The sequence below is a fragment of the Azospirillum lipoferum 4B genome (assembly GCF_000283655.1).
Classification (GTDB): domain Bacteria; phylum Pseudomonadota; class Alphaproteobacteria; order Azospirillales; family Azospirillaceae; genus Azospirillum; species Azospirillum lipoferum_C.
The window spans coordinates 170,397-284,985 of sequence record NC_016623.1 but is presented as its reverse complement, the minus strand read 5'-3'; the positions used below and the strand labels follow the sequence as shown (position 1 = coordinate 284,985).

The window sequence follows — 114,589 nt, the reverse complement described above, 5'->3', positions numbered from 1 at the left end:
CCCGGCAGCGTTCGGAACGCTGGTTCCCGGTGCGAAGCCCGCCGACAGGCAGTCGATGTCGATGGAGATATGGACTTCGTCGGTCGGTTCCACCGCGTGGCGGATCGCCTCCTCGACGGTCCCGGCCAACCCGGCGCGGCGGATGTCCCAGGGGGTGCGGACCATGATCCCGGCCGCCTCCGCCCGCTCCATGTAAGTGTGGGAGTAGATCGGCGCATCGACCCCGAGCTGGACGCTGTGGCGATGGTCGAACACCTCGGCCACCGTATGCATCCAATGTCCGGAATGCTCCTTCCCCGGCACCGGAACGCGCGAATCGAAATGGGCGTCGAAGACGATCAGCCCAAGCTTGCGGTCCGGATGGCGTCGCAGCAGGCCACGCAGGATCGGATCGGTGATGGAATGGTCGCCGCCCAGGAAGACCGGGGTGTCGTCGGAAGGCAGGCCGGCCACGGTATCCGCGATGTGCCGGTAGGTCGCGTGGATGTCGTTGGAGACATCGACCTCCCCGAAGCGGCGAAGCCGCAACGGAGCCAGGTCGACCCGCTTGTCCGTGCAGTAGAGGCTGAAACCGTCCAGTGCCCGCAGGATCGCAGCCGGGCCGAACCGCGTGCCCGGCCGGTGGCTGACCGCATGGTCGAACGGGATCTCCAGGAACAGGAGTTCGGTGCCGGGGTCGGTCGCGGGCCGATTGCCTTCCAGGTTGTTTTCCGGATTTTCCCACGCTCCGCCAATCCAGCGGACGGTGGAATCCTCGACGACTCGCGTGTTCATGCCGGCCGCCATCGATCAGCTGTCCGCACCGACCGGAACCGCACCGGTCCGGGCGAGTTCGATGCGGCCGACTCCCACCATCTCCTTCGCACGTTCGACGATGTCGTCCGGTGCGTTGACCGCCTGCCAACGGTGATAATCCTCCAGCTTGCGATCCATCGCCGACAGGTCCCGTCCCTCCCACTGGCGTTCGCGCACCAGACAAAAGCCATCCTGGTCCGGTTGCCGCACATGGCGCGCATAGGCGGAATTCCAGATCGCCTCAAGCGAATCCGTCCGCGCATGGCCGATCAGGCGGGAAAGCCCGTTGCAGTCGTAGACCTCGCCGAAAAGATTGACGAACAGCCCGCAATTCACCTGACGGCAGCGGTATCCACCGCCCATGGGCCGGCTGGGTTCATAGACGATGCCGTATTCCTTCTCGTCGATGGTCCGCATCAGGTCGATCAGCTCGTCGGCCCTGTTGCGTTCAAGAAGGATCGACTTGTGGTCGGCCATGCCTTCGGGAATGAGGGTGACGATGTAGCTGTGGACATTGTTGTCCCGGCACCAGCGGAACAGGTCGGCGACGCCGTCCAGATCGTGGTATTTCGGCGTGACGACGACATCGATCGCCAGCCGGGTGGGAATGGTCCGGTTGAACCCGCGGGCGAGCAGGATGCGCATCGCCTCGTGCGCCTTCTCGCCATAGCCGCGGAGACCGACCATGCGGTCCTGCACGATCGTGTCGATGTTGTTGTATTTCAGGAAGATGGTCGCATCCAGATCGTACAGCCGGTCAGCCGCCGCCTCGTCCAGGTGATAGCCGCTGGTGAAGACGACGCTGGTCATGCCCAGCTCATTGATGAACTCGACGATCTCCCAGAATCCGGGATCCAGCATCGGCTCGCCGGCACCGGGGAACTCCACCGTCGTGGCTCCGAGCGCCCGTGCCTGCCGGATGATGTCCTTGCGCTCCTCGGTGGTCAGTTCCTGCCGGTTGGGGACGCCGTTGTAGCGGTCGGGCGTGCGGTCGCAGTAGAAGCATTTCAGGGCGCAGTCGCCGGTGAGGTCCAGATCCAGATGGATCATCTGCCCGCTTGCCGCCGCGGCGCCGATCAGGCTCGGGCAGTGATCTGTTCCTTTCGCCCACAGATCCTCCAGCCGCTTTCCCGCCGCCTGGATATGGGGGAGGGAGCGCCGATCCAGGTCCGGTTCGATGCGGAGATGATCGAGCGGCGAGGCCGCGGGCGCCGGGGTATCAACCATTGTTTGCCTCCAGCTGGGGGACGCCTTCGGCGGGGCTGCGGGGCGGCTTGGCCGGCGCACGGCTCGTCTGCCGTTCCGAAAGCGTCACGAGGATGACGGAAAGGGAGACGAGCGCGATGCCCGCCATGTTGGCGGCGGTCAGCGTTTCTCCCAGCAGGACATAAGCCATGAGACCGGCCGCCAGCGGGTCGAGCAGCCCGATCACGGTCGCCGGCAGCGCATCGACATGGCGCAGGCCGAACAGAAGCAGCCAATAGGGCAGGATGGTGGCGACCACCGCGATGAACCCGATATAGGCCATCATCTCCGCCGTCGGTTCCAGCCTGTGCACCCCGAGGAAGGGCAGGGCGGCGACCCAGATCAGCGAAGAAATGGCGAAATTCCAGAAGGTCAGCGCCGTGGCGCCGATGCCCCGCGATTTGCAGGCGTTGCCGATCATGTTGAAGACGGCGAAGGCGAACCCGCAGGCAAGCCCGATGGCCAGACCGGCGGAAAGCCTGACCCACTCGCCGCCGCCCCCCGTCAGGAGGAAGCAGCCGACAAGGCTAAGCGTGACGATCGCGCAGTCGCGCAGGCCGATGCGCCGGGTGCCGAGAAGCACCCCGAGCACCAGCACAAAGAAGGGCGATGTGTATTCCAGCGTGATGGCCGCCGCGACGTTCATCATGTCGATCGCCAGATAGAAGGTGGCGTTCACCACGACGAACATGACGCCCGCGGCCACCGTCATCGGTCTGGCAGCAGGTGGAACGTGGAACGGCCGGCCCGGCAGGAGGACCATGATCGGCCCCAGGACGGCGCAGGCCACGAAGCTGCGGATCGCCGTCAGGTCCAGCGGCGACACGTCGGAGACGAACAGCACCTTCGCCGCCGCTCCCGCGGCACCGAACAGGATGGCAGCCACGAAGATCGCGGCCATGCCGACCGCGCGCATCGATCCCCGCTCAGTCATGTTTCCCCCTGACGTGGCTCCATCCTCCGCGTGGCCGTTCCCGTTCCGCCGCAGGCGACGGCTGCATCGCGGCACCGGAGCGCAAGCAGTCATCGCGCGAGGCCGGTGGCCATCCACGAAGATCGGCTGACGAACGGATCGAGGCAAAGCAGAGCACAGGCGGAGGTGGTCAGCATGACCACAAACAGATCATGGGATTGTGGTTAGCTCACATCGAATCCATGCGTCAAGGTAAAATATGAACATCTGAAGTAAAACATATGATCGTATGAAGAACTATCTCAGTTAAAGCTTAGAGATCGAAGCGATGAGGCGGGGCTTGTAACATCCAGAGCCGCAAATTCTCGGCGTGCCAAAGTTAAGACAGGTCAGAGATTCGCCGGCGACGATATGCAGACCGAAGTCATTCCCGTGGAGCCACCCACCGGTGGGCGAGGCGGCAACGCAATGGGGCCATTGGACGGGATTTCAGCGCCCTCCCGGCAGCGTCGCCCCCTCACGGGCATAGATCTGGATCGGCCGGCAGTCCTCGTCGACCGTAACCACCACCGCGCCCGGCTGGCTGTTCAGGTACACCCAGGCATCCCAGCGGACGATGACGTCGCGATACTCATCGCGGTAGATGCCATAGCTGAAGCCGCGGATGTCCGAGGCCGGGATGCGGGCCCCGGTCAGCACGGATGCCACCGACGGGTTGCAGCTGTTGGCGGCGTTGCGCTCCAGTGCGGCCAGCACGGCGGGGTCCGGCGTGGCGACCGGCGGCGGAGCGATGGATCCGCAGGCGGCGAGCAGAAGGGTCAGTGCGCTGGCCGCCGCGGCGGCAGGAATCTCCGGCGATTTCATGAGGGGGCACCGTTCTTTCTTTATGCACCCGCTCGAATATGGGTTCGCATCCCGGTCCCGGCGACTGCACGTTCGGCAAGCCTCCTGCGGCATGATCGCCGGCCATTGGCAGCAGCCGATTGCGGGCCTTGCCTCCCGCTCGCCTTTGGCGCAAGAGGTGGGGGAGAAATCCCTGCAACGTCGACGCTGCGGAGCCTCAAGCCATGTCCACCGGCCAGACTTTCGTCCCCACCTGCGACCTGTTCGACCGCTTCAAGGACGCCGCCCGCTATGTCCTGCCGGGCTTCCGCGATTTCGGCGCCGTCACCCGCTTCAGCGGCGAGGTCGTCACCGTCAAGTGCCTGGAGGACAATTCCCGCGTCAAGGAACTGCTGGCGACCCCCGGTACCGGCCGGGTCCTGGTGGTGGACGGCGCCGGCAGCCTGCGCTGCGCCCTGATGGGCGACATGATCGCTGCCTCCGCGGTCAAGAACGGCTGGGCCGGCGTGGTGATCTGGGGCTGCGTCCGCGACGTGGCCGAACTGGCGACACTGCCGCTGGGCATCAAGGCGCTGGCGTCGATCCCGCGCGCCTCGACCCGGCGCGACCAGGGACTGGTCGACGTGGCCGTGGAACTGCCGGGCGCGCTCATCCAGCCGGGCGATATCCTGTTCGCCGACGAGGACGGCATCGTCGTCCTTACGCGGGAGCAGGCCGCCGCGCTGAAATAAAGCCGGGGCAACGAAGTGGTCATACCAAGCACCGGTAATACCAGTGCAAAAACGGAGGCCATTTTGTCCTGTCCGCTTCACGTAAGCGGGGCGCCCCCTTGCACTTTCACTTAAGCGGGCATATAAACCCGACCTGAGTTCAAGCGGGCCGTCTCACGGTTCCCATCCAAGGGCCGGCCTTTCATTTATGAGGAACCCTGCCGTGCTCGAAGCCTACCGCCAGCACGCGGCCGAACGCGCCGCCCTCGGAATCCCGGCCCTGCCCCTCACCGCGAAGCAGACGTCCGAGCTGATCGACCTGCTGAAGGCCCCGCCGGCGGGCGAGGAAGCGTTTCTCCTCGACCTCATCACCAACCGCATTCCGGCCGGCGTCGACGATGCCGCCCGCGTCAAGGCCGGCTTCCTGGCCGCCGTCGCCAAGGGCGTCGACAGCTCGCCGCTGATCTCGAAGGTCAAGGCCACCGAACTGCTGGGCACCATGCTCGGCGGCTTCAACGTCCAGCCGCTGATCGACCTGCTGTCGGACGCCGAATGCGGCGCCGCCGCCGCGGAAGGCCTGAAGAAGACCCTGCTGGTCTTCGACTTCTTCCACGACGTCAAGGAACTGGCCGACAAGGGCAACGCCAACGCCAAGGCGGTGCTGCAGTCCTGGGCCGATGCGGAGTGGTTCACCTCGCGTCCGGAAGTCCCGGCGTCGATGACGCTGACGGTCTTCAAGGTGTCGGGCGAGACCAACACCGACGACCTGTCGCCGGCCCCCGACGCCTGGAGCCGCCCGGACATCCCGCTGCACGCGCTCGCCATGCTGAAGAACCCGCGTCCGGGCATCGAGGCCGACGAGCCGGGCCAGCGCGGCCCGACCAAGCAGCTGGAAGAGCTGAAGAAGAAGGGCAACCTGATCGCCTATGTCGGCGACGTGGTCGGCACCGGTTCCTCGCGCAAGTCCGCCACCAATTCTGTGCTGTGGTTCACCGGCGAGGATATTCCGTTCGTCCCGAACAAGCGCTTCGGCGGCGTCTGCCTCGGCACCAAGATCGCCCCGATCTTCTACAACACCATGGAAGACGCCGGCGCCCTGCCCATCGAGTTGGACGTCAACAAGATGGAGATGGGCGACGTCATCGAACTGCGCCCCTATGAGGGCAAGGCCCTGAAGAACGGCGAGGTCATCGCCGAGTTCACCGTGAAGTCCGAGGTGATCTTCGACGAGGTGCGTGCCGGCGGCCGCATCCCGCTGATCATCGGCCGCGGCCTGACCGCCCGTGCCCGCGAGGCTCTGGGGCTGGCCCCGTCGACCCTGTTCCGCCAGTCGGCATCCCCGGCCGACACCGGCAAGGGCTTCACGCTGGCCCAGAAGATGGTCGGCCGCGCCTGCGGTCTGCCGGAAGGCAAGGGCGTCCGTCCGGGCACCTATTGCGAGCCGAAGATGACCACGGTCGGGTCGCAGGACACCACCGGCCCGATGACCCGTGACGAGCTGAAGGACCTGGCCTGCCTGGGCTTCTCGGCCGATCTCGTGATGCAGTCCTTCTGCCACACCGCCGCTTATCCGAAGCTGGTGGACGTGAAGATGCACCACGAGCTGCCGGACTTCATCTCCACCCGCGGCGGCGTCGCGCTGCGTCCGGGCGACGGCGTCATCCACTCCTGGCTGAACCGCCTGCTGCTGCCGGACACCGTCGGCACCGGCGGCGACAGCCACACCCGCTTCCCGATCGGCATCAGCTTCCCGGCCGGTTCCGGTCTGGTCGCCTTCGCCGCCGCCACCGGCGTCATGCCGCTGGACATGCCGGAATCGGTCCTGGTCCGCTTCAAGGGCGAAATGCAGCCGGGCGTCACCCTGCGTGACCTCGTCAACGCCATCCCGCTCTACGCGATCAAGGCCGGCCTGCTGACCGTCGAGAAGAAGGGCAAGAAGAACATCTTCTCCGGCCGCGTGCTGGAGATCGAAGGTCTGCCGGATCTGAAGGTCGAGCAGGCGTTCGAGCTGACCGATGCCTCGGCCGAGCGGTCGGCGGCAGGCTGCACCGTGCTCCTGAACAAGGAGCCGATCATCGAATACATGACCTCCAACATCACGCTGATGAAGTGGATGATCGCCAACGGGTACGCCGACGCGCGCACCCTGGAGCGCCGCATCAAGGCGATGGAGGCGTGGATCGCCGATCCGCAGCTGCTGAAGCCCGATGCCGACGCCGAGTATGCCGCCGTGATCGAGATCGATCTGGCCGACATCAAGGAGCCGATCCTGGCCTGCCCGAACGATCCGGACGACGTGAAGACGCTGTCCGAGGTCGCCGGCGACAAGATCGACGAGGTGTTCATCGGCTCCTGCATGACCAACATCGGCCACTTCCGCGCTGCGGGTAAGATCCTGAATGGCAAGTCGGACATCCCGACCCGCCTGTGGATCGCCCCGCCGACGAAGATGGACGCGATGATGCTGACCGAGGAAGGCTATTACGCCACCCTCGGCAAGGCCGGCGCCCGCATGGAGATGCCGGGCTGCTCGCTGTGCATGGGCAACCAGGCGCAGATCCGCAAGGGCTCGACCGCCATCTCGACCTCGACCCGCAACTTCCCGAACCGTCTGGGCATCGACACCCGCGTCTACCTGTCGTCGGCCGAACTGGCCGCCGTCGCGGCGCTGCTGGGCAAGATCCCGACCAACGAGGAGTATCTGGCCCAGGTCGGCGTGGTGAACAAGGCCGCTGCCGACGTCTACCGCTACATGAACTTCGACCAGATCCCGGCTTTCCAGGAAGTCGCGGAAAAGGTCGCCGTCCCGGCCTGATAGCCGGACATAGCGGTCGGTAACGAAAGCCCCCGCCGGAGCGATCCGGCGGGGGTTTTTATATTGCCTTTCCCAATTAGACGCTTCCCGTTTAACGTCGGCCGTTATATGGTGTTGGAATGATACGCAGCTTCCGTGACCGGCAGACCAAGGCGCTGTATGAGGGCGAGACCGTCCGGCAATTCACTACCGTCTCCAAGGTCGCTGCGCGGAAACTGGACATGCTGAACGCCGCAGCGGTGTTGGAGGATCTGCGTTCGCCCCCGGGGAATCGACTGGAAGCGCTCAAAGGAGATCGAGCCGGGCAGCACAGTATACGGATCAACGACCAATGGCGTCTCTGCTTCGTCTGGCGCGAGGATGGCGCCCACGATGTAGAGATCGTCGACTACCATTAGGAAAAGGGAGTGGGTGATGCGCATCAAGACACATCCCGGCGAAGTGCTGCGGGAGGAGTTCATGGAGCCGCTGGGGCTGACGGCCAATGCGCTGTCCATCGCCTTGCGGGTTCCCGCCACCCGGATCGGCGAGATCGTCAATGAACGTCGGGGCATCAGTGCCGATACCGCATTGCGCCTCGCCCGTTACTTCGGCACCACGCCACAGTTCTGGCTGAACCTGCAATCGGACCATGACCTGTCGGTCGCCGCCAGTGCGCATGGCGCGGAGATCGAACGCGACGTCCATCCCCGCGCAGCTTGACGCCGATCACCCTTTCACAGCGCGGATAGCTCTCAGTCACCTCCCGGCGCACAGTAAGCGCTGCGGTCCTCCGCCCGTGCCGGCTTTTCCAGATAGATGCCCTTGCGTGGAATCGCGATGCTGTCGAACTCGTCCGCCAACCGGTGCAGGGCGGCGCGCATCTCGGCCCCTCGCATCGGCTCGCCATGGCCGGTGATGACCAGTTCCGGTTCCAGCGCGGCCAGCCGGGCGACGGACTCCCGCGCCTTGTCCCATTCAACGGTGAAATACATCGGTGGGCCGTGCATTTCCGCCCGCTGCACGGCGACGGCGTAGGCCGATTCCTGCCCCGTGGTGACGAAGGCATCGCCGACCCGCCCGCTGCACGGCGACGGCGTAGGCCGATTCCTGCCCCGTGGTGACGAAGGCATCGCCGACGATCATCGAGCGGTCACGCTCCCGCCAGAAGGAGACATGGCCGACGCTGTGCCCCGGCGTGTGGATCCAGCGCCAGCCCGGCATCACCGGCAGCGACCCGTCCTCCGGCAACGCGCGCAGGCGTGATCCGACATCCACCGGCTTTCGCGGGTAGAGGCGCGCCAGCGCCGCCATCGCTCCGCCGCCGACGGATGGATCACCGGGCGGGTAGGCGGCCTGACCGTTCAGATAGGGATGTTCCAGCGGGTGGGCGTAGACCGGGGCGTCCCATTCCTCCGCCAGATCCTCCAACACGCCGACATGGTCGAAATGGCCGTGGGTCATGACGATGGCGGCGGGGCGGGAGTCGCGGCCGAACCGCTCCGCCGCCGCGCTTCGGATGAAGCCCTTGGTGCCCATCAGCCCGGCATCGATCAGCACCCATTCGCGGTCGCCGGCGCCCGGCGGACCCCAGAACACGACATTGACGATGCCGAGCCGTCGATAGGCGAGGTCGGGCGCGATCTCGTGCGTATGGTCGCTGCGCAGCGCGTCGAGCGCCGGATCGATCGCGCTGCTGTCTTCCGACAGGGGAATCTGCGAGGCCATGGTCATCCATCTCCTACCCGTGTCTTTCGACAACAGCGGGAAACGGCGCTTGTCCTGCAGCCCCCTGCCGGTAGGGTCCTTACGGCATGAACTGGCCGCCGTTCACGTCCAGGACCTGCCCGGTGATGTAGCCCGAGCAGCCATGGGAGGCGAAGAACAGGAAGGTCGGGGCGCATTCCTCAGGCTTGCCGAAGCGGCCCATCGGGATGCCGGTCGACACGCGGGCCTTGGCGGCCTCGTCCTTGTCGGCATGGAAGGCGGTGTCGAAGGTGCCGGGCGACACGGTGTTGAAGCGGATGCCCTCCTTGGTGTGGAAGGCGACCCAGTTCTTCTGGATGTTGTGCAGCCACGCCTTGGCAGCGCCATACAGCCCGGCGCCCGGCCCGCCGCCGGTGTAGCCGGCGACCGACCCGACCAGGATCACCGACGCCGTCTGCCCGCTGTCCTTGGCCGATTGGCGCAGATGGGGCAGGGCATGCTTGGTGGTCATCAGGGCGGAGCGGGCGTTCAGGTCGGTCACCGCGTCGAAGAACTCGTCGTCGATCTCCTCCAGCGGCTTGCGGCCGACCAGCCCGCCGGCATTGTTGATCAGCACGTCGATGCCGCCGAACCGCTCGACGAAGGCGTCCACCACGGCCTTGCAGGCGGCGCTGCTGCACAGATCCCCGGCGAAGAAGGCCGCCTCGCCACCCGCGGACTCCATCGCCTGGAGGGTCGCGTCGAGATCGGCCGGCGCCTTGCGGCCGTTGATGCCGATCTTGGCGCCGTGGCGGGCGAAGGCCTGCGCCGCGGCCAGACCGATCCCCTGGGTCGAACCGGTGATCAGGACACGGCGGCCCTTCAGATCGTCGAACATGGCTGTCTTTCCTTATGGTCAGGCTTGCTTTGAAAATCAGGCTTTGTTCAGGCGGCGGGCTGCACCGGCTTGCCGCGTCTCCGCCCGATGGCTGCGCCAACGCGTCACCAGCGGCAGGAACAGGGTCAGGATGGCAATGGTCAGCAGCACGACGGTGATCGGCCGGGTGTAGAGGAAGTCATAGCTTCCGCCCGACAGCGACAGGGCGCGGCGGAAGTTGGCCTCCGCCATCGGGCCCATGATCAGCGCCAGCACCACCGGCGAAGCCGGGAAGTCCCACTTCTGCATGAAGTATCCGGCGACGCCGGCGGCCAGCATGATGCCGATGTCGAACAGGCTGTTGTTGATGGCGTAGGTGCCGACGATGCACAGAAGCAGAATAACCGGCGTCAGCACCGATTTCGGCATCTGCAGGACGCGGCCCATGAAGCGCAGCGACCCCAGCCCGATCACCAGCATGGCGACGTAGCAGAACAGCATGCCCGCGAACAGGGTGAACACCAGCTCCGCATGTTCCTTGAACAGCAGCGGTCCGGGTTGCAGCCCCTGCAGCGTCAGGGCGCCCAGCATCACCGCGGTGACGGCGTCGCCGGGAATGCCCAGAGTCAGCATGGTCAGAAGCGCGCCGCCGGTGCAGCCGTTGGCGCCGGATTCGCAGGCGGCGACACCGGCCAACTCGCCCTTGCCGAAATTCTCCGGCGTCTTGCTGAAGCGCTTGGCCTCGTTGTAGGCGACATAGGCGGCGATGTCGGCGCCGGCACCGGGGATGATGCCGATCGCCACGCCAAGGCCGGTGGAGCGTGCCACCGTGCCCAGAAGGCGGCGGAAGGTCGCCCATTCGGGAATGATGCGGCCCAGCGCCGCGGCCATGCCCAGGCGGACCTTCGGGTCCTCCAGCGACTTGAAGGCTTCGGCGGCGGCGAACAGGCCGATCATCACCGGAATGAAGGGGACGTTGAACAGCTCGGTATAGCCGCCGGTGAAGCGGGGGAACCCGTCCATCGGGTCCATGCCGACCGTTGCGATCAGCAGTCCCAGGAAGCCGGCGATCAACCCCTTGATCACCGAACGGCCGGAAATGCTGGCGATGATGCTCAGCCCGAAGACGGCGAGCGCGAAGCTCTCCGACGCGCTGAACTTGAGCGCGAAGCCGGCCAGGACCGGGGCGAGGAAGATCAGGACGATGATGCTGGCCGTGCCGCCGAGGAAGGAGGACAGGGTCGCGGTGCCCAGTGCCACGCCGGCCATGCCCTTCCTGGTCAGCTCGAATCCGTCCATCGCGGTGGCGGCGGCGGCCGGGGTGCCGGGAATGCGCAGCAGGATCGCCGTCACCGACCCGCCATAGACGCCGCCGAAGAAGACGCCGGAGATCATCAGCAGGCCGGATACCGGATCCATGCCGAAGGTGAAGGGCAGCAGGATGGCGACGCCCATGGTCGCCGTCAGACCGGGCAGGGCGCCGATGAAAATGCCGAGCGCGACCCCGACCAGCGCCAGAAGCAGCGCCAGCGGGTTCGACGCCAGCGCGGCGAAACCGTTCATCAGAAGATCGAGTTCATGCATGGCGGCGGTCCTCCACGACATACGGTGCGGCCATGAAAAGGGCGGGGCTGGTCATTCGAACAGGCTCCCCACCGGCAACGGCACCTGAAGCGCATAGTGGAAGACGCCGTAGACCAGCGCCGTCACGCCGACCGCCAGCACCGGATTCCAAAGCGGGCTGCGCTGCCCCATCAGCGCCATGATCACGGCCATATAGACGGCGGTGGCGATGCCATAGCCGACATGTTCCATCGCGGCGATGCAGGCTGCGGTCGCCAGCATGCCCAGGGCGACCCCGGCATAGCCGGCGATCCCGACCGGCGCCTTTCCGGTGGCAGTCGGGGCGGTGGGCGCACGCAGAGTGTTGGCGATCAGGATCAGGCAAAGAAGGATAAGCGTGCCCGCATGGATGATCGGGAAGCGGGCGGCGCCGACATCGGCCGCCAGCATGCTCTTCGGGAAATCGCCGGTCGCTGCGATGGCCGAGGCCGCGATGGCGATCAGCACGACGGAGATCACGAGGTTGGCGATCTTCGTCGTCATCGGCATGGCGTTGCCGGAATCGTCGCTGGAGCCGGGGCGTTCGCTCCCGGCAGGCGGGTTGCTCATGGTCCGGTCTCCTCAACCGATGAAGGCGCACCCCGGCGGTGGACCGCCGGGGTGCGGAGTCGGTCCGGCGTTACTTCGCCATGCCCAGCTTGGTCATCAGGTCCTTGAAGAAGGCATTGTCCTTCTGCATGACCTGAGCGAACTCGGGACCGTCGGCATAGGCCCAGGTCAGGTTCATCTTGGCCAGCTGGTCACGGAAGGCCTGGTCTTCCGCCGCGGCCTTGCTGGCGGTGCGCAGGGTGTCGACCACGGCGGCCGGCGTCTTCTTCGGCACCACGATGCCGCGCCAGGTGGCGACGGACAGGTCGATGCCCTTTTCCTTCAGCGTCGGCACGTCCGGGAAGGTCTTGCTGCGCTGTTCGGCCATGACGGCGAGCATGCGCAGCTGGCCGGCGGCGAGCTGGCTCGACACCTCGGCCGGGCTGACCGACACCGCTTCGATATGGCCGCCCAGCAGCGAGGTCACGGCCGGGTTGGCGCCGTCGAACGGCACATGGTTGAAGGTCGTGCCGGTCTTTTCCTCCAGCGCTTCGGCCGCGAGGTGCCAGATGGCGCCGGTGCCGGAGTTGCCGATGCGGACCTTGCCGGGGTTGGCCTTGGCATGCTCAAGGAATTCTTCGACCGTCTTCCACGGCGCGTCGGCCTTGACGGTGATGGCGCTCGGCTCCGCGTTCAGGCGGGCGATCGGGGTGAAATCCTCCACCGTGAAGCGGGCGACGCCCATATGCGGCAGCAGGGTGATCTCCACCGTGCCCATGCCGATCTTGTAGCCGTCGGGACGGGCGGCCATGATCTCGGTCAGGCCGACGGCACCGCCGCCGCCGGTCTTGTTCACCACGCCCATCGACTGCGGCAGCTGCTTCTTGGCCGCATCGGCGAAGGCGCGGGCGACGAGGTCGGTGCCGCCGCCGGCGGCATAGGGCACGATCAGCTCGACCGGCTTCGCCGGATAGTCGGCGGCCAGGGCGGCGCCGGAGATGGTCGCGGCTCCGGCGAACAGCATGGCGGCGGACAGGCCGGCCGTCAGAACGGTACGGGTCAGGCGGGTAGAAACCTTCATGGCATTCCCTCTGGGTGTGCCGGCTTGTGCGCCGGTCGTTGAAAGGTGACGATCAAGAAAAGGATGGTGATCAGCGGCCGGACGATCCCTCTGCCCAGGCCTGGGCGAAGCGCTTGGCGCGGGCCGCGACCTCCGCCACCGGCAGGCCGGGGCTGTAGAGCGCCGAACCCAGCCCGAAGCCGGAGGCGCCGGCGGTGCGGAAGGGCTGCATCGTGTCGGGCGTGATGCCGCCGACCGGCAGCAGCCGCACGCTGTGCGGGATCACCGCGCGCAGGGCCTTCACCACGGGCGGGGCGATCTGTTCGGCCGGGAACAGCTTCAGAGCGTCGGCCCCGGCGGCGAGCGCCGCGAAGGCCTCCGTTGCGGTGGCGACGCCGGGGGTGCAGGCCATCGAGTGCGATTTGGCGGCACGGATGATCGCGGTGTCGGCATGCGGCATCACCACCAGATCGGCACCGATGCCGGACAGCCGGTCCACGGCGTCCAGCGTCAGCACCGTGCCGGCACCGACCAGCGCGTCGGAGGGCAGGCTGCCGCGGATGGCGGCGATGCTGTCGAAGGGATCGGGCGAGTTCAGCGGCACCTCGACCAGCCGGAAACCCGCCTCGTAGAGTGCCGCGGCCACCGGCTCCGCCTCGGCCGGGGTCAGGCCGCGCAGGATCGCGACCAGCGGCAGGGCGGAGAAGGCGGCATCGAAGCGGGCGGAAAGCGAAAGCTCGGTCATGGCGCGCTCATCGTGCTGGGGGTGGTGCCGGTGGCAAGCAGCCCGGCCGCGGCGGCGAACTGGAACAGGCCGCGCGGGGCGGTATTCCCCAGCTGTGCCGCGGGCGTGACGCCGAAGGCCGCGAGCCCGCGGCCGTAGCGGCTGCAGAGAGCCGGGGCGCCGATCAACAGCAGCGGCGTGCCCGCCTGCATTCCCGCCAGCAGCGCAAGGCCGGAGCGCAGCTCGTGCCCGATCAGCAGGCCCGACAGGTAATGGGCCAGCGCCTCGGCCGGCATGCGCCGGGTCAGGCCCAGCGTGCGGGTCGCGAACAGCTGGTGGGGCAGGTCGCCGGGACCGGCGGACTGCGCGGCGCGGATGCCGACGGCGAAGGCCGCCGCCTCATCCTCGGGCGATGCCTCGCGGTCGGCGGGCATCAGGCGGCCGAGCAGCGAATGGGTTTTCAGGACCGCGAACAGCTCGCCAGTCATGTAGGAGGAGAAGGCGGTGATGCGACCGTCGGTGACGCGGACCCATTTGGAATGGGTGCCGGGCATGGCGATGCAGGCGTTCCGCGCCCAATCGGCATTCTCGGCCAGCGCCCCGGCGATCTGGATCTCCTCCCCACGCATCACGTCGGGCGGCGCGCCGGCCGGGTCGTGCAGAACGCCGGGGGCGATCAGGATGCGGCGGCCGGACGCCGTCTCCACCCGCGCCGCCCGGTCGGCCAGGGTCGTCGCATCGGCCGGGGTGGTGACATAGGGCGCCTCGACCCATCCCTGGGCACTGCCGACCATGCCGCCGGCCACCACCGGCAAGCCGGGATGCGCGTCCAGCCAGTCCCCGCAGAGGGCGGCCAATGCGGCGTCGAATCCGGCGGGGCCGGGCTGCGGCAGGTTCTGGATGCCGTGGGCGGACGCCCGTTCGGCAAGCACGCGCGCGCCGCCGTCCATCAGGAAGCCGCGCAGGCTCGACGTCCCCCAGTCCAGCGCGATCAGCGCCGGTTCGGTGGAAGAGTTCAGGTTGCGATCCATCCCAGATCCTTGGATATCGCGTCCGCCGTGGCACGGACCAGCGGTCCCAGAGTGTCCATGCGGTCGTCGGGCATGTAGGGGACGGCGCTGGCGACGCTGATCGCCGCCACCACCAGATTCCGGCCGTCGCGTACCGGTGCGGAAACGCAACGGATGCCGAGTTCATTCTCTTCCAAATCCTTCGCCCAACCCTGGGCGACATACCCGTTCATTTGCTTTTCGAACTGCGGCCAGTCCGCGGGACGCGGCCGGTCGGGCGGCGCGTCGGGGGAGCAGAGCAGCGCATGCAGCGTCGTCCAGCGCGCGGGCGCCATGCCCAGCATCAGCGCCTTGCCCAGCCCGGTGGAGGCGATGGGCATGCGCTGTCCGGTGCGGGACCGCATCTCCAGCCCCCGGGTGCCGGGGATCTTGTCGAGATAGAAGACCTCGCCGTTGTCCTCGACGCCGAGATGGACGGTGTCGCCGGTCGCCTGTGCCAGCGCCTCGATATGCGGGCGGGCGACGGCGACCAGGGGGCGCTGTTCCAGTGCCTTCATCCCCAGCTGGATCAGCTTCGGACCCAGCAGATAGCCCTTGTAGGGGATGTGATGGAGATACCCCTCCGCCACGAGGCTGACGAGCATGCGGTGGGTGGTGCTGCGCGGGGTGCCCAGCCGCGCCGCGATCCCCTTCACGTCGCCGATGCCGGCGGCCACGCATTCCAGCAATGCCAGTCCGCGCAGCAGGGTTTGGGTTCCGGTGCCCTGTGGCTTGCCGGCCTCCGACTCCTGCTCGGTCGCTTGGATGATTCCGCCCATGATTTGTTTGGCTGCCTTTGTTTTTTGCATGCTCGCGCATGCTCCAAGGTGTGTCAAATAGTTTTATGTGATACCAAATAGTGAGACATTTTGGGGTGGCGACGAACGGTCGCGGGGGAGATGAGAGCGCTGCGACATCCATGATCGCGCTTTCAAAATCCTGTCGCTTGGGTCAGAAATGGGAATGCGCCTGGGCCGTTGGACGTGGACCGGCGCAAAATGGTCATCCCAGGAGAAATATTATGCGTCTCACCGTCCTTTCCTTCGTCAGCGCGACGGCACTGCTCGCCGGCTTCGGCACGGCGCAGGCGGACATCGTCATCGGACTCGGCACGGCGACCACCGGTCCGGTGGCGGCGCTGGGCGAGCAGTCGGTGTACGGCGCCAAACAGGCGATTGCGGACATCAACGCCAAGGGCGGCGTGCTGGGCCAGAAGCTGGTGCTGAAGGTCGGTGACGACGCCTGCGACCCGCGGCAGGCGGTGGCGGTCGCCAACCAGTTCGTCCGCGATCAGGTCGCGGCGGTGGTCGGCCATCTGTGCTCCGGCGCCAGCATCCCGGCGGCCGACGTCTACCAGGAGGAAGGCGTGGTGATGGTCACCCCGACCGCCACCAACCCGCTGCTGACCGCCAAGGGCCACCCGAACATCTTCCGCGTCTGCGGTCGCGACGACCAGCAGGGCCTGGTTGCCGGCAAGTATCTGGCCGAGACCTTCAAGGACAAGAATATCGCGGTGCTCGACGACAAGCAGGCCTACGGCAAGGGGCTGGCCGACGTCGTGGTCGAGACGCTGGAGAAGTCCGGCGGCAAGGTCGCCTACCGCGGTTCCGTCACCGCCGGGGAGCGCGATTTCTCGGCGCTGATCACCGCCCTGAAGGACAAGAAGATCGATGCCGTCTATTACGGCGGCTATCACCCCGAACTGGGGCTGATCGTCCGTCAGGCGCAGGAACAGGGGCTGAAGCCGCAGTTCATCGCCGGCGACGGCCTGAACAACCAGGAATACTGGGCGATCACCGGCCCGGCTGGCGAGGGCACGCTGTACACCGACAGCCCGTCGGCCGCCAGCGATCCCAAGGCGCAGGAACTGATCGGCTCCTTCAAGGCGGCCGGCCTGCCGGAACCGGGCAACTTCGCCTTCTACAGCTACGCCGCGGTTCAGGTGATCGCCCAGGGCCTGCAGAAGGCCGGCAGCACCGACGGGAAGAAGCTGTCGACCGCGCTGCATTCCGGCAGCTACGACACCGTCGTCGGCGCGGTGGAGTTCGACAAGAAGGGCGACATCACCAAGCCCAACTACGTGATGTATGTCTGGAACAACGGCCAGCCCAAGATGGTCGCGCAGAAGTAACCGGCGTGCCGGTTCGGGGGGGGAGGTTCAAGCGGCCTCCCCCCGCCGGTTCACGCGTCATGGGTTCAGGCGAGCGCCGGCTCCTCGATGGCGGCCTGCTCTGCCGGGACCACGTATTTGCGCATGAAGTCGTCGACGGGCATCGGCCGGTCGAAGTAGTAGCCCTGGAAGATCGCGCAGCCGTGGTCGCGCAGGAAATCCCGCTCCGCCGCGGTTTCCACCCCCTCCGCCACCGCCTTCAATCCAAGCCGGCTGGCGATCGACAGCATGGTTTCCACCAGCACGGCGTTGTGGCTGTTGCGGTCCACATCCTGGACGAAGGAACGGTCGATCTTCAGCTCTCCCACCGGCAGCTGTTTCAGGTAGGACAGCGACGAGAAGCCGGTGCCGAAATCGTCCAGCGAGAAGGATATCCCGACTGCCGCCAGCTCCGACATCTTGGCGACCGTGTCGGCGCAGTCGCCGATGGCGATCCCCTCGGTGATCTCCAGCGTCAGCAGGCGCGGGTCGATGTGGCTGGCGCGGACCGCGGCGATCACGCCGGCACAGAAATTCTGCTGGCGGAACTGGCGCGGGCTGATGTTGACGGACAGGTGGCAGTCGCTGCCGGCATCGGCCAGACGGCGCAGGACATGACAGGCCTCCATCAGGATCCAGTCGCCCAGCGGCAGGATCAAGCCCGATTCCTCGGCCACCGCGATGAAAGCACCGGGCGCCACGAAGCCGCGCTGCGGATGCTGCCAGCGGATCAGCGCCTCGGCCGCGACCAGGGTGCCGTCGGCGCTGGTCTGCGGCTGCAGGAACAACGTGAACTCCCCGGCGTCCACCGCCTTGCGCAGATCCTGCTGCAGCGCCAGGCGAGCCCGGGCGTCCACCAGCATTGCCGGATCATAGTCGCGGATGGTGTTCCGTCCGCCGTCCTTGGCGGCATACATGGCGGTGTCGGCCTGTTTCAGCAGGTCCTCCACCGTTTCCTCCGCCGACTTGGGGAAGACGGTCAGGCCGATGCTGGCGAAGATGCTGTGTTCATAGCGGTCCAGGCGGAAGGGCTGCGCGACGGCCAGCCGCAGCTTCTCCGCCACCCGCCACGCAATCTCCGAGGCTTCCTCCGTCCTCTCGCCCAGGTCCGGCAGCAGGATGACGAACTCGTCTCCGCTCAGGCGGCTGACCAGATCGTCCCGGCGCAGGGTGGCGTTCAGCCGGGCCGCCAGTTCGCGCAGCAGCGTATCTCCGGCGACATGGCCGCGGGCATCGTTCAGCCCCTTGAAGTCGTCGAGGTCGAGGAACATCAAGGCGCCGCACCGTCCGTTCTGCCGTGCCGTGCGCAGCTGGCCGTCCAGCTGTTCCAGCAGCAGGCGGCGATTCGGCAGGTTGGTCAGCGGGTCGTAATAGGCGAGGCTTTCGATCTGCCGTTCCGCCCGCTTCCTCTCGGTGACGTCCATCACCACGGTCAGATAGCCCCGCACCGCCCCACCGCTGTCACGCAGAACGCTGGTGGCGGCGGAAAGGGCGATGCGGGCGCCGTCCTTCCGCAGTCCGGTCCATTCGCCGGAATCGGGCAGGTCGCCGTCACGGGTGCGGGCGACCAGCGCCTCGAAGCCTGCAGGCGCCGCGCACCCCAACTCCGCGGCAATCCGGTCGGCATGGGCGCGAAGCTCCTCCCCATCGTAAAGACGCGGCAGGGACGCCGTGCCGACCATCTCGTCGGCCGGATAGCCGAAGATCCGCTCCGCTTCGCGGTTGAAGACGCGGATGATGCCGTCCAGCGTGGTGGCGATGATGCCGCAGGCGGCGCTTTCCAGAATGCCGGTGTTGAGCGACAGGCTGTCTTTCAGCGCCTCCCGGCTGGCATAGGTTTCGGTCACGTCCTGGAAGACCATGACCACGCCGTGCAGCGTCCCGTCGCGGTCGCGGATCGGCGAGGCCATGTCGGCGATGTGGCTGCGGCCTCCGCCGCGCGCCACCAGCACCGTATGGTTGGCGAGCCCGACCAGTTGGCCGATCTCCAACACCTGCTGGACCGGCACCGGAACCCGTTCCCCGGTTTGGGCATTCTCGATGTCGAAGACGTCGGTCACCGGACGACCGACCGCCTCGCCGCTGCTCCAACCGGTCAGCCGCTCGGCCACCGGGTTCATCAGGGTCACGCGGCCGGCGGTGTCCGTCGCGATCAGCCCGTCGCCGATCGACAGCAGGGTGACTCGCGCCCGCTCCTTCTCCCGCCACAGGTCGCGCTCGGACTGGTGCAGTGCCTCGTAGGGGTGATGGACCGCGGTGACGAACACGGCCCGGTACAGGCACCAATAGCCGATGACCTTGTAGATGTGACCGGCCAAGTTGGCGAGGTCGTAGACGCTGAAGTAGAGCGTGAAGCAGAGTTCGCTCATTGCGATGGCGATGGCGGCGATCACCATGCGGTGGATGTCCAGCGTGCGCGCCTCGCGCCGCCGCCTGTGGAAGATCAGGGCGGCGCCGGCATAGAGCAGGACCAGTCCGTATTCGACCGCGACCTTGAACGGCGTCAGCCCTTCGCCGGCGATGAAGGTGCGCGGCAGCAGTCCGGGATGCCACAGCACGACCCAGAAGACGGCAGCGGTGATCGCAAGCACCGCACCGATCAGCGGATAGCGCAGAGCCGCCGATCCGGGGCGCCAGGGCAGGACGGCGGCGAGCAGGAGTGCAGCCGCCGCCATCCCACGGGCGGCGAGCCAGAAGGCGATGGCCTTCTCCGGCCCCGACGGGGTGACGAAATCGGGCATGCCCGCATAGGACATCAGATGCCCGAAATCGAGCAGCGCCACCCCGAGAAAGCCGGTGGACAGGGCCAGCAGGGCCGGCGGCGTTTCGTCCGTGTGGGAATGCCAGCCGATCGCAAAGACCAGGGCAGCCACGGCGATGGCGAAGATCTCGAAGAAGGTGTGAAGAGGCAGATAATGGGCAAGATCGACCGGGCCGGTCAGCCACGTCGCTTCGAGGACCAGCAGGAAGGGAGCGGCCAGGGTGAGAATGGTCGCAATGGTGCCGGGCGGCTTGCAGCGGATCCTGTCCGCCGCCGTCTGCGCTACGCTTGTTCCGGTCATGCCGTTCCCCCGGGGGATGCGTGCTCGGCCGATCCGGCCGGCAGCCATTATCGCTCTTTTCTCATATTAGAGCTTCTTTACATTAACGGATCGTAAGCAATCGGGAAGACTGTCGGCGTCAGGCCGGGTTGATTGCCGGTCGGCGGTCCCAACCTCTATGCTTGTCACGGTCGGGGCCAAGGTCGTGCTTGCCGATAACGCCGGGAAGGAAAGACGCATGTTCATTGCGATGAACCGCTTCAAGGTCCGCCACGGGGCGGAGCAGGATTTCGAAGAGGTCTGGCTGAACCGCGAGGTCCATCTGCACAAGGTTCCGGGATTCGTGGAATTCCACATGCTGCGCGGACCCGACCGGGAGGAATACCGGCTCTACTCCTCCCACACCGTCTGGGATTCTGAAGCCGCGTTCCAGGACTGGACTCGGTCGGAGGCCTTCCGCGCCGCCCACGGCAAAGCCGGCACCAGCAAGCCCCTGTATGTCGGGCCGCCGGAGTTCGAGGGGTTCGAAGTCATCCAGACCGTGCCGCGCAATCCGGACGCCTGAACGCGAATCGGGCCGCCGCAACATCCGCCGGGAGGAGAACCAATGCTGGAACTGGTCATCGAGCAGCGCCGGAAGAGCCTCGGCGGATTCGAGGTGGGGCGGGTCCTGCCCTTCGTTCAGCGGCGGATGGTCGGCCCCTTCGTCTTCTTCGACCATATGGGGCCGGTCGATTTCCAGCCGGGCCTGCCGCGCGACGTCGATGTCCGCCCCCATCCGCATATCGGACTGTCCACCATCACCTACCTGTTCGAGGGCGAGATCATGCACCGCGACAGCGTGGGCTCGGAACAGGCGATCCGGCCGGGCGAAGTGAACTGGATGACCGCCGGGCGCGGCATCACACATTCCGAACGCTTCGAGCGCGCGCGGATGGAAGGCGGGCGGATGCACGGCATCCAGGCCTGGGTCGCCCTGCCCGAAGCGGATGAGGAAACCGACCCGGCCTTCACCCATTACGGCACCGGCGACCTGCCGGTCTTCGAGGAGGATGGAGTTCGCGGCCGGCTGGTGGCGGGCGAGGCGTTCGGGGCCAAGGCGGGGGTGAAGACCCACTCGCCCCTGTTCTACATCCACTGGGATCTCGCCCCCGGCGCTCGCGTGGAACTGCCGGCGGGGGGATGGGAACGGGCGGCCTATGTGGTGACTGGAACGGTGGAGGTCGAGGGGCAGGTTTTCGAGGCGGGCCGGATGGCCGTGTTCGGTCCCGGCCATCCTGCGGTGCTGACCGCGTCCACGCAATCGATCGTCATCGCCGTCGGCGGCGAACCGGTCGGTCGGCGCTTCATCGACTGGAACTTCGTCTCCTCGTCGAAGGAGCGGATCGAGCAGGCCAAGGCCGACTGGCGCGCCGGCCGGATGAAGCTGCCGGACCTCGACGACGGCGAGTTCATCCCGCTGCCGGAGATGCCAAAGCCGGTCAATCCGATGTCGTGATTGGATAGCAAAGCACTAAAATTACTGTGGGCATTCCTGAAATTAGGAAGAAAAAGTGGAGTGCCTTATGGAGGACCAGTCGCTGCCAACAGATTGGGCTGCTGGAATCGTCTGTCAAATTGAGTTTGAGAAATCCAGTGGGACGAAGGTTTCAGCCCCTGAGTGTAATATGTCGAAATTTGGTGGATTTATTATTTTGCTGTTCTCCATTTATACCCTGTTTTGTTAACTGTCCTGCGCCTTGCACAGGTAGATGAACGACAATCTAGTCTTTTTAGAGAATGCTCTTTGCAACACAACAGCAGCACAAAGGCTTGCAAACTCATGGAATGTGCCCCTGCCATCGTCCTACATTTGTATTAATATCGGAGAAAAAGAAAGATTTTTGCTTATCGCCTCATGGATTGCATAAGAACACCGTGTATAATTTTAAATGGGTGACGTGCGAATTGAAACAACCTATGGGAGATTTGGGATGACCTCTTATGCCTTAAATAGCAGCTCAACATTCGATGTAAAGCAATACCTTCACCCAATGACAAATTCAAGATTTGCGCTTGCAGTGATAGCGGTGTTGCCGATGATTTTATGGATTGCTTACATGAGTTTTAATAACAAAACATTCTTTATATTTGTAGGCATATATGCAGTACTGATATTTGTGGCAATTTGGCTTGGCATGGAGTTGACGAAAGCGTTGCTTATCGGAAATGCCGTGAAAGTTGGTCGCGATAATTTCCCGGAAATAGCAAGTATTTTGGAGTCTGTAAAAGAAAAGATTGGATATCATAAGGACGTGGAGATATATATCGTTGAGAGTGGAGCTGTGAACATGATACTCCACAGGTTTTTTTCGACAAAATTTATCGTGATACATTCATCCTTCGTTGAATCTTGCGACTCTGCCAAAGATTACCGTGACATAGAATGGGCAATCGCAAGATTCGTTGGATACATGAAAGTAAAAAAGGATCACTACTTTCCGATCGTCTTTGAAATAATGGAAGCTGTCAAGAAAATCCCGTTTCTCAATTTGTTTATTTTGCCTTATGAGCGTTGCATTGTCTATTCTGGCGACAGAATTGGCCTAGCGCTTTGTGGTGAGGTGGAAGCGGCTATTACAGGAATGAGCAAACTGCTGATTGGCAAAACTCTATATGGGAAAGTCTCCAGCGATACCTTTATTTTCCAGTCTCGTATTGTAAACGGTAGCTTTTTTGCTTCTGTCGCGCGATTCTTCTCGTCTTTCCCTCATATGACTGACCGCTATCTGAATATCATGGCTTTCGTGAAGGAGACGGTTCCTGAACATTATCTGGAATTTATCGTCAAACACCACATTGACAGAGCCAAGCTTGAGGAAGCGCTCAGAGAGCGTCACGGAAGATAGAAGAAAAATATGGCCTTATACCAGCGGCTTTGAAGTGTGACTCGTCACGGTGGATTCCCTTTTGGTCCGCCCTGTGATTCGCTGCCAGCTCTCGGAAGGAGGCGGGTATGGCGGCGATTGCGATCACGCGGCTGGAGCTGAGTTCAGCGGAGTTGCGCCAGCGGGCGGTGCGTTTTGGCGATCCGGATGTAGCGCGGCGCCTTCTCGCCCTAGCTCTGGTTTTGGAGGGGCGATCTCGCGAGGACGCCGCGCGGTCTTGCGGGATGGATCGGCAAACGTTGCGGGATTGGGTTCACCGCTACAACGCCCAAGGCGTGGCGGGGCTGCGGGATCGTAAGGCACCGGGAGCCAAGCCGAAGCTGTCGGCGGAGCAGGAAGCGGAGGTGGCGTCCTGGGTCCGCTCCGGTCCGGACCTCGCCGAGGATGGCGTGGTTCGGTGGCGGCGGTGCGATCTGGCCCGCAAGATCGAGCGCCGGTTCGGCGTGGTGCTGGCCGAGCGCAGCGTTGGCGGGCTGTTGCGCCGTCTGGGGTTCCGTCGCCTGTCGGTGCGCCCCCAGCATCCTCAGCAGGATGGCGAGGCGCTCGAGGCTCACAAAAAAACTTTGCCGCTCTGGTTGCCGGCGCCCTCCCCGACACCGCCCGCGGCAAGCCGCTGGAGCTCTGGTGGCAGGACGAAGCCCGGGTCGGCCAGCAAGGGACCCTGACCCGGGTGTGGGCCGCCAAGGGCAGCCGGCCACGCGCGCCCCGCGACCAGCGCCATAGCTGGGCCTACCTGTTCGGCGCCGTCTGCCCGAGCCGTGGCGCCGCCGCGGCCTTGGTCCTGCCCAAGGCCAACGCCGCGGCAATGACCCTGCACCTGGCCGAGATCAGCGGCCAAGTGAGCGACGGCCACCATGCGGTGCTCATCCTCGACGGCGCAGGCTGGCACCAGCCGGGCGACAAGCTGGTCGTGCCCGAAAACATCAGCCTTCTGCATCTGCCGCCCTATTGCCCGGAACTCAATCCGGTCGAAAACATCTGGCAGTTCCTGCGACAGAACCACCTCAGCCATCGCGTCTTCGATTCCTATGCCGCCATCGTCGAGGCCTGCTGCGAGGCGTGGAACGCTCTCGCCCAGGCACCCGAAATCATTCGCTCAATCGCCTCACGCTCGTGGGCAGCGGTCAATGTCTAAAGCCGCTGGTATTAGATCGCATTACGTAGAATTGGGATCGCCTCGAAGCGTGAATCTGATCGTCAAACATAAGGCCGTGGCGCTATGCGTTTCATATTAAACGCACAGCGCTATAGAGATTTAGGCGTACATCACACTGGAATCTCTAACTGAGTCGAGAGCCGGCTGCACAGGGGGCATCGGAGTAGCCCCCTGTGCAGCAACCGTTCAGACGTGGAAGCTCTCGCCGCAGCCGCAGCGGCCCTTCTCGTTCGGGTTCTTGAAGACGAAGCCGGTCTGGAACTTGTCGTCGACATAGTCCATCTCGCTGCCGATCAGGAACATGACGGCGGCCGGGTCGATCAGGATGGTGACGCCCTTGTCCTCCACCACCTCGTCGAACTTCATCTTTTCCTTGGCATACTGAACGTCATAGCTGAGGCCGGAGCAGCCGCGCGCCTTCACGCCGATGCGCAGGCCGACCATGTCGTCGGTGGCCTTGGACATCAGCGCCTTGACGCGCTCCGCGGCGGCGTCGGTGATCGTGATCGCCTTGGGCAGGGAACGGGCCATGGTGACGGTCTCCTAAATACGGCTCAAAACATATCCAGTTGCAGGCGGGCTTCCTCGGACATCATGCCCTGGTGCCAGGGGGGCTCCCACACCAGCTCGATCTTGACCTCGTTGACATCCTCGACGCCCAGCACGGCCTGACGGACCTGTTCGGGCAGTTCGCCGGCCACCGGACACATGGGACTGGTCAGCGTCATATCAATCTCGACATTCCGCTGCCCATCCATGTCCACACGGTAGATCAGGCCGAGTTCCCAGATATCGACCGGGATTTCGGGGTCGTAGCAGGTCTTGATGGCCGCCACGACGCGATCCATGATCTCCTCCCGCGGGTCGTATCCCTCGGGCGGCTTGGGCATCGGGGCGAACTCCTTGGAGTCGGCGCCAGCATCCGCGGCGGCCTGCGCGTTCAACTGTGCCTCGGCTTCGGCCGGATTGGGGGCCATCGGGCGGTGCGTCAGGGCTTCATCGGGCATTTCGATCCCCCTCCGTCAAAACTGGTCGCTGGAGGCCGCAGCCTCGCCGTGGAGCGCCGCGTTCATCGCGTGCCAGGCCAGCGTCGCGCACTTCACCCGCACCGGGAACTGGCGCACGCCGGACATCACCATCAGCTTTTCCATCGTCTCGTCATCGACACCCTTGGGGATGTCGGGTTCGTCCTGGGTGCACAGCTCGTGGAAGGCGTGGAACAGCTTTTCAGCCTCCGCCGCCGTCTTGCCGCGCACCAGCTCCGTCATCATCGAGGCGCTGGCGGTGGAGATGGCGCAGCCGCGGCCCTGGAAGGCCACGTCGTCGACCACCCCGTCCTTCAGGGTCAGATAGACCATGAAGCGGTCGCCGCACATCGGATTCTCGCCCTTCGCCTCGCGGTTGGCGTCGTCGGGATGGCGGAAGTTGCGGGGATTCTTGCCGTGATCCAGGATCACTTCCTGATACAGCTCGCGCAGATCGTCCATCATGCTCCGAAGAACTCCTTGACCGCCTGGAGGGACTGGACGAGGGCGTCGGCCTCCTCCCGGGTGTTGTACAGGCCGAAAGACGCGCGGACGGTCGGTCCGACGTCGAAGCGCTCGGCCAGCGGCTCGGCGCAATGGCGGCCGACGCGCACGGCGACGCCATACTGGTCGACGATGGTGCCGACGTCGTGCGGGTGCACGCCCTCCAGCGCGAAGGAGATGATCGGCCCCTTGCCCGGCGCGGTGCCGATGATACGCAGGCCGTCGATCTGCGACAGCTGCTGCGTCGCGTATTGCAGCAGGTCGTGCTCGTGCGCGGCGATGGCATCGCGGCCGAGAGCCTCGACATAATCGATGGCGGCACCCAGCCCGATGACCTCGGTGATCGGCGGGGTGCCGGCCTCGAAGCGCGAGGGCGGGGCCTTGAAGGTGGTGCCTTCGAAGCTGACGCTCTCGATCATGTCGCCGCCGCCTTGATAGGGGGGCATCTTCTTCAAGAGATCGTACTTGCCGTACAGCACGCCGAGACCGGTCGGGCCATAGAGCTTGTGCGCGGTGAAGACGTAGAAGTCGGCGTCGATGTCCTGCACGTCGACCGTGCCGTGCACCACCGCCTGGCTGCCGTCGAACAGCACGGGCACGCCGCGTTCATGCGCCAGCCGGGCGATGGTCTTGGCCGGGGTGACGGTGCCGAGAACGTTGGAGCAGTGGGTGATCGCAACCAGCTTGGTGCGGTCGGACAGCAGATCCCTGTAAGCATCCATGTCGAGGACGCCGAACTCGTCGCAGGGCACGACCTTGATGACGATCTTCTTCTCGGCCTGGAGCAGCTGCCACGGAACGATGTTCGCGTGATGCTCCATGATCGACAGGATGACCTCGTCGCCTTCGTTCAGGAAGGTCCGGCCATAGCTGGAGGCGACGAGGTTGATCGCCTCGGTCGAGCTGCGGGTGAAGACGATGCAGCGGTCGTTCGGCGCGTTCAGGAAGCGCGCGACCTTGGTCCGCACCGCCTCGAACTGGTCGGTCGCGGTCTGCGACAGGAAATGAACGCCGCGGTGGATGTTGGAGTAATCCTCCTCCAGGAAGCGGGTCATGGCCTGGATGACCTGACGCGGCTTCTGGGCGGACGCCCCGCTGTCCAGATAGACCAGCGGCTTGCCGGGCTTTCCCTTCCTGGCGTGGACGCTGCGGGCGAGGATGGGGAAATCCTCCCGCACCCGCTGCACGTCGTAGGCTTGGTTCAGGATGGCATCGGACATGGTTACTTCTGCTCCTCCAGCCAGCCGGCGATGATCCCCTGGAAGGCGTCGCGGATCGATTCCTCGGCGATTTCCTCCAGCGATTCGGACAGGAAGGCGCCGATCAGCAGGCCCTGGGCGGTGTCACGGTCGATGCCGCGGGCGCGCAGGTAGAACAGCGCGTCGTCGTCCAGCTCGCCCGCGGTGCAGCCGTGGCTGCACTTCACGTCGTCGGCGTGGATTTCCAGCTCCGGCTTGCTATCGATCTCGGCCCCGTCGGACAGCAGCAGGGCGCGGTTCAACTGGTAGCCGTCGGTCTTCTGCGCATCCGGGCAGACGGTGATCTTGCCCTGGAACACCGCGCGCGCCGTGTCGTCGATGACGCCCTTGTAGACCTCGCGGCTGGTGCCGTTCGGCTGGGCGTGAACGATCACCGTGGTGGTGTCGGCATGCTGGCTGCCGCGGACCAGATAGCCGCCGCTGACATGCGTCCGCGCCTCGGTCCCGTCCAGGCGGCTGACCACCTCGTTGCGCGACAGCTTGGCACCGGTCGTCAGGATGAAGTTGTCATAGCAGCCGCCGGTCGCCACCGTCGCCGCGATGTGCGACAGGTGGATGGCGCCGCCGCCTTCGCGCTGCGACTTGTAATGGTGCAGGGTGGCGCCTTCGCCGACGAAGACCTCGGTGACATGGTTCGACAGCGTGGTGCCGGCACCACGGCCGACATGGTGCTCGACCACCACCGCCTTCGACCCGGCCTCTGCGATCAGCAGGCTGCGCGGATGGCAGGAGGTCGCCTGCGCCTCGGTCCCGACGGAGACGAAGACCAGCTCGATGGGGCGTTCGACCTGAACGCCGGCCGGCACATGCAGGACCGCGCCGTCGGCGAGGTAGGCGCTGTTGAGCGCCACCAGGGGACGGTCATCCGCCGCGGCGAGGCGGCCGATATGGTCGGCCAGCAGGTCGGAATGGGTGGTCAGCGCGGCGGCGAGGCTCAGCAACTCGACGCCCGGCGGCAGCCCGTCGACGGAGGACAGGTCGGCGCGGAAACGGCCGTCGACGAAGACCAGACGCGGGCCGTCCTGCCCCTCGGCCCGCACCGTCGGCAACAGGTCGATGGTGGCCGCCGCCGGGGCGGCCGGCTGGAAGCTGACCTTGGCGAGGTCGCGCAGGTTGGTGTAGCGCCAGCTCTCGTTCCTGATCGTCGGCAGGCCGACGGCGGCGAAGCGCTCGCGGCCCGCCGCGCGCAGCTCGTTCAGCCAGGACAGGCCGCTGCCGGGAAGCCCGGCCCCCATCTGGTCGAGCGGAGCCAGCAAGGCCGGCGCCGTCGCCGGATCGGCGCCCCGCGTCGAGTAGGTCATGGGGTGAAGGGGGGAGGGATGTTGCGCCGTCATCACGCCGCCTCGCTCGCGCCGAAGTCGCGGTAGCCGTTCTTTTCCAGCTCCAGCGCCAGTTCCTTGCCGCCCGACTTCACGATGCGGCCGGCGGCCAGAACATGGACATAGTCGGGAATGATGTAGTCGAGCAGGCGCTGGTAATGGGTGATGACCAGCATCGACCGCTCCGGCGACCGCAGGGCGTTGACGCCCTCCGCCACGATCTTCAGCGCGTCGATGTCCAGCCCGCTGTCCGTCTCGTCGAGGATGGCGAATTTCGGCTCCAGCACCGCCATCTGCAGCGTCTCGTTCCGCTTCTTCTCACCGCCGGAGAAGCCGACATTGACCGCGCGCTTCAGCATCTCGTCGCTCATGCCGAGAGCCTTGGTCTTCTCGCGGATCAGCTTCAGGAACTGCATAGCGTCCAGTTCCTTCTCGCCGCGATGCTTGCGGATGGCGTTGATCGCGGTCTTCAGGAAGGTGGTGTTGCCGACGCCGGGGATTTCCACCGGATACTGGAAGGCCAGGAAGACGCCCTCGGCCGCCCGCTCTTCCGGCTCCATCGCCAGCAGGTCCTTGCCGTAATAGGTGACCGAACCCTCCGTGACCTCATAGCCGTCGCGGCCGGCCAGCACATAGGACATGGTGCTCTTGCCGGCGCCGTTCGGCCCCATGATGGCATGGACCTCGCCCGGGCGGATGGTCAGGTCGACGCCCTTGAGGATTTCCTTGCCGTCCACGGTGGCGTGCAGGTTCTTGATTTCGATCATCGTCTTGGCCTCGTTGTCTTCTTCAGGCTTCCGGCACGTCCGGTTCCGAGCGTTCTCTTCCTAAATCCACACCGTTACTTGGTTGGCCGTCATCCCCGCGAAGGCGGGGATCCAGGCGTCCCGAGGAGTGCCCCTGGCCCAAGTCTGGATCCCCGCCTTCGCGGGGATGACGAGCCGGTTGGGGGAACTCGCCTATGCATTCAATCTCTCGTAAAGATCCGCCCAGTCGGGGTTGTGTTCCTCAATCAGACGGATCTTCCAATCCCGGTTCCACTTCTTCAGCCTCTTCTCGCGGTTGATGGCTTCTTCGGCGGTGGCATAAGGCTCCACATGGACCAAGCGCTTGACACCGTAGCGATCCGTAAAGCCCGGAATGATGCCATCCCGGTGTTCCATCATCCGGCGTCCGAGGTTCGACGTGATACCGACATACAAGGTTCCGTTTCTTCGGCTTGCCAGGATGTAGACGAAGAACCGCTCCTCCATCCCGACAATCCCTTCTCTCCGCTACCCGTCATCTCCGCGAAAGCGGGGATCCAGGTTTTGTCGTGTCCCCTAAGGTGGATGCCTGGATCCCCGCCTTCGCGGGGATGACGGCACCAAAGAGTGCTGTTTGACTACCCCACGCTGCCTTCCAGGCTGATGCCCACCAGCTTCTGCGCTTCCACGGCGAACTCCATGGGGAGTTCCTTCAGGACCTCCTTGCAGAAGCCGTTGACGATCAGGGACACCGCGTCCTCCTCCGAAATGCCGCGCTGGCGGCAGTAGAACAGCTGGTCCTCGCTGATCTTGGCCGTCGTCGCCTCATGCTCGATGCGGGCGGAGCGGTTGCGGCTCTCGATGTAGGGGACCGTATGGGCGCCGCACTTGTCGCCGATCAGCAGGCTGTCGCACTGGGTGTGGTTGCGCGCCCCCTCCGCCCTGGGCAGGATCTTCACCAGCCCGCGGTAGGTCTGCTGCGCCTTGCCGGCCGAGATGCCCTTCGACACGATTGTGCTGCGGGTGTTCTTGCCGATGTGGATCATCTTGGTGCCGGTGTCGGCCTGCTGGAAGTTGTTGGTGATGGCGACCGAATAGAACTCGCCCACCGAATTGTCGCCCTGCAGGATGCAGCTCGGATACTTCCAGGTGATCGCGGAGCCGGTCTCCACCTGCGTCCAGGAGATCTTGGAGTTCCTGCCGCGGCAGGCGCCGCGCTTGGTCACGAAATTGTAGATGCCGCCGACGCCCTCGGCGTTGCCGGGATACCAGTTCTGGACGGTGGAATATTTGATGGTCGCATCGTCCATCGCCACCAGTTCCACCACCGCGGCATGCAGCTGGTTCTCGTCGCGCTGGGGCGCCGTGCAGCCTTCCAGATAGCTGACGTAGGAGCCTTCGTCGGCGATGATCAGCGTCCGCTCGAACTGGCCGGTGTTGGCCTGGTTGATGCGGAAATAGGTCGACAGCTCCATCGGGCAGCGCACGCCCTTGGGGATGTAGACGAAGCTGCCATCGGTGAAGACTGCGCAGTTCAGCGTCGCATAATAGTTGTCGGTGTAGGGCACCACCGAGCCGAGATACTTCTTCACGAGTTCCGGGTGCTTCTGCACCGCCTCGGAGATCGCGCAGAAGATGATGCCCATCTCCTCCAGCTTCGCCTTGAAGGTGGTGGCGACCGACACGCTGTCGAACACCGCGTCGACGGCGATGGCCGGGCTCTTGCCCTCCGACCCTTCGACGCCGGCCAGGATCTCCTGCTCACGCAGGGGAATGCCCAGCTTCTCGTAGGTCTTCAGCAGTTCGGGATCGACCTCGTCCAGCGACTTCGGCCCGGCCTTCTTCTTCGGCGCGGCATAGTAATGCGCGTCCTGATAGTCGATGGGCGGGAAGCTGACGGCGGCCCATTGCGGCTCCTCCATCGTCTGCCAGACGCGGAAGGCCTTCAGGCGCCATTCCAGCAGCCACTCCGGCTCCTCCTTCTTGGCGGAGATGAAGCGGACGATGTCCTCGTTGAGGCCCTTCGGCGCGACGTCGGATTCGATGTCGGTCGTGAAGCCGTACTTGTACTTCTGCTCCGTGACGGCGCGGACCTGCTCGACGGTTTCCGGTTGGGCGGCCATGGCTTTGCCTCGTCCTTCTCAAGAATGCTGTTCGATGCGCGCCGTTCAGTGCGCAGGGCGGGCCGGCTGGGCGGCTGTGGAGTTCGCTGCGGCTGCCGGGGCCGGGAAGGCGATGGGGGCCATCATGTCGGCCAGCGTCACCTCCTCCAGCGCGCCGCGAATGGCGCGGTTCACCTTTTCCCAACCGCCGCGCATGGGGCAAAGTTGCTCCACCCCGCATTGGCTGTCGGCGCCGTCGACGCAGGCGGTCAGCGCGATGGGACCGTCGAGCGCCGTGATGATTTCCGCGATGGAGATTGCATCGGCCGGGCGGCTCAGCGCATAACCGCCGGCGGCGCCGCGTTGCGAGGTGGTGAGCCCCGCCGGGGTCATCGCCTTCATCAGCTTGGCGACGGTCGGGGCAGGTACGCCGGTGCGGTCGGCAAGATGGGCGACGGTATGGACCGCACCCACCTGCCGCGCCATCTCGCTCAACACGACGATGGCATAGTCGGTCAGCTTGCTCAGCCGGATCATGACCGCACCCCGTTTCACCCCGGTTTCCAATACAGGACCAATTTAGTCCTGATTGATCCGGGGGGCAAGGGGCGTTTGTCGATTAAAATGCAGGGTTTCCGCGGCTTTGGCGCCTGTGCATGGCTGACGCGCCGGGAATACCCATCGATCCTGCTTGGTTATAGCGTTGCTCCAACCATCACGCTACCGCCAAGGTGGTGCTGAAAGGCGAAGGTGCGACCGTTTGCCGCGCCTGGAGGCGAAAACGGAAAACCCCGCGCCGGATGGGCGCGGGGTCGGTCCGATTCAGCCGGGAAGCGGGGATCAGCCCGGCTTCTTGACTTCCTCGCGGGCGGCGTCGGTGGCTTGCGAAACGACCTCGCGGACGTCCTCCTTGGCCGACTCGACCGCGGTCTGGGCCGCGGCCTGGGCGGCGCGGGTGCCGCGGTCGAATGCGTCCTTTGCGATCGTCTTGGCGCGCTCGGTCGCTTCGTCCGCATAGTCGCCGACCCACTGCTTCTCATAGCGGGTGCCCGGCAGGGCGGCGCCGATGGCCGCGCCCAGCGCGACGCCCATGACGCCGGCGACGATCGGGTGGTCCTCCACCAGATCCCAGAAGCCGGTCGTCACGTTGTGGGCACGGTGGCGCAGATGATCGGTCGACGGTGCCATGGAGGACAGGCGCGACATGCCGCGGCTGGCGTAGCCCTGGGATTGCCGCTGGCCATGGATGTCGTCCCGGCCCGACGCATGATCCCGGCCCGGCGCATGATCGTCATCCGAACCGCCCATCATCCCGCTGACGGTGCCCGAGGCGCTGCCGTAGGCCGAACCGACCGCGCCCGACGCGCTGCCATAGGCGGAACTGGCGGCGCTGCGCACGCTGTCGGTGGCGCTGTTCAGCGACTCGCGGGCATAGCCGACGGCGTCGCCCATGCGGTGGCGGGCCGAGCGGACCGTGCCGGACCGGGCGATGCGGCGGTCGTAGCCGGTGCTGGACAGGGCGAGCCAGCCCAGCCCGATGCCGACCAGGGCGAGCGGGATCGGGTTGCCGGTCATGCTGCTCAGCATCGAGCCGCCGGTGGAGGACTGCGACCGCGACCCCTTGTAATGGACGGTCTGGCCGCTCTCGTAACGGTCGGACTGGTGCTGGTGGGAGTGCTGGGACGGGGTATCCGGCGTCGCCGGCGTGTAGGTGTGCTTCATGGTGTTCTCCATCAGGGATTGGGGCGACCACCGCGCCAGACTGTCGCGCAGACGTGAGGTGCGGTCGCGCAGCGCGTTGACGGTGCCGCCGATGCGCGCGCGGCTGGCGCGGATGTCGCCCTCCAGGGCGTCGAGATCCTGCGGTGCGGCTGACTGCCCGGCCGCGAGAGTGCGTTTGTCGTCCGCCATCGGCCGGGCCCCTAGCGGGCAAGCTGGGATTTGGCCCAGCGCTTGTCCTCGTCCAGCGTGTTCATGGTGCGGCGGGGGCGGAGGTTGGCGGGGCTCAGCCGGTTCTTGCCGACATAGGCCAGGATGCCGCCCACCGCCAGAACCACCACGCCGACGATCAGCGCGGACAGCCAGGGGGCCAGGACGTTGGACAGGCCGAGAACCGCAGCGGCAAGCAGGACCAGGACGCCGGCGAAGGCGACCAGTCCGCCGACGGCGATGAAGGCCACGCCGCCGGCGGCCTCGCTGGCCTTGTCGGTCAGCTCGGCCTTCGCCAACGCGATCTCGGATCGGGCGAGGTTGGCGGATTCGCGGGCGAGATCGGCGAACAGGCCGGCGAGCGGCCGGTCCTGCCGCGGATCCCGCGGCTCGTCATAGCGGTTCTCGGCGGCGCTCATGGACGCTGTCCCTGCGGCTTGGAGGTGGAGGAGGTGGTGCCGGCGGCCCCGCCCTGGGTCCCGGCGGTTCCGGTGGTGCCGGCATTCGCGGTGCTGCCGGTGGTGCCCGATACTCCGGCGGGCGTGCCGACCGTGCTGGTGCCCAGCGCCGTATCGGCCGACGGCGACGCGCCGCGGCCGGTGACGGAGGCCGGCGCGGTGGACAGCGGCATGCCGATGCGGCCGGCGGCCGGCTTCGGCTCACCCAGGCGCTCCGCCCCGCGCTCCGACTCCATGCGGCCGGCGAGGTTGCCGGTGTTGACGGTGGAGGAGCCGGTGGTGGGCGTGTCCGCGCTGTGGGACGGGGTGCCGCGGCTGACGGACTCGGCGATGCCGCCGGCCATGCCGCGGCTGGGCTTGCGGTCGGAGTCGCGGTTCATGTCGCTGCTGCGGTCGCGGCCGACGTCATACGCGCTGCTCCGGGTGCTCCGCACGGACTGCGACGGGTGGGTGTTGCCACGCAGCGAGGTGGAGGCACGGTGCATCTGGCGCTCACCGGAGCTCTTGATGAAGCGCGCGGCCAGGAAGCCGACGGCGAAGGCGGCACCGATGAACACCTCCGGCTGGCGGCGGGCGAAGCCTTCCACCTCGCCGACGATGTCGTCGACCGTGGCATCGCGCAGCATGTCGGCGACGCGCTCCACACGGTCGGCCGCCTGCACGGCGTAATCGGCGACCACGCCGCCATTCTCCTGATTCAGCTGCTCGGCAGCCTTGTGCAGGGCGTTGGCGACGCCGCCCAGCTGATCGGCGGCGCGGCCGGTCTGCTGTTCCAGCAGGGAACGGATGCGCCCCTGTGCCTGGCCCAGCGTTTCGTGGCCGGTCTCCATGGCATCGTCGGCGGCGTGGTTGACGGACTTCTTGATGTCATCGACGCTGCCGCGCCCGCCCGGCGGGGTGTTGGCGGTGGTGGAGCTGCTGCCGGCGGTCGACTGTCCAGTGGTGGAGCCGGTCGGGGTCGTTCCGCCGGTGCCGGTCGTGTCGCGGTTCGGCATCGTGTCTTTCCTCCTCGGGAATCCGGTATTCTGCGGCTCCGCGCCTGCGGTTTCGAACCGCCCGTTGCGGAATCGGGTGTCGGAAGGTGAAACACCAGCCAAGCCTTGGGGTTCCACGCGGAGCCCGCGCGAAATGGACAGTCGCGGCGATTGTGCTAAACTTTGCCGCGAACAACTCGGTTCGGCCGGGCCCGGGGGTGACGGCATGAGCGTCTTCAGCGTGGTGGCGGACGGCCAGTCCGGTCTTTTCCGCCTGCAGCAGGCGAAGAAGCCCTGGGAGAAGGAGCTCGAGGCGAAGGATGCCCAGGGCCAGCTCGCCCAGAAGGCGGAGCGTGCGCAGGCCCTGACCCAGCCCTCGGCCAAATGGCAGAGCGACAGCTCCGCCGCCAGGGCCGCGCTTGAGGAGGCGCGTAAGGTCGGCGGATCGAAGGCTGCGGCGGCGGCCCGGCTGGAGCAGGTCGAACGCAGGATCGAAGAACTGAAGATGGCGATGCGCTTCGCCCAGGGGGACCCGCAGAAGCTGGCCTCCCTGGCGCGGGAGGCGGCATTGCTGGCGCGCGAGGCCGGACGCGCCGCCAAGGAGTACGGCGCCAGCATCAAGGCCGCGGCGGAGATGGGGCTGCCCGGCGACAGCACTGCCGCCGCCGGCGGAACGGTTCTGTCCAGCGAGACCACGATCACCCGCAGCAGCACCAGCCTGACCCTGCAGCAGACCGAACTGACGCTGACCATCGGATTTTCGACGGGGGAGGGGGTTCCGGCCCAAAGCGCCGCCCAAGCCGCGGCCGAGACCACTGCCGACGTGTTGGCCGCCGGTGCCGCGGCCGACGCCGAGTCCGGGATGGCGGTTCCGCAGGATGGCGCACTGCCCGACGACATTGCCCGGCTGGTCGAGGAGGTGCTGTCCGGGCTGGGTGCCGCCGGGTTGACCGGTAACGGCGGAGCGTCCGGTGGAGCCTCCGGCGGCCGCGGTCCGATGATCCAGCAGCTGATGGCCGACAACGCGATGAAGATGTCGCGCTATCGCGAGGCCGATGCCTTCGGCCAGCGGGTGGAGGGCGTGCTCGCCACCTCCAAGCGCATCATCGGGGAGGCCAAGGCCGCCAACATGCTGGACGAGTCGGAGAAACGGCGGCGGGAGCGCCGCGAGGGCTTCAAGGCCGACGACAAGATGGTGGAGGCCGCCCAGAAGGAGGTGAACGCCCTGCGCGCCGCCGCTTTCGGCTCCAGCGAGGCGCTCGGCGCGGCCGGGCTGCTGGGCGGTGAAGCCGACGCGGCTGAGATCCCAGGCGTGTCGTCGTCGGTCGCCTCCGCTGCCCAGCCGGCCGAGGTTCTCGATCTGCTGGCCTGACCGGCCTCGCCGGGCATCGGCCGCCTGCTACCATTTCTCCATACGCTGCGGTGCGACATTGTGTTGACCGGCTTGCGCGGAAGACGCGATAACCGGGGATCAAGACTCCCGGAGAGGAGTCTGCGAACCGAGCGCAAGAGAATGGGACACGCAACGAGATGAGCAACTGGATCCGCCGCGGCGGCCTCGAAATCGCCCGACCGCTGTACGACTTCATCAATGACGAGGCGCTGCCGGGGACCGGTGTCGACGCCGACCGTCTCTGGACGGGCCTCGACCAGCTCCTGCACGAGCTGGCGCCGCGCAACAAGGCCCTGTTGGCCAAGCGCGACAGCCTGCAGGCTCAGATCGATGCGTGGCATGCCGCACGCCGCGGCAAGATCTTCGATCAGGCCGAATACGAGTCCTTCCTGCGCGAGATCGGCTATCTGGTGCCGGAGGGTGGCGACTTCACCGTCGGCACCGGCAACGTCGATCCGGAGATCGCCTATCTCGCCGGCCCGCAGCTGGTGGTGCCGATCACCAACGCCCGCTATGCCCTGAACGCCGCCAATGCGCGCTGGGGCAGCCTGTACGATGCGCTGTACGGCACCGACGCCATCCCCGGCACCCCGGCGGCCGGCGGCTATGATGCCGCCCGCGGCGCGCAGGTGATCGCCTGGGCGCGCAAGTTCCTGGACGACAGCGTTCCGCTGGCCGAGGGCAGCCATGCCGACGCCACGGCCTACACGGTCGAGGGCGACGCGCTGGCGGTGACGCTGAAGAGCGGCGGCAAGACCGGGCTGAAGGACAAGGCCGCCTTCGTCGGCTGGCAGGGCGAGGCTTCGGCCCCGTCGGCCGTGCTGCTGGTCCAGAACGGCACCCACATCGAAATCCGCATCGACCGCAACAGCGTGATCGGCAAGGACGACCCGGCCGGTGTCGCCGACGTCGTGCTGGAAGCCGCCCTGTCGACCATCCAGGACTGCGAGGATTCGGTTGCCGCCGTGGATGCGGAGGACAAGGTCGTCGCCTACCGCAACTGGCTGGGCCTGATGAAGGGCACGCTGGAGGCCAGCTTCCCCAAGGGCGACAAGACCGTCGTCCGCAAGCTGAACCCGGATCGCACCTACACCACGCCGACCGGGAGCGTCACCCTGCATGGCCGCAGCCTGCTGCTGGTCCGCAATGTCGGCCACCTGATGACGATCGACATGGTCAAGCTGTCCGACGGCAGCGAAGCGCCGGAAGGCATCCTGGACGGCGTCTTCACCTCGCTGATCGCGCTGCACGATTTGAAGGCCAGCGGTGGGCTGCGCAACAGCCGCGCCGGCTCGGTCTACATCGTGAAGCCGAAGATGCACGGGCCGGAAGAGGTCGCCTTCACCGACGAGCTGTTCGGCCGCGTCGAGGATCTGCTGGGCATGGCCCGCAACACCCTCAAGGTCGGCATCATGGACGAGGAGCGCCGCACCACCGTCAACCTCAAGGAGTGCATCCGCGCCGCCAAGGACCGCGTTGTGTTCATCAACACCGGCTTCCTGGACCGCACCGGCGACGAGATCCACACCTCGATGGAGGCCGGCCCGGTCGTCCGCAAGGCGGCGATGAAGGCCACCAAGTGGATCTCGGCCTATGAGGACAACAACGTCGATGTCGGTCTGAAGGCGGGGCTGAAAGGCCGCGCGCAGATCGGCAAGGGTATGTGGGCGATGCCGGACCTGATGGCCGACATGCTGGTCGCCAAGATCGGCCACCCGAAGGCCGGCGCCAACACCGCCTGGGTCCCGTCGCCGACTGCCGCCACCCTGCACGCCACCCACTATCACGCCGTGAATGTGGCCGAGGTGCAGGACCAACTGGCCAAGCGCCAGGCAGCATCCCTGTCCGACATCCTGACCATCCCGCTCGCCGACCGCCCCAACTGGTCGGAGGACGAGATCCGGCAGGAGCTGGAGAACAACGCCCAGGGCATTCTCGGCTATGTGGTGCGCTGGATCGACCAGGGCGTCGGCTGCTCCAAGGTGCCGGACATCCACGACGTCGGGCTGATGGAAGACCGCGCCACGCTGCGCATCTCCAGCCAGCACATCGCCAACTGGCTGCACCACGGCATCTGCACCGAGGCCCAGGTGATGGAGGTCATGAAGCGCATGGCCGCCGTCGTCGACAAGCAGAATGCCGGCGACCCGCTCTACAAGCCGATGGCCGGCAACGTCGACGGCAGCATCGCCTTCCAGGCGGCCTGCGATCTGGTGTTCAAGGGCCGCGTCCAGCCGAACGGCTACACGGAGCCGGTCCTGCATGCGCGCCGCCGTCAGGCGAAGGCGGCGGGGTGAGGTAAAGGTGGTGGGAGGGTGCGCTTTGCCCCCTCCCTAACCCTCCCCCGCTTCGCGGGAGAGGGGACTGCCGCCGCTTCGCGAATAACTCACGCCGACAAGTGTCCTACCCCCTCTCCCGCGATCGGACCGGCCTTAGGCCGGCCGAGAGCGGGGGAGGGATGGGGAGGGGGCTACCGCCGCAGCACCTAAGCTGTGCGCCCAACCCCCGACACCCGCACCGCCACCTGCTTGGTGTAGGGACTGGCCGCGAAATACTCGTACTTGACGGCATTCTCCGCGGCGAATTCCTGGAAGGCCCGATACTCGTCGTCGCGCCAGCTGCGGTTGCCGATATACTCGTCGAACACGATGACGGTCCCCGGCCGGACGCGATCCGCCAGCGCGGTCAGCACCGTGCGGGCCGAGGCGTAGATGTCGCTGTCCACATTCACGAAGCGCACCGGCCCCGGATGGGCTGCCAGGAACGGCGGCAGGCTGTCCTCGAACCACCCCACATGCAGGCGGGCGTTGTCGCGCACCGGGGGCAACTGGCTGCCGGTGGTCAGCACGCCGCGGGGGGAATTCACCCAACCCTCCGGCAGGCCCTCGAACGAATCGAAGCCGTGGACTTCCTGCCCCGCCGCATCGGCGATGTGGTCGAGCGAGGTGCCGCGCCGCACGCCGAACTCCAGCACCAGACCGGGCGTGGTGGCGCAGGCCAGCGCATGGCGCAGCAGCCGGCCGCTGTTGCCGAACAGGCGGAAGTCGGACGAGAGCTTGGGCAGCAGCGCCCTGGCCCCGTCCGGCAACGGCCGGCGCTTCGGGTTGTCGCCGATCTCCGCGGCCTCGACCGCATCGGCCTCGGCATCGCGGCCGAGCAGCCGCAGGGTGGCGGCGAGATAGCCCCAGTATTTCCCGTTGGCCCCGCCGCAGCGCGTCGCACGCCGCAGGCGGCGCAGTGCCTCTTCGGAGCCATGACCGTGCAGCGCCTGGGCATGGCTGCCGAACCACGCGGCGGCATGTTCGGGATCGTCGGCCAGCAGCGCGTCGAAATGGGCCAGCGATTCGGCGTCGCGGCCGAGATAGGCGGCGGCCATCGCCGCCTCGTACCGGATGTCGGGAGAAGTATCGCCGGCGGCCAGTGCCTTGCGCGCCAGGACCAGCGCGTCGTCATAACGGGCATCGCGGCGCAGGGCGCCGGCCAGCGCCGCGGTCAGGGCAGGGCGGCCGGGGGAAACTCGAACCGCGCGCTCGAACCAGCGGACGGCGGGGAAGGGGGCATTGTCGGCCTGATGGGCTTGCGCCAGAGCGGCAAGGCGGTCGGCGTCGTCCGGACGGTCCGCCAGCACCCGGCGCAGGCAGGCGATGGCCGCCGGGGCGTCGCGGTGGCCGAGATGGGCCAGCCCCAGCAGATGCAGCCGCTCCAGACCGTTGGGAATGGCGTCGCTGCGCAGCAGGCGCAGGGCAGGGCGGTAACGGCGCGCGTCGATCAGGGCGCGCGCCTCGTCCAACAGGTTGGATACCAGGACAGGTTCAGCGGTCAAAATGGCTCGTCAGGGCAGCCGGCGGAAGGTCCACACCGACGCCGGCGGCAGGTTCCGGGCGATCCAGGCGTGGCGCCGCGGCTTCAGCCGCAGCCGCCGGATCAACTCCGGATTCACCGGGGCGAAGGGGCCGTAGGTGAATTGCACGAAAACCCCGTCGGGCGCCAGCACGGAAAAGGCGCCGCGCACGATCCGAGCCTGGACCGACAGCGGCATGGCGATCAGCGGCAGGCCCGACACCACCGCGTCGCAGGTCTCCCAACCATGGGCCTCGACGATCCGATGCACCCGCGTCGCGTCGCCGCGCACCACCGTCGCGTCCGGATGCAGCACCGACAGATGGTCGGCGAAGGCAGGGTCCAACTCGACCATCAGCAGATTGCCGGGAGTGACGCCATGGCCGAGCAGGGCGGAGGTGACCGGACCGGTGCCCGGCCCCAGTTCGACCACGCGGCGGCCGGGACCGCATTGGGCGGCCTTGGCCATGGCGCGGCACAGTTCGGGACCGCTTGGAGTTACCGATGCGACCTTAAGGGGTGAGCGAATCCAGCGCTCGACAAAAAGCTTGCGTTCAGCAAGTGACATCGACCGACCTCCCAACAGACGCCGGATCAATTCCTCGGCTCTGCTTCAACCCTTTCTACTGAGTTACGTTTCGTTGCGCTAGCCGAATGGATTTTGAATGATCGTTTAACAAAACGGTGACAGCGCGATGACGCTTTGCGGACATCGAGTATTTCAGCGGATTTCGCCGCTGGGGGTACTCCGAACCGGTACGGTCTGGATGAATGCCGGCCCATCCGCGAACCGCCGTCGCCATGTTCTCCTTTTCTTCCACTCCACCGTTGACATGGCCGGGATCGCCGGGGCACCGTTGCGGAACCGGAAGGACTGGGAACCAGGGGACCAGAACACGCCATGCCGACGCTCGCGCCCGATCATTCGGACCTGTTCGACGACGCGGGCAGACCGCCCCGGCTGCTGGAACTCGATGTTTCACGGATCCTTCGAAACCCGAATCTGCCGCGCCGCCATTTCGACCCGGAAGAGATGCAGGGGCTTGCCGACTCGATCGCGCATTACGGGCTGAAGCAGCCGATCCTGGTGCAGGAAGTCGTGGGCGGGCATCGGCTGGTTGCCGGCGAACGGCGACTGCGCGCGCATGAGATGCTGGGGCTGGCGACCATCTATGCGCTGGTCACCTCCGGCAATCCGGACGAATTGTCGCTGGTGGAGAATGTGCAGCGCGTCGACCTCGACGCGCTGGAACTGGCGGAGGCGCTGGCCCGGCTGATCGAGCGCTTCGGCTACACGCAGGAGCAGCTGGGCCGCATCATCGGCAAGAGCCAGAGCAACATCAGCCACACCCTGCGGCTGAACAGCCTGCCTGAGACGATCAAGCAGGAATATGCCGCCGCCCACCACGACGTTTCCCGCTCCACTCTGATCGAGATCGCCTGGATCAAGGATCTGGAAGAGCAGATGGCCCTGTGGGAGCAGGTGAAGGCCGGTGAGGGCACCGTCCAGGCCGCCCGCAGCCGCAAGGACGCCGCCAAGGAGCCGTCGCTGCGGACCATGTCGGCGGTCGGCCGTTTCCTCGACGCGCTGCGCCGCGCCACCGCCAGGTTGGGCGATCCGCGCGAGCACCGCGCCTATGTCGACGACATGCAGCGCCGCGAACTGATCAGCCTGCGCAGGCGGATCGATTTGCTGCTGGGCGATGAGCCGATGGTGGATTGAGGGGCGTGGTTGGGGCGAACGCCCCCTCCCCATTCCTCCCCCGCTTCGCGGGAGAGGGGGCAGGAACCTTGCGAGAGTGTGGCGGCAGCTCCCTCTCCCGCGTTAGAGGGTTAGGGAGGGGGCAAAGCAGTTCGGTCAGTCATTCAAAAACGGATTGTATAGCCGCTCTTCCCCGAAGCTGGACATCGGGCCGTGGCCGGGGATGAAGGCGATGTCGTCGCCGTAGGGGAACAGCTTGTCGCGGATCGAGGCGATCAGGTCGGCGTAGTTGCCCTTGGGGAAGTCGGTGCGGCCGATGGAGCCCTGGAACAGCACATCGCCGACGATGGCGAGCTTCGACGGCCGATGGACGAACACCACATGGCCGGGCGTGTGGCCGGGGCAGTGGCGGACCTCCAGCGTCTGGTTGCCGACGGTCACCGTATCGCCCTCCTCCAGCCAGCGGTTTGGCGTGAAGGAGCGGACGGGCGGGAAACCGAACATCTGGCTCTGCATCGGCATGCCGTCGATCCAGAACCGATCGTCGCGGTGCGGTCCCTCGACCGGCAGCGACAGCTTGTCGGCCAGATCGGCGACGGCGCCGGCATGGTCGATGTGCCCATGGGTGACCAGGATCTTCTCCAGCGTCACGCCCTTGGCCTTCGCGGCGGCCAGGATGCGGTCCAGGTCGCCGCCGGGATCGATGGCGGCACCCTTCATCGTCTCGGGGCACCAGAGCACCGTGCAGTTCTGCTGGAACGGGGTGACCGGAACGATGGCGTACTGCATGTCCTGTCCTTCTGCGCTTCTTGGGTAACGGTTCGACGGAGGCCGCGCGACCTTAACGCGCCCGTGGCGGCCGTCGCAAACCCTTCGCGCAAAGCCGGTCGCATTGGGTAGCGATTCTGGCTAAGGTCCGCAAGTCCGGGCGAGCGGCGCGCCTTTGGGTGGAATGCCCGGCCGGCACCAAATGTTAACCACCGAAGCTTTAGATCGGGGCGGTCCCACCGACCGCCGCCGCAATGGAACGGATTCCGCCGGAATGCTGTCGCAGAAAGCCAAATACGCGTTGCGTGCCTTGATCATGCTGGCGGAGAAGGACAATGGCGATCTGATCCTGATCGCCGACATCGCCGAACGCGAGAACATCCCGCGCAAATTCCTGGAAGCGATCCTGGTGGAGTTGCGCAAGGAAGGGCTGCTGTTCGCCAAGCGGGGCAAGAGCGGCGGCTACTGGTTGGCGCGGCCGGCGGCGCAGATCACCTTCGGTGAGGTGATACGCCTGATCGACGGCCATCTCGCTCCGATCCCCTGCGCCAGCAAGGGCTCCTTCCGGCCGTGCGAGGACTGCATCGATACGCAGACCTGCTCCGTCCGCTGGCTGATGGTCCAGGTCCGCGACGCCACCGCCGCCGTGCTCGACAACCAGACGCTGGCCGACGCGCTGCGCCATCGCCAGTCCACCGGCAACATCGCCGCCAACTTCGACATCTGACGGACCGGGCTTCCGCCCTCCCATCCTGAAATTGCATCCGGCAGCAGCGACGAGATCGCGGCGACGGTGGCCTTCCTTGCCTCGCCGGGCGCCGGCTACATCACCGGACAGAACATCCGGGTCGACGGTGGGCTGACGCGGTCGGTCTGAGCGGTCCAGGCCTCTGCAGAGACGAAAAAGGGCCGGCGAAGCGCCGGCCCTTCTTTCTTTGGTACTCCCCGCCGCCTCAGTCGGCGAACGGGTCGGTCATCAGGATGGTGTCGTCGCGTTCCGGGCTGGTCGACAGCAGGGCGACCGGGGCCTGGATCAGCTCCTCGATGTGGCGGACATACTTGACGGCCTGGGCCGGCAGTTCCGCCCAGGAGCGGGCGCCGCGGGTGGTGTCCTTCCAGCCTTCGAAGGTCTCGTAGATCGGCTCGACGCGGGCCTGGGCGCCGGCGTTGGACGGGTAATAGTCCAGCTCCTTGCCGTCCAGGCGGTAGCCGACGCAGACCTTGATCTCGTCGAAGCCGTCCAGCACGTCCAGCTTGGTCAGGGCGATGCCGTCGATGCCGCCGGTCTTGACGGCCTGGCGCACCATGACGGCGTCGAACCAGCCGCAGCGGCGCTTGCGCCCGGTGACGACGCCGAACTCCTTGCCCTTCTGGCCGATCAGCTCGCCGATCTCGTCCTTCAGCTCGGTCGGGAAGGGGCCGGAGCCGACGCGGGTGGTGTAGGCCTTGCAGATGCCCAGCACATAGCCGACGGCGCGCGGCCCCATGCCGCTGCCGGCGGCGGCGTTGCCGGCCACCGTGTTGGAGGAGGTGACGTACGGATAGGTGCCGTGGTCGATGTCCAGCATCGTGCCCTGGGCGCCTTCGAACAGGATGCGCTTGCCGGCGCGGCGCAGCTCGTCGAGCTGCTTCCAGACGACGGCGGCATAGGGCAGCACCTGCGGCGCGATCTCGCGCAGGGGATCCAGGATGTCGGCCGGGGTCATCTCCGGCGCGCCCAGCGCGCGGAACAGCGCATTGTGGTGGGCCAGCAGGGCGTCGACCTTCTCGACCAGCACGGCCTCGTCGGTCAGGTCGCACAGGCGGATGGCGCGGCGCGCCACCTTGTCCTCATAGGCCGGGCCGATGCCGCGGCCGGTGGTGCCGATCTTGCCGGCGCCCTTGGCCTCTTCACGCGCCTTGTCGAGCGCGCTGTGCACCGGAAGGATCAGCGGCACATTCTCGGCGACGATCAGGTTTTCCGGCGTGACGGAGACGCCCTTGTCCTTGATCGCGTTCACTTCGCGGATGAAGGCCCAGGGGTCGAAGACGACGCCGTTGCCGATGACCGACAGCTTGCTCTGGCGCACCACGCCGGACGGCAGCAGGCTCAGCTTGTATTCGACGCCATTGATCACCAGCGTGTGGCCGGCGTTGTGACCGCCCTGGAAGCGCACCACGACATCGGCCCGGCTGGACAGCCAGTCGACGATCTTGCCCTTGCCCTCGTCGCCCCACTGGGCGCCGACCACCGCAACGTTGGCCATCTCTCGTCTCCGCAAAACTTCAAAAAGGAACCGCTCGACCGCCCGATCCGCCGCAGGGCACCATCCGCGCGGCGTGGGGGTCCGTTCACCCTAAAACCGGATCATCCGACCGGCTTGACATCTCCGCCGGCCAGCCAATGGCCGCACTGGAGCCGTCTGGCCTCGGCAACCGCATCGGCCACCGGGGCGAGCCCGGTCACCGTAACCCAACCTTCCGCCCGCAGCCGGCGGGCCGATTCCCAGCCGGTGCCGTGCGGCACATACACGCGCCCCGGCGCCTTGGCCGCGGGAACTGCGCGCAGCAGCGTGTCCATATACAGCGTGAAGCCGGTCGCCGGCTCCCCACGGTCTTCTCCTTGGGCCCCGGCGCGATAGCGCCCGCCCTGGCCAAGCTCGCCCGCCGCGCGGGAGAACAGGGTGAAGCTGAGGCCGGTCTGGTATTCGAAGCCGCGATGCTCCACCAGATCGACCGTCACCGTCAGGTCGGGCATCGCCGCGCGCAGCAGCGCCAGCGTGTCGGTCAGCCGGCGGCGGTCCTTCTCGGCCCCCTCCGGCAGCGGCAGGGCGGCCAGCGCCTGCATGGCGCGGTCGGCCGGCCCGGAGGCGCTCATCAGCGATTCCAGCAGTGCTCCCGCCGGTCCGCCGACGGCAGCCACCGCGGCGGCATCCTTGCGGTCGAGCGCCGCACGCAGCTGCCGGATCTCATCCTCGCCAAGGCCGAGCCCGGCGCAGATGCGCGACACCATGGTGGGAACGCAGAGGTCGACCGACAGGTGCGGCACGCCGATGGCGGTCAGCGCCTGGACGGCCAGCAGGACAACCTCGGCATCCGCCTCCGCCTCCAGCGCGCCGATCAGCTCGACGCCGACCTGGGTGAACTGCCGTTCGGGGCGCAGCTGCGATCCCTTCACCCGCAGCACCTGCCCGGCATAGCACAGGCGCAGCGGCCGGGCCTCGTTCTTCAGGCGGGTGGTGGCGATGCGGGCGATCTGCGGGGTGATGTCGGCGCGGACCGCCATCATCCGCTGCGAATGCGGGTCCATCAGCCGGAAGGTCTGCTTGGACATCGCCGCGCCGGGTCCGGAGAGCAGGTTCTCCTCGAACTCCACCAGCGGCGGATCGACGCGGCGGTAGCCTTGCGCGGCGAATTCCGCCAGCAGGCGTTCGACGGCCGCCGCCTCGTGCGCCGCTTCGGACGGCAGCACGTCGTGCAGTCCGGCGGGGAGCAGGGCGGAACTCAATGCGTCGGCGGGCATGACCAGCGTCGTCTCGTTTCAGGCAGGGAACAGGGTGCCGCGGCGAATGTCGGACACACGGGGCGGGCTAATACCCGACACCCGCGCCGCATGCAAACGGAAAAGCCCCGCACTTCGGCGGTATCTCCCCTGCGCAGGCGGTGCAGATGGAGGAAAGTGCGGGATTTTTCCGGCCTTTACCGGACAAAGTGTCGCTGCGGATATCGTGGGGGCGATGGTGCGGCGGTCAGCCGGCGTCAGCCGGTCCGGCCTCGTCATCGAAGGCACCCGGCAGGTCGGTGTCCCGCCGGCCGGCGGAGGCCGTTGCCGGGGAAATCACGGCGAAGCTGCTGGCGTCGTTCTTCGGCCGCAGCATGGTCAGCGGGCTTCCGACCACCAGGAAATGGATGATCTCGGCGATGTTGGTGGCGTGGTCGCCGATGCGTTCCAGGTTCTTCGCCATGAACAGCAGATGCGTGCAGGGCGTGATGTTGCGCGGATCCTCCATCATATAGGTCAGGACCTCGCGGAACAGGCTGGTGTAGAGGTCGTCCAGCTCCTCGTCGCGCTCCCAGGCGGCGATGGCCTTGTCCACGTCGCGCTCGATATAGGCGTCCAGGACCTCCTTCAGGATGGCTTCGACCAGCCGGCCCATGCGCGGGATGCCGGCGGCCGGGCGCACCACCGGCACCTGGGCCAGGGCCAGCGACCGCTTGGCGACGTTTGCGGCATAGTCGCCGATGCGTTCCAGGTCGGCGGAGACCTTCAGGGCGGACACGATCTCGCGCAGGTCCTGGGCCATCGGCTGGCGCAGAGCCAGCAGCCGCACCGCCTCCGCGTCGATGTCGCGTTCATAGGCGTCGAGCCGGGCGTCGGCCTGCATCACCTGGGAGGCCAGCCCGACGTCGCGGCGCGATACCGCCTTCACCGCGGCCTCCACCTGTGCTTCAGCCACGCCGCCCATCTGGGTCACGAGGTTCGACAGGCGCTGGAGTTCCTGCGCGAAGGAGCGGACGATGTGTTCGGTGCCCATGATCGGTCGCGACGCCCCATTCTTGCCCGTCCCAACCGCCGCGACCGGAGCGGTCGCCTGGGCGCGGGACGCGTACAATAGCGTCGGGTGATGACGCCGGAATGGCGGGTTCATTGCGAATTTATGACAATCTCGCGGCGGTTGCAGGGCCGACGTTGCTGACGATGGGGTGTCGGCCCGGCGCATTGGATTTGAAGTAACTCGGTAACTTCGCTAAAGGGTACGCAGCCATATCGAATCCGTCCGCAACGCTTATCCGCCGTTGCATTGACCGGGAGGCCGTTTCCATGTCCGTCGCGTTCCAGATGCCCGCCCGAACGTTCATCGCCGGTGCCTTGCTTCTGCTGACTGCAACTCCTGCGGCACTCGCCGCCGATCCGGAGCCTGCCGCCGCCGCCCCGACCGCGCTGGTGGAGGATGTGTCGGACGGCGTCGACGGCGTGCAGCCGATGGATTATCTGACGGCCGGCCGGACCGTGGCGCTGAAGTCCGGCCAGACGCTGACGCTGAGCTATCTGGAATCCTGCGTGAACGAGACGATCGCCGGCGGCGCGGTGACGGTCGGCGCCCGCGAATCGGCGGTGCAGGGCGGAACCGTCGACCGCCATACGCTGCCCTGCGACGGCGGCAAGCTTCTGCTGGCGTCGAATGAGGCGGGCAAGGCGGGGGTGACCGTCTTCCGCAGCGCGCCCATCGCCCTGCCGGGCATGAAGGCGCCGTTGCCCAAGCCGGATTTCACGCTGTTCAAGACCCATCCGGTGCTGATCCTGTCCGCACCCGGTCCGGTCACCATCGACCGGCTGGACATGCAGGGAATCGCGCTGACCACGGTCAACGTCCCCGGTACCACGCTGGACACCGCCAAGCAGGGCACCGGGCTGGAACCCGGCGGCCTCTACAAGGTCTCCGCCGGGCAGAAGTCCTTCGTCGTCAAGATCGACGACAAGGCGGTTGCCGGCGGCGGCCCGGCTCTCGGCCGCCTGATCCGTTTCTGATCGGCCGGGCGTGAGGCTGCCGACGATGACGCTGCCCCGGCGCGTGAGGCTGGTCCTGCTCGGCGCCGTTGCCCCGCTGCTTGCTGGATTTCTGGCGCTGGCGGCCTCGCCGGCCCTGCAGGGACCGTCCATCGACAGCCTCTATTGGCTGCGCGAGCGTCTGCACGGCCCGCGGCCGGCGCCCGATCCGTCGCCGGTGGTCGTTGTCGGCATCGACGAGGAGACCTACCGCCGTCCGCCCTTCGCCGGCACGCCGCAGGCGCTGTGGGGGCCACGGCTGGGCACCGTCCTGGGGGCGATACTGGACGGCGGGGCGGCGGCCATCGGCCTCGATCTCGTGCACCCGACCTCCGTCGAGACGCTGATTCCCGGTTTCGAGCGCGACTATCTCCTGACCCTGCGCCGCGGCGGCAAGGAGGGCCGGCTGGTGCTGGCCAAGGTGCAGCACCAGAGCGACCCGCTGATGCCCTATCGCGGCTATATGATCGCCGCGGGGGTCAACAATGTCCGTTCGGTCAATCTGGTCGAGGATCCGGACGGCGTGCTTCGCCGCGTGCCGTTGACGCTGACCGTAAGCGGGTCGGACGGGCAGCCGAAGGCCGAGCCGGGCATGGCGGTGGAGGTCGCCTCCCGCGCGCTGAAGGCGCCGCTGGAGCGGGCGGCCGACGGTGCCGTCTCGCTGGGCGGCTACCGGCCGCCGGGCGGCGAGGGCAACCGGCTGCTGGTCAACCACGCCACGGCTCCCGGCGCCATCCCGACCTATTCGCTGGCCGACCTGTTCGCCTGTGCCGAGGCCGGGAAAGCCGACTATTTCGCCAAGCATTTCAAAGGCAAGGCGGTGATGGTCGGCACCGTGCTGGATGTTGAGGACCGCAAGCTCTCCTCCAACCGCTGGGTGACGAAGCCGGAAGGGCTGAACCTGCCCGACCGTTGCGCCCTGCCGGTGATGAGCGACCTGTATGTCGCCGGCCGCACCCGCGACAGCATCCCCGGCGTCTACATCCATGCCGCCGCAATCTCCAACCTGATGGCCCGTGATGCGCTGTCCGAGGTGGGAAAGCCGGCCGTCGCGGCGCTGGTCCTGCTGCTGGCCGGGCTCGCTGCCCTGGTGACGCTGGCCGCCCGCCCACCGCTGGCGGCGGCGTGCCTGATCCTGCTGCTGGCCGGCTGGAGCGGCGTGGCCGTGGAGGTCTTCCAGGCCGGTCTGGTCCTGCCCTATCTTCAGGCGGCGCTGGCGGCGGTGCTGGTCTTTCCGCTCGCGCTCGGTTTCCGCTTCGCCGTGCTGGACCGCGACCAGCGGCGAATCCGCAACGCCTTCAAGCTCTACCTGCCGGGCTCCCTCATCGACGACATGATTGCGTCGGGCCAGTCGCCCAGCCTGGGCGGTGAGGAGCGCGACCTGTCGATCCTGTTCTGCGACATCGCCGGCTTCACCAAGATGTCGGAGGGGATGGAGCCGGAAGCGCTGGTCACCGTGCTGAACCGCTATTTCACCGTGATGACCGACATCATCGAGGCGCATGGCGGCTTCGTCGACAAATACATCGGCGATGCGGTGCTGGCGGTGTTCGGCGCCCCCTATGCCATCGACAACCACGCCCGCGCCGCGGTGGCGGCGGCGCTGGCGATGCGTCAGGCGATGGCGGACGATCCGACCCTGCTGGCGACCTCCAGCGGGCGCGGCTCCAACCGCATCGGGATTGCCACCGGTCCCGCGCTGATCGGCAACATCGGCTCGCCCCGCCGCTTCAACTACACGGTGATGGGCGACACGGTGAACCTGGCCTCCCGTCTTGAAGGGGCCAACAAATACTACAACACCGCGCTGATGGTCAGCGGCGAGACGGTGCGCCACCATGGCGACCCGGAGGCCTTCCGCAGCCTCGACATCGTCCAGGTGGTCGGCCGCAGCGAACCGGTCGAGGTGTTCGAGCCGCTGTCCGACGCCCGCCGCGCCGATCCGGAGGACTGCGCCCAGCGCGCCGCCTATGCCGCCGCCCTCGGCCATTGGCGTGCCGGCCGCTTCGAGGCGGCCTCCTCCGGCTTCCGTGCCCTGGTTGCCGGCGACGGTGCCGCGCTGGCGATGCTGCACAAGGCGGAGAAGCGCGCCGGCCATCCCGCCGAACCGGACTGGGCCGGCGTGACCGCGCTCACCGACAAGTAGCCCTCCAGCAGCTCCCCCTTAGGACCGCGATCCCCGTCATGCCCCGTTCTGCTCCGTGTTCCGCCCTGCGCCTCGCCCGCCTCTCCGCCCTGCTGTTGGCGAGTGTAGCCGTTACGCTGCCGGTGCTGGCGCAGTCGGTCCCCCCGGTGCTGCCGCCCTCGCTCGATCCCAACCGGCTGGAGCAGCGCTTCGAGCGTCCGGCAGTGCCGCAATCCGTCCCGGAAATCGAGATGCCGGAGCCGGAGAAGGCTCCACCGCCCCGCGACGCCGAACGCATCACGTTGACGCTGAACGAGATCCGCATCGACGGCAACAGCGTCTATGACACCGGCAGCCTGTCCGCCCTGTGGCGCGACAGGCTGGGCAAGCCGGTGACGCTGGTCGACCTCTACGCCATCCGCGACGCGATCACCGCGCGCTATCGCAACGACGGCTATGTGCTGTCGCAGGCCGTGGTGCCGGCCCAGCGCATCCGCGACGGCATCGTCCGCCTGCAGGTGGTGGAGGGCTATGTCAGCGACGTGGTCGTCCAGGGCGAGGCGGCCGACCGGCTGGACCTGCTGCGGCGGATGGGGGAGAAGATCAAGGCATCCCGCCCGCTGCGCATGGCCGATATGGAACGCTACGTCCTGCTGGCCGACGATCTGCCCGGCGTGGCGGTGAAGACGGTGCTGGAAGCCTCACCCGACACCCCCGGCGCCTCCCGCCTGACACTGGCTCTGGAGCGGACGCCGTTCAACGGCCTGCTGTCGCTCGACAACCGCGGCACCCGTTCGGTCGGGCCGATGCAATTGACCGGTGTCGCCAGCGTCGAGGACCAGCTCGGCCTGTTCGAGCGCACCACCGCTCAGGGCATCGTTACCCCGCAGGTTCGCGAGTTGCGCTTCTTCGACGTCAGCCAGCTGGTGCCGGTGGATGCCGAAGGCACGACCGTCGAATATGGCGCCCGCCGCTCCTGGTCGGAGCCGGGCGACAGCGTGCGTCCGCTGGAGCTTTACAGCCTGACCAGTTCCGCCCGTATCGCGGTGGCGCATCCCTTCATCCGCAGCCGGGCGGAGACACTGCGGGCCGGCGTCAGCTTCACCATCCGCGACAGCCGCACCGATGTGTTGGGCGACAAGCTTTCACAGGACCGTCTGCGCATCGTCGCCGCCAATGTCTCCTACGACTTCGCCGACGAGTGGGGCGGCACGAACCTGCTGACGGCGGAGCTGTCCAAGGGGCTGGACATCCTGAACTCCACCTCCTCCGGCAGTGCCAACCTGACCCGCAGCGGCGGGCGTAGCGATTTCCGCAAGCTGCTGGTCTCGGCCCAGCGCAACCAGCCGCTGACCGACTCGCTGATCCTGGCTCTGTCCGGCGAAGCGCAATACAGTCCCGACCAGCTGTTGTCGTCGGAGGAGTACGGCCTGGGCGGCAAGCAGTATGGTCGCGCCTTCGATCCGTCGGAACTCACCGGAGACAACGGCTTCGCCGGCCGGGCGGAGCTGCAATACATCCTGCCGGTGCAGGAGGAGGGGTTGGATTACGCCGTCGCCTATGGTTTCGGCGACTATGGCGCGGTCTACAATTATGAAGGCGGCACGCGCCATGGCCGCCGCTCCCTCGCCTCGGCCGGTGTCGGACTGCGTTTCGGTGTGTTCCGGCGGGTCGACGGCAGCGTGGAGGCTGCGAAGCCCTTCATCACCACGCCCTTCAGCACGCAGGACCGCGCTCCGCGCGTTTTCTTTACCCTGTCGACGCGGTTCTGAATCTCCGCGATTTCGATCCAACACGGGGGTGAACCGCTCCGGTTTTCCCGAAGTCCGTCTGTGCTGAGTCACGCGGCAATGGCGGCGTCATCGGTTCGGGGATGCGCCGCTTGTCGGGCGAGCCGGCCCATTCCGCAGCGGCACGGATTTGCCTTCATTGTGCAAAGGGATAGAGAACCACAAGGCCCAGGGCGTAGAGGATGATCGCCGCAAGCGAATCGTACCCCATCCGCAGAATGGTTCGGTCCTGCCGTTCCAGCAGACCGATGATGAAGAGGCCGGTCAGCAGGCTGGCCAACAGTGCCGCCACCGCTTCGAAGGTTCCGCCTTCGGACAGGACCGGCCCGCCGGAATAGGTGAGGTCGGCCAGGAAAAGCAGCGCGATGTTGAAAAGGTTGGTGCCGAAGATGTCGCCGACCGCCATTTCATAGCGGCGGATGCGGAGCGCCGAGACGATGGAACTCAGCTCCGGCAGCGAGGTGGCGAAGGCGAGCAGCACGAAGCCGACCAGCCCCACTCCCAGCCCGCTCTGTTTGGCGATGGCGTCACCAGCCTGCGACAGCACGAATCCCGCCATCAGGATGATCGCAGCCACTGCCGTCGTCTTCAGCGCCAGCGTCCGCAGCGGCTGTTCCGCGCCGGGGAGTTTGCCGCCTTCGTCGGCCCGCCCTCCGACCGCTTCCCAGACATGGCGGCGTTCGTAGTTCGAGGACAGCCAGAGCGCTGCGACGCAGCCGCCCAGCAGGGCCGTCGTCCACACCCCCACTCCGGCAACCGCGATGTCGCCGGCGACCAGTGCCGCGGCGACCATGCAAAGCAGCATCATGCCCAGCGTTCCCTGCAACAGGGTCGAAGGCTTCGCGACGACCGAGGTCAGGGCGTCCCGGCCAAGCACAACGTCCGCCACGGCGAGCAGAAGCACGTTGCCGGCTGCGCTCCCGATCAGATTGTTGACCGCGAGCGATGGGCTGCCGGTCCAGGATGCGGTCGTCACCGTCGCGATCTCGGGCAGCGAGGTGATGCCGCCGAGCAGCAGCATGCCGATGAAGGCCTGACCCGCTCCCGTCGCCTGCGCGATGCCGTCCACATAGACCGCAAGGCGCGTTCCGGCGACCCAGACCAGAGCGGCGGCGGCGGCGAAGATTGCGAGGTTGGCGAGAAGAGGGAGACCGTCGAGGGGCACGTCGGAACCGGACCTGTGGGAGTGATGCCGCTAAGGGAGGATGCTGTCGTCATCTGCTCCCCCTCCAACAGTGCTGTGCCTGTCCTGTCGCGCCGGGCCGCGGAAGGCGGCGGCAAGCGTCGGTTCCCGACATCCGGGGCGGCAGTGGTGCTCCCCTTGCTGTTGCCAGGCTGTTGCCCGCGGGCAATCGTCGATGAAGGATCGCCCCCGTGGTGCCGCGGAGGCGATGCTTCATCGAACTCCGACGGGTCGTGGCCTTACCAGGACGAGGAGGACGAACCGGCCGTGTTGGGCAGTGAACGGCGCGTCATGCCCTCGCCCATGCCGCTTCGGTTCGGCGAGATGGTCTCGTTGTCTTCGGGTGCCGAACCGCTGGCACCGGAGCCGGCCCGGTCGGGATTGTTCAGCGATTCCCTCGTCATGCTCTGGCCCATGCCGCTGGAGTTGGGCGATATCACCTGTTCGTTCACGCCCGAACTGCCGGAGGTGCCATAGCCGCTGCTGGAGTCGGAAGCGCAACCGGCGAGGATCATGGTCAAGGAAGCGGTCGCCAGGATGAGGGCGTGTCGCATCAGGTCACTCCATTCAGTGATTTTGAGGATTTCTCCCCCCCAGCAGGACCGGAACATCACGTCCGTTCCGGATTTGACTGTAGGGCCTGATCACGACAACCCGACGGCGCAGCTTCGGTTCCCACGGATCTTTTGCGAATTCGGCAATCGGTTCCAGGAACCACGACGAAGCCGCGATCACATGGCCCGGCGACCGGACGGGCCGATCCCAATGCCGGAGCCGGCCGGCTGAAGCACCGGCCGATCAAAGGCGGCCGACCGCTTCGAGCGTGGGCGGATCGGGATCGGTCCCTCCTTCCCCTCCCGGCACGACGCTGAAGGAGCCGTCGGTCTCCAGCACGACGGCCAGCACGCCGTTCAACTGCCTGCGCCCCTGGGCACGCAGGACGGCCATCACCTCCTCCCGCGTGACGCGCTGCTGTTTCAGGGCGCCCGGCAGGAACTCGCCCCGGTAGACGAGCAATGTCGGCTGAGCCTTGATGAACGCCTGGAAGCGGGGCGAGCGGACGGACGCCCAGGTGATGGCGTATTGCAGCAGGATCAGCAGAACCAGCGCCAGCACCCCTTCGGCCAGCGCCACCGACTTGCTGAGCAGCACGGTGGCGAGCGTCGAGCCGAGCGCCACCGTCACCACCAGATCGAAGGCGTTCATCTTGGTCAGGGTCCGCTTGCCGGACACCCGCAGCAGCAGCACCAGTGCGGCATAGGCGAGCACGCCGACCACCAGCACCCGGCCCAGACCGGTCCAACTGTCGAAGAACATCCCGCTTCCTTTCATCCTTTGGCTCGCCAACCGCTGCTTGCGGCCGGGAGTTCCGGGGTACGGTTCCGCCGCAAAAGCAGGCAAGCCCACCACCGATGCGCATGAACCGCCGGCGAGAGCAGATCCGTCGGGCGGAGTTGATTCAGCGCAGGCACGCCCTGCAGGAAACGCAAACAGAAAAGGACATGCCATGCGTATCGCAATGTTCATTCCCGTCATCGGCCTCGCCCTGGCCGCCGGCACCCCGGCCCTGGCGCAGTCGTCCTCCGGTCAGCAGAGCGGCCAGAAGAGCGGATCCTCGGCCACCCAATCCCATTCGCAGATTCAGGCGATGACCCAGGACAAGCTCCGCAAGCAGCTGGAGCAGGCCGGCTTCAAGAATGTGACGGTCATCGACGCCGCCTATCTGGTCCAGGCTCAGACCCAGGACGGCAACCAGGTGTTCATGACCGTCAATCCGCCGTCGCAGATGTCGGGCAGCTCCTCGTCCGGCTCCGGCGGCGCCACATCCGGAAATTCGGCATCCGGAAATGCGGCATCCGGCGGCCAGTCCGGCGCCTCCACCACCGGCAACAGCGGATCCGGCAGCGCCGGTTCGGGCAGCGGCACCACCAAGCAGTAAGGCGCCGTTCGCCCAGCCGTGAAGCGCGGGGGGACAGGCGTCTCCCCGCCCTTTCCGCATGTCCGCAGAGAGAGGCTGCCGTGGTCTGCATTCCCCGATCGACTCCGGCCAATCGACCAGGATGCCGGCCCCCGCTGGATTGGCTTCCGGTGGCGGCCAATCCCGGCGACGTGGCAACTGTCGTCGAGCAGGCGCGCAAGGCCGGGAAGGACCGTGTTATCCTTCTGTGGCGGCGGGATGGCCAGTCGCTGCTCCTTCCGCTGCCGCTGGGGTGATTAGATTGACGGGCCGCCTGCGCTACTACTGGATGTTCCTGCGCGAAAGCCTTTGGTTCGTGCCGCTGCTGATGAGCATCGCGGCAGCGGCGCTGGCCGTGCTTCTCGTCACCGAAGGCGAGATGCTGCCCGATGGGGCGGCGGAGCTGTGGCTGATCTACAGCGGCGATCCCGAAAGCGCGCGCCAGCTGCTGGGCGCCCTGCTGTCCGGCATCATCACCATGACGTCGCTGGTGGTCTCCATCACCGTCGTGGTGCTGACCCTGGCCGCCGGACAGCTGGGTCCGCGGCTGGTGCGGAACTTCATCGGCGATCCCCAGACCCAGACGGTGCTGGGATTGTTCGTCGCGACGATCCTCTACCTGCTGGTGGTTTTCCGCAGCATCGGCGCCCCCTCCGACAACGCGATTCCCCATTTCGCGATCAGCGTCGGCACGGCCCTGTCGGCGCTGTGCCTGTTCGTCCTGCTGTTCTACGTTCACAAGCTGGCGCGGTCGATCATGTACGACAACGCCGTGCGCACCGTTTCCCACCAGCTGCGGGACTCCATCGATCTGCTGCTGCCGAAGGAGGGGACGCCGGAGACGCCGCCGCCGGCGCCGGCCGATGCGGCGCGGATCGGGCTCGGGCGCGACGGATACATCCAGGCGGTCGATTTCGACGAGATGGTGCGCATCGCCTGCGACGCCGATGCGGTCATCTGGCTCGACGTGCGGCCCGGGCATTTCGTGCTTGCGCGCGGATGCCATCTCGCGGTGCACCCGCCCGAGGCCTGCAGCGACGCGTTGCGCCGGGATTTGGAGAAGGCCTTCATCATCGGGACGGAACGGACACCGACGCAGGACCTGGAATATGGCATCCGCCAGCTGGTGGAGATGGCGCTGCGCGCCCTGTCGCCGGGGATCAACGACGTCTATACGGGCCTGACCGTGATCGACATGCTGTCCTCCGCCCTGTCGCGCATCTTCGACCGGCCGCTGGAGGCCGCGCTGCTCCGCGACGGCCGGCAGCGGTTGCGGGTCGTCCGCGACGTGATGGACCATGACGGTCTGGTGCGCGCCGCCTTCGACCAGATCCGTCAGGCGGGAGCCGGAATGCCGGCCGTGCTGATCCGGGTGGCGGATGTCCTCGCGACCCTTGCGCCCTACGCTTGCGACGAAGCACGGCTGCGGCCTTTGCTGGATCAGATCGCCCTGATCGAGGAGGAGGGAAAGCGCGGCGATTTCCTCGACCGTGACCGCGAAGCGCTGCTCGGCCGCTGCCGCAACGCCCGCGAACGTCTGACCGCCCGCCCTGGTCCCCGCCCTGGTCGATGATCGGGGCGGGCCGCCCTGGCCGGAGCGACTCATCAATCTTGAGAGGCGGCGGGTTTCAATGGCCTGGAACGACCCCATGTCTACGGCTCCCGGCCGGGGCTTCCGGCCAGGGCTCCCGGTCTTGGCCGGGCTTGGTCTTTCCCGCGTCAGCCCTTGAACCCCAACGAGGAAGGGAACGATGAGCAACCTGAGCAAAGTCCTCGGCGTCATCCTGGCCAATGGGCTTGCCGGCCGCACGGGCCGGGGGCCGGCCTTTGCCGCTGCAATGCCCCTGCTCCTCGGCAAGAAGGGCAAGAAGAAAAAGAAGCACTTCTACGGCCACGGCTATGGCGGTCCGCATGGATATTCCCACGCTCCGGCCGCCGGGTTGGGCGGGCTTGCCGGCGGATTGGCGGGCGGACATGGTTCGGGGCTGCTTCAGAAGGCGGGGCTCGCCTCGCTGGCTTATCTCGCCTACCGCGCCTATCAGGACAGCCAGAAGCCGGCTCCCTCCGGATCGCGGCCGCCTCCCCCCGCCTCCAGCGGTCCGCTGGGCGGCATCCTCGACCGGTTGGGCCTCGGCGGCGTGTTTGGCGGCGCTAGGGGAGGCGGTTCCATGGGCGGCAGCGTCATGGGCGGCGGTGCGGCGGGCGGCCTTGGCGACCGTTTGGCCGGGGTGCTGCGCGGCGGCACGCCGGAACCCGATCTGGGCGATGCGAAGGCGCTTCTGCTGATCCGCGCCATGATCGCCGCGGCGAATGCGGACGGCCGGATTTCGCCCGACGAGCAGCGCCGCATCCTCGACAGCCTGGATGCCGCCCAGGCCGATCTGGAAGACCGGCGGATCGTCGAGGCGGAGTTGCGGTCGCCGCGCCCGATGGACGACATCGTCCGCGAAGTGCGCGATCCCGACACGGCGGAGCAGGTCTATCTCGCCTCCGAACTGGCGGTGCGCGGCGGCAGCGAGGTCGACCGCCAGTATCTGGCCTACCTCGCCGCCCGCCTAGGCCTGTCGGACTCCCGGCGGCAGGAGCTGGATTCGATGGTGTGACCTCCGCGTGGTCCGTCAAAGGGGGCCGTCAGCGGCGTGCCGGCGGGTCGGTGACGATGCGCGCCGGCTCGCCCTTGGCGGCGGGAGTCTCCGACGCCTCGTCGCGATACCAGAGCGGGATCGGCGGGTTCATCTCCGGATAACAGGCGCCGACGCAGCCGCGCGGCAGCCGGAAGGGCGTGGCCGTCAGCCCGTTCACCCGCCGGTCGACGCCGTCGCCGGCATCGCCGGCAAGCCCGACCACCTGCCCCTCCCCCAAACCGGCGGCGGCCATGTCGGCCGTGTTCATCGGCAGCACGTCGCGCGTTTCGATCAGCGCGCGGATGCGGCGATGGTCGGCCACCCATTCGTCCCATTCGACCTTCGGGTTCGGCGACAGGTTCCGCAGTGCCGCCGGGCCGATGGAGCGTCATCACCCCCGAAGCCCACGCTACCCCAATGGCATACCCCCTCCGCTGAGCGGGGGCCGGGCGTAATGGAGCCGGTCCGGTCCTGTTGGCAAGGGGGACAGGCCCCCGCAATGGTCGCGGTGGCCGCCGGGGAAGAGCCCCGGGGAAGAAATCCTCAGGTCAGCGGAGAATCATCCATGCCCAACGCCAAAGACAACCTGATCGCGTGGCTGCGCGATGCACATGCCATGGAAAGCCAGGCGGTCGAGATGCTTGAGCGTCAGGTCGACCGTATCAAGAATTATCCGGAAATGCTGGCGAAGGCCCAGGAACACATCGACGTTTCCAACCGTCAGGCGGAACGGCTGAGCCAGTGCCTGCAGTCGCTCGGCAGCAGCACCTCTTCGATCAAGACCGGCGTCGGCATGCTGATCGGCAATGCGCAATCGCTGTCGGGCGTGTTCGCCGACGACGAAATCGTGAAGGCCGGAATCTTCAACTATGCCTTCGAGCATTTCGAGATCGCCAATTACCGCGCCCTGATCGCCGCCGCCAACCGGGCGGGCGAGACGGAGATCGCCCGCACACTTCAGCAGAGCCTGGACGAGGAGATCGAAATGGCCTCCTGGCTGGAACAACGGCTGCCGCAGGTCACCGAAACCTTCCTGACGCGCCAGGAAGCCGGCACCACCGCCGAAGCCAAGCGCTGATCGGCATGATGCCGGGGGCCGGGCCATGCGGCTCGTCCCCCGGCGTTCCTGGTCCCGGATCAGCCTTTCTTTTGTTCGCCAGTCCGCTTGACGTCCGGTTTGGTCAGCACGCTCCGCAACAGTTCGGAGTTCTTCCGTGCTTCCTGCATCTGCCGGTTCCAGCCCGTGGCGAGTTGGTTGCGACCGCGCTCGGTGGCGTGGTTGGCGAGCCGACGAAACAACTCCACGCGGTCCTCATGGGTGCGCAGGGCGACCCACAGGGCCTTTTCCATCGCTTCCGCCTGCGCTTCCTCCATGCTGTCGGGGCTGTAGGCGTGGCCGACCTGGCAGCGGAAGCGCAGAGCCGCGCCGTCATGGATCTCGGACAGGCCGCCGCCGCATTCGGGGCAGGACAGGGTCGTCGGCTTGGCGACTGCCTGGGTATCGTCGGACACGGTCGTGAACTCCTGCTCGGCGATCCGCGCCTCCGTTGCGATATCCTGCGGGGTGGGCGGGCTTGGCGGTGCCGGTTCCGCGGAAAGCCGGGTGAGCAGGGCCGGCATCGCATCCAGCGTCAGGACATGGTCGACCTCGCCGCGCTCGATGGCGCTCCGCGGCATGCCGGGCCATTCCGCTTCGGCCGGGTCCTGGGCGATGCCGATTCCGCCGCAGCGGCGGATCGCCCGCAGTCCGGATGCGCCGTCGTCCAGCGCGCCCGACAGCACGATGCCGATCACGCGGCTGCCGAATGCCACGCCGGCGGAGCGGAACAGCGGATCCACTGCGGGCCGGGTGCGGTTTTCCCGTGGGCCGCGGCGGATCAGCACGCGATCGCGGTGGACCAGCAGATGATGGTCGGGCGACGCCACGTGGATGTGGCCGGGGCGGATGGGCTCTTCATCGGCGGGGTGGAAGGCCGGCAGCCAGCCGACCCGGTCGAGCAGGAGCGGCAACACGCTGTGCGCGGTCGGCGAGATATGCACGACCACGAACACGGTCGGCGTAAATCCCTTCGGCATGCCGCCGAAAAGCCGTTGTAGGGCGGGCAGCCCGCCGGCCGATGCGCCGATGGCAAGGATGTCGCGTTTGTCCATGGAACTGGAACAGGGTCTGACTTGCGGTGTCCCGTCACTCACGCAATATTTCCCGGCATCCTCCCAACGATTCACGAACGGAGCCTGGGACGTCACACCGCTTGAGTGGGGTGGGGACAGACGATTATGCTCCGCCCGACGCTGTGGCAATGCAAGACTATGACAAAAAATACGGAAGACCCCGACGGCGATTTCAGCAAACTGATCCGCCACATCCAGGAAAGCCGCGGAATTGACTTTCGCGGATACAAGCGGACCAGCCTGGAACGGCGGATCCGCCGGCGGATGGAGGAGGTCGGCTGCGACGGCTTCGCGGCCTACCATGCCTTCCTGGAGGTCCATCCCCAGGAATTCGTCGATCTGCTGAACACCGTTCTGATCAACGTCACATCCTTTTTCCGCGACACCGACGCCTGGGACGTGTTGCGACGGGACGTCGTGCCGCGCATTCTGGAGCGCAAGGGCGACAGCGGCCCGATCCGCATCTGGAGCGTCGGCTGCGCAACCGGCGAAGAGCCCTATTCGCTGGCCATGCTCCTCGCCGAACTGCTGGGAACGACGGAGTTCTGCCGGCGGGTCAAGATTTACGCCACCGATCTCGACGACGCGGCCTTGGACACGGCACGCCACGCGACCTATTCCGCGCGGGAGGTGGAATCCGTACCCGAACCGCTGCTGGAACGCTATTTCGACCATGCGAACGGCCAATACGTGTTTCAGCGCGAGCTGCGCAAATGCGTGATCTTCGGCCGCCACAATGTGGTCAGCGATGCGCCGATTTCCCGGATCGACCTTCTGATCTGCCGCAACCTCCTGATCTATCTGGAGGCCGACACCCAGGGCGTCGTGCTGCCGCGCCTGCATTACGCCCTGGTCAATGACGGGTTCCTGTTTCTGGGAAAGGCGGAGACCCAGTTGGCGCGGTCGCGCATGTTCGAAGCGGTGAACCTCAAGAGCCGCATCTTCTCCAAGGTGCCGCAGGAATGGCGGCGCACCGCCGGCGGCAGCCTGACGATCGCCGGTGATGGCGGCGGGAGCCGGGCCAACCAGCAGCTCCGATTGCTGGAGAGCATCGTCGACAGCAGTTCCACCGGCTATCTGGCGGTGAATGCCGAAGGAGTGCTGGTGTTCGCCAATGCCCATGCCCGGCGTCTGTTCGATGTCGAGGAGAACGATATCGGCCGTCCGTTCCACGACCTGACCATTTCCTACCGGCCGACGGAACTGCGGAGCCGGATCGAGGAAGTGCGGAATTCCGGCCGCATGGTCCGCATCGACCACCAGCCCTTCACGCGGACGGGGGCGGAACCGATGCGGCTGACCATCGAGGTGGCGCCGCTCTGCAGCAGGGATGGCAAGCCCTTTGCCACGCTGCTCAGCTTCTTCGACACCAGCCGGATCTTTCTGCTCCAGCAGGAAGTCGAAGCAGCGCAGGAAAGCCTCGAAACGACCATCGAAGAGCTTCGATCCTCCAACGAGGAGTTGGAGACGACCAACGAGGAACTCCAGTCGACCAATGAGGAGCTGGAGACGACCAACGAGGAACTCCAGTCCACCAACGAGGAATTGGAGACGATGAACGAAGAGCTGCGCTCCACCAACGACGAGCTGGAGGTGACCAACGATGAAATGCGGCGCCAGAGCGAAGAGGTCGGGGAATATCGCCGCTATTCGGAATCGATCCTCCGCAGCATCGATGTCGGCATCATCGTGCTGGACGACAACCTGATCGTCCAAGCCTGGAATCGCTGGAGCGAGAACATCTGGGGATTGCGGAACGATGATGTGACGGGCGAACCGTTCCTGGACCTCGACATCGGCCTGCCAGTGCAAATGCTCCGCCGCCCGCTCCAGGACATCCTGGAAACCCAGGCACCCGCCGAACCGGTGGAGATGGAGGCGATGGACCGGCGCGGCCGCCGGATCAGCTGCCGCATCCGCATTTCCCCGCTGCTCTATGACAACCGGCAAGCCCGCGGCGCCATCCTGATCATCGAAGACGTGACGGAACGTGCGAGGTCCGATGCCTTTGCCAGTTATCTTGGCCGCATCATCGGGAAGTCGCGGAACGAGGTCTATTTCCTCGATCCCGTTACCTTCAGCGTCCAGTTGGTCAACAAGGGGGCGGAAGAGAAGCTCGGCCACTCGCCGGATGCTCTGCGTCAGATCGCTCTGCATGACCTGATGCCCGATATCGATGCAATCGCCTTCACCAAGCTGGTGGCACCGCTGCTGCAGGGCGAGAAGGCGGAGATCGTCTTCGAGACGACGATCGAGCGCAGTGACGGGTCGATGCGCCCGGCTGAGCTTTGCATGCAATATTTCCGCGAGGAACAGCCGCCGATCCTGGTGGCGCTCGCTCATGACGTGACGGAACGACAGCGCATCGGACTGAGTGACGACCGGTTGGAGGCTGCGCCGGGATGATGGGCCCGGATGGAGGCCCGGATGCAAGTGGACGGCTTGCGGGTTGCACGGTCGGGCAGTTCAGGCTTCATCAAAAGATCATTGGCTTCCGGGCATCGGTACTGGCATCAAAACTTTATTTCATGCGAATAATTTGGATGTTTCAATATATGTTGGCTTAATCCAACCGCCCGGTGCACCGTCGGCCGACAGCAGGTTGGAAGGAGCGTGGTGGCATGTCGGACAGTCATGGGTTGAGCGCCGGCTGCGCTGGACAAGCCAAGCCGCTGATCGTCCAGCCGATCTGGGATCGGCTCGACCATGCTGTCATCGTGACGGATTGCGATCTGACGGCACCGGGGCCTACCATCCGCTATGTGAACCGTGCCTTCACCCGCCTTACCGGCTATCGTGCGGACGAGGTGATCGGCCGGTCGCCTCGCCTTTTGCAATCCCCCCGCACCGATCGGACGGTGGTGGCGACGATCGGGCGCGACTTGCGCGAAAGTGATTTCTGCCGCGTCACGCTGACCAACCGACGCAAGGACGGGACCGAGTATCTGTGCACTCTGATCATCACCCCGCTGATCGGGCCGACGGGTGAGACCGAGCATTTCATCTGCGTTGCCGAACAGCTGAAGGAGGACTCGTCGCACGCCATTCTCCGGCGCGATTCGGCCGAACTGGAGCAGGCACAGACGCTCAGCGAGGATTTGGAAAAGCGCCTGGACGAGGCGAACGATCTGATCGGGCGGCAGCAAAGCGAATTGGCTGCGCTTGCCGAGCGCCACAGGGTCGCATACGTCCGGCTGGAGGCGGTGCAGGAGCGTCTGGCGTTGCGCGAAAGCGCGCTGGACCGCTACAGCCGGGATATAGACCGATCCGACAGCGAACTGCACGCCTCCATGGAAGAGCTGCGGGCGATGGACGAGGAACTGCGTATCACGCTGGAGCAGATGGAAGAGGCCAATCTGCATCTGGCCCGTTCCAACGAGGAACTTCGCTGTTTGCGGGCCGCCGACGCCGACAAGCTTCAGTTGCTTGCCTCCGCCAGCCATGACCTGCGCCAGCCGGTGATGTCGATGGGATTATTCCTGGACGTGCTGCGCCATCGCTTGGGCGAGGCCGAACGCCCTCTTCTCGGCGGGCTTCTGGCCGCGCACGTCTCGATCCGCACCCTGCTGGACGGTATGCTGGACAGTGCAAGGCTGGATGCCGGCGCGCTGAATCCGATGATCGAGCCGGTGCCGATGGCGGTGATGCTGGACGTCATCCATAGCGAATTCATGCTTCAGGCCGAAATGCGCGGGCTGCGGTTCCGGGTGAAGCCCTGTGCCGCAACGGTTTCCAGCGACGCCCAGCTTCTGGAGCGCATTCTGCGGAACCTCGTCGCCAACGCGCTGAAATACACCACCACCGGCGGTATCCTGCTGGGTTGCCGCCAGTGCCGCGATGCGGAAGGCGGCAGGCACCTGCGCATCGAGGTTTGGGATACCGGCCCCGGCATCGTCGAGTACAACCTGAGTGCAATCTTCGAGGAGTTCAGGCAGCTCGACAACCGCGACCGCGGCCAGAGCCGCGGGGTCGGGCTTGGCCTTGCCATCGTGGCACGGCTGGCCAGACAGCTGAAGCATCTGATCGGCGTGCGGTCGTGGCCGGGACGCGGCTCCGTGTTTTCAGTGACCGTTCCGCTTGCTCCGAAGCATAGTCCCGTCGATGAATGGTCGCTGCCTCGCCGAACCGACTGAAAGTACAGCGTCCGGTGGCGATATCGATACCTTCGGTTCGTTCGGCGCTTACCCCCATGCATCTTTGGGTATACGGAAGGGACCGTTCATCCTTTTCCGCTGTTGGTACTAGGCTTACCGAGCAGTCCGCCGGTGCCCTGTGCCTCGGCGGACCGGACGAATGAAAGGGAACAGAGGTGGATCAACACGCACAGCATGCCCATGGCTCTGCAGTGCAGGAACTGGTGTCGGACCGCCGGGCTCTGTCCGCCGATCCTGTCAAGTTCCTGATCGTCGACGACCATGCCCTTGTGCGGTACGGGCTGTCGCTGGCATTGAGGCAGCGCTATGAGGGGGCCGTGATCTTCGAGGCGGGATCGCTGGCCGAAGCCATGCGCAAGGCCCGGTCGGAAACCGATCTCACCGCCATTCTCTATGACCTGCAAATGAGCGACAGCGACGAGCGCAGCGGCCTTGCCGATATGCTGGAGGCGGCGGGCGACGTGCCGCTGATCGTGGTGTCGGGGGCGACCGACGGCGCCGTCATCGCTTCCTGCATCCGTGCCGGTGCCCGCGGCTTCGTCAACAAGGGCTGTGAAGGGGTGGTGCTCGACCAGGCTCTTCCGATCGTGATGGAAGGCGGCATCTTCGCCCCGGCGCCGCCCGCCGCGCGCGACGGCCGTCCGGTGCGCATCGCCATGGCGCTATCCACCCCGATCAGGACCGAGAGCGACGCGGTCAACGGCCTGACCGACCGCCAGCGCGAGGTGCTGCGGCTGCTGCTGGAAGGCCAGTCGAACAAGGAGATCGCCCGCGCGTTGGGCGTGCTGGAGGGGACGATCAAGGTGCATCTGCGAACGGTGATGCAGCGTCTGGGCGTGCGCAACCGCACCCAGCTGGCGCTTGCCACCATGCGGGCGGGGATCAAGCTGCAGTCCTGATCCGCACCGTGCCTGACTCCGCCGTCCTTGGTTAGCATGCCGCAGGGCCGATTCCGCGCTGTTGGGCGGCGTCCAGCAGGCTGATCAGTTCACCCGACACCCACCAGCGGCATTTGCGGCGTTCTTCCGTCGCGACGGTCACCACGCGCTCGATCAGCCGGCTTTCCCCCGCATTGAGTTCGCGCCCGTCACGCAGCGCCCGTTCGACGATGGCCAGCAGGGTCTTGTCGATGGCGGTGATCTCGATGGGATAGCCGGTATCCTCCGCCAGTTCGCACAGCTCGGCCATGGCGGACAGCGCGTCGTCGCGGCCATAGCTGCCGATCTGGCGGAACAGGCCGGCCAGATGCTCGCCGATGGCCGTCAGCCAGGGGTTGGTCGAGGCGGCGATGCCGCGGCGGCGCAGCCGGTGATTGAAGCCGTTGATGAAGCGCACCGGCTCGATCAGCGGCCGCGCGGATGTGCTGGCGTTGAGAGTCAACAGTCGGTGGCTCAGCACCGGCACCACCTCTCCCTCCACCAGCCCGGTGACGCGGCCGACGGCGGCGGACACCGCGGCCCAGTTCCGGCCGCCGCGCTCCACCCCGAAGCCCTGCAGCGCGTCATACCAGCGGAAGGCGCGTTCCTGCAGGCGGTCCACCGTCTCGCCCGCGGTCAATTGCGGCGGGGCAGGGCGGCCGAGATGGAGATCCTCCAGCTTCTGGCGCAGGCATTGCCAGGCGAACTGGACATGGCCCACCGCGGCTTCCACCAGGGGCGAGTTCGGGAACAGGCCGTAGAGCGCCAGCGCCTGATCGGCATCGCGCGATCCGTTCACCAGGGACAGGGCGTAGAACAGGGCGCCGTCCGGCGTTCCGGCATGTTGCGCCATCTCCGACACGGCGTGCAGGATGCCGATGGTGTCGCGCGGACGCACGGCCAGGCGCCATTGGGGGGCGTGCTCCAGCATCGCGTCCAGCAGGGCAAGATCGCCCATCGACAGCGGCGCCACGCTGGCCAAGCCGCGCTTGCGCAGCAGGGTGATCCGCTCGGCATTGGCCGTCGCCAGCAGCGTGCCGGCTCCGCCGCGCTGGCGCAGGATCGCAAGCGAGCGGACGCGTAGCTCCTCCGCCCACCCGGCCGCGGCGGGGGAGGCGAGGACGGCATCGAGCGGATGCTCGCTGGCCCGCGCGGCGATGTCGGTCTGCACCCGGCCGGCCAGCTCGCGCAGGTGTGGCAGCAGGGCAAACCACCAGGCGCTGGCATCGACCACATGCATGCAGCCGGGCGGCCGCGTTTCCGCCAGCATCAGCGCATCGGTGCGCAGCATCACCGGGTCGAACCAGCCGGTCCAGATGCGGCGGGCATGTTCGGTGCGTGGGCCGTTCAGCATGGCGACGATCAGGCGGCCGACCTCGACCGTCATCTGGTCGTCTTCCAGATGACCGGCCTGTACCAGTTCGAACAGTTTGGACTTCTGCGCGCGGTCGAGCGGGGCCAGGATCGCCTTGACCTTGTCGAGGCTGACGGCCGCCGGATCGGGTTCGGCAGTGTGAAGCGGGACGGTCTGAAGGGAGGCGCTGCGGTTGGGGCGGCCGGCCATGGCATTCACGGGCGCTGCTGAATCGGCGTAATTTTAGGTACTGGCAGTGATTATTGCTACTGATATGTAGTGACATATTCTGTCGAGCTGTGTCGGATCGCCGACGCACGGCATAGGTCGCGGCCGTCCGGCACCAGCGGGTCGGCATTGAAACGAGTTGTATCAAATGTTGCCTAAATTTATTTCATTTAAGGGCTAAATCGAGTCTTCCCGCCCAGTGGTTGTGAGCCCATTATCCAGACAGGCAACGCGTCCAGCATGAAGGCGGCCCCCAATGGTCCCGCAGCAAATCGCCGACACCACCCTCAGGTTGTTTCCCGTCATGAGCCACGCCGACCACAGCAAGGCCCAGCAGGTCGTTGACGATGTCGTCGCCCGTCTGGTCGGCGCCGGTCTGTCCGACGCGGAGCGTGCCGAGGCCTGCGAGGCGACGCTGAGGCAACTGATGGCATACCTGATCGAGCGCGAAGGCTGGTTGGCGGAGGAGTTCGCCGCCATTGCCCGTTCACTGGGCGCCTACTGAAGCTCGGCCGGTTGCGGACCGCAAGACCGCCCTTCGGCAATTGTATTTAGGGCTGGTCTGCCGAGAAAGCCCCTCTCCCCTTGCGGGGCGGGATCGGCCAAACGCCAACGGCGTTTTGCCGACCCGCGGGTTGGGGTGAGGGGGCGCAAATCCGGATTGCACCGGCCTATGGCCGGCAGCACCCCTCATCCCAACCCTTCTCCCACAAGGGGAGAAGGGCTTCGGAGGCGAAATGTCATCGCTCCAAATCCAAATGCGATTTCCCTGGAGACCGCCCTTCGGCCTGTTGCAAGCCCCCTCCGTCGCAGGCAAGGTCCGGTGGAGCCGTCGGTCGGGGAGTGGAAGAGCGTGGCGCAGAAGGTCATCGGCCTCATCGGAGGCATGAGCTGGGAAAGCTCCGCCGAATATTACCGGATCGTCAACGAGCGGGTTCGTGACCGCCTGGGCGGGCTCCACTCCGCACGCTGCCTGATGTGGTCCTTCGATTTCGCCGAGATCGAGGCGCTCCAGCATGCCGGCCGCTGGGACGACGCGACGGCCCTGATGATCGACGCCGCCCGGCGGCTGGAGCGGGGAGGGGCCGACTTCGTCGTCATCTGCACCAACACCATGCACCGCATGGCCGATCAGGTGCAGGCGGCCATCGGCCTGCCGTTGCTGCACATCGCGGATCCCACTGCCGAGCGCATCCGCGCCGCCGGACTGCGGCGCGTCGGCCTGCTGGGCACCGCCTTCACCATGGAACAGGACTTCTACAAGGGCCGGCTCGTCCAGAAGCATGGGCTGGAGGTTCTGGTCCCCGACGATGCCGACCGCTCCACCGTGCACCGCGTGATCTACGACGAACTGGTCCAGGGCCGTATCGAAGAGGCATCGCGGCAGGCCTACCGCGGCGTGATCGCGCGGCTCGTCGAGCGCGGGGCGGAGGCGGTGATCCTCGGCTGCACGGAGATCATGCTGCTGGTCCGTCCGGAGGACAGCCCGGTGCCGCTCTACGACACCACGGCCATCCATGCCGAGGCCGCGGTGGAACTGGCGCTTTCCACCCGGTAAAGCCAGCCTCCACCGCCATTCCCGATCATTGCCCGCCCGGACCGTTACTCGGTCTGCCCGCCCACGCCTGCAAGGTCGGGGTGGATGCCCAGGACCTCCGCAGCCATCCTGGCAACGGTGCCGTTGACGGGGGGCGGGGCGATGTTGACGCCCTTCTTCAGGGCGGCGGTGACCGTCTCCAGCACCTTGATGCGGGCGTACCATTTGGAGTTCGCCTCCACCGCATGCCAGGGCGCGTTGGGGGTGGAGGTGCGGTCGAACATCGCCTCCGCCGCCTTGACGTAATCGTCCCACTTGGCGCGGTTGCGCAGATCCTCCTCCGTCAGCTTCCAGCGCTTGTAGGGGTTCTTCATCCGCTCGCGGAAGCGCTCCAGCTGTTCTTCCGGGGTGATGTGCAGGAACAGCTTGACGATGCGCGCGCCGTCGTCGGTCAGCAGCCGTTCGAATTCGTTGATCTCGTCATAGGCGCGTTTCCACTGGTCCTTGGTGGCGAATTTCTCCACCCGTTCCACCAGGACGCGGCCGTACCAGGAGCGGTCGAAGATGGCGAAGGTCCCGGCGGCCGGCAGTTTGGTCCAGAAGCGATAGAGGTAATGCTTGCTCTGCTCCTCCGCCGTGGGGGAGGAGATCGGCCAGACATGGAAGCCGCGGGGGTCGAGCGGCTCGGTCATGCGGCGAATTGCCCCGCCCTTGCCGGCGGCATCCCAGCCTTCGAACACCACGATGGCCCGGCGCTTTTCATGCCAGTAGGTCTGCTGGATGTGCAGCAGCTCCTTCTGCAGCTTGCCGAGTCGGCGGTCGTATTCCTCAGCGCTGTCATACTGCGCCTTGTTCTGGTCCAGTTTACCGAGGCGGATCTTCGCGACCTTGCCGGGCTTTTCGGCCATGCGGGGCATCCTGTTCTGTTAGGTTCGGTTGGTGTGTCGCGGGCGGCGGGCGGAACCTTCACTGCTCCGCCGGGTTGACCGGCGGGGGCAGGTGCCGGCCGTGGCGCCGGTCCGGTTGCCTCCCCTGGGGAGAGTGAGGTCATCCCGTCGATCGATCCCACAACGGGACCGGCGGGCTGTCAACGAAGAAGCAGGGCCAAGGAAGGGGGTTCCATGAACATCGTCGGACCGCGGATCTACAACCTGTTTCCGACCCTGGCGGGTCCCGTCCGCGATTGGGCCGGGCACCTGCCGCGGATTCAGGGGATGGGATTCGACTGGATCTTCCTGAACCCGATCCACCAGCCGGGATTCTCCGGCAGCCTCTATGCCGTCAAGGACCCCTATCGCCTGCACGACGCCCTGCGCGGCGGGTCGCAGGAGAGCGACGACGAGCTGCTGCGCCGCTTCATCGGTGAAGCCGGTGCGCATGGCCAGTCGGTGATGATGGATTTCGTCATCAACCACACCTCGCGCGACGCGCTGCTGGTCGACCGCCATCCCGACTGGTACAAGCGCGGCGCGGATGGCGACCTGCACCGTCCGGGCGCGGTCGATCCCAACGACAGCAGCCTCGTCACGGTCTGGGGCGACCTCGCCTCGCTGGATTACGACCGGGCGGAGTCGCGCGCCGGGCTGATCGGCTACTGGTCGGACTATCTGCGCCATTACATCGGACTGGGCGTGAAGGGCTTCCGCTGCGACGCCGCCTATCAGGTGCCGGCAGAGGTGTGGAAGAGCCTGATCGACGCCGCCCACGCCGTGAACCCGGAGGTGAAGTTCTTCGCCGAGACGCTGGGCTGTACGGTGGAGCAGGTGCGCGAGCTGTGCGGCGCCGGCTTCGACTTCCTGTTCAACAGCGCCAAATGGTGGGACTTCAAGGCCGACTGGCTGCTGGACCAGTATGAGGAGTTCCGCTGGATCGCCCCGTCCATCGCCTTTCCGGAAAGCCACGACACCGACCGTCTGGCGGCGGAGGTCGGCAGCCAGGATGCGGTGCGGCTCGCCGCCCAGATGAAGATGCATTACCTGTTCGCCGCCAGCTTCTCCACCGGCGTCTTGATGCCGGTCGGCTATGAATACGGCTTCACCCGCAAGCTGGACGTGGTGCGCAGCAGCCCCGCCGACTGGGAACAGCCGAAGCTGGACCTGTCCGGCTTCATCGGCGCCGTCAATGCCATGAAGGCCGCAACCCCGGCCCTGAACGTCGAGGGGCCGCAGCGCCGCGTGACCTCGCCCCACAGCCCGGTGCTGGGGCTGATCCGGCAGGTGGACGGCGCCGCCCTCGACCAGCCCGACGGCTGCGCCATCCTGGTGCTGAACCCGGACGAGAACCGGCCGCACACCCTGGACGTCGGCCCCATTCTGGCGGCCACCGGCGGCACCTATGAGGCGTTCGAGGATGTGACGCCGGAGGCCGAACCGCTGCCGATGGAACCCGGCACGCCGATGATGCTGCGGCCGATGGAACTGCGCGTTTTCCGCGCCCGCGCCGCCCGCAGCCACCCGGTCGAACTCCATGACGTGGAGGAGCGGGAATGGATGGACTCCATGGCCGCCGGCCGCATGACCATCGAGAACGTCTATCCGGAACTCGACGGCGGCCGCTTCGCCATCAAGCGGGCGGTCGGCGACCTGATGGAGGTGTGGGCAGACATCTACACCGACGGCACCTTCGTGCTGGCCGCGTCGGTCATGTACAAGGCGGACGGCGACGACGAGTGGAGCGAAGCGCCGATGCGGCTGCACGAGAACGACCGCTGGGTCGGCCGCGTGCCGCTGACCCGCAATGCCCGCTACACCTACAGCATCGAAGCCTGGCGCGACGTCTGGGAAAGCTGGCGCGCCGACTTCAAGAAGAAGGTCGATGCCGGCATGGTCGTCGATCTGGAACTGGTGGAGGGCCGACGCTTCGTCGAGCAGGCGCTGGACCTGAACCATGGTGACGGCCGTGCCGCGCTGGAGGCGGTGATCGAGCGGATGCAGTCGCTGGCCGGCCGCGAGGCCATCGACTATGCCCTGTCGGACGAGCCGCGCCGTGTCATGGCGCTCTATGGCGAGCGGCAATACAAGTCGCGCTATGTGCGCGAACTGGAGGTCTATGTCGACCGCACCGCCGGCGCCTATTCGGCATGGTTCGAGATCTTTCCGCGGTCCGCCTCGCCCGATCCGTCGCGTCCCGGTACATTCGACGACGTGGTGAATCTGCTGCCCATGGTGCGCGACATGGGCTTCGACGTGCTGTATTTCCCGCCGATCCACCCCATCGGCCGTGCCTTCCGCAAGGGCAGGAACAACACGCTGAACCCCGGTCCGGACGATCCCGGCGTGCCCTATGCCATCGGCGGCGAAGAGGGCGGGCACGACGCCATCGACCCGATGATCGGCGATTTCGACAGCTTCCGCCGGCTGGTGCGCGAGGCCAAGCGCCACGGCATCGAGATCGCGCTGGATTTCGCCGTCCAGTGCTCGCCCGATCATCCCTGGGTGAAGGAGCATCCGCACTGGTTCTACTGGCGGCCCGACGGCACCATCCGCTATGCCGAGAACCCGCCGAAGAAGTACCAGGACATCGTGAATGTCAGCTTCTACCGCCAATCCTATCCGGACCTGTGGTACGCGCTGCGCGACGTGGTGCTGATGTGGTGCAAGGAGGGGGTGCGCATCTTCCGCGTCGACAACCCGCACACCAAGCCCTTCCCCTTCTGGGAATGGATGATCCGCGAGGTGCAGGACCGCTACCCCGACGCCCTGTTCCTGGCCGAGGCCTTCACCCGGCCCAAGCTGATGAAGCGGCTGGCCAAGGTCGGCTTCACCCAGTCCTACAGCTATTTTACCTGGCGCACCACCAAGGCGGAGCTGACCGAGTATCTGACCGAGCTGACGCAGGGTGAATCGCGGGAATACATGCGGCCGAACTTCTTCGCCAACACCCCCGACATCCTGCCGCCGACCCTGACCCAGGGTGGGCGGCCGGCGCACATGATGCGGGCGGTTCTGGCGGCGACGCTGGCCGGCGTCTACGGCCTTTATGGTCCCTATCTGCTGTGCGAGGCGGAAGCCTATCCCGGCAAGGATGAGTACAACCATTCAGAGAAGTACGAGCTCCGGCACTGGGACTGGAACCAGCCCGGCAACATCCGCGACTATGTGACCGCCATCAACCGCATCCGCCGCGAAAATCCGGCGTTGCAGCAGTTCATCAACCTGCGCTTCTACAACGCCTTCGACGACAACATCCTGCTCTACGGCAAGATGACGGCGGCCAAGGACAACGTGATCCTGATCGCGGTGAACCTCGACCCCCACAACGGCCATGGCGGGACCATCGAGGTGCCGCTGTGGGAACTCGGTCTGCCCGACGGCGCCCATGTCCAGGTGGAGGATCTGTTCAGCGGCCACCGCTTCACCTGGATCGGCAAGTTCCAGCATGTCTGGCTGGATCCTCACCGCAACCCCGCGGCGATCTGGCGGATCGTGCCGCCGGGGGTGTGAAAGCTCTGGCGACGGAGGCCCCCTCCCCATCCCTCCCCCGCTTTGCGGGAGAGGGGGTAGGACGCTTGCAGAAGTGATGTGGAAGACAACGGCAGTCCCCTCTCCCGCGTAAGCGGGGGAGGGTTAGGGAGGGGGCAACCGATCCCGCCACTTCACAACAAAAAAGCGGCCCCGCAGGGCCGCTCTTCCCAATTCATCCCGCCCACCGGTCAGCGGCGGCGGATCATCGTCACGCCGCCCACGGTCTTGTCGAGAAAGGCGATCATGGTGTCCGGCTTGTGGCCCACGGAAGAGGCGGCGAAGGCCATCCACCAGCGCGCCATGGGGGTCGTCCAACCATAACGGTCGGCGATGACCTGAACATCCAGGGTAGAGGTCATGGTCGTCTGGGGAGTCGTCGCGGCGCCGGCGGTACGGGCAGCACCGGACGGGGTAACCTGGGATTCGACGCTGTGCATGGTTCCTCCCAATGGGGACATTCGGTGTCCGCCTGCGCGGTACCTTATCCCTCAACCACCGGAAGGGGCAGAGTGGCTTTGGTGCTAATGGGTACTATACCTTTGGCTGCAAAGGCCGGCGGCAACAGGGCATCCTTCGGATAGGCGGAGCAGATAATATCAGCGTTTCCAATGCCCTGACCGAAAGGCGCGAGGCCGGGTGGCGGCAGGCGATTGCCGGACCGTCCCGTCGGGGGATGTCACCATGTCGCAGCCTTGTCCCGCGGCCCCTTCACTTGGCGGCCAGCAAGGCCCGCGGCGCGCGGTCCGCACCGCTCGCCAGCGGCATCTTCGGGTCGGCGATCCAGGCGACGATGTCGTTCACGACAAGCTGGCCCTTCAGGTCGCGCAGCAGCATGTGATAGCCGTCGGGATAGACCGCGACGACATGCCGGCCGCCGGCCTCGAAGTCCTTCAGCGCACGTTCCACCGGCCGCGGCGGCAGCACCTCCTCATGCGCGCCGTAGAGCACCAGCGAGGGCGTCTGCAACTGCCGGCAGGCATCGAGCGCCGCGCCCATCAGGTCGGTCAGCCCCTCCAGCGCATCGACGCGCGATCCCTTGATGACCAGCGGATCGCGGCCCAGTGCCCGCAGCATCTCGATGTTGTCGGACGGGCGGATGTTCAGGTCGCGCGGCGGGTGCACCACCATGCCGGGCACCAGATTGTAGGTGACCCACAAGGCGGCGCGCGGGAAGAAGCCCATCGCCTGCCGGCCCCAGACGGCGGGGGCGACCAGGATGGTGCCGTCGACCTTGGGCGGGTTGGGGCCGGTCATCGCGGTCAGCACCACCGCACCGCCCATGCTTTCGCCCATCAGATAGACCGGCACGCCGGGATGACGCTTGTGCACCATCTCCACCGCGGTGCCGGCGTCGCTGACCAGGGTCGGCGTGCCAGCCCACACCCCGCGGTCGCGGGTGGCGCCGAAGCCGCGCTGGTCATAGGCGTAGGTGGCGATGCCGGCCGCGGCGAACTCGCGGCCGGCGCCGTCGAAGGCGTTGGAATAGTCGTTGTAGCCATGCAGGGCCACCACGGCGGCCCGAACCTTGCCGTCGGCCGGAAGCCAGGAGCGCATCGGCAGCTCGAAGCCGTCGGCGGCGATCAGCACCTTGTCGTTCAACTGCGGCTGGACGACGGCCGTCCCCATCGGCTGGAAATTCGCGGCACAGCCGCCAAGCAGAAGTCCCAACCCGAGAACAGCCGCCAATCCGCTACGCCGCATGGATTACCCCTGTGTTGCCGTGCGCACCACCCGTCAGTTGGAGGAATATATCCTCCAGATCCGATTCCTCGGTCGTGACATCGATGATGCCGATGCCCGATGCGGCCAGCGCCGACAGGATGGCGCCCGCGCGCTGGCGGCTGGGCTGATAGCGGACCACCATCCGCCGCGGCTCCGGCAACTCCACCGTATAGCCTTCAAGCGAGGACGGGGCGGCGGACAGGTCGCGCTCCAGCGTCAGGCAGAGCGCCTTGTTGTCCACCCGGCGCAGCAGAGTCGTCTTCGGCTCGCAGGCCACCACCTGTCCGTGGTTGATGATGGCGATGGTGTCGCACAGCTCCTCCGCCTCCTGGAGGTAATGGGTGGTCAGCAGCACGGTGGTGCCGGACTTGTTGAGCGTGCGCACATAATCCCAGAGCTGGCGGCGCAGCTCCACGTCGACGCCGGCGGTCGGCTCGTCCAGGATCAGGACCGGCGGGGTGTGCACCATCGCCTTCGCCACCATCAGCCGGCGCTTCATGCCGCCCGACAGCGAGCGGGCGTGGGCATCGGCCTTGTCGGACAGCCCGACGGCGTCCAGCAACTCCTCCGTCCGGCGTTCCTTCTTCGGCACGCCGTAGAGGCCGGCCTGAAGCTCCAGCATCTCGCGCGGGGTGAAGAAGGGATCCATGTTCAGTTCCTGCGGCACCACGCCGATGGAGGCGCGGGCGCGGCGCGGCCGCTCCGACACCTCGTGGCCCCAGATGCTGGCGGTGCCGCCGGTCTTGTTCACCAGCCCGGCGAGGATGTTGATCATCGTCGACTTGCCGGCGCCGTTGGGGCCGAGAAGCCCGAACAGCGACCCGCGCGGAATGGCGAGGTCGATGCCCTTCAGCGCATGCTTCGGCCCGGCCTTTCCGGTCGGCTGGTAGATCTTGGTCAGGCCGCGCAGCTCGACCGCGTTGGCCGGGAGCGAGACGGGCGTGGGGGTATCGGTGGGCGCGGCCATTGATCCTGAACCATGATGATTGCGGTTGGCGAAAAAGCCCGGCGATCCGGTGGTTTCCCCCGTTGATCCGCGGCGCGCGATGGGTATCATCCGGCCCGCGCGCGCGGTACCTCTCGACGGGGGCCCGGACAGCGGGCGTGTCCACGATGGCGTGAACCGGCGCGCCTGTCAAAACAGAGGATGACTGCCATGCAGCCGACCGAGACGATCCTTGTTGAAACCTCGACCGTCGGGTGCGACGCCGGCGGCGGCGCGCTGGGCCATCCGCTGGTCTACCTGACGCTGGATCGCGAAGGGCAGGTGGAATGCCCCTACTGCTCGCGCATCTACAAGCTGAAGGAAGGCGCCAAGGTCGCCCACGGTCATTGATCAAGGCAAACGCATTGGGATTTTGTTCGTGAGCGAAGCCCCTCTCCCCTTGCGGGAGAGGGGTTGGGGTGAGGGGGCAAGTCTAAAGATTTCAACGACCTGCGGTCGCTGCACCCCTCATCCCAACCCTTCTCCCGCAAGGGGAGAAGGGCATCCGAAGCGCAACATCTTCGCTCGAATGCCAATGCGATTGCCCTGAGCACTGATATCGGTCGGCGTGTCCGTCCTGCTGGCGGGCAAATCAGATCCGGCCGGCCAGCAGGACCAGCACCGCAAGCGCCAGCAGCGCCGACAGCCCCTGCCAGAAGGCCAGCGGGTTGCGCTCGATCAGCGGCCGGCGCCGCGCCCCTGCCGCATGCTTGCGCGGGTGGCGCAGGTCGTACAGGAACTCCGACAATTCCTGATAGCGCTTGGCCGGGTCCGGATGGGCCGCCTTGCGCAGCACCCCGTCCAGCCAGACGGGAATGTCCCGCTCGTCGTTGAGGGCGGTGCGGTAGACCAGCTTGCGCTGGCGCGCCCGCGTGGTGGCCGTCGCCGCATCGCCGCCATAGGGCAGCCTGCCGGTCAGCATCTGATAGGCGATGACCCCCAGCGCATAGAGATCCGACGCCGGCGTCCCGCCTTCGCCCAGGAAATACTCCGGCGCGGTGTACTGCACGGTGCCCAGGATTTCGCTGCGGTCGGCGTCCGGCATGGTCTCCAGGATGCCGGGCACCAGAACCGAGCCGAAATCGACGATCTTCGCGGTGCCGGTGCGGTCGATCATCACGTTGTCGGGCCGCAGGTCCTGGTGCAGCATTTCCAGCCGGTGGAAGGCCTGAAGCCCCTTGCCGATCTGCTCGACGATGGCGCGCACCGTGGGCAGGTCGGGGCTGGGATGGTCGCGCATCCACTGGGTCAGTGTTTGCCCCTCGATATATTCCGTCACCACATAGAGGTGGCGGCGCGGACGGCTCTGCGGCGGCGGCTTCAGCACATGGGGGCTGTTCACCCGACGGGCGATCCATTCCTCCATCAGGAAGCGGCGCAGATGGGCGCGGTCGTCGCGCCGGTCGATGGCCGGAACCTTCAGCACCACCGCCGGCCCGCCGTCGCCATCCTGGGCGAGATAGACATGGCTGCGGCTGCTGGCATGCAGTTCCCGCAGAATCCGGTAGCCCTCGAACTCCGCCCGCGGCTCCAGCAGGGGCGGCAGCGGAAGGTCGGACAGGCGTTGGAACAGGTCGCCGGCATCGGGAGCGGGCACGGCGTCGATGCGCAGGATCTGGATCGTCAGATTGTCCGGACTGCCGCGGCGCAGCGCCTCCTCCACCGCGAGTCGCGCCGCCCGGTCCAGATCGTCCGAGTTTGCGGCAATCGTGCTGATTAAAAAATCGGCATCGACATGCTCATAGACGCCGTCGGTCGCCAGCAGGAAGACGTCGCCCGGCTCCACCGCCACCTCGCGGTAGTCGATCTCCAGATGCGGCGCCACGCCCATTGCCCGGCCGAGATAGCTGACCTCCGACGAGACGACCACCCGGTGATCGGTGGTCAGCTGCTCCAGCGACCGGCCGGCGACGCGGTAGATGCGGGAATCGCCGACATGGAACAGGTGCGCCGTGGCCGATTTCAGCACCAGCGCGCTCAGCGTGCAGGCATAGCCGCGGTCCTGGTCGTAGCGGTATTCGCTGCGCCGGTTCTGGGCGTGCAGCCAGGAATTGGTCGCGGCCAGCACGCGCTGCGCCGCCGTCTTCACCGACCAGCTTTCCGGCGTGCAGTAATAGTCGGTCAGGAAGCTCTTCACCGCGGATTCGCTGGCGACGTGGCTGACCCGGCTGCTGCTGATGCCGTCGGCCAGCGCCAGGGCGATGCCCTTCATCCCCAGAAGCGGCGCCACCGGGATCAGGGCGCCGTGAAAGTCCTGGTTGGCGTCCTTCCGCCCCTTGTCGGACCATTGGCCGATGGAGATCCGCAACTCTTTCACGATGCCGGTCCCGTCAAGGAAAACCCCGGCCCGAACCGGACCGGGGTCGCTTTGAGCATTGGAGGAGGGAAGGGCGCGTCACTCGGCCGGCTGCAGGCCGGTCTGCTGCAGGCGGCGCTTCGGCGCGGTGCGGACATGGGTGGCGTAGAGCGTCAGGCCGGTGAAGGCCAGCCCGCCGACCAGATTGCCCAGCACCGTCGGCAGCTCGTTCCAGATCATGTAGTCCATGACCGAGAAGTTGCCGCCCATCAGCATCGCCGACGGGAACAGGAACATGTTCACCACCGAATGCTCGAAGGTCATGCCGAAGAACAGCATGATCGGCATCCACATGGCGATCACCTTGCCGCTGACGGAGGTGGAGATCATCGCCCCCACCACGCCGGTGGAAACCATCCAGTTGCACAGCACGCCGCGCAGGAAGATGGTCAGCATACCGGCCGCGCCATACTGCGCATAGCCCAGCGTCCGGTTCTCGCCGATGTGCGAGATGACCGAGCCGACCTTGTCCGGCGGGGTGGAGAAGCCGTAGGTGAAGACGACCGACATCATCACGGCGACCGTCAGCGCGCCCAGGAAGTTGCCGAGGAAGACCAGCCCCCAGTTGCGCAGGATGCCGCCGACGGTCACGCCCGGCCGCTTGTCGATCAGCGCCAGCGGCGTCAGCACGAACACGCCCGTCAGCAGGTCGAAGCCCAGCAGATACAGCATGCAGAAGCCGACCGGGAACAGGATGGCGCCGATGATCGGGAACCCCGTCTGGACCGTGACCGTGACGGCGAAGACCGCTGCGAGCGCCAGGATCGCACCCGCCATGAAGGCCCGGATGACGGTGTCGCGGGTGGACATGAAAATCTTGGATTCGCCGGCATCCACCATTTTGGTGACGAACTCGGAGGGCACCAGATACGACATGACAAGTCCCCTTGGAACTGTGCTGAAGGAACGGCAAGCAGCGTCGGGTCCGGCCCGTGCGGCACCGGTCCGGTGCGGGGGCCAGGAAATGGCGGACGCGTTGCGTGTGATTTGGGTGCGAGCCGAGCCGTTGGTCCCGCGCTGGTCAAGCCGCCGTTGGCTTGCCGCCGACAACTTTGCACGGGGCGTGCCAGCCCGTCCGATGCCTGGAAACGGGCCGATTTCCACAACCGTGCAGCTTGCCGATGCCGGCGCTTGCGATGGCAATTGCCCAGAAACTGTGCGGCGATGAGTAAGAAACAGCCATTCGTATAGGGATGACCGTGAACCTGCAGCAGGGGGACATCCCGCTCGCCGAGCCCAGTCTTTCAGCTTTTCAATAAAGCGCTGGAAAATAATTATTCTTTATCAATGGCTTGTCTCTCCGCGCCGGAAAGGCCCGTACTCATGGGACAGGATGGGTTACCTTTTTGTTATATTTTCCCTTCATACTATGCCACAGTATCGCCGATGGCGCTTGACGGGCGTTGTCGGGCCGGCGTCTACTTTGCCGCATTGCGGAAAGGTGGAAATTCCACAATCGTTGTTTGAGTTGTGCGCTTATGTTGTTTCCAGGCGGTTCGGGATTGGCGTCGGATGAGGCGCGTATCATGAGTCATGAGACGGAAGAGCAGTATCGCAGCATCTTCGAGAATGCAGTCGAGGGGATTTACCAGACCACCGTCGATGGGCGTTACCTCCGGGTCAATCCGGCGCTTGCCGACATCTACGGGTACGCGTCGCCGGACGACCTGATCGCCAACCTCACCGATATCGCCTGCCAGCTCTACGTCGATCCCGGCAAGCGCGAGGCCTTCGCCGACCTGATGGCCCGCCAGGACCGCGTCCACAGTTTCGAGGCGCGCGTCTTCCGCCGCGACGGCTCGATCATCTGGATTTCGGAAAGCGCGCGCTGCGTGCGCGATGCCGACGGCCGCATCCGCTATTACGAAGGCACCGTCCAGGACATCACCGAACGCAAGCAGCACGAGGAGAAGATCCGGCTGCTCGCCACCGTGTTCGACAGCGTCGCCGACGGCATCCTGATCGTCGATCCCGAACTGACCGTCCAGGCGATCAACCCGGCCTACGAGATCATGACCGGCTTCCAGCGGGAGGAGCTGCTGCGCCGGCCGCTGGTGCTCTTCGCGCCGGGTTCGCACGAACGCGACTTCATCGACGCCATCTGGACCACAGCGCGCCAGTCCGGCCGCTGGCAGGGGGAGGTCACCAGCTTCCGCCATTCCGGTGACGCCTTCGCCGCCGCTTTGTCGGTGACGTCGGTCCGCGCGCCCAACGGCGTGCTGGAGCATTATGTCCTCACCATCGCCGACATCAGCCAGCGCAAGTCGCAGGAACACCAGATCCGCTATCAGGCCAGCTTCGACCGGCTGACCGACCTGCCCAACCGCTGGCTGGTCTGCGAAAGGCTGGAGGAGGCGATCGTCCGCGCCCAGCGCAGCAAGAGCAAGGTCGCCGTCGCCTTCCTCGACCTCAACCGCTTCAAGCAGGTCAACGACACGCTGGGCCACCATGCCGGCGACGAATTGCTGAAGCTGGTGGCGCGGCGCCTGCGCAACTGCACCCGCATGACCGACACCGTCGGCCGGCTGGGCGGGGACGAGTTCCTGATCGTCGCACCGGACGCCGCCGACCGCTCCGCCGGTGCCCGGCTGGTGGAAAAGGTGCTCTATTCGATGGACGAGCCCTTTGCCGTCCGCAATCAGGAGCTTTTCTGCGGTGCCTCCATCGGCATCGCCTTCTATCCCGACGACGGCGAAACGGCGGACCAGCTTCTGCGCAACGCCGATCTCGCCATGTACCACGCCAAGCGCAACCCGGAGCACAAATACGTCTTCTACGACGGCGGGATGCGCGAGCGGTCGGGCTTCACGCTGGGGCTGGAGAGCGACCTGCGCCGCGCCACCGGCGGCGGCGAGTTCGAATTGCATTTCCAGCCGAAGATCGATCTGGTCGGCAACCGCACCATCGGGGCGGAGGCGCTGATTCGCTGGCGCCATCCGATCCGCGGCATGGTCAGCCCGGCGGAGTTCATCCCGCTGGCCGAGGAGACCGGCCTGATCTGGGAAATCGGAGCCTGGACGCTGATCGAATCCTGCCGCCGGCTGGCCGACTGGATAGGGCGCGATCTGCCGATTCCGTCCGTTTCGGTCAACCTGTCGCCGCGCCAGTTCCAGGATGCCCGCCTCGTCGGTTTCGTCCGCAGCGTGGTGGAGTCGGCCGGCATCCCGCCCGGCCGGCTGGAGCTGGAGCTGACCGAGGGCGCCATGATCGGCGACATCGAAAAGGCGGTGACCATCCTGAACGGGCTGAAGGACATCGGCGTCCGCCTGTCCATCGACGATTTCGGCACCGGCTATTCCTCGCTGGCCTATCTGAAGCGCTTCCCCATCGACACGCTGAAGATCGACCGCAGCTTCGTCCGCGACATCGTCAAGTCCAGCACCGATCCGGCCATCGTCGGCACCATCGTGAACCTTGCCGAAAGCCTGGGCTTCGACACCATCGCCGAAGGGGTGGAAACGCAGGAGCAGGCCGACATGCTGCGCCAGCAGCGCTGTACCCGCATCCAGGGCTTCCTGATCAGCCGGCCGCTGCCGGTCGACCAGTTCGAGACCTTCCTCTGCAACAGTGTGGTTCCGGCCTGAGAGTCCATCCGGTCGGTTCTGACCGCCGCAACCCATCCGCGCTTCCGGTCACAGAGTTCGCGAAATTTCGATAGTGGTAGGGTTTCCTTTACATTTAGGGTGCGAACCTTAAGTAGACACATAATTTCGCCCCAGGCGATATGATGCGTCGGAAACCGCCTGTCCCACAGCGATCCCTGTCGAGGCCCCATGACATCGGACGTCGCACGCTTCCTCGGCTTCGCGTTCGCCAACGCGGATGTGCTGATCGAAGTGGATGCGCGCGGGACCATCGCCTTCGCGGCCGGTGCCTTGCAGAATCTCCTGGGCATTACGGATGCCGACCTGATCGGCCAGCCCATCGACCGGGTGGTTGCGGCCGGCGACCGCGGGCTGGTGCGGCGCCTGCTGCGCACTGCCGGCTCCAACCGCCGGCTGAACTCGCGTGCCGTGTCGCTTGCCGGCGGCGTTCAGGCCAACCTGTCCGGCTACCGGCTCGGCCGTTCCCCCAATGTGCAGCTGACGCTCACGCGGTCGGAGAGCGGCGACGGCAGCAGGGCGCAGCCGGCCCGCGATGCGGAGACCGGGCTTCTCGACCCGGACGCCTTCCAGTCGCAGTTGGGCGAGCGGTTCGGCGTCCATGTCGGCAACGCACCGCCGAAGCTGACGCTGATCAAGATCGCCGATTTCGGCGAGGTAAAGTCGCGGCTCGGACCCGAATTGACTCTGCGCCTGCTGGGAGAGGTGGGGGCGCTGTTGCGCGTCCATGCCGCCGACGACACCTTGGCGACCCGGCTGGGGGAAGACCGCTTCGGCCTTGTCCATGGCAGCGACGTGTCCGCCGGTGCGCTCGCCAGCGAGATCGCGCTGACCGGCGCCGGCCTGTCGCCCGACGGCCTGCCCCTGGCTTCGGAGAACATGACGCTCGACATGGTGGCGCCCGGCCTCAGCCGGGAGGATGCCGGCCGGGTGCTGATGTTCACGGTAAAGAGCTTCGCCGAGGATGGCACCGGCTTCGACATCGCCACCATGCATGACGCGGTGAAGCTGCTGGTCGACCAGACGGTGACGCGGGTGACCAGCCTGCGCTCCACCCTGAGCGACGACCGGCTGAAGCTGCAGTTCCAGCCCATCGTCTCGCTCGCCACCGGCGGGCTGCACCATTACGAGGCGCTGGCCCGTTTCCCGAACGGCGCGCCGGGTCCGACCATCGCCTTCGCCGAGGAGGTGGGCATGGTCCATGACGTCGACCTGCTGGTCTGCGAGAAGGCGCTGGAGGTTCTGGCCGCCGATCCCGGCCCGCAGATCGCCGTCAACATGTCGGCGGCGTCGCTGGGCAGCGATATCTTCGTCGTCGCCTTCCAGCAACTGGTCGCCCGCAATCCGGCGTTGCGGTCCCGCCTGCTGGTGGAGGTGACGGAGTCGACGGGGCTCACCGATCTGCCGCGCGCCGCCCGCATCCTGGAGGATCTGCGCCGCGCCGGGCACCGCATCTGTCTGGACGATTTCGGCGCCGGGGCCGCCTCCTTCCCCTATATCCAGGCGCTGCCGGTCGATTTCGTGAAGATCGACGGCAGCTATGTGAAGCGGCTGGGCGGCAGCCCGCGCGACGATGCCATCCTGCGCGCCATGGTGGGCCTGTGCCGGGAGGTCCGCGTGCAGGTGATCGCCGAGATGGTGGAAACCCCCGACCAGGCGGCGCAGCTCAACGCCTGGGGCTTCGAACTGGCCCAGGGCTATCACTTCGGCCGGCCGGCCGACCGCCCGGTGTATCAGGCACCCGGACTGTTCACGCCGCCGCATCCGCGTCCCGGCCTTGCCGACGGTTGGGTCTGACCGCTTCGACCAAGGTCGTAGGACGAAATCTTTTTCGAACAGGTGGAATGAAATCGGGAGCCTCCGCGTTCATCCGGTCAAAGGGGAAGCATCGCTTCCCGACACCAGGAGGACGCCGGAATGACTGGCCGCTTTGGGTTTGGATTGAAAGCCGTGGTTCTGGGCGCTCTGGTCGCCGGATCGATGCTGGGTGCCACCGTCAGCCAGGCCGAGGCGCATGACGGCTGGCGCGGGCGAGGCGATTACGGCCGCGAATGGTATGGTCCCGGCCCCGGCGGCCCGGATTGGCGGCGCTGGGATCGGCCCCGCCATCACCACAATCATTGGCGCGAACGCGGCGTCTACTACGCCCCGCCGCCGGTCATCTACGCCCCGCCCCCGCCGCCGCGGGTGATCTATGCTCCGCCGCCGCCGGTCATCTATGCGCCGGCCCCTGTTGCACCCGGCTTCGGCTTCAGCGTCAACATCCGCTGATAATGCTGCCGGACTCCACCGGCGAAAAGGACGGCTTCCGGCCGGGCGCGTGCCGCATTATGGTGCGCCCGGTTCGGACAGCCGCCCCGCCGGGGCGCAGCAGCCAGGGAGACGGCCTTTGCGGGTTCTTAGTGTGGGTGCCGCGGTGGCGGGCAGCCTTCTGATCGCCACCTCCGCCAGCGCGGCGGAGCCCCGCCTGATGGCGGCGCTCGGCAACACGATTCTGACGATGACCGATATCGGGCCGAAGCACACCCAGGTGTCGGTCGACGACAAGCCGGTGTTCGAGGACAAGGAGAGCGAGATGCTGTCCTTCGTCGGCGCCTATTCCCTGAAGGAACGCTGGATCGCCCTGTTCCAGGCCGACACCGGCGCCAAGGATTGCCCGACCCGCTTCCGCATCATCGAGGTCGGCGGGCCGCAGCCGGTGGTCTCCTATCCCTTCGGCTCCTGCAGCGATGCCGCCCAGGTCACCATCGACAACGACATGCTGACCGTTTCGATGCCGCAGCCGGCCGGCGGCGGCGAAGCCGCCTGGACCTACCGCAATGGCAAGATCGGCCGCACGAAGTAGTCGGCAAGCAGGGGCGTTGGCAGGGGCGTTGGCAGGGCTGCGGTTCCGGTGTGGCTGGGCGTCGCCCAGGGCAACGGCATTTGGGCATCCTTCGTCGGAACAGCCCCTCTCCCCCGTGGGCTACGGGATGCACACATCTCGCATTTGCGAAAGGACGTGCAGCTTGGCATTGAGGACAGCCCCTCTCCCCTCGCGGGAGAGGGGTTGGGGTGAGGGGCGGAAACTTGATTTCCATGGGCTTTCAGCCGGTCGCACCCCTCATCCCAACCCTTCTCCCGCAAGGGGAGAAGGGCATCCGAAGCACAACGTCGCCATTCCGATGCTGACTGCGCTTGCCCCGGTGCGTCGCTGCCCGTCGATTGACGGGCGGGGGCGCAGCTTTTAAGGTCCGGACCTCCGCACATTCCCGTTCCGGGACAGGAAGTCCGCCCATGACGATCAGCCGCCCAAGCCGCCGCCCCAACACTCCGCTCTTCTCCTCGGGTCCCTGCGCGAAGCGACCGGGCTGGTCGCTCGACGCGCTGGACGGCGCGCTGCTCGGCCGCTCCCACCGCTCCAAGCCGGGCAAGGCCAAGCTGAAGGAGGTCATCGACCTCACCCGCGCGGTTCTGTCCATCCCCGGCGATTACCGCATCGGCATCGTCCCGGCTTCCGACACCGGAGCGGTGGAGATGGCGCTGTGGTCGATGCTGGGCGCCCGCGGCGTCGACATGCTGGCCTGGGAGAGCTTCGGCAAGGAATGGGTGACGGATGTCGCCAAGCAGCTGAAGCTGCCGGACGTCCGCAACCTGATCGCCCCCTACGGCGAGTTGCCGGATCTGTCGTCGGTGGATTTCAGCCGCGACGTGGTTTTCACCTGGAACGGCACCACCGCCGGTGTCCGCGTGCCGGACGGCGAGTGGATCGCGGACGACCGTGAGGGGCTGACCATCTGCGACGCCACCTCCTCGGCCTTCGCCATGGCGATGCCCTGGAGCAAGATCGACGTCGCCACCTGGTCCTGGCAGAAGGTGCTGGGCGGCGAGGCGGCGCACGGCATGCTGGTGCTGAGCCCGCGCGCGGTGGAGCGTCTGGAGAGCTTCCAGCCCGACCGGGCGCTGCCGAAGATCTTCCGCCTGACCAAGAACGGCAAGCTGATCGAAGGCATCTTCGAAGGCGATACCATCAACACCCCGTCGATGCTCTGCGTCGAGGATGCCATCGACGGCCTGCGCTGGGCCTTGTCGCTGGGCGGCCTGACCCAGCTGATCCGCCGGTCGGAGCAGAATCTGCGAATCGTCGCGGAGTGGGTGGAGGCCAGCAGCTGGGCCGGCTTCCTCGCCAAGGAAACCGCGACCCGCTCCTGCACCTCCATCTGCCTGCGCTTCACCGATCCGGAGGTAACCGCTCTGCCGGAGGAAGCCCAGGCAAGCCTCGCCAAGAAGCTGACCGCGCTGCTGGAGAAGGAGGAGGCCGCCTTCGACGCCGGTTCCTACCGCGACGCGCCGCCGGGCCTGCGCCTGTGGGGAGGCGCCACGGTGGAGAACGAGGATATGGAGGCGGTGCTGCCCTGGCTCGACTGGGCCTTCGCCACCGTCAAGGCGGAGATGCTCGGCCCCAAGCAGGCCTGACGCTGCGCGCGGCAAAGCACAAAGCGTAAGCCGGGCCTTAGTCCACAGGCCCGACCGACCCGGTCGAAGGGCCCCGCCGTGGCGCGAATGCCACAGCGGGGCCTTTTGCGTTGGTCGATTTTGTGCTGTGCAGCAAAGGATCCGGCCAAGGAACCATACGTACACAGCAGCATTTCTGCACCAGTGTGTCCGGTCCGACGCGGATTTCGGCTGGCAAGCTTGACCATGGTTATCCACAGAACCGTGGACAAGGTGGTGGATAACCCTGTTGAACCACCGGTGGCGCCTATCCGGAAGCCGCCGTCGTGGAAGCCGGGCCGATTCGCCGGCCGGATCGCCGAACGGGCGGCCCCGATCTCCGGTTGAGGCGTGGTCCTATCCCGAAGATGGTCTGGCGATCCTGCGGTTGTGTCCCGACCCTTAGAGTGGGAGTTCCGGCGGCTCTGCTGCGCTGCGGCGGGACCGGTCACAACGAAGGAAGGGCTTGGACGGACCATGGCGCACTACCTCATCACCGGCGGCTGCGGTTTCATCGGCTCGCATCTGGCCGACCGGCTGCTCGCCGACGGGCATCGGGTGACGATCCTCGACAATTTGTCGAGCGGCCGGCTGGACAACAAGCCGGAGGCGGCGAATCTGGTGGTGGGCGACGTGGCCGATCCCGATGCGGTGCGCGAGGCGATGGCCGGCGACCATGGCGAAGGGGTGGACGGCGTGTTCCACCTCGCCGCCGTCGCCTCGGTGCAGAAATCGCAGGAGCTGTGGGCGGAAACCCACCGCACCAACCTGCTGGGCACCGTCACCGTGTTCGAGGCGGCGCGCGACGCCAAGCGCGGCGGACCGATTCCCGTCGTCTACGCCTCCTCCGCCGCCATCTACGGCGACAACACCAACACGCCGCTGAAGGAGGACGAGCTTCCGCGTCCGCTGTCGGCCTATGGCGTCGACAAGCTGGGCTGCGAGATGCATGCCCGCATCGCATGGTCGATCCAGGGGGTGCCGACGGTCGGCTTCCGCTTCTTTAACGTCTATGGGCCACGGCAGGACCCGATGTCGCCCTACAGCGGCGTGATCTCCATCTTCGCCCGCCGGGTGGCGCGCGGCGAGGATGTGGAAATCCACGGCGACGGCCAGCAGGTCCGCGATTTCGTCTTCGTCGGCGACGTGGTGCGCATCCTGGCGCTGGCGATGGAGCGGCGTTTCGCCGGCGCGCAGGTGTACAATCTCTGCACCGGCCGCGCGACCTCGCTGGTGATGCTGCTGGACGTCCTGCAGGAGCTGTGCGGCAGCAACGTGCGCCGCCGCCACTCGGAACCGCGGGCCGGCGATATCCGCGTGTCGATCGGCGATCCGTCGCTGATGCGCGCCACCTTCGACACGGTCTGTCAGGTCGGCCTTCTCCAGGGGCTGAGCGCCACCCTGACCGGCCGCATGCCTTGAGGTTTGTGGCGTTACCGGAGTATGAGGGGGGACAGGAGATTCAGGTGAGCGGAGTATGACGGGGGTTGCGATGGATTCCCCCTCTCCCCCCCAGGGGGGGAGAGGGAATTGTTCCTGGGTGCGCTGACGTGGCCCGCCGCCGTTCCCTGACCCTGCGGGGGCTGTTCGTCGTCCTCGCCGTGCTTGCCGCCGTCGCGCTGGCGGAGCGCGTGCATATCCTGCCGCCCGGCACGCTCGACGGTCTGCTGGGCCAGGAGACGCAGCGTCCCCGCCAGCCGCGCAGGCAGGAAACCGCCGAGCCACCGCCGCCGATCATCGCCCGTGCATCCGACCGGATCGATTATGCCGAGGTGACCCGCCAGCTCGACGCCATCCGGGTCGAGCCGGAACGGCGCCGCGGCTATGAGCGGGAGGAGTGGCCGCACTGGCTGGCGCTGGAGGGCGGCTGCCTGAACGCGCGCGAAAAGGTGCTGATCCGCGACTCGCGCCGCCCGGCGACGCTCGATGCCAAGGGCTGCAGTGTGAAGGCCGGCGACTGGCTGGACCCCTACACCGGAGAGCGCTACACCGATCCGCAGATGGTCGACATCGACCACCGGGTTCCGCTGGAGGAGGCCTATGCCAGCGGCGGCTACGATTGGAGCCGGGAACGGCGCGCCGCCTATGCCAACGACATCAGCGATCCGCGCACCCTGCTGGTCTCCAGCCGCGAAGCCAACCGCGCCAAGGGCTCCAAGGGGCCGGAGGACTGGCTGCCGCCGAAGCGCGACGGCATCTGCCTCTATGTCGCCGACTGGATCCTGGTGAAGGCGCGCTGGGGGCTGGCGATGGACGAGCGGGAGCGGGTGACCGTCGGCAACATCCTGACCGACTGCCGAGCGTCGGCCGGCCGCCAACGCTGACAGACTCTGCATTGTTTCGCATGTCACCGGTTTCGCGCTACGGTTCGGGCCTGAACCGGGAGGATGCAGTGAGCGAAGGACGAAACGCCCTGTGGCGGGAGAGCGCGGCTGGCTTGGCGGCAAGGCTGGCGCGGCGGGAACTGTCGGCGCGGGAGGCGGTTGAGGCGCATCTGGCGCGCATCGCGGCGAAGGAGCCGGAACTGTCCGCCTTCATCACCGTGGCCGCCGACGAGGCCCTGGCCCGTGCCGAGGCGCTGGACGCAGCCCCGGCGCCGGTCGGGCCGCTGCACGGGCTGCCGGTGGCGGTGAAGGACCTGACCGACACCGCCGGCATCCGCACCACCTACGGCTCGGCGCTCTATGCCGATCATGTTCCGGCGACCAACGACATTGCCGTCGCGCGGATCGAGGCGGCGGGCGGCATCGTCATCGGCAAGACCAACACGCCGGAATTCGGCTTCGGCGCCGTCTGCCGCAACCGCCTGTACGGGCCGACCTGCAACCCCGTCGATCCGGTTCTCACCTCCGGCGGGTCGAGCGGCGGATCGGCGGTGGCGGTGGCCGTCGGCATGGTGCCGCTGGCGCACGGCACCGATTTCGGCGGATCGGTGCGGGTGCCGGCGAACTTTTGCGGCGTCGCCTCGATCCGGCCGACACCGGGGCTGATCCCGGCGCCGGGCCGCGCCCTGGGCTGGGACACGCTGGCGACCCATGGCGTTCTGGCGCGCGACACCGAAGACTGCGCGCTGCTGCTGTCGGCGATGGCCGGCAGCGATCTGCGCGACCCGACCTCCCTGTTCGGCGACCGCGACGACGGGGCGGAGTCACGGCTGGGCGCCACCGCCGATTTCGGCGCGGCCACGGTGTCCCAGGCGGTGCGGGAACGCTTCGCTGCGGCGGTGGACCGGTTGGAGCGCGTCGTCGGGCCGGTGGCGCGCCGCCATCCCGACTGCGGCGACGCCATGGCCACCTTCCGCACGTTGCGCGCGGCACAGACCCGCCACGCCTTCGGGCCGATGCTGGCGAAGCATGGCGACGATCTGACCGACACCATCCGCTGGAACATCGAGGCCGGTGCCGGCATCACCGCCGATGCCTATCTGGAGGCGCAGGCCGCCCGCACCGCCCTCTACCGCCGCTTCGTGGCGCTGTTCGAGGACATCGACGTGCTGGCCGCACCGGCTTGCGGCGTGCTGCCCTGGCCGAACGCGGAGGGCGAGGTGACGGAGATCGACGGGCGGCCGGTGGAGACCATCCTCGACTATCTCGGCGTCACCGCCATCGTCACGCTGGTGGGCTTCCCGGTGCTCACCCTGCCAGTGGGTGGGCAGGTGGGCGGGGAGGGGCTGCCCTTCGGCATCCAGCTGATCGCCCGGCCGGGCGAGGAGCGGCGCCTGATCCGCCTGGGCCGCCTGCTGGAGCGGAAGGCGGGATTCGTCCATCGCTGGCTTGAAAGCTGAGGCCGCCCCTCTTTCCCATCAGCCGCATTTATGGTAAATAGGAGCTCATGGTAGAGACCCGACGCACCGGTGACCGTTCGAACGAGCCGATCCGCTCCGACTCCGGCGGCGGACGGGTTGCTGCGGCCGGGGCGCGTGCGCGGGCCGATGGCATCGTCCCGGAGGGGCGGCAGCGCATCCCCAGCCTGCGCCAACTGGCCGCGCTGGTCGTCAATGGGGTGCTGACCCTGCCGCGCAACTACCGCCGCGGCATGTTCCTCGACGTTCAGGTGTAGGCCGCCACCTCCGGCCCGAACAGGCGTTCCATCAGGACCGGCGGCAACTCGTACTGCGGCAGGCACAGGCTGGTGCTGCGGGCGTGCAGCGTGTGCAGGCACAGCCCTTCCGCATCCGGGAAGGCACCGACGCGGAAACGCTCGCGCGCGGCCTTCACGAACGGGGCGTCCTCGCAGGCGTTGACCGCGGGAAAACGCACCGCTTCCCAGACCGGGCGGCGGTAGGCGTAGGAGAAACCGTAACCGTCCAGATTCTCAGGCGAGGGCGGGGCATCCGGTGCCTCGACATAGCTGCAGCCCTGCCGCCCCCAGCGGTGATGCGAACCGCCTTGCGCGGTATCCCAATAGCCGAACCGCCGGTGCGCCATGCTGTAGAGGAACCAGCCCGACAGCTTCACCAGGTCATAGCCTTGCTCCAGCCGGTCCAGCATCCGCTCCACATAGGCGGGCGCGTAGAAATCGTCGTCGTCCATGTGGACGATCACCGACCCCTTGGCATGTTCGGCAAGGATGTTGCGCTTCTCGCCGATGGCATAGCGGCTGGGCGAGTAGAAATACTTCAGCCGCGGGTTCGCCAGCGGCTTGAGATAGGCAGACGGGCGCGGGCTGTCGTCGAAGACGAGCCATTCGATCTCGGGATGGGTCTGCGCCTGGATGCAGGCATGCAGGCGCGGCAGGAAATCCTCCCGCTGCCAGGTGGGCGTGATGATGCTGACGAGTGGGGGAAGCGGGGTCGGGAGTGTGGTCATGGTCGTTTTCTTGCCCGCGCGGGCGCCCTGCGTGTAGACAGGCGGCAGGATAGCACCGCCCGTCGGCCGGTGGTGATCGGTGAGGAAGGGAAGAACGCCCGTGGGAGTGATCGACCGCATCTGGATCGTCTTCGCTGCGCTGAACGGCGCCGTCGCGGTCGCCGCCGGCGCCTATGCCAGCCACGGACTGGCGGGCCAGCCGCAGGCGCAGGAGTGGTTCCGTACCGCCGGGCTGTATCAGATGGCGCACGCGCTGGCGCTGGTGCTGCTGGTGGCGCTGGCCGGCCGGCTGGGTGGACGGGCTGGCGGGCAACTGGCCCTGCGGGTGGCGGGGTGGCTGTTCTGCGCCGGAATTCTGCTGTTCTGCGGCACGCTCTATGCGCTGGCCACGGTCGGACCGCTGCCGGTGCCGATGACCGCGCCCGCCGGGGGATGGAGCTTCATGCTGGGATGGGTGGCGCTGGCGGCCGCGGCGCTGCTGGCGCGCGACTGAGGCTTGCGCCCCTCACTGCGGGTGTGCGGTTCGGTGGTTCAGCCGGCTGCTGCGGCGCAAAGGTCGGAACGGTCGTTACCGGATTCTTTCGCGGAATCGCCGTCGCGGCCGTCGGCCGCTTCCTCTGCCGGGATGCAATAGAGGCCGTGCAGCGTCGTCATGATCGTCTGCGCCTCGTGCCCGTTCAGCGAGTAGTAGATGTTCTGGGCGCTGCGGCGCGTGCGGACCAGATTGTCGTTGCGCAGCCGGGCCAGATGCTGCGACAGCGCCGACTGGCTTAGCCCGACCAGATCCTCCAGTTCGCCCACCGACCGTTCGCCCTGGCTCAGATGGCACAGGATGAGAAGGCGCCGCTCATTGCACATCGCCTTCAGCAGCGCGCTCGCCCGACGGGCGTTTGCCTGCAAATCCTCGATATTCATCGCTTTCCCGTTGCCCTGTCCGTTCCGATTCGTTTTACAACCGGCCCGTCATTGCGCGGTCCGGTAAAGAAAAATGCTCGTATCCTAGTATATTCGTACCGCACGGGAATTGTCCACCTGTGGGATTCCGTCATCCGGACGCTGGCACCGATTGTCACCGTGTCGACTTGGGCGTTGCCATTACCGCCGATCACCGCTTTTTTCTCGCATAACGGAATAATAGACGGAAGGATGAGACACCCGATGGTTGCGTTTGACGAGTCCGACGCTCCATGTCCATCATCGGTCGATGACACCGGTTTTCAGGTAGGATAGCATTTCGTTCATGACCGATCATCCGTTGGATACCAAGGGCTTGCAGTGCCCGCTTCCCGTTCTGCGCGCCCGCAAGGCGATCAGGGCCATCGCCATCGGCGAAACCCTGACCGTGGAGGCGACCGATCCCGGTGCCCGCAAGGACTTCCCCGCCTTCTGCGAGGCGACGGGCAACCGCCTGCTGTCGGTCGGCGAGCAGGACGGCATCCTCCGCTTCGTCATCGAGCGGACGGCGTGAGCCCGGGCCGCTCCCCGTCGGCCCATCGTTGCCGTTACGATCGTATCGTGTCACGGATTGCCCCGGCCCCCGAAAGTGGGCTGTGACGAATCGTCCTGGATTCAGCCTGTACTTTCATTAGCGATCCGGGAAGAATGGTTTTTGGAAACGCTGCAAACGCCACCCGAAAATCAACGATAACGACCGAAAAATCGATGTTCACCACCCTGTTCACCCACCCGGCGTGCCTGGAGCACGATACGGGTCTCGGTCATCCCGAATGCTCCGACCGCCTGCGTGCCGTGCTCGCCGCGCTGGAAACGGAGGAGTTCCACATGCTGGAACGGCAGGAGGCGCCGCGCGCCACGGTGGAACAGCTCCTGCGCGCGCATCCGCAGGAGCACATCGACCGCGTGCTGTCGCTGATTCCGGAGGTGGAGCATGCCGGCGTCGATGCCGACACGGTCGTCTCGCCCGGATCGGGGGAGGCTGCGCTGCGTGCGGCCGGCGCGGTCTGCGCCGCGGTCGACGCGGTGGCGACCGGCCAGTCGCGCAACGCCTTCTGCGCCGTGCGCCCGCCCGGCCACCATGCGGAGCGGGACAAGGCGATGGGCTTCTGCCTGTTCAACAACGCGGCGGTCGGCGCCTATCACGCCCGCGCCGCGCACGGGCTGCAGCGCGTGGCGGTGATGGATTTCGACGTCCACCACGGCAACGGCACGCAGGACATCCTGCAGCACGACCCGGACATGCTCTATTGCTCGACCCACCAGTCGCCGCTCTATCCCGGCACCGGCGATGCGGGCGAGAAGGGCGAGTACGGCAACTGTGTCAATGCGCCGCTGCCGGCGATGGCGGGGTCGCCGGAGTTCCGGCATGCCATGACCCACGTCATCCTGCCGGCCATCGACCATTTCAAGCCGGACCTGCTGATCATCTCCGCCGGATTCGACGCCCATTCGCGCGATCCTCTGGCCGGCCTGCACCTGATCGACGACGATTTCGTCTGGGCCACCCGCAAGCTGGGCGAACTGGCCCGCACCCATTGCGGGGCGCGCATCGTCTCGGTTCTGGAGGGGGGCTACAACCTGCGCGCCCTTGCCTCCGCCAGCGCCGCCCATGTGCGCGAATTGATGTACTGCTGACATGCGGCTTCCCGGTCGGCCGGGCGCTCCATTCTTCCGAAAGGGGGAGGGGCTGCCCGAACGCATAGGCCGCACATAGGCCGCAATGGCCGGGGCGGAGGAGCGCCTCGGGCCTTGCGCCGGACGTGGGCGGGGCATACCTTCGCGGGCTTGAGGTCCCATCGATGGTTCTGCCCGACATGCCCCCTTCCACGACGTCTTCCGCCCCTGTTTCCGGCGCCGCCATTCCGCCCGACATCGCCGCCCTCAGCTTCGAGGACGCGCTCGCCGAACTGGAGCGGATCGTCCGCCAGCTCGAGGAAGGGCGCGGCAAGCTCGACGACGCCATCTCTTCCTACGAGCGGGGCACGGCGCTGAAGCGCCATTGCGAGATGAAGCTGCGCGAGGCGCAGGCCAAGATCGACCGCATCACCGTGAGCGCCGACGGCTCCCTCGGCACAGAACCCGCCCGGATCGACTGACGTGCAGACCATTTCCCCGACCGAGTTCAAAGCCGCCCTGGCCGACATCGCCCAGGCGGTCGAGGACAGGATCAACGCCCTGCTGCCGACCACCGACTTGGCCGAGGCGCGGGTGTTCGACGCCATGCGCTATGGCTGCCTGAACGGCGGCAAGCGGCTGCGCCCCTTCCTGGTGATGCAGTCCGCGGCCCTGTTCGGCGTCAATGCCGACTGCGCCATCCGCGTCGCCGCGGCCGTCGAGATGGTCCACAGCTATTCGCTGATCCACGACGACCTGCCGGCGATGGACGACGGCGAGCTGCGGCGCGGCCGTCCGACCTGCCACCGCCAGTTCGACGAGGCCACCGCCATCCTGGCCGGCGATGGGCTGCTGACCTTCGCCTTCGAGGTGCTGGCCGATCCGGCGACGCACGAGGATCCCAACATCCGCTGCCAGCTGGTGACGGCCCTGGCCAAGGCGTCCGGCGGCCACGGCATGGTCGGCGGCCAGATGCTGGACCTGATCGCGGAGCACGAGACCTTCGACCTCGGCACCACCACCCGGCTGCAGCGCATGAAGACCGGCGAGATGATCGCCTATTCCTGCGAAGCCGGCGGCATCCTGGGCAAGGCCAACCCGCCGCAGCGCACGGCGCTCCGCGCCTACGCCCACGACCTCGGCCTCGCCTTCCAGATCGTCGACGACCTTCTGGACGTCGAGGGCACGGCGGAGGAGACCGGCAAGACGGTCGGCCGCGACGCCCAGGCCGGCAAGGCGACCTTCGTGTCGATCCTCGGCCGCGACCGTGCCCGCGCCCAGGCGGAGATGCTCGCCAATCAGGCATCGCAGCACTTGGACATTTTCGATGGGCGTGCCGATATGTTGAAGGCGGTCGCCGACTTCGTCGTCGCGCGCCGCGCCTGACCAGAGCTTGAGGACCATCACGACGTGACCGCCACCAAGACTCCGCTGCTCGACCTTTGTCCGACGCCAGCCAAGCTGCGGGCCCTGAAGCCCGAGCAGCTCCGCCAGTTCGCAGACGAGTTGCGCACCGAGACCGTGGACGCCGTATCGGTGACCGGCGGCCATCTCGGTGCCGGGCTTGGGGTGGTCGAGCTGACGGTTGCGCTCCATTACGTGTTCGACACGCCCTATGACCGGCTGATCTGGGATGTCGGGCATCAGTGCTATCCGCACAAGATCCTGACCGGGCGGCGCGACCGCATCCGCACGCTCCGCATGGGCGGGGGCTTGAGCGGCTTCACCAAACGGTCGGAAAGCGAGTACGACCCGTTCGGCGCCGGCCACAGCTCCACCTCCATCTCCGCCGGGCTCGGCATGGCCGTCGCCAGCAGGATCAAGGGGGAGCAGCGCAACGTCATCGCCGTGATCGGCGACGGCTCGATGAGCGCCGGCATGGCGTACGAGGCGATGAACAACGCGGCGTCCACCAAGTCGCGGCTGATCGTCATCCTCAACGACAACGACATGTCCATCGCCCCGCCGGTGGGCGCGATGAGCGCCTATCTGTCGCGGCTGATCTCCTCCAAGCCGTACCTGTCGCTGCGCCATCTGGCGAAGGAGATCGCCGACCAGCTGCCGCGCCCGCTGCGCAACGCCGCCCGCCGGGCGGAGGAATACGCCCGCGGCATGGTCACCGGCGGCACCCTGTTCGAGGAGCTGGGCTTCTACTACATCGGCCCGATCGACGGCCATAACCTGGACCATCTGCTGCCGGTGCTGCAGAATGTCCGCGACGCCGACGACGACAAGCCGGTGCTGATCCATGTCGTCACCAAGAAGGGCAAGGGCTATGGCCCGGCGGAGGAATCGGCCGACAAGCTGCACGCCGTCGCCAAGTTCGACGTGGTGACCGGCACCCAGTCCAAGCCGAAGTCCAATGCCCCGACCTACACCCGCGTCTTCGCGCAGAGCCTGATCGCGGAGGCCGCGGCCGATCCGTCCATCGTCGGCATCACCGCCGCCATGCCGTCCGGTACCGGGCTGGACCTGTTCGGGGAGCGCTTTCCCGACCGCTGCTTCGATGTCGGCATCGCCGAACAGCATGCGGTGACCTTCGCCGCCGGCATGGCGACGGAGGGGTTCAAGCCCTTCTGTGCCATCTATTCCACCTTCCTGCAGCGCGCCTACGATCAGGTCATCCATGACGTGGTGCTGCAGCATCTGCCGGTGCGCTTTGCGCTGGACCGCGCCGGTCTGGTGGGGGCGGACGGGGCGACCCATGCCGGGTCCTTCGACACCGCCTATCTCGGCTGCCTGCCCGACATCGTGCTGATGGCGGCGGCGGACGAGCTGGAGCTGATGCATATGGTGGCGACCCAGGCGGCCATCGACGACCGCGCCTCGGCCCTGCGCTATCCGCGCGGCGAGGGTGTCGGGCTGGAACTGCCCGACCGCGGCAGCATCCTGCCGATCGGCAAGGGCCGCATCCTGCAGGAAGGTACCAAGATCGCCATCCTCAGCTATGGCACCCGCCTGGGCGAGGGGCGTCGCGCCGCGGCGGAACTGGCGGCGCGCGGCCTGTCGACCACCCTGGCCGACGCCCGCTTCGCCAAGCCGCTGGACGAGGATCTGGTTCGCCGCCTCGCGCTGGAGCATGAGGTGCTGATCACCATCGAGGAGGGATCGGTCGGCGGCTTCGGCAGCTTCGTGCTGCAGTTCCTGGCGACGGCGGGCCTGCTGGACGGCGGGCTGAAGATCCGTCCGATGGTTCTGCCCGACCTCTATCTCGACCACGATTCACCGGCCAAGCAGTATGAAGCGGCCGGCCTGACCGCCCAGCACATCGTCCGCACCGCGCTTCAGGCGCTGGGCATCGAGAGTGCCGCAGCACGGGCCTGACCGACGATCCAGATCGCCGTACCCCCCGAAACCATCCGAATGTCGTAATGCCATTTGTCTAGGAAAGTTTCGGGTTGTTGGACTGGTGCCGAGCGCGAGCGCCGCCTTAAACTGCGTAGGCTGGATAGGCAGCTCCTCTGTAACGGTGGAGGTGCCGGCAGCACGCGGGACGGCTACGGGATCAGGGGCGATGGCGCACATCATGGCGGTCACGGCGTACCGGAACGCGGAGTTCGGGACGGATCCCGGCGCGGGGCGGGCGGCGGAAGCCAGTGGCTCATGCGTCGACGATCCGGCGCTGCTGCGCTGCCTGCTGGACCAGACGCCAACCCCGACCGCCCTGGTGGAGGGGGAGGGCGACTGCTGCAGCTTCGCCAACGGTGCCTTCCGCGCGCTGGGCGTGGTTGCTGGCTCCGGCATGACGGTGAGCTTTCCCGCCTTGTCGCCGGCGCTGCTGGCGGAAGCGCGCAACAGCGGTCGGCCGCAGCGCAGCCGGGCCGCGAGCGACCGCGCACCGGACGGCGAGCGGTTCTGGGATGTGCGCGTCACCCCGATACTGGGCCTCAACGGCATCGTCCGCGCCCTGATCGTCACGGCGGATGAATTGCCGGAGTCGGTCGCCGAGCATGACCGGCGCCTGCGCGACGTCAGCCACCGGCTGAAGAACACGCTGCAACTCGTCTCCAGCCTGCTGACCCTGCAGACGCTGTCCAGCAAGGATCCCGAGGTCCGCCGCGCCCTTCAAAGCGCTGGCGGCCGTGTCGGCATCGTCACCCAGGCCCACCAGCGCACCCACGGTGCATTGCGTGCCGGCACCGTCGACATGGCGCCGCATCTGCGCGAACTCTGCCAGGAATTGGAAGCGACGCTTCCCGGCGCCCACTGCATCCATGTCGCGGCGGAGGCGACGGAAATTCCGGTGGATTCGATCATCCCCTTCAGCCTGATCGTCAGCGAACTGGTCGGCAATGCAGCCCGCCACGCCTTCCCGGCCGGGGCGCCCGGTACCATCGATGTGCGGCTCGGCCGCGCCGGTGGCGATACCGTCCGCCTGGAGATCTCCGACCGGGGTACCGGACTGCCGCCGGGCCTCGACGTCGCCCGTGCAGCCACGCTGGGGTTGAAGGTGGTGCGCGCCTTCGTCGGCCAGCTGCGCGGCAGGATGAGCGTGGACAGCAGCCCCTATGGCACCCGCGTGACCGTCGACTTCCCCGCCGCCTGACGAATCCGGTCTCCGGGGCTTGCCCTTCCGGCCGTTCCGCGTCAGGAATGCGCCGGCAAGGGATGAGCGAAGGGCTGACGGCATGGCACGGATAAGGGCGGATGTGGCGCTGGTGGAGCGCGGGCTGGCGGAAAGCCGGGCCAAGGCGCAGGCGCTGATCCTGGCCGGGCTGGTCTATTCCGACACCAAGCGCATCGATAAGGCCGGCGACCTGATCGCGGCGGAGGCACCGCTGGCGGTCAAGGGGCAGGATCATCCCTGGGTGTCGCGGGGTGGGCTGAAGCTGGTGAAGGGGCTGGACGTCTTTGCCATCGATCCGGACGGCCTGACCGCGGTCGATGTCGGCGCCTCCACCGGCGGCTTCACCGATGTGCTGCTGACCCGCGGCGCCGCCAAGGTCTATGCCGTCGATGTCGGGCATGGACAGCTGGCCTGGAAGCTGCGCAACGACGCGCGCGTGGTGGTGCTGGAGAAGACCAACGCGCGCCATCTGACCATTGCCGAAATCCCCGACCCGGTCGACCTCGTCGTGTGCGACGCCAGCTTCATCGGGTTGGAAATCGTGTTGCCGGCGGCGTTGGATCTGGTGGTGCCCGGCGGGCGGCTGGTGGCGCTGATCAAGCCGCAGTTCGAGGTCGGCAAGGGCCGCGTCGGCAAGGGCGGCGTGGTGCGCGAACCGGAGCTGCATCGGGAAGTCTGCGACCGCATCCGCGCCTGGCTGGACGCACGGCCGGGCTGGCGGGTGCTGGACATCACCGAAAGCCCGATCACCGGGCCGGAAGGCAACAAGGAGTTCCTGATCGGGGCGGTGAAGGATCGCGTCTGATCCGGCTGGAGCCGCAGTCCCGACCTGGGTGCCCGTAAGCCTGCATGCGGCACGGCTCTGTCGCGACGGCCGGTTTTCTCGCCGGTGCTGTTCTGGCTGACCATCGAGGCGGTCAAGGACAACTTCACCTCCGATTTCGAGCGCGAACTGCTGCCGACCAAATTCCAGTTCGCCTGGGCTTGGGCCGGCACGGCAAGCCTCGTGGTGCTGACGATCTGTGTTCTCTTCAGCCAGCTCCTGGGCTGAGCGTCCGGACGGCATGGCAAGGGGTTTGTGGCACTCCGGGATGGATATTCCGGGGCGCCACACCCTGTTTTCCCTCGTTCAGGCCCCATATGCTCCAAGGTATCCCGCCGATGGCACTGTGGCGGGACAGGAGCTCTATCGACAAGAATCGAATAAGGACCGAATTCCATGGTGGAAAAGACGCAACTCTCTCGCCGGCGCCCGATTTCCATTTTCAGGGAATTCATGGATAGCGAAGCGTCGGGTGGCATTCTTCTGATGGTCGCCGCGGCGCTGGCCCTGATCGTTGCGAATTCGCCCCTGTCGGGCATCTATTTCGGCACGTTGCACAGCTATGTTCTGGGTCTCAGCATCGGTCATTGGGTCAATGACGGCCTGATGGCTGTCTTCTTCCTGCTGGTCGGGCTGGAGATCAAGCGGGAGATGCTGGACGGCCAGCTTTCCACATGGTCGCGCCGGATTCTGCCGGGCGTGGCGGCGGCCGGCGGCATGATGGTGCCAGCTCTCATCTATGTGGCCTTCAACAGCAGCGATCCGGAAACGATCCGCGGCTGGGCCATCCCGGCGGCGACCGACATCGCCTTCGCCCTGGGCGTCCTGTCGCTCCTCGGGTCGCGCGTGCCGACATCGCTCAAGATCTTCCTGACGGCCCTGGCCATCATCGACGATCTCGGTGCCGTCATCATCATCGCCCTGTTCTATACCGCCGACCTGTCGATGCCGGCGCTGGGCGCGGCGGCGCTGATCCTGGCGGCGTTGATCGCCTTGAACCGCTTCGGTGTCCAGACGCTCTGGCCCTACCTGATTCTCGGCCTGGGCCTGTGGGGCGCGGTTCTCCTGTCGGGCGTCCATGCGACGCTGGCCGGCGTCGCCCTTGCGCTGACGATTCCGCTTCGCCCCGCGCCGGGCAAGCCGGACGACATGCATTCCCCGCTGCACCGGCTTGAGCATGGCATCCACGGCTGGGTGGCCTATCTGATCGTCCCCGTCTTCGGCTTTGCGAATGCCGGCGTGTCCTTCGCCGGCATGGATGCATCGATCCTGACCGGCTCCATCCCGCTGGGGATCGCGCTCGGCCTGTTCCTGGGGAAGATGGTCGGCGTGTTCGGAACCGCTTGGCTCACCGTCCGCCTGGGCTTCGCCGACATGCCGGCCGGCGCGAACACGGCGCAGCTTTTCGGTGTCTCCCTGCTGTGCGGCATCGGCTTCACCATGAGCCTGTTCATCGGGGCCTTGGCCTTCCCCGCTTCGCCCGAACTCGGCGATGCGGTCAAGGTCGGCGTCTTCGCGGGGTCGCTTCTGTCCGCGACCGCGGGCGCCTTGCTTCTGCGCCTCGTGTCCCGGAAGGCCGATGGTCCGGCCCATCGGTATGCGAAAGCCGACAGGAACGCAGCGTAACCTCGGCAAGTGGACGGCGCCTCCGCCCACGGGGGCGCCAACCGGCGTGAACGACGTCAAGAGTTTCAGGCGGTCGGCTTCCCGTCGAGGCGGTCCAAGATCTCCTGTGCCTGGGCGAGGAGGGAATCCCGCGCGGCGGACAGCCGTTCAAGGGCTGTCTGCGACTGCCTGATCGTCCAGGTGGCGTGGTAGATTTGCCGGTCGAGACCATCGATGTCCCTTTCGATGAACATCAGCCAGTCGCGGTCGGTCTGAATATCGCGGTCGTTCATGATCGAGCCTCCCTTTTCCCTTATCGATTCCGGCTGTGGGCATGCCCTCCCGAGTTCAAGGTGGCCGGAATTTCGGAAGGCGGCCCGCCATTGGACAGCGGGCCGCCTCCGTCCAAGACCGTCGAGGTCAGTGTTCAGTCTTGCCGAGATCGAAGCGGTCGGCGTTCATGACCTTCGTCCAGGCGGCAACGAAGTCCTTTGCGAATTTCTCGTGGGAATCGCCGCATGCATAGACCTCCGCGAAGGCGCGGAGCTGTGAATGCGACCCGAAGATCAGGTCGACGCGGGTGGCAGTCCACCGGGGTTCACCGGTCTTGCGGTCCCGCCCTTCATAGATGCCGTCGGCGTTCGGCGGCTGCCATTCCGTCGCCATGTCGAGCAGGTTGACGAAGAAGTCATTGGTCAGCATGCCCGGCCGCTCGGTCAGCACTCCATGGGGGGAGCCGCCGGAATTGGCGCCCAGCACGCGCAGCCCGCCGACCAGGACGGTCATCTCCGGCCCGGTCAGCCGCAGCAGCGCCGCCCGGTCCACCAGGGCTTCCTCCGGGATCATGAATTGCCGTTTGCTGCCGTGGATATAGTTGCGGAAGCCGTCGGCCCGCGGTTCGAGCGCCGCGAAGGAGTCGACGTCGGTCTGGTCCTGCGACGCATCCATGCGCCCGGGCGAGAACGGGACCTGCAGGGTCAGGCCGGCATCCTGCGCCGCCTTCTCGATCGCCGCACCGCCGGCAAGGACGATCAGGTCGGCGAGTGAAACCCTCTTGCCGCCGGTGGCGGAGGCGTTGAAGTCGGTCTGGATGGCCTCCAGCGCCTGCAGCACGGTCTGGAGCTGCGCCGGCTCGTTCACCTCCCAATCCTTCTGCGGGGCGAGGCGGATGCGCGCACCGTTGGCGCCGCCGCGCTTGTCGGAGCCGCGGAAGGTGGAAGCCGATGCCCACGCTGTCGAAACCAGCTGCGGCACCGACAGGCCGGAGGCGAGGATCCGCGCCTTGAGCGCCGCAATATCCGCATCGTCGACCAGCGGATGATCGAGCGGCGGGATCGGATCCTGCCAGATCAGAGTCTCCTTCGGAACGAGCGGGCCGAGATAGCGCACCACCGGCCCCATGTCGCGATGGGTCAGCTTGAACCAGGCACGGGCGAAGGCATCGGCGAACTGGTCCGGATTCTCGTGGAAGCGCCGGGAGATCTTCTCATAGATCGGGTCGAAGCGCAGCGACAGGTCGGTCGTCAGCATCGTGGGCAGGCGCTTTGCCGATCCGGGGCAGGGGCCGGGGATCGACGGCTCCGCATCCTTCGCCTGCCATTGCCACGCGCCGGCCGGGCTTTTGGTCAGCTCCCATTCGAATTTGAACAGGTTGTCGAAGAAGTGATTGCTCCATTGCGTCGGCGTCTGGGTCCAGATCACCTCCGGGCCGCCGGTGATGGCGTCCGCTCCATACCCGGTGCCGTGCCTGGATTTCCAGCCGAGGCCCTGCTCCTCCAGCGCTCCGGCTTCCGGTTCCGGACCCATGAAGGACGGATCGCCCGCGCCGTGCGTCTTGCCGAAGCTGTGGCCGCCGGCGATCAGCGCGACGGTCTCCTCGTCGTTCATCGCCATGCGGTAGAAGGTTTCGCGGATGTCCTTGGCCGCCGCCACGGGGTCCGGATTGCCGTTCGGCCCCTCCGGATTGACGTAGATGAGCCCCATCTGCACCGCGCCCAGCGGATCGGCGAGCTGGCGTTCGCCGCTGTAGCGCTCGTCGCCCAGCCAGGTTCCTTCCGGACCCCAGAACAGCTCTTCCGGCTCCCACGCGTCCACACGGCCGCCGGCAAAGCCGAAGGTCTTGAAGCCCATCGATTCCAGGGCGACGTTGCCGGCCAGAACCATCAGGTCGGCCCAGGACAGCTTGCGCCCGTATTTCTGCTTGATCGGCCACAGCAGACGGCGCGCCTTGTCGAGATTGGCGTTGTCCGGCCAGGAGTTGAGCGGCGCGAAGCGCTGCTGGCCGGTGCCGGCGCCGCCGCGGCCGTCGGTGATGCGGTAGGTGCCGGCGCTGTGCCACGCCATGCGGATCATCAACCCGCCGTAATGGCCAAAATCCGCAGGCCACCAGTCCTGAGACTCGGTCATGAGGGCATGCAGGTCCCCGATCACCGCATCGAGATCGAGGGACTGGAATTCCTTGGCGTAATCGAATTCCTTCCCCATCGGGTCGGACAGCGGCGAGTTGCGGTGCAGCATCTCGATATCGAGGGCGTTCGGCCACCAATCGCGATTCCTGCGGCTGCGACCGCCACCCCCACCCCCACCCCCACCCCCAGTGAATGGGCACTTGCCTGCGCTTGCGTCGGTACTCGCGTCCATCGTTTCCTCCTGCAACGCTTTCGGGTTCACTTGGCGGCACTGGATGTTCGACTGCCGAAACTGTACGTCTCGCAAGTAATAAGGTAAAATGGTCTTTGATGATCGCTGCGATAAGGCAAGCTTATGATTCCCGGCTCCGTGACACTCCGGCAGCTCCGCTATTTCGACGCGCTGGCGCATCATGCCCATTTCGGACGCGCGGCAGCCGCCTGTGCCGTTTCACAGCCGGCCCTGTCGATGCAGATCAAGGAGTTGGAGGAGGCGTTGGGGGCGGCGCTGGTCGAACGGGGCAGCAGGAGCGTCCGGCTGACGGCTTTCGGGCAGGAGGCGTCCCTGCGCGTCCGCGACATCCTGCATTCCATCGATCGATTGGGGGAGCTTGCACAATTGTCGCAGAACCGGATCAGCGGCCGGTTGCGCATCGGCATGATCCCAACGATTGCCCCCTATCTGCTGCCGGCGGTGATCGGGGTCATCATGCGGGAGCATCCCCATGTCGAGATCGAGGTGCGCGAGGCACTGACATCGAAGCTGATCGAGGAACTGGCCGAAGGGCGGCTCGACATCGCGATTGCCGCATTGCCGGTGTTCGAGCCGTCCTTGGCCGAGTTGGCGCTGTTCACGGAAAATTTCCTGCTGGTCCGGCCGGCCGAGGACGCGGGAAAGCCGGTGCCCAGCCGCGAAATGCTGCGCGAGATGCGCCTGCTTCTGTTGGAGGAGGGGCATTGCTTCCGCAACCAGGCCCTGTCCTTCTGCAACATGCCGTCCGCCTCGCCACGCAAGGCGCTGGAGGCGAACTCATTCTCCACGCTGGTCCAGATGGTCAGGGTCGGAATGGGCGTGACGCTGGTCCCGGAGATGGCCGTCGAAATGGAGACCGGTTCCGGTTCGGTGTCCGTCGTCCGCTTCAAGGACCCGCAACCGTCCCGCACCGTCGGCATGATCTGGCGTAAGACGACGCCATTGGACGCACAGTTCCGGCAATTGGCGACACTGCTGGCACAGCCGCTCGATCGAAGACGTGCGTAAGTCTGAGGGGCACCGCGGCCGGCCGCGGTGCCCGCCAGCCGTCAGTCGAAGCTGAAACCCTGATCCTTCATGTAGATGTTCTTCACCTTGCACCAGTCGACGCTGAACTTCTCCGACTCATAGCCGACCCAGTCCACCTTGAACGGAACGACGCAGTTGCCGTCATTGCTGCCCCAATCCATTTCGGCGGATTCGCCGGGCTTCAGCTTGAAGTCGATCCAGTTCTTGCTCCACGCCCCGCCTTCGAAGGTGCGGAAGCCGTTGATGACGTACTCCGAGGACTTGTTGTGGAGATTGAACTTGTAGGTGTCCGCGGCCTGGGCGGAAACCGCCGCCCCGGCCAGGGCGGCGAAAACGGCGAGAAAAGCGAATCTGCGCACGGTCGACCTCGTCGTGGATAGGCCGCCACCACTGGCGGTAATCCGAAGGATGGCGAAGCAACAATACCGGCGGAAGAGAGTATATGACCTTCGGGCCGCAGTGCCGCCCTGTCGCCAGTTGCCCTCCGGGCCGCTCCTCTTATGATTGGCGGCAATGACCGCATGGACGGTCTTGCAAGACGAAGGGTTCGGGACATGAATGACGCAACGGCGGGCTGGATCGAACTCCAGGCCGCGGACGGCCACCGGCTTCGCGCCTATCGGGCACCGGCCAAGGGCGAGGAAATCGGGCGCCTGATCGTGGCGCCGGAGATTTTCGGCATCAACCGCCATATCCGCAGCGTGTGCGACGGCTTCGCCCAGCAGGGCTTCACCACCGTGGCGCCCGATCTGTTCGACCGTGCCGAGCGCGGGGTGGAGCTGCCCTATGACGATGCCGGGATCCAGCGGGGCATCGCGCTGAAGGGAGCGGTGCCGACCGCGGACGCGTTGCAGGACGTCGCGGCGGCGCTGGCCCATCTGGGCGGTGACGGAACGGCGGCCATCGTCGGCTATTGCTGGGGCGGCAGCATCGCCTGGGCGTCGGCGGCGGTCCTGCCGGTGCGCGCCGCCGTCGGCTATTACGGCGGCGAGATCGGCAAGACGCTGGACAGCGCCCCGCGGGTGCCGACCCTGCTGCATTTCGGCGAACAGGACCACGCCATCCCCGTGTCGGTGGCGGAGGCCGTGCGGTCACGTTACCCGTGGCTGCCGGTGCATGTCTATCCGGCCGGCCACGGCTTCAACTGCGACGAGCGGGGGAGCTTCCATCCGGGAAGCGCGGTGCTGGCGCTTCGCCGGACCGTGGGGCTGCTGCGGGCCGTGTTCTGACGGACACCCGTCCGGCCTGCGGGTCCTTCCGCCGTCCCAGCCGGATCGGCCAACGGCGGAAGGCCAGCAGCCCGATGCAGATCAACGCATAGACCAGGGGCGCCGTCTGCCAGCCCTTCACCAGCATGATGAAGTGCAGGCAGCCGGCCAGCCCGGCGACGAACACGCAGCGGTGCAGGGCGCGCCAGCGCTGGCCGCCCAGCCGCTTCACCATGCCGTCGGTGGAGGTCGCGGCCAGCGCCGTCAGGATCAGGAAGCCGCCCATGCCGACCGTGATGTAGGGCCGCTTGACAATGTCCTTCCAGATCGCAGCCCAGTCGAAGAACTGATCCAGCCCGATGTAGGTGGACAGGTGGACGGTGGCGTAGAAGAAGGCGAACAGCCCCAGCATCCGCCGGAAGCGCGCCAGCCCCGCCACCCCCGTCAGCATGCGCAGCGGCGTCAGCGCCAGGGCGATCAGCAGGAAGCGCAAGGCCCACAAGCCGCTGGCCTTGACGCTTTCCAGCACCGGCTCCGCCCCCAGCTCGCCGGTGTAGGCGAGCCACATGGTCCAGACCAGCGGGACGAGGCAGAGGGTGAAGACGGCGGGCTTGGCCCAACGCGACGCGAGCGCGGCGTTGGCGCCGGCGCGCGGATCGACGCCGGCGGCGGCTGTGGGGTTGGCCATGGTCAGTAATTCGCCTTCAGGTCCATCCCGGCATAGAGCGACGCGACCTCCTCGGCATAGCCGTTGAAGGGCAGGGTCTTGCGGCGGGAGAATTCACCGACGCGCCGCTCGGTCGCCTGGCTCCAGCGCGGATGGTCGACCTCCGGATTGACGTTGGAGTAGAAACCGTATTCGCGCGGCTGCGACTTGTTCCAGGCCGTCGGCGGCTGGTCCTTCACCAGCGTGATCCTGACGATCGACTTGATCGACTTGAAGCCGTATTTCCACGGCACCACCAGCCGGATCGGTGCGCCGTTCTGGTTGGGCAGCACCTCGCCATACATGCCGACGGCGAGCAGGGTCAGCGGGTGCATCGCCTCGTCCAGCCGCAGCCCCTCGGTATAGGGCCAGTCCAGCACCCAGGAGCGCAGGCCCGGCATCTGTTTGGGATCGTTCAGGGTCTGGAAGGCGACGTATTTGGCGTTGCCGGTCGGCTCCACCCGCTTCAGCAGTTCGGCCAGGGAGAAGCCGACCCAGGGAATCACCATCGACCAGCCTTCGACGCAGCGCAGACGGTAGATGCGCTCCTCCATCGGGAATTTCAGCATATCCTCGATGCCGATGGTCATCGGCTTGGCGACCTCGCCGCCGATGGCGATCTCCCACGGACGGGTCTTCAGCGTGCCGGCATTCTCGGCGGGATCGCCCTTGCCGGTGCCGAATTCATAGAAGTTGTTGTAGGTCGTGGCCGACTTCATCGGCGTCGTGGGGTCGAATTTCGGGTCGGCCGGCTTGATCGTGGTCGGCACCTGGAAGGAGGCGGCGAAGGCATTGCCGCTCCACACCGGCAGGCTGCCCAGTGCCATCGCGGCGGCACCGCCGGCCATCAGGCTGCGGCGGGTCAGAAACAGGTCCCGCGGCGTCACCTCGTCCTCGCGGACCTGCGAGGGGGTGGGGAATTTGAACAGCATCGACCTCTCCCGAACGGACCATTCCTGCCAGTAAGCATAGGTCTGCGGCAGGCCGCCGGCAAATCACGCTCTCTACACGATTGCGTGAGCGGTCGATGAGAGCGGTCGATGATGAGGCTTCAGCGGCGGCCGAGCGGGATCACGATGGCGGGACCGCCGAGGCCGCCGCTGCGCGCCACCCGCCGAACGGGGAAGGGCAGCACGTCCGCCGCCGGCCTGGGCGGGCCGAGCGACGGCAGTCCGGCTAAGGAATGGACCAGGATTGCGCCGCTGTTGCAGGCGCGCATCCAGGAAAGCATGCAGTACATCGATGCCTGCATGGAAATCGTCCAGAGAATCATGGTCAAGCCCTGGGCTGTGACGACAGTCGAATTGGTCTCGCCCTGCGGGAATTGGCTGCGTGCCGAATGATCCCGCTGTGGTTCGGATCCATAACGAGGTCGGTCACTGAATCGTTCCGGCTCTTATACGATGGTTGAGCAGGGCTTTTCTGGAAGGGCAGGTTCGTGGTGCATAGAAGTTTTGTCTGCGAGCAAAATGTCGCCTCCTAAAACGGCGGTTGTCCTGTCATGGGGTAAATCGCGTGGAAAACGCCGGCAATCTGAAGAATCCCCGGCCTTCATCCTAAGTCATAGGCATGGTCTCTACGCCGGAAGTCGGAGAACATACGAAAGGCCAAATTGACCTGAATCGCCTTTACTTCATCGTGCGGGGATGTAGGACTGCGCAGTCACTCTCCGGCTCAGGCTTCGGTGCGCGCTGGCCGGTTGCGGGTATTCGGTTTCTTAGCTGAGACGGGTTGTATTTACTGGATCGCACTCCGGGATGGTGCCGGGGCGGTCGATTGCTGTGGCGGAATGCGGTCCATGGTGGGCCGGCGCGTGGGCAAGGGGAACGGCATGACGGCGATGGTGGAAACGGCGGATGCGTTGGATCCGAAGGTTCTGCTGCTGGCCTTGCGGCAACTGCGCAAGGGCGATTTCTCCGTGCGGCTGCCGCTCGACCTGACCGGAATGGACGGCGAGATCGCCGCCGCCTTCAACGACGTGGTGGAGCTGAACCAGAACCTGACCACGGAGGTCAGCCGGCTCAGCGTCGCCATCGGCAAGGAAGGCCGCATCAGCCAGCGTGCCAAGCTGACCAACGCATCCGGCGGGTGGGAAACCTGCGTCGACAGCATCAACACGCTGGTCGGCGACATGATCCAGCCGACGACGGAAATCGCGCGGGTGATCGGTGCCGTCGCCAAGGGCGACCTGTCCAAGACCATGGCTCTGGAGATCGAAGGCCGTCCGCTGCAGGGCGAGTTCCTGCGCACCGCCCGCAACGTCAACACCATGGTGGACCAGCTCGTCACCGTCACCACCGAACTGACGCGCGTGGCGCGCGAGGTTGGCATCGAGGGCAAGCTGGGCGGCCAAGCCCAGGTGAAGGGCGTCGCCGGCACCTGGAAGGACTTGACGGAGAACGTCAATGTGATGGCAGCGAACCTGACCGGTCAGGTGCGTAACATCGCCGAGGTGACGACGGCGGTCGCGAAGGGCGATCTGTCGAAGAAGATCACCGTCGACGTAAAGGGCGAAATCCTGGAGCTGAAGTCCACCATCAACACAATGGTGGACCAGCTGAACAGCTTTGCCTCGGAAGTGACGCGCGTGGCGCGCGAGGTGGGCTCCGAAGGGAAGCTGGGCGGACAGGCGAAGGTCGAGGGTGTCGGCGGCACCTGGAAGGACCTGACCGACAACGTGAACATGATGGCGGCGAACCTCACGGGACAGGTCCGCAACATCGCCGAAGTGACAACGGCGGTCGCGAAGGGCGATCTGTCGAAGAAGATCACCGTCGACGTGAAGGGCGAAATCCTGGAGCTGAAATCCACCATCAACACCATGGTGGACCAGTTGAACAGCTTCGCTTCGGAAGTGACGCGCGTCGCCAGAGAAGTGGGCTCCGAAGGCAAGCTGGGCGGTCAGGCGAAGGTGGAGGGTGTCGGCGGCACCTGGAAGGATCTGACCGACAGCGTGAACATGATGGCGGCCAACCTCACGGGACAGGTCCGCAACATCGCCGACGTGACCACCGCCGTCGCGACGGGTGACTTGTCGAAGAAGATCACCGTCGACGTGAAGGGCGAGATTCTGGAGTTGAAATCCACCATCAACACCATGGTGGACCAGCTGAACAGTTTCGCTTCCGAAGTGACGCGCGTGGCCCGAGAGGTGGGCTCGGAAGGCAAGCTCGGCGGTCAGGCGCGGGTGGAGGGTGTCGGCGGGACATGGAAAGACCTGACCGACAGCGTGAACCTCATGGCGGCCAACCTGACGGGGCAGGTGCGCAACATCGCCGACGTGACGACCGCGGTCGCCAACGGCGACCTGTCGAAGAAGATCACCGTGCCGGTGAAGGGCGAAATCCTGGAGCTGAAGAACACCATCAACACCATGGTGGACCAGCTGAACAGCTTCGCCTCGGAAGTGACGCGCGTGGCGCGCGAGGTGGGGTCCGAAGGCAAGCTCGGCGGTCAGGCCCAGGTGAAGGGCGTCGGCGGCACTTGGAAGGACCTCACCGACAGCGTGAACGCGATGGCGACCAACCTGACGGGGCAGGTCCGCAACATTGCGGAGGTGACGACGGCGGTCGCCAACGGCGATCTGTCGAAGAAGATCACCGTCGACGTGAAGGGCGAGATCCTTGAGCTGAAATCCACCATCAACACCATGGTGGACCAGCTGAACAGCTTCGCCTCGGAAGTGACGCGCGTCGCGCGCGAGGTGGGCTCCGAAGGAAAGCTCGGCGGTCAGGCCCAGGTGAAGGGCGTCGGCGGCACCTGGAAGGACCTGACCGACAATGTGAACGCGATGGCGACCAACCTGACGGGTCAGGTCCGCAACATCGCCGAAGTCACCACCGCGGTCGCCAACGGCGACCTGTCGAAGAAGATCACCGTCGACGTGAAGGGAGAAATCCTGGAGCTGAAATCCACCATCAACACCATGGTGGATCAGCTGAACAGCTTCGCCTCCGAAGTCGCCCGCGTGGCGCGCGAGGTGGGCATCGAGGGCAAACTGGGAGGTCAGGCGCAGGTGAAGGGGGTTGCCGGCACCTGGAAGGACCTAACCGACAATGTGAACATGATGGCGGCGAACCTGACCGGTCAGGTCCGCAACATCGCTGAAGTCACCACCGCGGTGGCCAAGGGCGATTTGTCGAAGAAGATCACCGTCGATGTGAAGGGCGAGATCTTCGAACTGAAATCCACCATCAATACCATGGTGGACCAGCTGAACAGCTTCGCCTCGGAAGTGACGCGCGTGGCGCGCGAGGTGGGTTCCGAAGGAAAGCTTGGCGGTCAGGCGAAGGTCGAGGGCGTCGGCGGCACCTGGAAGGATCTGACCGACAATGTGAACATGATGGCGGCCAACCTGACGGGGCAGGTGCGCGGCATCGCCAGCGTCGTCACCGCGGTGGCCGACGGCGACCTGAAGCGCAAGCTGGCGGTGGACGCCAAGGGCGAGATCGCGGCACTGGCCAACACCATCAACGGCATGATCGACACGCTGGCGACCTTCGCCGATCAGGTCACCAACGTGGCGCGCGAGGTGGGCATCGAAGGCAAGCTGGGCGGTCAGGCCCGCGTGCCCGGCGCCGCCGGCCTGTGGAAGGACCTGACGGAGAATGTGAACCAGCTGGCCGCAAACCTGACCACCCAGGTGCGCGCCATCGCCGAGGTCGCCACCGCGGTGACCAAGGGCGACCTGACCCGCTCCATCACCGTCGAGGCGATGGGCGAGGTCGCGGCGCTGAAGGACAATATCAACGAGATGATCCGCAATCTTCGCGACACGACGCTGAAGAATGCGGAACAGGATTGGCTGAAGACCAACCTTGCCAAATTCACCCGCATGCTGCAGGGCGAACGCGATCTGGTCACCGTCTCCAACATGATCCTGTCGGAGATCGCCCCGCTGGTGAATGCGCAGCACGGCGTCTTCTACGTCGCCACCCGCGACCGCGACGAGCCGCTGCTGGAACTGGTCGCCTCCTACGCGCTGAAGGAGCGCAAGAACCTGTCCAACCGCTTCCACATGAAGGAAGGTCTGGTCGGGCAGTGCGCCTACGAGAAGAAGCGCATCCTGCTCACCAACGTGCCGCGCGACTATGTCGCCATCAGTTCCGGCCTGGGCGAGGCGCCGCCGCTGAACATCATCGTCCTGCCGGTGCTGTTCGAGGACGACGTGAAGGCGGTGATCGAACTGGCGAGCTTCGGCCGCTTCAGCGAGACGCACCAGAGCTTCCTGGAGCAGCTGACCGAGAGCATCGGCATCGTGCTGAACACCATCGCCGCCAACATGCGCACCGAAGGCCTGCTGAAGCAGTCGCAGCGCCTGACCACCGAACTGCAGAGCCAGCAGGAGGAGCTGAAGACCACCAACGAGCGGCTGGAACAGCAGGCCGCCTCGCTGCGCAAGTCGGAAGAGCTGCTGAAGGCCCAGCAGGAAAAGCTGACCACCACCAACGAGGCGCTGGAGGAAAAGGCCGAGCAGCTGGAGAAGCAGAACATCGAGGTGGAGCGCAAGAACCGCGAGGTCGTGCTCGCCAAGGCGGCGCTGGAGGAGAAGGCGGAACAGCTTGCCCTGACCTCCAAATACAAGTCGCAGTTCCTGGCGAACATGAGCCACGAGCTGCGCACGCCGCTGAACAGCCTGCTGATCCTGTCCAAGCTGCTGGCCGACAACCCGGACACCAACCTGTCCGACCGTCAGGTGGAATTCGCCCGCACCATCCATTCCGCCGGGTCGGACCTGCTGGGGCTGATCAACGACATCCTCGACCTGTCGAAGATCGAATCCGGCACCGTGACGCTGGAGATCGGCGAGGTCGTGCTGGGCGACCTGCGCAACCATGTGGAGCGCACCTTCTCGCAGGTGGCGCAGGAAAAGAAGCTGGCCTTCGCCATCGAGATGGACGAAGCGCTGCCGGCCAGCATCCAGACCGACGAGAAGCGGCTGGCCCAGGTGCTGAACAATTTGCTGTCCAACGCCTTCAAGTTCACCGACGCCGGCGGCATCACCTTCCGCGTCGCCCCGGCGACGAAGGGCTGGAGTGCCGCACACCCGACGCTGAACGCGGCGTCGTCGGTGCTGGCCTTCACCGTCATCGACACCGGCATCGGCATCCCCGAGGACAAGCAGCGCATCATCTTCGAGGCGTTCCAGCAGGCCGACGGCACCACCAGCCGCAAATACGGCGGCACCGGGCTCGGCCTGTCGATCAGCCGCGAGATCGCCCGCCTGCTGGGCGGCGAGATCCGGGTGACCAGCACGCCCGGCAAGGGCAGCGCCTTCACGCTCTATGTCCCGCGCAGCTACGACGCCGCGGAGGAGACCGCCAATCCGCTGGTTGCCGCGGCCAGCACCGCGCCGGTTCCCGCCGGCCTGCTGCCCAAGCGGACGGAGGCGGCGACCCGCCCGGTGGTGGCGTCCGGCCCGCAGGACGGGCTCGCCCTGCTCGACATGCCGGCCGGCGACGACCGCGACCGCCTGCGCCCCGGCGAGCCCGTGGTGCTGATCGTGGAGGACGACGCGACCTTCGCCTCCATCCTGCTCGATCTGGCGCGCGAAAAGGGCTTCCGCACCGTTCTGTCCAACGGCGGGGCGGCGGCGCTGCCGCTGGCGCGCAAATACCGGCCGGATGCCATCCTGCTCGACATCGGCTTGCCGGACATGGACGGCTGGGCGCTGCTCGACCTTCTGAAGCGCGACCCGCAGACCCGCCATATCCCTGTCCACGTCATCTCCGCCAAGGACGAACGGCGGCGCGGCCTGTCGATGGGCGCCTTCGACTATTCGGAAAAGCCGGTGGAGCGCGAGGCGATCTTCGATGCCCTGAACCGGGTGAAGAGCTTCAAGGAACGCGATCGCCGCAAGCTGCTGGTGGTGGAGAAGGACAATCCGCAGCCGGGCGCCGTCGCCGCCCTGATCGGCAACGGCGACGTGGAGACCCACACCGTCACCTCCATCGAAGCGGCGATGGCGGCGCTGTCGGCCGACCGCTTCGACTGCATGGTGCTGGACCTGTCCAACCCGGCGCTGCCCGGCCCCTCCGCCGCCGATTTCGAACTGGTGGAATGGCTGCGCACCCGCGACACGCTCGCCTGGACGCCGGTGGTGGTCTATGTCGCCCCCGACATCACGGCGGAGGACGAGGCGCGGCTGCGCCGGCTGGCCGAGACCGTGGTGCTGAAGAGTGCCCGGTCGCCCGCCGGCCTGATCGACGAGACCGCGCTGTTCCTGCACCGTGCCGTCGACACGCTGCCTGAGGACAAGCGGCGCAGCATCCTGGACCTGCGCCGGAACGACCCCTCGCTGGCCGGGAAGCGGGTGCTGGTGATCGACGACGACATCCGCAACATCTTCTCGCTCGCCAGCGTGATGGAGGCCCACAGGATCGAGGTCCTGCATGCCGAAAGCGGTCGCGAGGGGATCGAGCGGCTGCGTGCCGATCCCGGCGTCGACGTGGTGCTGGTCGACATCATGATGCCGGAGATGGACGGCTACGAAACCATGCGCAAGATCCGCAGCATCGACGAGTTCCGCGGCCTGCCGATGATCGCCGTCACCGCGAAGGCGATGAAGGGCGACCGCGACAAGTGCATCGAGGCCGGAGCGACCGACTATATCGCCAAGCCGGTGGACATCGACCATCTGCTGTCCCTGCTGCGGATCTGGACCGCCAAGGGCGGCCGGCCGCAGACGCGCGGCGGGGTTCCGGCATGACCCGGCGCAAGCTCCGCCCGGCGCGGGTCGCGCGGCGCTGGCCCTTCGTGCCGCCGCCTGCCTTCGCGGTGCCGGCGGTCCGCCAGACGCTTCTGCCGCCGGATGTGGTGATGCCCGTACGGGTGCCCGTTCCGGCCGTCACGCCCGCACCGGCGGCCGGTGCCCTCGCGGGATGGGAAAGCATGACCACCGACGCTCCTCCGCAGCCCGACAAGGCCGACGTGGCGATCCTGATCGTCGATGACGACCCGCGGAACCTGTTCGCCGTGCGCGAGACGCTGGAGGACATGGGGGCGCAGCTCGTCCTGGCACGGTCGGGGGAGGAGGCGCTGAAGCACCTGCTGCGCCAGGACTTCGCGCTGATCCTGCTCGACGTCCATATGCCGGGGATGGACGGCTACGAAACGGCGGAGCTGATCCGCCTGCGCGAGAAGTCGCGCCACATCCCCATCATCTTCCTGACCGCCATCAACAAGGACGAGACGCACATCTTCCGCGGCTATGCCAGCGGCGCCGTGGATTACATGTTCAAGCCGGTCGATCCGCACATCCTGAAATGCAAGGTGGCGGTCTTCGTCGACCTCTACCGCAAAACAGAGGCGGTGAAGCGCGAGGTTGAGGCCAAGCAGCGCCTGCTGGACGAGAACGAGCGGGTGCGGCGCGAGATGCGGCAGGCCGAACAGGCGCTGCGCCGGTCGGAGGAGCGGCAGGCGCTGATCCTCGGCCAACTGCCCATCGTGCTCTATACCGCGGATCTGACGCCGGGCATTCCCTTCCGCTACCTGTCGGACACGGTGCAGTCGGTGCTGGGCTGCCCGGCCGCCCGCTTCATCGAGGACCCCGGTTATTGGGAAGCGGGGCTTCATCCGGACGACCGCAACCGCGTGCTGCGCCAGCTGGAGTCGATCCACGACGCCGGGCTGACGACGGTCGAATACCGCTGGCGCTGCCCGGACGGCAGCGAGCGCCATCTGCTGGACCAGGCGGTGGTGGTGCGCGACGAGGGCGGCCGGCCGGCCGAGCTGTTCGGCACCATCCTGGACGTGACCGAGACGCGCCAGGCCCAGCGCCAGCTCGCCCACGCCCAGAAGATGGAACTGGTCGGCCAGCTGACCGGCGGCATCGCCCACGACTTCAACAACATGCTGATGGTGGTGATCGGCAGCCTCGAAAGGCTGGTCCCCGGCCTCGCCGACGATCCGAAGGCGGCGAAGCGGGCGGAGATGGCGCTGCAGGCGGCGCTGCGCTGTTCCGACATGACGCGGCGCCTGCTGACCTTCGCCCGGCGCCAGCAGCTTCACCCGGAGCCGGTCGATCTCGGGGCGCTGGTCGCCGGCATGGGCGAGCTGATGGAGCGCACGCTTGGCGGCGGCGTCGCCATCGCCATCGAGGCGCCTGCGGCCGGTGCGGAGCCGCTGTGGACCGCGTCGGTCGACCGGTCGCAGGCGGAATCGGCCCTGCTGAACCTCGTCATCAACGCCCGCGACGCCATGCCCGGCGGCGGCACCCTGCGTATCCGCACGGAAAACGCCCGTTTCGAGGATACGCAGGCTGCCCATGGCATGTCCGTCCCGGCCGGCGACTACATCCTGTTG

Annotated in this window: 100 protein-coding genes and 2 pseudogenes (2 of these 102 only partly in view); 51 read left to right on the top strand and 51 right to left on the bottom strand. The window is 66.6% G+C overall.

The window, feature by feature from the left end:
• From AZOLI_RS22875 to AZOLI_RS22860, 4 genes are all read right to left on the bottom strand, one after another.
• Positions 1–786: the 5' portion of an agmatinase family protein gene (locus tag AZOLI_RS22875; protein ID WP_014249563.1), read on the bottom strand. The gene continues 180 nt to the left of window position 1, outside the view; only the first 786 of its 966 coding nucleotides appear in the window; the start codon lies at positions 784–786; its stop codon lies off the left edge, out of view.
• A gap of 3 nt (positions 787–789) precedes the next feature.
• Complete coding sequence (locus AZOLI_RS22870; protein WP_014249562.1) at positions 790–2,022, bottom strand: radical SAM protein; 1,233 nt, start codon at positions 2,020–2,022, stop codon at positions 790–792.
• Complete coding sequence (locus tag AZOLI_RS22865) at positions 2,015–2,974, bottom strand: EamA family transporter (protein ID WP_162488386.1); 960 nt, start codon at positions 2,972–2,974, stop codon at positions 2,015–2,017. Before AZOLI_RS22865 ends, AZOLI_RS22870 begins: the two co-directional genes overlap by 8 nt.
• A 468-nt stretch (positions 2,975–3,442) precedes the next feature.
• Complete coding sequence (locus tag AZOLI_RS22860) at positions 3,443–3,817, bottom strand: hypothetical protein (RefSeq protein ID WP_014249560.1); 375 nt, start codon at positions 3,815–3,817, stop codon at positions 3,443–3,445.
• A gap of 203 nt (positions 3,818–4,020) precedes the next feature.
• Between AZOLI_RS22860 and rraA the strand changes: the two genes are divergently transcribed.
• The 4 genes from rraA to AZOLI_RS22840 all read left to right on the top strand — a co-directional run bounded on the left by rraA (position 4,021) and on the right by AZOLI_RS22840 (position 8,023).
• Positions 4,021–4,527, top strand: a complete 507-nt coding sequence (gene rraA / locus AZOLI_RS22855) for a ribonuclease E activity regulator RraA (RefSeq protein WP_014249559.1) — start codon at positions 4,021–4,023, stop codon at positions 4,525–4,527.
• 202 nt (positions 4,528–4,729) lie between these two features.
• Entirely contained in the window at positions 4,730–7,321 is a 2,592-nt protein-coding gene (gene acnB / locus AZOLI_RS22850; protein ID WP_014249558.1) for a bifunctional aconitate hydratase 2/2-methylisocitrate dehydratase, read from the top strand.
• 119 nt (positions 7,322–7,440) lie between these two features.
• Positions 7,441–7,719: a type II toxin-antitoxin system RelE/ParE family toxin gene (locus tag AZOLI_RS31585; protein ID WP_014249557.1), complete on the top strand. Its 279-nt coding sequence runs from the start codon at positions 7,441–7,443 to the stop codon at positions 7,717–7,719.
• A 16-nt stretch (positions 7,720–7,735) separates the two neighbouring features.
• Positions 7,736–8,023, top strand: a complete 288-nt coding sequence (locus AZOLI_RS22840; RefSeq protein ID WP_014249556.1) for a HigA family addiction module antitoxin — start codon at positions 7,736–7,738, stop codon at positions 8,021–8,023.
• Positions 8,024–8,055: 32 nt separating this feature from the next.
• Here the strand turns inward: AZOLI_RS22840 and AZOLI_RS22835 are convergent.
• From AZOLI_RS22835 to AZOLI_RS22800, 8 genes and pseudogenes are all read right to left on the bottom strand, one after another.
• Positions 8,056–9,028 (bottom strand): annotated as a pseudogene (locus tag AZOLI_RS22835) (MBL fold metallo-hydrolase).
• Between the two features lie 79 nt (positions 9,029–9,107).
• On the bottom strand, positions 9,108–9,884 hold the full coding sequence (locus AZOLI_RS22830) for an SDR family NAD(P)-dependent oxidoreductase (RefSeq protein WP_014249555.1): 777 nt from the start codon (positions 9,882–9,884) through the stop codon (positions 9,108–9,110).
• A gap of 36 nt (positions 9,885–9,920) precedes the next feature.
• Complete coding sequence (locus AZOLI_RS22825; protein WP_014249554.1) at positions 9,921–11,447, bottom strand: tripartite tricarboxylate transporter permease; 1,527 nt, start codon at positions 11,445–11,447, stop codon at positions 9,921–9,923.
• A gap of 51 nt (positions 11,448–11,498) precedes the next feature.
• Entirely contained in the window at positions 11,499–12,035 is a 537-nt protein-coding gene (locus AZOLI_RS22820; protein WP_014249553.1) for a tripartite tricarboxylate transporter TctB family protein, read from the bottom strand.
• 70 nt (positions 12,036–12,105) lie between these two features.
• Positions 12,106–13,095, bottom strand: coding sequence for a tripartite tricarboxylate transporter substrate binding protein (locus tag AZOLI_RS22815; RefSeq protein ID WP_014249552.1), 990 nt, complete (start codon positions 13,093–13,095; stop codon positions 12,106–12,108).
• A gap of 70 nt (positions 13,096–13,165) precedes the next feature.
• Positions 13,166–13,819 (bottom strand): 2-dehydro-3-deoxy-6-phosphogalactonate aldolase, encoded by a 654-nt coding sequence (locus AZOLI_RS22810; RefSeq protein ID WP_014249551.1) that lies wholly within the window; start codon positions 13,817–13,819, stop codon positions 13,166–13,168.
• Complete coding sequence (locus AZOLI_RS22805; protein ID WP_014249550.1) at positions 13,816–14,829, bottom strand: 2-dehydro-3-deoxygalactonokinase; 1,014 nt, start codon at positions 14,827–14,829, stop codon at positions 13,816–13,818. Before AZOLI_RS22805 ends, AZOLI_RS22810 begins: the two co-directional genes overlap by 4 nt.
• Entirely contained in the window at positions 14,814–15,626 is an 813-nt protein-coding gene (locus tag AZOLI_RS22800) for an IclR family transcriptional regulator (RefSeq protein ID WP_014249549.1), read from the bottom strand. The genes AZOLI_RS22805 and AZOLI_RS22800 overlap by 16 nt, the downstream gene beginning before the upstream one ends.
• A gap of 242 nt (positions 15,627–15,868) precedes the next feature.
• Here AZOLI_RS22800 and AZOLI_RS22795 point away from each other — a divergent pair, with 242 nt between their 5' ends.
• On the top strand, positions 15,869–16,978 hold the full coding sequence (locus tag AZOLI_RS22795; RefSeq protein ID WP_014249548.1) for a branched-chain amino acid ABC transporter substrate-binding protein: 1,110 nt from the start codon (positions 15,869–15,871) through the stop codon (positions 16,976–16,978).
• 65 nt (positions 16,979–17,043) lie between these two features.
• On the opposite strand, the gene AZOLI_RS22790 is transcribed toward AZOLI_RS22795, so the two are convergent.
• On the bottom strand, positions 17,044–20,058 hold the full coding sequence (locus tag AZOLI_RS22790) for a bifunctional diguanylate cyclase/phosphodiesterase (protein WP_014249547.1): 3,015 nt from the start codon (positions 20,056–20,058) through the stop codon (positions 17,044–17,046).
• Between the two features lie 217 nt (positions 20,059–20,275).
• On the opposite strand from AZOLI_RS22790, the gene AZOLI_RS22785 reads away from it, so the two are divergent.
• From AZOLI_RS22785 to AZOLI_RS31575, 4 genes are all read left to right on the top strand, one after another.
• Complete coding sequence (locus AZOLI_RS22785) at positions 20,276–20,602, top strand: antibiotic biosynthesis monooxygenase family protein (RefSeq protein WP_014249546.1); 327 nt, start codon at positions 20,276–20,278, stop codon at positions 20,600–20,602.
• Between the two features lie 42 nt (positions 20,603–20,644).
• Positions 20,645–21,535, top strand: a complete 891-nt coding sequence (locus AZOLI_RS22780) for a pirin family protein (protein ID WP_014249545.1) — start codon at positions 20,645–20,647, stop codon at positions 21,533–21,535.
• A gap of 475 nt (positions 21,536–22,010) precedes the next feature.
• On the top strand, positions 22,011–22,925 hold the full coding sequence (locus AZOLI_RS32695) for a M48 family metallopeptidase (RefSeq protein WP_193353759.1): 915 nt from the start codon (positions 22,011–22,013) through the stop codon (positions 22,923–22,925).
• 107 nt (positions 22,926–23,032) lie between these two features.
• Positions 23,033–24,099, top strand: a protein-coding gene (locus AZOLI_RS31575; protein ID WP_085938487.1) for an IS630-like element ISAli3 family transposase whose coding sequence is annotated in 2 segments (ribosomal slippage) — positions 23,033–23,519 and positions 23,519–24,099 — 1,068 coding nt in all. Because the reading frame shifts where the segments join, the coding sequence is not laid out codon by codon here.
• 207 nt (positions 24,100–24,306) lie between these two features.
• Here AZOLI_RS31575 and AZOLI_RS22765 read toward each other — a convergent pair.
• The 12 genes from AZOLI_RS22765 to AZOLI_RS30520 form a co-directional block, all read right to left on the bottom strand.
• Positions 24,307–24,651, bottom strand: coding sequence for a HesB/IscA family protein (locus tag AZOLI_RS22765; RefSeq protein ID WP_014249543.1), 345 nt, complete (start codon positions 24,649–24,651; stop codon positions 24,307–24,309).
• 23 nt (positions 24,652–24,674) lie between these two features.
• Positions 24,675–25,127 carry an iron-sulfur cluster assembly protein gene (locus AZOLI_RS22760; protein ID WP_014249542.1) on the bottom strand — a complete coding sequence of 151 codons (453 nt, stop codon included), beginning with the start codon at positions 25,125–25,127 and terminating at the stop codon, positions 24,675–24,677.
• A gap of 15 nt (positions 25,128–25,142) precedes the next feature.
• Complete coding sequence (gene sufU, locus AZOLI_RS22755; RefSeq protein ID WP_014249541.1) at positions 25,143–25,610, bottom strand: Fe-S cluster assembly sulfur transfer protein SufU; 468 nt, start codon at positions 25,608–25,610, stop codon at positions 25,143–25,145.
• Entirely contained in the window at positions 25,607–26,869 is a 1,263-nt protein-coding gene (locus tag AZOLI_RS22750) for a cysteine desulfurase (RefSeq protein ID WP_014249540.1), read from the bottom strand. Before AZOLI_RS22750 ends, sufU begins: the two co-directional genes overlap by 4 nt.
• Before the next feature lie 2 nt (positions 26,870–26,871).
• Positions 26,872–28,242, bottom strand: coding sequence for a Fe-S cluster assembly protein SufD (gene sufD / locus AZOLI_RS22745; protein ID WP_244442640.1), 1,371 nt, complete (start codon positions 28,240–28,242; stop codon positions 26,872–26,874).
• Positions 28,242–28,994 carry a Fe-S cluster assembly ATPase SufC gene (gene sufC / locus AZOLI_RS22740; protein ID WP_014249538.1) on the bottom strand — a complete coding sequence of 251 codons (753 nt, stop codon included), beginning with the start codon at positions 28,992–28,994 and terminating at the stop codon, positions 28,242–28,244. The genes sufD and sufC overlap by 1 nt, the downstream gene beginning before the upstream one ends.
• 192 nt (positions 28,995–29,186) lie before the next feature.
• Positions 29,187–29,480: a GIY-YIG nuclease family protein gene (locus AZOLI_RS22735; protein ID WP_014249537.1), complete on the bottom strand. Its 294-nt coding sequence runs from the start codon at positions 29,478–29,480 to the stop codon at positions 29,187–29,189.
• A 131-nt stretch (positions 29,481–29,611) separates the two neighbouring features.
• The gene (gene sufB, locus AZOLI_RS22730; RefSeq protein WP_014249536.1) at positions 29,612–31,096 is read right to left on the bottom strand and encodes a Fe-S cluster assembly protein SufB; all 1,485 of its coding nucleotides are present in this window, start codon (positions 31,094–31,096) and stop codon (positions 29,612–29,614) included.
• Positions 31,097–31,141: 45 nt separating this feature from the next.
• Complete coding sequence (locus AZOLI_RS22725) at positions 31,142–31,612, bottom strand: SUF system Fe-S cluster assembly regulator (RefSeq protein ID WP_014249535.1); 471 nt, start codon at positions 31,610–31,612, stop codon at positions 31,142–31,144.
• A 303-nt stretch (positions 31,613–31,915) separates the two neighbouring features.
• Positions 31,916–32,986, bottom strand: coding sequence for a hypothetical protein (locus AZOLI_RS22720; protein ID WP_014249534.1), 1,071 nt, complete (start codon positions 32,984–32,986; stop codon positions 31,916–31,918).
• A gap of 11 nt (positions 32,987–32,997) precedes the next feature.
• Complete coding sequence (locus AZOLI_RS22715; protein ID WP_014249533.1) at positions 32,998–33,423, bottom strand: phage holin family protein; 426 nt, start codon at positions 33,421–33,423, stop codon at positions 32,998–33,000.
• Positions 33,420–34,457: a hypothetical protein gene (locus AZOLI_RS30520; protein WP_014249532.1), complete on the bottom strand. Its 1,038-nt coding sequence runs from the start codon at positions 34,455–34,457 to the stop codon at positions 33,420–33,422. The genes AZOLI_RS22715 and AZOLI_RS30520 overlap by 4 nt, the downstream gene beginning before the upstream one ends.
• 205 nt (positions 34,458–34,662) lie before the next feature.
• On the opposite strand from AZOLI_RS30520, the gene AZOLI_RS22705 reads away from it, so the two are divergent.
• Both AZOLI_RS22705 and AZOLI_RS22700 read left to right on the top strand, forming a co-directional pair.
• Positions 34,663–35,808 (top strand): hypothetical protein, encoded by a 1,146-nt coding sequence (locus tag AZOLI_RS22705; protein WP_014249531.1) that lies wholly within the window; start codon positions 34,663–34,665, stop codon positions 35,806–35,808.
• 158 nt (positions 35,809–35,966) lie between these two features.
• Positions 35,967–38,126 carry a malate synthase G gene (locus AZOLI_RS22700; protein WP_014249530.1) on the top strand — a complete coding sequence of 720 codons (2,160 nt, stop codon included), beginning with the start codon at positions 35,967–35,969 and terminating at the stop codon, positions 38,124–38,126.
• Positions 38,127–38,314: 188 nt separating this feature from the next.
• Here the strand turns inward: AZOLI_RS22700 and AZOLI_RS22695 are convergent, their stop codons facing one another.
• Positions 38,315–39,652 carry a class I SAM-dependent methyltransferase gene (locus AZOLI_RS22695; protein WP_014249529.1) on the bottom strand — a complete coding sequence of 446 codons (1,338 nt, stop codon included), beginning with the start codon at positions 39,650–39,652 and terminating at the stop codon, positions 38,315–38,317.
• Between the two features lie 9 nt (positions 39,653–39,661).
• A complete protein-coding gene (locus tag AZOLI_RS22690) occupies positions 39,662–40,138 on the bottom strand; it encodes a class I SAM-dependent methyltransferase (RefSeq protein WP_014249528.1) in 477 nt (158 codons plus the stop codon).
• Between the two features lie 432 nt (positions 40,139–40,570).
• On the opposite strand from AZOLI_RS22690, the gene AZOLI_RS22685 reads away from it, so the two are divergent.
• On the top strand, positions 40,571–41,392 hold the full coding sequence (locus AZOLI_RS22685) for a ParB/RepB/Spo0J family partition protein (RefSeq protein ID WP_014249527.1): 822 nt from the start codon (positions 40,571–40,573) through the stop codon (positions 41,390–41,392).
• 135 nt (positions 41,393–41,527) lie between these two features.
• Here AZOLI_RS22685 and AZOLI_RS22680 read toward each other — a convergent pair whose 3' ends face one another.
• On the bottom strand, positions 41,528–42,160 hold the full coding sequence (locus tag AZOLI_RS22680; RefSeq protein ID WP_014249526.1) for an MBL fold metallo-hydrolase: 633 nt from the start codon (positions 42,158–42,160) through the stop codon (positions 41,528–41,530).
• Between the two features lie 253 nt (positions 42,161–42,413).
• On the opposite strand from AZOLI_RS22680, the gene AZOLI_RS22675 reads away from it, so the two are divergent.
• Both AZOLI_RS22675 and AZOLI_RS31570 read left to right on the top strand, forming a co-directional pair.
• Positions 42,414–42,866: an RrF2 family transcriptional regulator gene (locus AZOLI_RS22675; RefSeq protein WP_014249525.1), complete on the top strand. Its 453-nt coding sequence runs from the start codon at positions 42,414–42,416 to the stop codon at positions 42,864–42,866.
• 39 nt (positions 42,867–42,905) lie between these two features.
• Positions 42,906–43,016 (top strand): annotated as a pseudogene (locus tag AZOLI_RS31570) (SDR family oxidoreductase); the annotation flags it as partial.
• Positions 43,017–43,092: 76 nt separating this feature from the next.
• Here AZOLI_RS31570 and AZOLI_RS22670 read toward each other — a convergent pair.
• From AZOLI_RS22670 to phoU, 3 genes are all read right to left on the bottom strand, one after another.
• Positions 43,093–44,385 carry an adenylosuccinate synthase gene (locus AZOLI_RS22670; protein WP_014249524.1) on the bottom strand — a complete coding sequence of 431 codons (1,293 nt, stop codon included), beginning with the start codon at positions 44,383–44,385 and terminating at the stop codon, positions 43,093–43,095.
• 101 nt (positions 44,386–44,486) lie between these two features.
• Entirely contained in the window at positions 44,487–45,641 is a 1,155-nt protein-coding gene (locus tag AZOLI_RS22665; protein ID WP_014249523.1) for an ATP phosphoribosyltransferase regulatory subunit, read from the bottom strand.
• A 226-nt stretch (positions 45,642–45,867) separates the two neighbouring features.
• Entirely contained in the window at positions 45,868–46,653 is a 786-nt protein-coding gene (gene phoU, locus AZOLI_RS22660; RefSeq protein ID WP_014249521.1) for a phosphate signaling complex protein PhoU, read from the bottom strand.
• Between the two features lie 287 nt (positions 46,654–46,940).
• Here phoU and AZOLI_RS22655 point away from each other — a divergent pair, with 287 nt between their 5' ends.
• The 3 genes from AZOLI_RS22655 to AZOLI_RS22645 are packed head-to-tail and all read left to right on the top strand — an operon-like array spanning position 46,941 to position 51,563.
• Positions 46,941–47,648, top strand: coding sequence for a hypothetical protein (locus AZOLI_RS22655; RefSeq protein ID WP_014249520.1), 708 nt, complete (start codon positions 46,941–46,943; stop codon positions 47,646–47,648).
• Positions 47,649–47,673: 25 nt separating this feature from the next.
• Complete coding sequence (locus tag AZOLI_RS22650; RefSeq protein ID WP_014249519.1) at positions 47,674–49,812, top strand: adenylate/guanylate cyclase domain-containing protein; 2,139 nt, start codon at positions 47,674–47,676, stop codon at positions 49,810–49,812.
• Positions 49,813–49,850: 38 nt separating this feature from the next.
• Positions 49,851–51,563: a ShlB/FhaC/HecB family hemolysin secretion/activation protein gene (locus tag AZOLI_RS22645; protein ID WP_014249518.1), complete on the top strand. Its 1,713-nt coding sequence runs from the start codon at positions 49,851–49,853 to the stop codon at positions 51,561–51,563.
• A gap of 154 nt (positions 51,564–51,717) precedes the next feature.
• Here the strand turns inward: AZOLI_RS22645 and AZOLI_RS22640 are convergent, their stop codons facing one another.
• The 3 genes from AZOLI_RS22640 to AZOLI_RS22630 form a co-directional block, all read right to left on the bottom strand.
• Positions 51,718–52,746, bottom strand: coding sequence for a sodium:calcium antiporter (locus AZOLI_RS22640; protein WP_014249517.1), 1,029 nt, complete (start codon positions 52,744–52,746; stop codon positions 51,718–51,720).
• Positions 52,747–53,003: 257 nt separating this feature from the next.
• Complete coding sequence (locus AZOLI_RS22635) at positions 53,004–53,318, bottom strand: hypothetical protein (RefSeq protein WP_014249516.1); 315 nt, start codon at positions 53,316–53,318, stop codon at positions 53,004–53,006.
• A 244-nt stretch (positions 53,319–53,562) separates the two neighbouring features.
• On the bottom strand, positions 53,563–54,081 hold the full coding sequence (locus tag AZOLI_RS22630) for a DUF421 domain-containing protein (RefSeq protein WP_014249514.1): 519 nt from the start codon (positions 54,079–54,081) through the stop codon (positions 53,563–53,565).
• Between the two features lie 190 nt (positions 54,082–54,271).
• Between AZOLI_RS22630 and AZOLI_RS22625 the strand changes: the two genes are divergently transcribed.
• From AZOLI_RS22625 to AZOLI_RS22615, 3 genes are all read left to right on the top strand, one after another.
• Complete coding sequence (locus AZOLI_RS22625) at positions 54,272–54,703, top strand: PepSY domain-containing protein (protein WP_014249513.1); 432 nt, start codon at positions 54,272–54,274, stop codon at positions 54,701–54,703.
• 280 nt (positions 54,704–54,983) lie between these two features.
• Entirely contained in the window at positions 54,984–56,294 is a 1,311-nt protein-coding gene (locus tag AZOLI_RS22620; RefSeq protein WP_014249512.1) for a DUF2254 domain-containing protein, read from the top strand.
• Between the two features lie 178 nt (positions 56,295–56,472).
• Positions 56,473–57,324, top strand: a complete 852-nt coding sequence (locus tag AZOLI_RS22615; protein ID WP_014249511.1) for a tellurite resistance TerB family protein — start codon at positions 56,473–56,475, stop codon at positions 57,322–57,324.
• A 28-nt stretch (positions 57,325–57,352) separates the two neighbouring features.
• Here the strand turns inward: AZOLI_RS22615 and AZOLI_RS22610 are convergent, their stop codons facing one another.
• The gene (locus AZOLI_RS22610) at positions 57,353–57,667 is read right to left on the bottom strand and encodes a hypothetical protein (RefSeq protein ID WP_014249510.1); all 315 of its coding nucleotides are present in this window, start codon (positions 57,665–57,667) and stop codon (positions 57,353–57,355) included.
• Between the two features lie 243 nt (positions 57,668–57,910).
• On the opposite strand from AZOLI_RS22610, the gene AZOLI_RS22605 reads away from it, so the two are divergent.
• Positions 57,911–58,423, top strand: coding sequence for a ferritin-like domain-containing protein (locus AZOLI_RS22605; protein WP_014249509.1), 513 nt, complete (start codon positions 57,911–57,913; stop codon positions 58,421–58,423).
• Between the two features lie 59 nt (positions 58,424–58,482).
• Here the strand turns inward: AZOLI_RS22605 and AZOLI_RS22600 are convergent, their stop codons facing one another.
• The gene (locus AZOLI_RS22600; protein WP_014249508.1) at positions 58,483–59,496 is read right to left on the bottom strand and encodes a chemotaxis protein CheB; all 1,014 of its coding nucleotides are present in this window, start codon (positions 59,494–59,496) and stop codon (positions 58,483–58,485) included.
• Positions 59,497–59,622: 126 nt separating this feature from the next.
• On the opposite strand from AZOLI_RS22600, the gene AZOLI_RS22595 reads away from it, so the two are divergent.
• The 3 genes from AZOLI_RS22595 (at position 59,623) to AZOLI_RS22585 (ending at position 64,570) form a co-directional block, all read left to right on the top strand.
• Positions 59,623–61,923, top strand: coding sequence for a CheR family methyltransferase (locus AZOLI_RS22595; protein ID WP_343206330.1), 2,301 nt, complete (start codon positions 59,623–59,625; stop codon positions 61,921–61,923).
• Between the two features lie 215 nt (positions 61,924–62,138).
• A complete protein-coding gene (locus AZOLI_RS30720; protein ID WP_162488384.1) occupies positions 62,139–63,650 on the top strand; it encodes an ATP-binding protein in 1,512 nt (503 codons plus the stop codon).
• Positions 63,651–63,826: 176 nt separating this feature from the next.
• Positions 63,827–64,570, top strand: coding sequence for a LuxR C-terminal-related transcriptional regulator (locus tag AZOLI_RS22585; RefSeq protein WP_162488383.1), 744 nt, complete (start codon positions 63,827–63,829; stop codon positions 64,568–64,570).
• Between the two features lie 31 nt (positions 64,571–64,601).
• On the opposite strand, the gene AZOLI_RS22580 is transcribed toward AZOLI_RS22585, so the two are convergent.
• Entirely contained in the window at positions 64,602–66,152 is a 1,551-nt protein-coding gene (locus AZOLI_RS22580) for a hypothetical protein (protein WP_014249502.1), read from the bottom strand.
• A gap of 322 nt (positions 66,153–66,474) precedes the next feature.
• On the opposite strand from AZOLI_RS22580, the gene AZOLI_RS22575 reads away from it, so the two are divergent.
• Positions 66,475–66,675: a hypothetical protein gene (locus AZOLI_RS22575; RefSeq protein ID WP_014249501.1), complete on the top strand. Its 201-nt coding sequence runs from the start codon at positions 66,475–66,477 to the stop codon at positions 66,673–66,675.
• A gap of 381 nt (positions 66,676–67,056) precedes the next feature.
• On the top strand, positions 67,057–67,728 hold the full coding sequence (locus AZOLI_RS22570; protein ID WP_044553038.1) for an aspartate/glutamate racemase family protein: 672 nt from the start codon (positions 67,057–67,059) through the stop codon (positions 67,726–67,728).
• Positions 67,729–67,772: 44 nt separating this feature from the next.
• Here the strand turns inward: AZOLI_RS22570 and AZOLI_RS22565 are convergent, their stop codons facing one another.
• On the bottom strand, positions 67,773–68,615 hold the full coding sequence (locus tag AZOLI_RS22565) for a polyphosphate kinase 2 family protein (protein ID WP_014249499.1): 843 nt from the start codon (positions 68,613–68,615) through the stop codon (positions 67,773–67,775).
• Between the two features lie 213 nt (positions 68,616–68,828).
• Here AZOLI_RS22565 and AZOLI_RS22560 point away from each other — a divergent pair, with 213 nt between their 5' ends.
• Positions 68,829–72,149 (top strand): maltotransferase domain-containing protein, encoded by a 3,321-nt coding sequence (locus AZOLI_RS22560; protein ID WP_014249498.1) that lies wholly within the window; start codon positions 68,829–68,831, stop codon positions 72,147–72,149.
• A 209-nt stretch (positions 72,150–72,358) separates the two neighbouring features.
• On the opposite strand, the gene AZOLI_RS22555 is transcribed toward AZOLI_RS22560, so the two are convergent.
• The 3 genes from AZOLI_RS22555 to AZOLI_RS22545 all read right to left on the bottom strand — a co-directional run bounded on the left by AZOLI_RS22555 (position 72,359) and on the right by AZOLI_RS22545 (position 74,859).
• Positions 72,359–72,607, bottom strand: a complete 249-nt coding sequence (locus AZOLI_RS22555) for a hypothetical protein (RefSeq protein ID WP_044552802.1) — start codon at positions 72,605–72,607, stop codon at positions 72,359–72,361.
• Positions 72,608–72,878: 271 nt separating this feature from the next.
• Positions 72,879–73,838, bottom strand: a complete 960-nt coding sequence (locus AZOLI_RS22550) for an alpha/beta hydrolase (RefSeq protein WP_244442639.1) — start codon at positions 73,836–73,838, stop codon at positions 72,879–72,881.
• Positions 73,839–73,860: 22 nt separating this feature from the next.
• A complete protein-coding gene (locus AZOLI_RS22545; RefSeq protein WP_014249496.1) occupies positions 73,861–74,859 on the bottom strand; it encodes an ABC transporter ATP-binding protein in 999 nt (332 codons plus the stop codon).
• Between the two features lie 189 nt (positions 74,860–75,048).
• Here AZOLI_RS22545 and AZOLI_RS22540 point away from each other — a divergent pair, with 189 nt between their 5' ends.
• The gene (locus AZOLI_RS22540) at positions 75,049–75,228 is read left to right on the top strand and encodes a zinc-finger domain-containing protein (protein WP_429725912.1); all 180 of its coding nucleotides are present in this window, start codon (positions 75,049–75,051) and stop codon (positions 75,226–75,228) included.
• A gap of 241 nt (positions 75,229–75,469) precedes the next feature.
• Here AZOLI_RS22540 and AZOLI_RS22535 read toward each other — a convergent pair whose 3' ends face one another.
• The gene (locus AZOLI_RS22535; RefSeq protein ID WP_044552799.1) at positions 75,470–77,197 is read right to left on the bottom strand and encodes a bifunctional protein-serine/threonine kinase/phosphatase; all 1,728 of its coding nucleotides are present in this window, start codon (positions 77,195–77,197) and stop codon (positions 75,470–75,472) included.
• A gap of 75 nt (positions 77,198–77,272) precedes the next feature.
• Complete coding sequence (locus AZOLI_RS22530) at positions 77,273–78,109, bottom strand: formate/nitrite transporter family protein (RefSeq protein WP_014249493.1); 837 nt, start codon at positions 78,107–78,109, stop codon at positions 77,273–77,275.
• A gap of 650 nt (positions 78,110–78,759) precedes the next feature.
• Here AZOLI_RS22530 and AZOLI_RS22525 point away from each other — a divergent pair.
• The 9 genes from AZOLI_RS22525 to AZOLI_RS22485 all read left to right on the top strand — a co-directional run bounded on the left by AZOLI_RS22525 (position 78,760) and on the right by AZOLI_RS22485 (position 89,367).
• The gene (locus tag AZOLI_RS22525) at positions 78,760–80,817 is read left to right on the top strand and encodes a sensor domain-containing protein (RefSeq protein WP_014249492.1); all 2,058 of its coding nucleotides are present in this window, start codon (positions 78,760–78,762) and stop codon (positions 80,815–80,817) included.
• Positions 80,818–81,006: 189 nt separating this feature from the next.
• Positions 81,007–82,632 (top strand): EAL domain-containing protein, encoded by a 1,626-nt coding sequence (locus AZOLI_RS22520; protein ID WP_014249491.1) that lies wholly within the window; start codon positions 81,007–81,009, stop codon positions 82,630–82,632.
• A gap of 120 nt (positions 82,633–82,752) precedes the next feature.
• Complete coding sequence (locus AZOLI_RS22515; RefSeq protein ID WP_162488365.1) at positions 82,753–83,106, top strand: hypothetical protein; 354 nt, start codon at positions 82,753–82,755, stop codon at positions 83,104–83,106.
• A 118-nt stretch (positions 83,107–83,224) separates the two neighbouring features.
• On the top strand, positions 83,225–83,680 hold the full coding sequence (locus tag AZOLI_RS22510) for a hypothetical protein (protein ID WP_162488378.1): 456 nt from the start codon (positions 83,225–83,227) through the stop codon (positions 83,678–83,680).
• 431 nt (positions 83,681–84,111) lie between these two features.
• Complete coding sequence (locus AZOLI_RS22505) at positions 84,112–85,290, top strand: phosphoserine transaminase (RefSeq protein WP_014249488.1); 1,179 nt, start codon at positions 84,112–84,114, stop codon at positions 85,288–85,290.
• 495 nt (positions 85,291–85,785) lie between these two features.
• A complete protein-coding gene (locus AZOLI_RS22500) occupies positions 85,786–86,730 on the top strand; it encodes an SDR family NAD(P)-dependent oxidoreductase (RefSeq protein ID WP_014249487.1) in 945 nt (314 codons plus the stop codon).
• A 128-nt stretch (positions 86,731–86,858) separates the two neighbouring features.
• Positions 86,859–87,632 carry an HNH endonuclease family protein gene (locus tag AZOLI_RS22495; protein ID WP_014249486.1) on the top strand — a complete coding sequence of 258 codons (774 nt, stop codon included), beginning with the start codon at positions 86,859–86,861 and terminating at the stop codon, positions 87,630–87,632.
• Positions 87,633–87,700: 68 nt separating this feature from the next.
• Entirely contained in the window at positions 87,701–89,092 is a 1,392-nt protein-coding gene (locus AZOLI_RS22490) for an amidase (protein WP_044552797.1), read from the top strand.
• A gap of 47 nt (positions 89,093–89,139) precedes the next feature.
• Positions 89,140–89,367, top strand: coding sequence for a hypothetical protein (locus AZOLI_RS22485; protein WP_014249484.1), 228 nt, complete (start codon positions 89,140–89,142; stop codon positions 89,365–89,367).
• Here AZOLI_RS22485 and AZOLI_RS22480 read toward each other — a convergent pair.
• Complete coding sequence (locus tag AZOLI_RS22480; RefSeq protein WP_014249483.1) at positions 89,358–90,116, bottom strand: glycosyltransferase family 2 protein; 759 nt, start codon at positions 90,114–90,116, stop codon at positions 89,358–89,360. The two genes, AZOLI_RS22485 and AZOLI_RS22480, sit on opposite strands and share 10 nt — an antisense overlap.
• A gap of 100 nt (positions 90,117–90,216) precedes the next feature.
• On the opposite strand from AZOLI_RS22480, the gene AZOLI_RS22475 reads away from it, so the two are divergent.
• Entirely contained in the window at positions 90,217–90,609 is a 393-nt protein-coding gene (locus tag AZOLI_RS22475) for a DUF423 domain-containing protein (protein ID WP_014249482.1), read from the top strand.
• Between the two features lie 38 nt (positions 90,610–90,647).
• Here AZOLI_RS22475 and AZOLI_RS22470 read toward each other — a convergent pair whose 3' ends face one another.
• Positions 90,648–91,031: an ArsR/SmtB family transcription factor gene (locus tag AZOLI_RS22470; protein ID WP_014249481.1), complete on the bottom strand. Its 384-nt coding sequence runs from the start codon at positions 91,029–91,031 to the stop codon at positions 90,648–90,650.
• A gap of 325 nt (positions 91,032–91,356) precedes the next feature.
• Between AZOLI_RS22470 and AZOLI_RS22465 the strand changes: the two genes are divergently transcribed.
• From AZOLI_RS22465 to nhaA, 9 genes are all read left to right on the top strand, one after another.
• Positions 91,357–91,584, top strand: coding sequence for a sulfurtransferase TusA family protein (locus tag AZOLI_RS22465; protein WP_014249479.1), 228 nt, complete (start codon positions 91,357–91,359; stop codon positions 91,582–91,584).
• Positions 91,585–91,778: 194 nt separating this feature from the next.
• Entirely contained in the window at positions 91,779–92,708 is a 930-nt protein-coding gene (locus tag AZOLI_RS22460; RefSeq protein ID WP_014249478.1) for a histone deacetylase family protein, read from the top strand.
• Positions 92,709–92,887: 179 nt separating this feature from the next.
• Positions 92,888–93,169 carry an exodeoxyribonuclease VII small subunit gene (locus tag AZOLI_RS22455; RefSeq protein WP_044553029.1) on the top strand — a complete coding sequence of 94 codons (282 nt, stop codon included), beginning with the start codon at positions 92,888–92,890 and terminating at the stop codon, positions 93,167–93,169.
• A 1-nt stretch (position 93,170) separates the two neighbouring features.
• Positions 93,171–94,073 carry a polyprenyl synthetase family protein gene (locus tag AZOLI_RS22450; protein WP_014249476.1) on the top strand — a complete coding sequence of 301 codons (903 nt, stop codon included), beginning with the start codon at positions 93,171–93,173 and terminating at the stop codon, positions 94,071–94,073.
• Between the two features lie 24 nt (positions 94,074–94,097).
• Positions 94,098–96,011, top strand: coding sequence for a 1-deoxy-D-xylulose-5-phosphate synthase (dxs, locus tag AZOLI_RS22445; RefSeq protein ID WP_014249475.1), 1,914 nt, complete (start codon positions 94,098–94,100; stop codon positions 96,009–96,011).
• A gap of 190 nt (positions 96,012–96,201) precedes the next feature.
• Entirely contained in the window at positions 96,202–97,233 is a 1,032-nt protein-coding gene (locus tag AZOLI_RS22440; protein WP_014249474.1) for a sensor histidine kinase, read from the top strand.
• A gap of 82 nt (positions 97,234–97,315) precedes the next feature.
• The gene (locus AZOLI_RS22435; RefSeq protein WP_044552794.1) at positions 97,316–98,059 is read left to right on the top strand and encodes a TlyA family RNA methyltransferase; all 744 of its coding nucleotides are present in this window, start codon (positions 97,316–97,318) and stop codon (positions 98,057–98,059) included.
• 84 nt (positions 98,060–98,143) lie between these two features.
• On the top strand, positions 98,144–98,305 hold the full coding sequence (locus AZOLI_RS32690) for a hypothetical protein (RefSeq protein WP_014249472.1): 162 nt from the start codon (positions 98,144–98,146) through the stop codon (positions 98,303–98,305).
• A 168-nt stretch (positions 98,306–98,473) separates the two neighbouring features.
• A complete protein-coding gene (gene nhaA / locus AZOLI_RS22430; protein WP_044552791.1) occupies positions 98,474–99,703 on the top strand; it encodes a Na+/H+ antiporter NhaA in 1,230 nt (409 codons plus the stop codon).
• Positions 99,704–99,768: 65 nt separating this feature from the next.
• Here the strand turns inward: nhaA and AZOLI_RS22425 are convergent, their stop codons facing one another.
• Together AZOLI_RS22425 and katG are read right to left on the bottom strand one after the other, a co-directional pair.
• Positions 99,769–99,975, bottom strand: a complete 207-nt coding sequence (locus AZOLI_RS22425; protein WP_014249470.1) for a hypothetical protein — start codon at positions 99,973–99,975, stop codon at positions 99,769–99,771.
• 127 nt (positions 99,976–100,102) lie between these two features.
• Positions 100,103–102,322 carry a catalase/peroxidase HPI gene (gene katG, locus AZOLI_RS22420; RefSeq protein ID WP_044552788.1) on the bottom strand — a complete coding sequence of 740 codons (2,220 nt, stop codon included), beginning with the start codon at positions 102,320–102,322 and terminating at the stop codon, positions 100,103–100,105.
• 123 nt (positions 102,323–102,445) lie between these two features.
• On the opposite strand from katG, the gene AZOLI_RS22415 reads away from it, so the two are divergent.
• Entirely contained in the window at positions 102,446–103,351 is a 906-nt protein-coding gene (locus tag AZOLI_RS22415; RefSeq protein ID WP_014249468.1) for a hydrogen peroxide-inducible genes activator, read from the top strand.
• Positions 103,352–103,392: 41 nt separating this feature from the next.
• Here AZOLI_RS22415 and AZOLI_RS22410 read toward each other — a convergent pair whose 3' ends face one another.
• Entirely contained in the window at positions 103,393–103,731 is a 339-nt protein-coding gene (locus AZOLI_RS22410) for a hypothetical protein (protein WP_014249467.1), read from the bottom strand.
• Between the two features lie 195 nt (positions 103,732–103,926).
• On the opposite strand from AZOLI_RS22410, the gene AZOLI_RS22405 reads away from it, so the two are divergent.
• A complete protein-coding gene (locus AZOLI_RS22405; protein ID WP_014249466.1) occupies positions 103,927–104,601 on the top strand; it encodes a dienelactone hydrolase family protein in 675 nt (224 codons plus the stop codon).
• Here the strand turns inward: AZOLI_RS22405 and AZOLI_RS22400 are convergent.
• From AZOLI_RS22400 to AZOLI_RS32685, 3 genes are all read right to left on the bottom strand, one after another.
• Entirely contained in the window at positions 104,513–105,268 is a 756-nt protein-coding gene (locus tag AZOLI_RS22400; protein WP_014249465.1) for a sulfite oxidase heme-binding subunit YedZ, read from the bottom strand. The genes AZOLI_RS22405 and AZOLI_RS22400 overlap by 89 nt on opposite strands.
• A 2-nt stretch (positions 105,269–105,270) precedes the next feature.
• Positions 105,271–106,218 (bottom strand): protein-methionine-sulfoxide reductase catalytic subunit MsrP, encoded by a 948-nt coding sequence (gene msrP, locus AZOLI_RS22395; protein WP_014249464.1) that lies wholly within the window; start codon positions 106,216–106,218, stop codon positions 105,271–105,273.
• 119 nt (positions 106,219–106,337) lie between these two features.
• Positions 106,338–106,538, bottom strand: coding sequence for a hypothetical protein (locus AZOLI_RS32685; RefSeq protein WP_162488377.1), 201 nt, complete (start codon positions 106,536–106,538; stop codon positions 106,338–106,340).
• Between the two features lie 588 nt (positions 106,539–107,126).
• On the opposite strand from AZOLI_RS32685, the gene AZOLI_RS22385 reads away from it, so the two are divergent.
• On the top strand, positions 107,127–112,994 hold the full coding sequence (locus AZOLI_RS22385) for a hybrid sensor histidine kinase/response regulator (RefSeq protein WP_044553021.1): 5,868 nt from the start codon (positions 107,127–107,129) through the stop codon (positions 112,992–112,994).
• On the top strand, positions 112,991–114,589 hold the 5' portion of the coding sequence (locus AZOLI_RS22380) for a response regulator (RefSeq protein WP_014249461.1). The gene runs 726 nt beyond the window's last position; 1,599 of the gene's 2,325 nt are visible here — the first part of the coding sequence; it begins with the start codon at positions 112,991–112,993; its stop codon lies beyond the right edge, outside the window. Before AZOLI_RS22385 ends, AZOLI_RS22380 begins: the two co-directional genes overlap by 4 nt.

Coding starts and splice junctions, on each gene's coding strand:
- AZOLI_RS22870 (WP_014249562.1), bottom strand. CDS start 2,022: ATGGTTGATACCCCGGCGCCCGCGGCCTCGCCGCTCGATCATCTCCGC.
- AZOLI_RS22865 (WP_162488386.1), bottom strand. CDS start 2,974: ATGACTGAGCGGGGATCGATGCGCGCGGTCGGCATGGCCGCGATCTTC.
- AZOLI_RS22860 (WP_014249560.1), bottom strand. CDS start 3,817: ATGAAATCGCCGGAGATTCCTGCCGCCGCGGCGGCCAGCGCACTGACC.
- rraA (WP_014249559.1), top strand. CDS start 4,021: ATGTCCACCGGCCAGACTTTCGTCCCCACCTGCGACCTGTTCGACCGC.
- AZOLI_RS31585 (WP_014249557.1), top strand. CDS start 7,441: ATGATACGCAGCTTCCGTGACCGGCAGACCAAGGCGCTGTATGAGGGC.
- AZOLI_RS22840 (WP_014249556.1), top strand. CDS start 7,736: ATGCGCATCAAGACACATCCCGGCGAAGTGCTGCGGGAGGAGTTCATG.
- AZOLI_RS22830 (WP_014249555.1), bottom strand. CDS start 9,884: ATGTTCGACGATCTGAAGGGCCGCCGTGTCCTGATCACCGGTTCGACC.
- AZOLI_RS22825 (WP_014249554.1), bottom strand. CDS start 11,447: ATGCATGAACTCGATCTTCTGATGAACGGTTTCGCCGCGCTGGCGTCG.
- AZOLI_RS22820 (WP_014249553.1), bottom strand. CDS start 12,035: ATGAGCAACCCGCCTGCCGGGAGCGAACGCCCCGGCTCCAGCGACGAT.
- AZOLI_RS22815 (WP_014249552.1), bottom strand. CDS start 13,095: ATGAAGGTTTCTACCCGCCTGACCCGTACCGTTCTGACGGCCGGCCTG.
- AZOLI_RS22810 (WP_014249551.1), bottom strand. CDS start 13,819: ATGACCGAGCTTTCGCTTTCCGCCCGCTTCGATGCCGCCTTCTCCGCC.
- AZOLI_RS22805 (WP_014249550.1), bottom strand. CDS start 14,829: ATGGATCGCAACCTGAACTCTTCCACCGAACCGGCGCTGATCGCGCTG.
- AZOLI_RS22800 (WP_014249549.1), bottom strand. CDS start 15,626: ATGGGCGGAATCATCCAAGCGACCGAGCAGGAGTCGGAGGCCGGCAAG.
- AZOLI_RS22795 (WP_014249548.1), top strand. CDS start 15,869: ATGCGTCTCACCGTCCTTTCCTTCGTCAGCGCGACGGCACTGCTCGCC.
- AZOLI_RS22790 (WP_014249547.1), bottom strand. CDS start 20,058: ATGACCGGAACAAGCGTAGCGCAGACGGCGGCGGACAGGATCCGCTGC.
- AZOLI_RS22785 (WP_014249546.1), top strand. CDS start 20,276: ATGTTCATTGCGATGAACCGCTTCAAGGTCCGCCACGGGGCGGAGCAG.
- AZOLI_RS22780 (WP_014249545.1), top strand. CDS start 20,645: ATGCTGGAACTGGTCATCGAGCAGCGCCGGAAGAGCCTCGGCGGATTC.
- AZOLI_RS32695 (WP_193353759.1), top strand. CDS start 22,011: ATGACCTCTTATGCCTTAAATAGCAGCTCAACATTCGATGTAAAGCAA.
- AZOLI_RS22765 (WP_014249543.1), bottom strand. CDS start 24,651: ATGGCCCGTTCCCTGCCCAAGGCGATCACGATCACCGACGCCGCCGCG.
- AZOLI_RS22760 (WP_014249542.1), bottom strand. CDS start 25,127: ATGCCCGATGAAGCCCTGACGCACCGCCCGATGGCCCCCAATCCGGCC.
- sufU (WP_014249541.1), bottom strand. CDS start 25,610: ATGATGGACGATCTGCGCGAGCTGTATCAGGAAGTGATCCTGGATCAC.
- AZOLI_RS22750 (WP_014249540.1), bottom strand. CDS start 26,869: ATGTCCGATGCCATCCTGAACCAAGCCTACGACGTGCAGCGGGTGCGG.
- sufD (WP_244442640.1), bottom strand. CDS start 28,242: ATGACGGCGCAACATCCCTCCCCCCTTCACCCCATGACCTACTCGACG.
- sufC (WP_014249538.1), bottom strand. CDS start 28,994: ATGATCGAAATCAAGAACCTGCACGCCACCGTGGACGGCAAGGAAATC.
- AZOLI_RS22735 (WP_014249537.1), bottom strand. CDS start 29,480: ATGGAGGAGCGGTTCTTCGTCTACATCCTGGCAAGCCGAAGAAACGGA.
- sufB (WP_014249536.1), bottom strand. CDS start 31,096: ATGGCCGCCCAACCGGAAACCGTCGAGCAGGTCCGCGCCGTCACGGAG.
- AZOLI_RS22725 (WP_014249535.1), bottom strand. CDS start 31,612: ATGATCCGGCTGAGCAAGCTGACCGACTATGCCATCGTCGTGTTGAGC.
- AZOLI_RS22720 (WP_014249534.1), bottom strand. CDS start 32,986: ATGGCGGACGACAAACGCACTCTCGCGGCCGGGCAGTCAGCCGCACCG.
- AZOLI_RS22715 (WP_014249533.1), bottom strand. CDS start 33,423: ATGAGCGCCGCCGAGAACCGCTATGACGAGCCGCGGGATCCGCGGCAG.
- AZOLI_RS30520 (WP_014249532.1), bottom strand. CDS start 34,457: ATGCCGAACCGCGACACGACCGGCACCGGCGGAACGACCCCGACCGGC.
- AZOLI_RS22705 (WP_014249531.1), top strand. CDS start 34,663: ATGAGCGTCTTCAGCGTGGTGGCGGACGGCCAGTCCGGTCTTTTCCGC.
- AZOLI_RS22700 (WP_014249530.1), top strand. CDS start 35,967: ATGAGCAACTGGATCCGCCGCGGCGGCCTCGAAATCGCCCGACCGCTG.
- AZOLI_RS22690 (WP_014249528.1), bottom strand. CDS start 40,138: ATGGCCAAGGCCGCCCAATGCGGTCCCGGCCGCCGCGTGGTCGAACTG.
- AZOLI_RS22685 (WP_014249527.1), top strand. CDS start 40,571: ATGCCGACGCTCGCGCCCGATCATTCGGACCTGTTCGACGACGCGGGC.
- AZOLI_RS22680 (WP_014249526.1), bottom strand. CDS start 42,160: ATGCAGTACGCCATCGTTCCGGTCACCCCGTTCCAGCAGAACTGCACG.
- AZOLI_RS22675 (WP_014249525.1), top strand. CDS start 42,414: ATGCTGTCGCAGAAAGCCAAATACGCGTTGCGTGCCTTGATCATGCTG.
- AZOLI_RS22670 (WP_014249524.1), bottom strand. CDS start 44,385: ATGGCCAACGTTGCGGTGGTCGGCGCCCAGTGGGGCGACGAGGGCAAG.
- AZOLI_RS22665 (WP_014249523.1), bottom strand. CDS start 45,641: ATGCCCGCCGACGCATTGAGTTCCGCCCTGCTCCCCGCCGGACTGCAC.
- phoU (WP_014249521.1), bottom strand. CDS start 46,653: ATGGGCACCGAACACATCGTCCGCTCCTTCGCGCAGGAACTCCAGCGC.
- AZOLI_RS22655 (WP_014249520.1), top strand. CDS start 46,941: ATGTCCGTCGCGTTCCAGATGCCCGCCCGAACGTTCATCGCCGGTGCC.
- AZOLI_RS22650 (WP_014249519.1), top strand. CDS start 47,674: ATGACGCTGCCCCGGCGCGTGAGGCTGGTCCTGCTCGGCGCCGTTGCC.
- AZOLI_RS22645 (WP_014249518.1), top strand. CDS start 49,851: ATGCCCCGTTCTGCTCCGTGTTCCGCCCTGCGCCTCGCCCGCCTCTCC.
- AZOLI_RS22635 (WP_014249516.1), bottom strand. CDS start 53,318: ATGCGACACGCCCTCATCCTGGCGACCGCTTCCTTGACCATGATCCTC.
- AZOLI_RS22630 (WP_014249514.1), bottom strand. CDS start 54,081: ATGTTCTTCGACAGTTGGACCGGTCTGGGCCGGGTGCTGGTGGTCGGC.
- AZOLI_RS22625 (WP_014249513.1), top strand. CDS start 54,272: ATGCGTATCGCAATGTTCATTCCCGTCATCGGCCTCGCCCTGGCCGCC.
- AZOLI_RS22615 (WP_014249511.1), top strand. CDS start 56,473: ATGAGCAACCTGAGCAAAGTCCTCGGCGTCATCCTGGCCAATGGGCTT.
- AZOLI_RS22605 (WP_014249509.1), top strand. CDS start 57,911: ATGCCCAACGCCAAAGACAACCTGATCGCGTGGCTGCGCGATGCACAT.
- AZOLI_RS22600 (WP_014249508.1), bottom strand. CDS start 59,496: ATGGACAAACGCGACATCCTTGCCATCGGCGCATCGGCCGGCGGGCTG.
- AZOLI_RS22595 (WP_343206330.1), top strand. CDS start 59,623: ATGCTCCGCCCGACGCTGTGGCAATGCAAGACTATGACAAAAAATACG.
- AZOLI_RS30720 (WP_162488384.1), top strand. CDS start 62,139: ATGTCGGACAGTCATGGGTTGAGCGCCGGCTGCGCTGGACAAGCCAAG.
- AZOLI_RS22580 (WP_014249502.1), bottom strand. CDS start 66,152: ATGGCCGGCCGCCCCAACCGCAGCGCCTCCCTTCAGACCGTCCCGCTT.
- AZOLI_RS22575 (WP_014249501.1), top strand. CDS start 66,475: ATGAGCCACGCCGACCACAGCAAGGCCCAGCAGGTCGTTGACGATGTC.
- AZOLI_RS22570 (WP_044553038.1), top strand. CDS start 67,057: ATGAGCTGGGAAAGCTCCGCCGAATATTACCGGATCGTCAACGAGCGG.
- AZOLI_RS22565 (WP_014249499.1), bottom strand. CDS start 68,615: ATGGCCGAAAAGCCCGGCAAGGTCGCGAAGATCCGCCTCGGTAAACTG.
- AZOLI_RS22560 (WP_014249498.1), top strand. CDS start 68,829: ATGAACATCGTCGGACCGCGGATCTACAACCTGTTTCCGACCCTGGCG.
- AZOLI_RS22555 (WP_044552802.1), bottom strand. CDS start 72,607: ATGCACAGCGTCGAATCCCAGGTTACCCCGTCCGGTGCTGCCCGTACC.
- AZOLI_RS22545 (WP_014249496.1), bottom strand. CDS start 74,859: ATGGCCGCGCCCACCGATACCCCCACGCCCGTCTCGCTCCCGGCCAAC.
- AZOLI_RS22540 (WP_429725912.1), top strand. CDS start 75,049: ATGCAGCCGACCGAGACGATCCTTGTTGAAACCTCGACCGTCGGGTGC.
- AZOLI_RS22530 (WP_014249493.1), bottom strand. CDS start 78,109: ATGTCGTATCTGGTGCCCTCCGAGTTCGTCACCAAAATGGTGGATGCC.
- AZOLI_RS22525 (WP_014249492.1), top strand. CDS start 78,760: ATGAGTCATGAGACGGAAGAGCAGTATCGCAGCATCTTCGAGAATGCA.
- AZOLI_RS22520 (WP_014249491.1), top strand. CDS start 81,007: ATGACATCGGACGTCGCACGCTTCCTCGGCTTCGCGTTCGCCAACGCG.
- AZOLI_RS22515 (WP_162488365.1), top strand. CDS start 82,753: ATGACTGGCCGCTTTGGGTTTGGATTGAAAGCCGTGGTTCTGGGCGCT.
- AZOLI_RS22505 (WP_014249488.1), top strand. CDS start 84,112: ATGACGATCAGCCGCCCAAGCCGCCGCCCCAACACTCCGCTCTTCTCC.
- AZOLI_RS22500 (WP_014249487.1), top strand. CDS start 85,786: ATGGCGCACTACCTCATCACCGGCGGCTGCGGTTTCATCGGCTCGCAT.
- AZOLI_RS22485 (WP_014249484.1), top strand. CDS start 89,140: ATGGTAGAGACCCGACGCACCGGTGACCGTTCGAACGAGCCGATCCGC.
- AZOLI_RS22480 (WP_014249483.1), bottom strand. CDS start 90,116: ATGACCACACTCCCGACCCCGCTTCCCCCACTCGTCAGCATCATCACG.
- AZOLI_RS22470 (WP_014249481.1), bottom strand. CDS start 91,031: ATGAATATCGAGGATTTGCAGGCAAACGCCCGTCGGGCGAGCGCGCTG.
- AZOLI_RS22465 (WP_014249479.1), top strand. CDS start 91,357: ATGACCGATCATCCGTTGGATACCAAGGGCTTGCAGTGCCCGCTTCCC.
- AZOLI_RS22460 (WP_014249478.1), top strand. CDS start 91,779: ATGTTCACCACCCTGTTCACCCACCCGGCGTGCCTGGAGCACGATACG.
- AZOLI_RS22455 (WP_044553029.1), top strand. CDS start 92,888: ATGCCCCCTTCCACGACGTCTTCCGCCCCTGTTTCCGGCGCCGCCATT.
- AZOLI_RS22440 (WP_014249474.1), top strand. CDS start 96,202: ATGGCGCACATCATGGCGGTCACGGCGTACCGGAACGCGGAGTTCGGG.
- AZOLI_RS22435 (WP_044552794.1), top strand. CDS start 97,316: ATGGCACGGATAAGGGCGGATGTGGCGCTGGTGGAGCGCGGGCTGGCG.
- nhaA (WP_044552791.1), top strand. CDS start 98,474: ATGGTGGAAAAGACGCAACTCTCTCGCCGGCGCCCGATTTCCATTTTC.
- AZOLI_RS22425 (WP_014249470.1), bottom strand. CDS start 99,975: ATGAACGACCGCGATATTCAGACCGACCGCGACTGGCTGATGTTCATC.
- katG (WP_044552788.1), bottom strand. CDS start 102,322: ATGGACGCGAGTACCGACGCAAGCGCAGGCAAGTGCCCATTCACTGGG.
- AZOLI_RS22415 (WP_014249468.1), top strand. CDS start 102,446: ATGATTCCCGGCTCCGTGACACTCCGGCAGCTCCGCTATTTCGACGCG.
- AZOLI_RS22405 (WP_014249466.1), top strand. CDS start 103,927: ATGAATGACGCAACGGCGGGCTGGATCGAACTCCAGGCCGCGGACGGC.
- AZOLI_RS22400 (WP_014249465.1), bottom strand. CDS start 105,268: ATGGCCAACCCCACAGCCGCCGCCGGCGTCGATCCGCGCGCCGGCGCC.
- msrP (WP_014249464.1), bottom strand. CDS start 106,218: ATGCTGTTCAAATTCCCCACCCCCTCGCAGGTCCGCGAGGACGAGGTG.
- AZOLI_RS32685 (WP_162488377.1), bottom strand. CDS start 106,538: ATGCAGGCATCGATGTACTGCATGCTTTCCTGGATGCGCGCCTGCAAC.
- AZOLI_RS22385 (WP_044553021.1), top strand. CDS start 107,127: ATGGTGGAAACGGCGGATGCGTTGGATCCGAAGGTTCTGCTGCTGGCC.